The 100,131-nt window shown below is 62.0% G+C and carries 102 protein-coding genes and 1 pseudogene; 68 read left to right on the forward strand and 35 right to left on the reverse strand.

The features are described from left to right. Window positions 1–377: 377 nt before the first annotated feature. Both serA and EFD55_RS26140 read right to left on the reverse strand, forming a co-directional pair. Window positions 378–1,616 carry a phosphoglycerate dehydrogenase gene (serA, locus tag EFD55_RS26135; RefSeq protein ID WP_125848911.1) on the reverse strand — a complete coding sequence of 413 codons (1,239 nt, stop codon included), beginning with the start codon at window positions 1,614–1,616 and terminating at the stop codon, window positions 378–380. Window positions 1,617–1,923: 307 nt separating this feature from the next. After that, window positions 1,924–3,510, reverse strand: coding sequence for a Na+/H+ antiporter (locus EFD55_RS26140; protein WP_125848913.1), 1,587 nt, complete (start codon window positions 3,508–3,510; stop codon window positions 1,924–1,926). A 413-nt stretch (window positions 3,511–3,923) separates the two neighbouring features. Between EFD55_RS26140 and EFD55_RS33895 the strand changes: the two genes are divergently transcribed. The 5 genes from EFD55_RS33895 to EFD55_RS33900 all read left to right on the forward strand — a co-directional run bounded on the left by EFD55_RS33895 (window position 3,924) and on the right by EFD55_RS33900 (window position 7,137). Beyond that, window positions 3,924–4,112, forward strand: coding sequence for a hypothetical protein (locus EFD55_RS33895; protein WP_125848915.1), 189 nt, complete (start codon window positions 3,924–3,926; stop codon window positions 4,110–4,112). A 102-nt stretch (window positions 4,113–4,214) separates the two neighbouring features. Beyond that, window positions 4,215–4,727, forward strand: coding sequence for a DUF2867 domain-containing protein (locus tag EFD55_RS26150; protein WP_125848917.1), 513 nt, complete (start codon window positions 4,215–4,217; stop codon window positions 4,725–4,727). A gap of 247 nt (window positions 4,728–4,974) precedes the next feature. Further along, a complete protein-coding gene (locus EFD55_RS26155; protein WP_125848919.1) occupies window positions 4,975–6,114 on the forward strand; it encodes an ROK family transcriptional regulator in 1,140 nt (379 codons plus the stop codon). A gap of 334 nt (window positions 6,115–6,448) precedes the next feature. Continuing rightward, window positions 6,449–6,604 (forward strand): hypothetical protein, encoded by a 156-nt coding sequence (locus EFD55_RS33315; protein ID WP_165504902.1) that lies wholly within the window; start codon window positions 6,449–6,451, stop codon window positions 6,602–6,604. A gap of 197 nt (window positions 6,605–6,801) precedes the next feature. Then, window positions 6,802–7,137 (forward strand): ATPase, encoded by a 336-nt coding sequence (locus tag EFD55_RS33900; RefSeq protein WP_245438565.1) that lies wholly within the window; start codon window positions 6,802–6,804, stop codon window positions 7,135–7,137. 395 nt (window positions 7,138–7,532) lie between these two features. Here EFD55_RS33900 and EFD55_RS26165 read toward each other — a convergent pair whose 3' ends face one another. Then, on the reverse strand, window positions 7,533–8,582 hold the full coding sequence (locus EFD55_RS26165; RefSeq protein WP_125848921.1) for a Gfo/Idh/MocA family protein: 1,050 nt from the start codon (window positions 8,580–8,582) through the stop codon (window positions 7,533–7,535). Window positions 8,583–8,955: 373 nt separating this feature from the next. Between EFD55_RS26165 and EFD55_RS26170 the strand changes: the two genes are divergently transcribed. The 9 genes from EFD55_RS26170 (at window position 8,956) to repC (ending at window position 19,333) form a co-directional block, all read left to right on the forward strand. Beyond that, complete coding sequence (locus tag EFD55_RS26170) at window positions 8,956–10,254, forward strand: type 2 periplasmic-binding domain-containing protein (protein ID WP_125848924.1); 1,299 nt, start codon at window positions 8,956–8,958, stop codon at window positions 10,252–10,254. An 85-nt stretch (window positions 10,255–10,339) separates the two neighbouring features. Next, the gene (locus tag EFD55_RS26175; protein WP_125848926.1) at window positions 10,340–11,269 is read left to right on the forward strand and encodes a carbohydrate ABC transporter permease; all 930 of its coding nucleotides are present in this window, start codon (window positions 10,340–10,342) and stop codon (window positions 11,267–11,269) included. Next, window positions 11,266–12,108 carry a carbohydrate ABC transporter permease gene (locus tag EFD55_RS26180; protein WP_125848928.1) on the forward strand — a complete coding sequence of 281 codons (843 nt, stop codon included), beginning with the start codon at window positions 11,266–11,268 and terminating at the stop codon, window positions 12,106–12,108. The genes EFD55_RS26175 and EFD55_RS26180 overlap by 4 nt, the downstream gene beginning before the upstream one ends. Before the next feature lie 42 nt (window positions 12,109–12,150). Further along, window positions 12,151–13,386 (forward strand): ROK family transcriptional regulator, encoded by a 1,236-nt coding sequence (locus tag EFD55_RS26185; RefSeq protein ID WP_125848930.1) that lies wholly within the window; start codon window positions 12,151–12,153, stop codon window positions 13,384–13,386. A gap of 26 nt (window positions 13,387–13,412) precedes the next feature. After that, a complete protein-coding gene (locus EFD55_RS26190) occupies window positions 13,413–14,267 on the forward strand; it encodes a sugar phosphate isomerase/epimerase family protein (RefSeq protein WP_125849105.1) in 855 nt (284 codons plus the stop codon). Between the two features lie 22 nt (window positions 14,268–14,289). Continuing rightward, window positions 14,290–15,348, forward strand: coding sequence for an ABC transporter ATP-binding protein (locus tag EFD55_RS26195; RefSeq protein ID WP_125848932.1), 1,059 nt, complete (start codon window positions 14,290–14,292; stop codon window positions 15,346–15,348). 237 nt (window positions 15,349–15,585) lie between these two features. Continuing rightward, a complete protein-coding gene (gene repA / locus EFD55_RS26200; protein WP_125848934.1) occupies window positions 15,586–16,794 on the forward strand; it encodes a plasmid partitioning protein RepA in 1,209 nt (402 codons plus the stop codon). Between the two features lie 70 nt (window positions 16,795–16,864). Next, entirely contained in the window at window positions 16,865–17,836 is a 972-nt protein-coding gene (gene repB, locus EFD55_RS26205; RefSeq protein ID WP_125848941.1) for a plasmid partitioning protein RepB, read from the forward strand. A gap of 210 nt (window positions 17,837–18,046) precedes the next feature. Then, window positions 18,047–19,333: a plasmid replication protein RepC gene (repC, locus tag EFD55_RS26210; RefSeq protein WP_125848943.1), complete on the forward strand. Its 1,287-nt coding sequence runs from the start codon at window positions 18,047–18,049 to the stop codon at window positions 19,331–19,333. An 11-nt stretch (window positions 19,334–19,344) separates the two neighbouring features. Here the strand turns inward: repC and EFD55_RS26215 are convergent, their stop codons facing one another. The 4 genes from EFD55_RS26215 to EFD55_RS26230 form a co-directional block, all read right to left on the reverse strand. Then, window positions 19,345–21,150 carry a methyl-accepting chemotaxis protein gene (locus tag EFD55_RS26215; RefSeq protein WP_125848945.1) on the reverse strand — a complete coding sequence of 602 codons (1,806 nt, stop codon included), beginning with the start codon at window positions 21,148–21,150 and terminating at the stop codon, window positions 19,345–19,347. A 10-nt stretch (window positions 21,151–21,160) separates the two neighbouring features. Then, window positions 21,161–22,147: a cytochrome-c peroxidase gene (locus EFD55_RS26220; RefSeq protein ID WP_125848947.1), complete on the reverse strand. Its 987-nt coding sequence runs from the start codon at window positions 22,145–22,147 to the stop codon at window positions 21,161–21,163. Window positions 22,148–22,338: 191 nt separating this feature from the next. Next, window positions 22,339–23,550: an MFS transporter gene (locus EFD55_RS26225; protein ID WP_125848949.1), complete on the reverse strand. Its 1,212-nt coding sequence runs from the start codon at window positions 23,548–23,550 to the stop codon at window positions 22,339–22,341. Window positions 23,551–23,667: 117 nt separating this feature from the next. Continuing rightward, window positions 23,668–24,150 (reverse strand): ProQ/FINO family protein, encoded by a 483-nt coding sequence (locus tag EFD55_RS26230; protein ID WP_125848951.1) that lies wholly within the window; start codon window positions 24,148–24,150, stop codon window positions 23,668–23,670. 259 nt (window positions 24,151–24,409) lie between these two features. Between EFD55_RS26230 and panC the strand changes: the two genes are divergently transcribed. Together panC and panB are read left to right on the forward strand one after the other, a co-directional pair. Beyond that, entirely contained in the window at window positions 24,410–25,330 is a 921-nt protein-coding gene (panC, locus tag EFD55_RS26235; RefSeq protein ID WP_125848953.1) for a pantoate--beta-alanine ligase, read from the forward strand. Continuing rightward, window positions 25,327–26,148 carry a 3-methyl-2-oxobutanoate hydroxymethyltransferase gene (panB, locus tag EFD55_RS26240; RefSeq protein WP_125848955.1) on the forward strand — a complete coding sequence of 274 codons (822 nt, stop codon included), beginning with the start codon at window positions 25,327–25,329 and terminating at the stop codon, window positions 26,146–26,148. The genes panC and panB overlap by 4 nt, the downstream gene beginning before the upstream one ends. 171 nt (window positions 26,149–26,319) lie before the next feature. On the opposite strand, the gene EFD55_RS26245 is transcribed toward panB, so the two are convergent. Next, the gene (locus EFD55_RS26245) at window positions 26,320–27,249 is read right to left on the reverse strand and encodes a hydrogen peroxide-inducible genes activator (protein ID WP_125848958.1); all 930 of its coding nucleotides are present in this window, start codon (window positions 27,247–27,249) and stop codon (window positions 26,320–26,322) included. Between the two features lie 144 nt (window positions 27,250–27,393). On the opposite strand from EFD55_RS26245, the gene katG reads away from it, so the two are divergent. Further along, the gene (katG, locus tag EFD55_RS26250; protein WP_125848960.1) at window positions 27,394–29,583 is read left to right on the forward strand and encodes a catalase/peroxidase HPI; all 2,190 of its coding nucleotides are present in this window, start codon (window positions 27,394–27,396) and stop codon (window positions 29,581–29,583) included. 213 nt (window positions 29,584–29,796) lie between these two features. Here katG and EFD55_RS26255 read toward each other — a convergent pair whose 3' ends face one another. The 4 genes from EFD55_RS26255 to EFD55_RS26270 all read right to left on the reverse strand — a co-directional run bounded on the left by EFD55_RS26255 (window position 29,797) and on the right by EFD55_RS26270 (window position 31,870). Continuing rightward, window positions 29,797–30,207 (reverse strand): type II toxin-antitoxin system VapC family toxin, encoded by a 411-nt coding sequence (locus tag EFD55_RS26255; protein WP_125848962.1) that lies wholly within the window; start codon window positions 30,205–30,207, stop codon window positions 29,797–29,799. Between the two features lie 35 nt (window positions 30,208–30,242). Beyond that, on the reverse strand, window positions 30,243–30,464 hold the full coding sequence (locus tag EFD55_RS26260) for an antitoxin (protein ID WP_125848964.1): 222 nt from the start codon (window positions 30,462–30,464) through the stop codon (window positions 30,243–30,245). Between the two features lie 106 nt (window positions 30,465–30,570). Continuing rightward, entirely contained in the window at window positions 30,571–31,191 is a 621-nt protein-coding gene (locus EFD55_RS26265; protein ID WP_210276356.1) for a pyridoxamine 5'-phosphate oxidase family protein, read from the reverse strand. Further along, complete coding sequence (locus tag EFD55_RS26270) at window positions 31,166–31,870, reverse strand: SDR family oxidoreductase (RefSeq protein WP_125848968.1); 705 nt, start codon at window positions 31,868–31,870, stop codon at window positions 31,166–31,168. The genes EFD55_RS26265 and EFD55_RS26270 overlap by 26 nt, the downstream gene beginning before the upstream one ends. 106 nt (window positions 31,871–31,976) lie before the next feature. On the opposite strand from EFD55_RS26270, the gene EFD55_RS26275 reads away from it, so the two are divergent. Continuing rightward, window positions 31,977–32,852, forward strand: a complete 876-nt coding sequence (locus tag EFD55_RS26275) for a LysR substrate-binding domain-containing protein (protein ID WP_125848970.1) — start codon at window positions 31,977–31,979, stop codon at window positions 32,850–32,852. A 59-nt stretch (window positions 32,853–32,911) separates the two neighbouring features. Here EFD55_RS26275 and EFD55_RS26280 read toward each other — a convergent pair whose 3' ends face one another. Continuing rightward, on the reverse strand, window positions 32,912–33,418 hold the full coding sequence (locus EFD55_RS26280) for a MarR family winged helix-turn-helix transcriptional regulator (protein ID WP_125848972.1): 507 nt from the start codon (window positions 33,416–33,418) through the stop codon (window positions 32,912–32,914). A gap of 83 nt (window positions 33,419–33,501) precedes the next feature. Here EFD55_RS26280 and EFD55_RS26285 point away from each other — a divergent pair, with 83 nt between their 5' ends. Then, the gene (locus EFD55_RS26285; RefSeq protein WP_125848974.1) at window positions 33,502–33,876 is read left to right on the forward strand and encodes a nuclear transport factor 2 family protein; all 375 of its coding nucleotides are present in this window, start codon (window positions 33,502–33,504) and stop codon (window positions 33,874–33,876) included. Between the two features lie 77 nt (window positions 33,877–33,953). Here the strand turns inward: EFD55_RS26285 and EFD55_RS26290 are convergent, their stop codons facing one another. Next, complete coding sequence (locus EFD55_RS26290) at window positions 33,954–34,418, reverse strand: nuclear transport factor 2 family protein (protein ID WP_125848976.1); 465 nt, start codon at window positions 34,416–34,418, stop codon at window positions 33,954–33,956. A 136-nt stretch (window positions 34,419–34,554) separates the two neighbouring features. Between EFD55_RS26290 and EFD55_RS26295 the strand changes: the two genes are divergently transcribed. Continuing rightward, a complete protein-coding gene (locus EFD55_RS26295; RefSeq protein ID WP_125848978.1) occupies window positions 34,555–34,926 on the forward strand; it encodes a winged helix-turn-helix transcriptional regulator in 372 nt (123 codons plus the stop codon). A 46-nt stretch (window positions 34,927–34,972) separates the two neighbouring features. On the opposite strand, the gene EFD55_RS26300 is transcribed toward EFD55_RS26295, so the two are convergent. After that, a complete protein-coding gene (locus EFD55_RS26300; protein WP_125848980.1) occupies window positions 34,973–35,947 on the reverse strand; it encodes a zinc-dependent alcohol dehydrogenase family protein in 975 nt (324 codons plus the stop codon). Between the two features lie 54 nt (window positions 35,948–36,001). On the opposite strand from EFD55_RS26300, the gene EFD55_RS26305 reads away from it, so the two are divergent. The 3 genes from EFD55_RS26305 to EFD55_RS26315 are packed head-to-tail and all read left to right on the forward strand — an operon-like array spanning window position 36,002 to window position 39,121. Continuing rightward, the gene (locus EFD55_RS26305; protein ID WP_125848982.1) at window positions 36,002–36,418 is read left to right on the forward strand and encodes an acyl-CoA thioesterase; all 417 of its coding nucleotides are present in this window, start codon (window positions 36,002–36,004) and stop codon (window positions 36,416–36,418) included. A gap of 2 nt (window positions 36,419–36,420) precedes the next feature. Further along, complete coding sequence (locus EFD55_RS26310; RefSeq protein WP_125848984.1) at window positions 36,421–37,944, forward strand: class I adenylate-forming enzyme family protein; 1,524 nt, start codon at window positions 36,421–36,423, stop codon at window positions 37,942–37,944. Beyond that, window positions 37,922–39,121 (forward strand): thiolase family protein, encoded by a 1,200-nt coding sequence (locus EFD55_RS26315; RefSeq protein ID WP_125848986.1) that lies wholly within the window; start codon window positions 37,922–37,924, stop codon window positions 39,119–39,121. The genes EFD55_RS26310 and EFD55_RS26315 overlap by 23 nt, the downstream gene beginning before the upstream one ends. Before the next feature lie 133 nt (window positions 39,122–39,254). Here the strand turns inward: EFD55_RS26315 and EFD55_RS26320 are convergent, their stop codons facing one another. Next, window positions 39,255–39,980 (reverse strand): DUF2726 domain-containing protein, encoded by a 726-nt coding sequence (locus EFD55_RS26320; RefSeq protein WP_125848988.1) that lies wholly within the window; start codon window positions 39,978–39,980, stop codon window positions 39,255–39,257. A 350-nt stretch (window positions 39,981–40,330) separates the two neighbouring features. On the opposite strand from EFD55_RS26320, the gene EFD55_RS26325 reads away from it, so the two are divergent. Both EFD55_RS26325 and EFD55_RS26330 read left to right on the forward strand, forming a co-directional pair. Continuing rightward, window positions 40,331–41,095, forward strand: coding sequence for an SDR family oxidoreductase (locus tag EFD55_RS26325; protein WP_125848990.1), 765 nt, complete (start codon window positions 40,331–40,333; stop codon window positions 41,093–41,095). Between the two features lie 44 nt (window positions 41,096–41,139). After that, on the forward strand, window positions 41,140–41,553 hold the full coding sequence (locus tag EFD55_RS26330; RefSeq protein WP_125848992.1) for a cupin domain-containing protein: 414 nt from the start codon (window positions 41,140–41,142) through the stop codon (window positions 41,551–41,553). A gap of 49 nt (window positions 41,554–41,602) precedes the next feature. On the opposite strand, the gene EFD55_RS26335 is transcribed toward EFD55_RS26330, so the two are convergent. The 4 genes from EFD55_RS26335 to EFD55_RS33905 form a co-directional block, all read right to left on the reverse strand. Continuing rightward, window positions 41,603–42,886: a cystathionine gamma-synthase family protein gene (locus EFD55_RS26335; RefSeq protein ID WP_125848994.1), complete on the reverse strand. Its 1,284-nt coding sequence runs from the start codon at window positions 42,884–42,886 to the stop codon at window positions 41,603–41,605. Between the two features lie 85 nt (window positions 42,887–42,971). Further along, a complete protein-coding gene (locus EFD55_RS26340) occupies window positions 42,972–44,051 on the reverse strand; it encodes a YihY/virulence factor BrkB family protein (RefSeq protein WP_125848996.1) in 1,080 nt (359 codons plus the stop codon). Between the two features lie 405 nt (window positions 44,052–44,456). Beyond that, on the reverse strand, window positions 44,457–45,131 hold the full coding sequence (locus EFD55_RS26345; protein ID WP_125848998.1) for a tetratricopeptide repeat protein: 675 nt from the start codon (window positions 45,129–45,131) through the stop codon (window positions 44,457–44,459). A 165-nt stretch (window positions 45,132–45,296) separates the two neighbouring features. Further along, window positions 45,297–46,106: an adenylate/guanylate cyclase domain-containing protein gene (locus EFD55_RS33905; RefSeq protein WP_245438560.1), complete on the reverse strand. Its 810-nt coding sequence runs from the start codon at window positions 46,104–46,106 to the stop codon at window positions 45,297–45,299. 943 nt (window positions 46,107–47,049) lie between these two features. Between EFD55_RS33905 and EFD55_RS26355 the strand changes: the two genes are divergently transcribed. Next, on the forward strand, window positions 47,050–47,490 hold the full coding sequence (locus EFD55_RS26355; RefSeq protein ID WP_125849000.1) for a GFA family protein: 441 nt from the start codon (window positions 47,050–47,052) through the stop codon (window positions 47,488–47,490). Between the two features lie 43 nt (window positions 47,491–47,533). Here EFD55_RS26355 and EFD55_RS26360 read toward each other — a convergent pair whose 3' ends face one another. Beyond that, window positions 47,534–48,088, reverse strand: a complete 555-nt coding sequence (locus tag EFD55_RS26360) for an RES family NAD+ phosphorylase (protein ID WP_125849002.1) — start codon at window positions 48,086–48,088, stop codon at window positions 47,534–47,536. A gap of 351 nt (window positions 48,089–48,439) precedes the next feature. On the opposite strand from EFD55_RS26360, the gene EFD55_RS26365 reads away from it, so the two are divergent. From EFD55_RS26365 to EFD55_RS26380, 4 genes and pseudogenes are all read left to right on the forward strand, one after another. Beyond that, window positions 48,440–49,033 carry a shikimate kinase gene (locus EFD55_RS26365; protein ID WP_125849004.1) on the forward strand — a complete coding sequence of 198 codons (594 nt, stop codon included), beginning with the start codon at window positions 48,440–48,442 and terminating at the stop codon, window positions 49,031–49,033. Beyond that, window positions 49,030–49,602: pseudogene (locus EFD55_RS26370) on the forward strand (DEAD/DEAH box helicase family protein); the annotation flags it as partial. The gene EFD55_RS26365 and the pseudogene EFD55_RS26370, both read left to right, overlap by 4 nt. Window positions 49,603–49,719: 117 nt before the next feature. Continuing rightward, on the forward strand, window positions 49,720–50,085 hold the full coding sequence (locus tag EFD55_RS33910; protein ID WP_281040000.1) for a GNAT family N-acetyltransferase: 366 nt from the start codon (window positions 49,720–49,722) through the stop codon (window positions 50,083–50,085). Window positions 50,086–50,162: 77 nt separating this feature from the next. Further along, window positions 50,163–50,759: a hypothetical protein gene (locus EFD55_RS26380; RefSeq protein ID WP_125849006.1), complete on the forward strand. Its 597-nt coding sequence runs from the start codon at window positions 50,163–50,165 to the stop codon at window positions 50,757–50,759. A gap of 62 nt (window positions 50,760–50,821) precedes the next feature. Here EFD55_RS26380 and EFD55_RS26385 read toward each other — a convergent pair whose 3' ends face one another. After that, window positions 50,822–51,760, reverse strand: a complete 939-nt coding sequence (locus EFD55_RS26385; protein WP_125849008.1) for a diacylglycerol kinase catalytic domain-containing protein — start codon at window positions 51,758–51,760, stop codon at window positions 50,822–50,824. Continuing rightward, window positions 51,747–52,781, reverse strand: coding sequence for an SPFH domain-containing protein (locus EFD55_RS26390; protein ID WP_125849010.1), 1,035 nt, complete (start codon window positions 52,779–52,781; stop codon window positions 51,747–51,749). The genes EFD55_RS26385 and EFD55_RS26390 overlap by 14 nt, the downstream gene beginning before the upstream one ends. Window positions 52,782–52,907: 126 nt before the next feature. On the opposite strand from EFD55_RS26390, the gene EFD55_RS26395 reads away from it, so the two are divergent. The 8 genes from EFD55_RS26395 (at window position 52,908) to EFD55_RS26430 (ending at window position 62,377) form a co-directional block, all read left to right on the forward strand. Further along, window positions 52,908–53,603, forward strand: a complete 696-nt coding sequence (locus tag EFD55_RS26395; protein ID WP_125849012.1) for an NUDIX hydrolase — start codon at window positions 52,908–52,910, stop codon at window positions 53,601–53,603. Between the two features lie 140 nt (window positions 53,604–53,743). After that, window positions 53,744–54,064 carry a hypothetical protein gene (locus tag EFD55_RS26400; RefSeq protein WP_125849014.1) on the forward strand — a complete coding sequence of 107 codons (321 nt, stop codon included), beginning with the start codon at window positions 53,744–53,746 and terminating at the stop codon, window positions 54,062–54,064. 414 nt (window positions 54,065–54,478) lie between these two features. After that, window positions 54,479–56,332, forward strand: coding sequence for an ABC transporter ATP-binding protein (locus EFD55_RS26405; RefSeq protein WP_125849016.1), 1,854 nt, complete (start codon window positions 54,479–54,481; stop codon window positions 56,330–56,332). Window positions 56,333–56,411: 79 nt separating this feature from the next. Further along, entirely contained in the window at window positions 56,412–57,416 is a 1,005-nt protein-coding gene (locus EFD55_RS26410; RefSeq protein ID WP_125849018.1) for a LacI family DNA-binding transcriptional regulator, read from the forward strand. Between the two features lie 36 nt (window positions 57,417–57,452). Continuing rightward, window positions 57,453–58,742, forward strand: coding sequence for an ABC transporter substrate-binding protein (locus tag EFD55_RS26415; protein WP_125849020.1), 1,290 nt, complete (start codon window positions 57,453–57,455; stop codon window positions 58,740–58,742). A 96-nt stretch (window positions 58,743–58,838) separates the two neighbouring features. Next, the gene (locus EFD55_RS26420; protein ID WP_125849021.1) at window positions 58,839–59,777 is read left to right on the forward strand and encodes a carbohydrate ABC transporter permease; all 939 of its coding nucleotides are present in this window, start codon (window positions 58,839–58,841) and stop codon (window positions 59,775–59,777) included. Further along, window positions 59,770–60,663 carry a carbohydrate ABC transporter permease gene (locus EFD55_RS26425; protein ID WP_125849023.1) on the forward strand — a complete coding sequence of 298 codons (894 nt, stop codon included), beginning with the start codon at window positions 59,770–59,772 and terminating at the stop codon, window positions 60,661–60,663. The genes EFD55_RS26420 and EFD55_RS26425 overlap by 8 nt, the downstream gene beginning before the upstream one ends. Before the next feature lie 4 nt (window positions 60,664–60,667). Next, window positions 60,668–62,377, forward strand: coding sequence for a GH32 C-terminal domain-containing protein (locus tag EFD55_RS26430; RefSeq protein ID WP_125849025.1), 1,710 nt, complete (start codon window positions 60,668–60,670; stop codon window positions 62,375–62,377). A gap of 15 nt (window positions 62,378–62,392) precedes the next feature. On the opposite strand, the gene EFD55_RS26435 is transcribed toward EFD55_RS26430, so the two are convergent. Continuing rightward, entirely contained in the window at window positions 62,393–63,037 is a 645-nt protein-coding gene (locus EFD55_RS26435) for an NrsF family protein (RefSeq protein ID WP_125849109.1), read from the reverse strand. After that, window positions 63,037–63,582, reverse strand: a complete 546-nt coding sequence (locus EFD55_RS26440; protein ID WP_125849027.1) for a sigma-70 family RNA polymerase sigma factor — start codon at window positions 63,580–63,582, stop codon at window positions 63,037–63,039. Before EFD55_RS26440 ends, EFD55_RS26435 begins: the two co-directional genes overlap by 1 nt. A 185-nt stretch (window positions 63,583–63,767) precedes the next feature. On the opposite strand from EFD55_RS26440, the gene EFD55_RS26445 reads away from it, so the two are divergent. From EFD55_RS26445 to EFD55_RS26485, 9 genes are all read left to right on the forward strand, one after another. After that, complete coding sequence (locus EFD55_RS26445) at window positions 63,768–64,016, forward strand: pentapeptide MXKDX repeat protein (protein WP_125849029.1); 249 nt, start codon at window positions 63,768–63,770, stop codon at window positions 64,014–64,016. An 83-nt stretch (window positions 64,017–64,099) separates the two neighbouring features. Then, window positions 64,100–64,939 carry a cytochrome b/b6 domain-containing protein gene (locus EFD55_RS26450; protein WP_125849031.1) on the forward strand — a complete coding sequence of 280 codons (840 nt, stop codon included), beginning with the start codon at window positions 64,100–64,102 and terminating at the stop codon, window positions 64,937–64,939. Beyond that, window positions 64,936–65,712, forward strand: a complete 777-nt coding sequence (locus tag EFD55_RS26455) for a molybdopterin-binding protein (protein ID WP_125849033.1) — start codon at window positions 64,936–64,938, stop codon at window positions 65,710–65,712. The genes EFD55_RS26450 and EFD55_RS26455 overlap by 4 nt, the downstream gene beginning before the upstream one ends. Window positions 65,713–65,892: 180 nt before the next feature. Continuing rightward, the gene (locus tag EFD55_RS26460; protein WP_125849035.1) at window positions 65,893–66,651 is read left to right on the forward strand and encodes a FadR/GntR family transcriptional regulator; all 759 of its coding nucleotides are present in this window, start codon (window positions 65,893–65,895) and stop codon (window positions 66,649–66,651) included. A 25-nt stretch (window positions 66,652–66,676) separates the two neighbouring features. Then, window positions 66,677–67,651: a sialic acid TRAP transporter substrate-binding protein SiaP gene (locus EFD55_RS26465; RefSeq protein WP_125849037.1), complete on the forward strand. Its 975-nt coding sequence runs from the start codon at window positions 66,677–66,679 to the stop codon at window positions 67,649–67,651. Between the two features lie 246 nt (window positions 67,652–67,897). Beyond that, the gene (locus EFD55_RS26470) at window positions 67,898–68,470 is read left to right on the forward strand and encodes a TRAP transporter small permease (protein ID WP_125849039.1); all 573 of its coding nucleotides are present in this window, start codon (window positions 67,898–67,900) and stop codon (window positions 68,468–68,470) included. A gap of 4 nt (window positions 68,471–68,474) precedes the next feature. Then, the gene (locus EFD55_RS26475; protein WP_125849041.1) at window positions 68,475–69,881 is read left to right on the forward strand and encodes a TRAP transporter large permease; all 1,407 of its coding nucleotides are present in this window, start codon (window positions 68,475–68,477) and stop codon (window positions 69,879–69,881) included. Window positions 69,882–69,890: 9 nt separating this feature from the next. Then, on the forward strand, window positions 69,891–70,925 hold the full coding sequence (locus EFD55_RS26480; RefSeq protein ID WP_125849044.1) for an L-idonate 5-dehydrogenase: 1,035 nt from the start codon (window positions 69,891–69,893) through the stop codon (window positions 70,923–70,925). Window positions 70,926–71,368: 443 nt separating this feature from the next. After that, complete coding sequence (locus EFD55_RS26485; RefSeq protein WP_245438563.1) at window positions 71,369–72,319, forward strand: GGDEF domain-containing protein; 951 nt, start codon at window positions 71,369–71,371, stop codon at window positions 72,317–72,319. A 37-nt stretch (window positions 72,320–72,356) separates the two neighbouring features. Here the strand turns inward: EFD55_RS26485 and EFD55_RS26490 are convergent, their stop codons facing one another. Further along, window positions 72,357–73,652: a GGDEF domain-containing protein gene (locus tag EFD55_RS26490; protein WP_125849048.1), complete on the reverse strand. Its 1,296-nt coding sequence runs from the start codon at window positions 73,650–73,652 to the stop codon at window positions 72,357–72,359. 198 nt (window positions 73,653–73,850) lie between these two features. On the opposite strand from EFD55_RS26490, the gene EFD55_RS26495 reads away from it, so the two are divergent. Then, window positions 73,851–75,488 carry a sensor histidine kinase gene (locus EFD55_RS26495; RefSeq protein WP_125849050.1) on the forward strand — a complete coding sequence of 546 codons (1,638 nt, stop codon included), beginning with the start codon at window positions 73,851–73,853 and terminating at the stop codon, window positions 75,486–75,488. A 112-nt stretch (window positions 75,489–75,600) separates the two neighbouring features. Here the strand turns inward: EFD55_RS26495 and EFD55_RS26500 are convergent, their stop codons facing one another. From EFD55_RS26500 to EFD55_RS26510, 3 genes are read right to left on the reverse strand one after another with little or no spacing between them, the layout of a single operon-like run. Next, window positions 75,601–76,074: a nucleoside deaminase gene (locus tag EFD55_RS26500; RefSeq protein ID WP_125849052.1), complete on the reverse strand. Its 474-nt coding sequence runs from the start codon at window positions 76,072–76,074 to the stop codon at window positions 75,601–75,603. 14 nt (window positions 76,075–76,088) lie between these two features. Next, complete coding sequence (locus tag EFD55_RS26505; protein ID WP_125849054.1) at window positions 76,089–76,508, reverse strand: nuclear transport factor 2 family protein; 420 nt, start codon at window positions 76,506–76,508, stop codon at window positions 76,089–76,091. Next, a complete protein-coding gene (locus tag EFD55_RS26510) occupies window positions 76,505–76,954 on the reverse strand; it encodes a VOC family protein (protein ID WP_125849056.1) in 450 nt (149 codons plus the stop codon). The genes EFD55_RS26505 and EFD55_RS26510 overlap by 4 nt, the downstream gene beginning before the upstream one ends. 51 nt (window positions 76,955–77,005) lie before the next feature. Between EFD55_RS26510 and EFD55_RS26515 the strand changes: the two genes are divergently transcribed. Then, complete coding sequence (locus tag EFD55_RS26515; RefSeq protein ID WP_125849058.1) at window positions 77,006–77,608, forward strand: TetR/AcrR family transcriptional regulator; 603 nt, start codon at window positions 77,006–77,008, stop codon at window positions 77,606–77,608. Between the two features lie 56 nt (window positions 77,609–77,664). Here the strand turns inward: EFD55_RS26515 and EFD55_RS26520 are convergent, their stop codons facing one another. Next, complete coding sequence (locus tag EFD55_RS26520; RefSeq protein ID WP_210276357.1) at window positions 77,665–78,510, reverse strand: AraC family transcriptional regulator; 846 nt, start codon at window positions 78,508–78,510, stop codon at window positions 77,665–77,667. Between the two features lie 77 nt (window positions 78,511–78,587). Here EFD55_RS26520 and EFD55_RS26525 point away from each other — a divergent pair, with 77 nt between their 5' ends. Next, the gene (locus tag EFD55_RS26525) at window positions 78,588–79,475 is read left to right on the forward strand and encodes an NAD-dependent epimerase/dehydratase family protein (RefSeq protein WP_125849060.1); all 888 of its coding nucleotides are present in this window, start codon (window positions 78,588–78,590) and stop codon (window positions 79,473–79,475) included. 27 nt (window positions 79,476–79,502) lie between these two features. Here the strand turns inward: EFD55_RS26525 and EFD55_RS26530 are convergent, their stop codons facing one another. The 3 genes from EFD55_RS26530 to EFD55_RS26540 all read right to left on the reverse strand — a co-directional run bounded on the left by EFD55_RS26530 (window position 79,503) and on the right by EFD55_RS26540 (window position 81,160). Continuing rightward, on the reverse strand, window positions 79,503–80,021 hold the full coding sequence (locus tag EFD55_RS26530; protein ID WP_125849062.1) for a hypothetical protein: 519 nt from the start codon (window positions 80,019–80,021) through the stop codon (window positions 79,503–79,505). An 89-nt stretch (window positions 80,022–80,110) separates the two neighbouring features. Beyond that, window positions 80,111–80,650 (reverse strand): GXWXG domain-containing protein, encoded by a 540-nt coding sequence (locus EFD55_RS26535; protein WP_125849064.1) that lies wholly within the window; start codon window positions 80,648–80,650, stop codon window positions 80,111–80,113. Between the two features lie 21 nt (window positions 80,651–80,671). Next, window positions 80,672–81,160: a metallophosphoesterase family protein gene (locus EFD55_RS26540; RefSeq protein WP_125849066.1), complete on the reverse strand. Its 489-nt coding sequence runs from the start codon at window positions 81,158–81,160 to the stop codon at window positions 80,672–80,674. A 150-nt stretch (window positions 81,161–81,310) separates the two neighbouring features. On the opposite strand from EFD55_RS26540, the gene EFD55_RS26545 reads away from it, so the two are divergent. Next, a complete protein-coding gene (locus EFD55_RS26545) occupies window positions 81,311–81,784 on the forward strand; it encodes an NUDIX hydrolase (RefSeq protein WP_125849068.1) in 474 nt (157 codons plus the stop codon). A 37-nt stretch (window positions 81,785–81,821) separates the two neighbouring features. Here EFD55_RS26545 and EFD55_RS26550 read toward each other — a convergent pair whose 3' ends face one another. After that, on the reverse strand, window positions 81,822–82,814 hold the full coding sequence (locus EFD55_RS26550; RefSeq protein WP_125849070.1) for a LacI family DNA-binding transcriptional regulator: 993 nt from the start codon (window positions 82,812–82,814) through the stop codon (window positions 81,822–81,824). Between the two features lie 175 nt (window positions 82,815–82,989). Here EFD55_RS26550 and ltnD point away from each other — a divergent pair, with 175 nt between their 5' ends. From ltnD to EFD55_RS26615, 13 genes are all read left to right on the forward strand, one after another. Then, a complete protein-coding gene (gene ltnD, locus EFD55_RS26555; protein WP_125849072.1) occupies window positions 82,990–83,898 on the forward strand; it encodes an L-threonate dehydrogenase in 909 nt (302 codons plus the stop codon). 6 nt (window positions 83,899–83,904) lie between these two features. Next, window positions 83,905–85,179 (forward strand): 3-oxo-tetronate kinase, encoded by a 1,275-nt coding sequence (gene otnK / locus EFD55_RS26560; RefSeq protein WP_125849074.1) that lies wholly within the window; start codon window positions 83,905–83,907, stop codon window positions 85,177–85,179. Continuing rightward, window positions 85,176–85,826 (forward strand): 3-oxo-tetronate 4-phosphate decarboxylase, encoded by a 651-nt coding sequence (gene otnC, locus EFD55_RS26565; protein ID WP_125849076.1) that lies wholly within the window; start codon window positions 85,176–85,178, stop codon window positions 85,824–85,826. Before otnK ends, otnC begins: the two co-directional genes overlap by 4 nt. 2 nt (window positions 85,827–85,828) lie before the next feature. Continuing rightward, window positions 85,829–86,593, forward strand: coding sequence for a hydroxypyruvate isomerase family protein (locus EFD55_RS26570; RefSeq protein WP_125849078.1), 765 nt, complete (start codon window positions 85,829–85,831; stop codon window positions 86,591–86,593). A 113-nt stretch (window positions 86,594–86,706) separates the two neighbouring features. Next, window positions 86,707–87,693 carry a D-erythronate dehydrogenase gene (denD, locus tag EFD55_RS26575; protein ID WP_125849080.1) on the forward strand — a complete coding sequence of 329 codons (987 nt, stop codon included), beginning with the start codon at window positions 86,707–86,709 and terminating at the stop codon, window positions 87,691–87,693. Continuing rightward, window positions 87,690–88,463 carry an SDR family oxidoreductase gene (locus tag EFD55_RS26580; RefSeq protein WP_125849082.1) on the forward strand — a complete coding sequence of 258 codons (774 nt, stop codon included), beginning with the start codon at window positions 87,690–87,692 and terminating at the stop codon, window positions 88,461–88,463. Before denD ends, EFD55_RS26580 begins: the two co-directional genes overlap by 4 nt. A 76-nt stretch (window positions 88,464–88,539) precedes the next feature. Next, window positions 88,540–89,607 carry an ABC transporter ATP-binding protein gene (locus tag EFD55_RS26585; RefSeq protein WP_125849084.1) on the forward strand — a complete coding sequence of 356 codons (1,068 nt, stop codon included), beginning with the start codon at window positions 88,540–88,542 and terminating at the stop codon, window positions 89,605–89,607. Between the two features lie 191 nt (window positions 89,608–89,798). Then, window positions 89,799–91,103 (forward strand): ABC transporter substrate-binding protein, encoded by a 1,305-nt coding sequence (locus EFD55_RS26590; protein WP_125849086.1) that lies wholly within the window; start codon window positions 89,799–89,801, stop codon window positions 91,101–91,103. 185 nt (window positions 91,104–91,288) lie between these two features. Continuing rightward, on the forward strand, window positions 91,289–92,221 hold the full coding sequence (locus EFD55_RS26595) for a carbohydrate ABC transporter permease (protein ID WP_125849088.1): 933 nt from the start codon (window positions 91,289–91,291) through the stop codon (window positions 92,219–92,221). 11 nt (window positions 92,222–92,232) lie between these two features. After that, on the forward strand, window positions 92,233–93,132 hold the full coding sequence (locus EFD55_RS26600; RefSeq protein ID WP_125849090.1) for a carbohydrate ABC transporter permease: 900 nt from the start codon (window positions 92,233–92,235) through the stop codon (window positions 93,130–93,132). A gap of 389 nt (window positions 93,133–93,521) precedes the next feature. Next, window positions 93,522–94,208 carry a hypothetical protein gene (locus EFD55_RS26605; protein WP_125849092.1) on the forward strand — a complete coding sequence of 229 codons (687 nt, stop codon included), beginning with the start codon at window positions 93,522–93,524 and terminating at the stop codon, window positions 94,206–94,208. A gap of 125 nt (window positions 94,209–94,333) precedes the next feature. Beyond that, a complete protein-coding gene (gene ftsZ, locus EFD55_RS26610; protein WP_125849093.1) occupies window positions 94,334–95,356 on the forward strand; it encodes a cell division protein FtsZ in 1,023 nt (340 codons plus the stop codon). A gap of 120 nt (window positions 95,357–95,476) precedes the next feature. After that, entirely contained in the window at window positions 95,477–96,454 is a 978-nt protein-coding gene (locus tag EFD55_RS26615) for a L,D-transpeptidase family protein (RefSeq protein ID WP_125849096.1), read from the forward strand. An 83-nt stretch (window positions 96,455–96,537) separates the two neighbouring features. On the opposite strand, the gene EFD55_RS26620 is transcribed toward EFD55_RS26615, so the two are convergent. Next, window positions 96,538–97,128: a dihydrofolate reductase family protein gene (locus EFD55_RS26620; protein ID WP_125849097.1), complete on the reverse strand. Its 591-nt coding sequence runs from the start codon at window positions 97,126–97,128 to the stop codon at window positions 96,538–96,540. 131 nt (window positions 97,129–97,259) lie between these two features. Between EFD55_RS26620 and EFD55_RS26625 the strand changes: the two genes are divergently transcribed. From EFD55_RS26625 to EFD55_RS26640, 4 genes are all read left to right on the forward strand, one after another. Continuing rightward, window positions 97,260–97,721 (forward strand): hypothetical protein, encoded by a 462-nt coding sequence (locus EFD55_RS26625; RefSeq protein WP_125849099.1) that lies wholly within the window; start codon window positions 97,260–97,262, stop codon window positions 97,719–97,721. 484 nt (window positions 97,722–98,205) lie between these two features. Next, window positions 98,206–98,778: a toxin-activating lysine-acyltransferase gene (locus tag EFD55_RS26630; protein WP_125849101.1), complete on the forward strand. Its 573-nt coding sequence runs from the start codon at window positions 98,206–98,208 to the stop codon at window positions 98,776–98,778. 313 nt (window positions 98,779–99,091) lie between these two features. Further along, entirely contained in the window at window positions 99,092–99,664 is a 573-nt protein-coding gene (locus EFD55_RS33515) for a hypothetical protein (RefSeq protein WP_183736858.1), read from the forward strand. After that, on the forward strand, window positions 99,661–100,014 hold the full coding sequence (locus EFD55_RS26640) for a hypothetical protein (protein WP_125849103.1): 354 nt from the start codon (window positions 99,661–99,663) through the stop codon (window positions 100,012–100,014). Before EFD55_RS33515 ends, EFD55_RS26640 begins: the two co-directional genes overlap by 4 nt. Window positions 100,015–100,131 lie beyond the last annotated feature (117 nt).

Genomic DNA, 100,131 nt, shown 5'->3' on the forward strand with positions numbered 1-100,131 from the left:
AAAGCAGACCCGGTTAAGGCAGACAGCGCACCTATCGCGATCAATATCGTTCTCATGATTTTTCTCCCATTCGGCAGTGCCGGCGGAATGCCAGCAGTACCCGATCTAACTGACAAAAACGCCCAACTATGAAAGCGGTTCCGCCCATGGGGGACGAACACGACAGGCCAGCAATAATGACAAGATCCAAGAAGCGCCAACTCCGGACCCTTGCCAATGATGGCAGAAGGGTCTCGTCTCGACCCCAAAGCATGTGTAATCGGGCGGTCCCACAAGGGGCAGGCTCCCATTACATTGCCAATATCGTATCAACGCCACCTTTGCAGGCGGCGTGGAGCGCCTACGCGTCTCCATGCCGACGCAAATTGCTCGATGCGTCAGTAAAGCAATCTCGTTCTGATCGTTCCCGGTATCTCGCGTAGCGCCTGAAGAATATCGTCGGCTGTCTGGGACATGTCCTCGACTTCGATGACCACGTACCCCGTGTCGCCATGCGTCTGCAGGAATTCGGCGACGATATTCAGCCCGCGCGACGAGAAGATCTCGTTCAGCTGGATGAGCATGCCGGGACGGTTTTCGTGAACATGGATGAAGCGCGTACCATTCGGGCGCTCGGGCAACTGGACCTGCGGAAAGTTGACTGCGCCCATCGTCGAGCCGATATCGGAATATTCGACCAGCTTTCTGGAGACTTCCCCGCCGATTCGCTCCTGAGCTTCTTCTGTCGAACCGCCGATATGCGGTGTCAGAATGACATTGCTCAAGCCCTGCAGCGGCGTTTCGAAACGCTCCTTGTTCGATGCCGGCTCCTTGGGAAACACATCGACCGCAGCACCTGCCAGATGGCCCTCTTTCAAGACTTTCGCAAGCGCGTCGAGATCGACCACCGTGCCGCGGGAATTGTTGATGAAGATGGCGCCTTTCTTCATGCGACGCAGTTCGGCTTCGGTGATCATATTGTGCGTCGATGGCGTTTCCGGAACGTGCATCGTCACATAATCCGAGATTTCCAGAAGCTCGCCAAGCGAAGCCATCGATTCTGAATTGCCGCGGCGCAGCCTATCGGAGAGATCGAAATAGCGCACCAACATGCCCATGCTTTCCGCAAGAGCACTCAGCTGCGAGCCGATATTTCCGTAGCCGACGATGCCGAGGGTCTTTCCACGGACTTCTCGGCTGCCGACAGCGGATTTCTCCCATCCGCCCTGATGCGCCGACGCCGAGCGTGGGAAGATCTGCCGCGTCAGCATGATGATCTCGCCGATCACAAGTTCGGCCACCGAGCGCGTGTTCGAATAAGGCGCGTTGAACACCGGAATTCCGCGGCGGCGTGCCGCCTCCAGATCGACCTGGTTCGTGCCAACGGAAAAACAGCCGACGGCAATCAGCTTCTTGGCGGATTCGAAAATCTCTTCCGTCAGCTGCGTTCGGGAACGAATGCCTATGATGTGCGCATCGGCGATATGGCTCTTGAGATCCCTGTCATCAAGCGCTTTCGGCAGGTGCACGAGGTTGGTGTAGCCGCAAGACGAAAAATAGTCCACGGCGCTCTGGCTGATGCCTTCAAGCAGAAGCACAGAAATTCGATCACGAGGTAGGGAAAGCTGGAGAGGCATTGTGAGACTTTCGTTTTCCGAATTTAGACACGTCGATGTCGTTTGCGGCCCTACGGCACATTACAACATGGCTTTGCGACCATCCGACAACCAGCGCAAGCACAAATCCCAATATACTCTGCTTCCACTGAACGCGCCTCGCGTGTTTGATCTCCAATTGCGCTAGTCAACCCCGCGACCTCTGCAAGCGGCGTGCTCGCGCCCTTCAAAATGTTGCGGCTGAAGCTGGTGCTTGGTCTCTGGCCTTAAAGAGCCGCGTGGCCGTGCCGACCTCAAAGAACTGCGGGCCAAGACATCGCGGGATCGGTCAGGCGGCCTTGGCGGAGATGGCGCTCAATTCTTCCAGGTCGAGGTCACGTTCAAGCTCACGCAGGGTCTCATCGTCGATCTGCCCTGAGCGATGCAGCCGTATGAGTTCCGTCCGGCCAACCGCGACCGCCTCAAGAACGACATCGAAATGGGCGTGCAAGATCGGAATGTAATCCGCGGTGCGCTCGGCATAGTCGACGATTGCCGTAGCGCGATGTTCATATCTTTTCAGTAGCTGAGGATGGATCAGCTTGCCCCCGCCATCGTAGGCAAGCTCGCTCACTTTCGTGAACTGAACCTGGGCCATCGCGGCCTCGGCCTGACTCATCGTCATCGGCGAACGCTCGGCTTCTACCTCTCCCAGGCCAGCCCAGGAAATCACCCAACCAAGCGTCGTGCCCTGCACAAGCACCGTCCCCATGATCACGGCAAACGACATGACGAGGATGAAGTCGCGTCCTGGAAATCCTTCGGGAAGGCTCAAGGCAAGCGCAAGGGTGACCACACCGCGGACGCCCGCCCAGCTCAACACCGTCGCCGCTCCACCTCCCATTGGAACCGATCGAGCAAGCCCTATCCTGTTTGCAAACCTGATCGCCAGATCGGAGCCGAACACCCAGACGAAGCGTGCCGCAACAAGGGCGACAAGGATCACAAGCGCCGGAAACGCCATGGTTTGGACCAGCAACCCGAAGCCGCCGCCGCGGTCGACGACGTCGCGCAGCGAAAGGCCGATCAGGATGAACACCGTCGCCTCCATGAGGAAGACGAGCACGGCCCAGAATGAAGTGCCGCGCATGCGCGTCCCCGCCGACATAACGGTGTGCTGGTGCCACGAGGCGATCAAGCCCGCCGTGACAGTGGCGATCACACCGGACACGTGGAGTTGCTCTCCCAGCAGATATGCGATCCAGCAGAGCAACGTGGTTGCCGCGATCATGAGGTAATCGTCGCGCAGTTTCCGGATGAGCCTGACCCATGCGAAACCGAGCATGCCGCCCAGCGCGGCCCCGCCCGCGGCAAGCACAAGGAACGTCCCAACCGCACTGACCGTGCTGAACGCGCCAGTCGCTGCCGCTGCAACGGCAAAGCGGAAGAGAACCAATCCGCTCGCGTCATTCAGCAGGCTCTCGCCTTCGAGAAGGATCTGAAGCCGCCGTGGCAGGCGAACGTGCTCGAGTACCGCTCGGGCGGACACCGCATCCGGCGGCGACACGATGGCTCCAAGCGCCGCGCAAGCGGCCCACGGCAGCGAAGGCATCAGGAGATGAGCGACAACAGCAACGACAATGGTCGTGAAGAGCACCGCGCCAACTGCGAGTGAGGTAATGCCGAACATGTGGCGCTTCAGCCTGTCGACGGCGATAGACCACGCCCCATCGAACAGAAGTGGCGGCAGGAAGATGATAAGGACAAGTTCAGGATCGACCCTGATCGCTGGCAACCCGGGAACGAATGCGAGCGTAGCGCCGCCAGTCAGGAGCGCCACGGACGGCGGCAGTCCAAGCCGATGTGCGAGATAGTGGAGCGCGATGATCGCAAGAAACATCGCAATCACCAGTTCGAAGAGATGCGTGCCGTCCATGTGTTTCCCCGCGACCAACCCTGGGCCATCAAATGACGGCTTCGATTGAAACGCAACACCTGTGGTCGGCCACAATCCTTCTCAGGGTGGAGACCGAAATCTCTCGCCACTGCTTTATGATCGCAACATCTGACGCAAGCTTGGCTTCGATTGCAGCGACGGTGTCGCAGCCGAAGGGCATGCAAACTGGCGGTTCGGGGACATCTGCGAATGCCACAACCTGTCTGGCGAACCTTTCGCTGAAGCGTGTTCGCGTGTCCGTAAACTTTCCCGGTTCGACGCCTGGGACCGGGCTCTTCGGCGAATAACGAAATCTTGATCGACAACAACGGTTATCGGATCGCCGCGCGGCCCTATCTGCCCAGCAATCACACTGAAATCGCCGGTTTTTGCACAGCGATCGGGAGGGTGAGATGTTTCAGGTCCGCAAACTATCGGCAGCCGCGGCAGCCGTCATCATGATTGCCATGTCGTCGTCTGCCTGCACGACCAGTTCATACGACTCGGTACAAACCGGCTCGATCGGATATAGCAGCGTCGACTATGGACTCAGACCCGCCTGCCGCGACGGATTCGGCAATGATCGTCCTTGCAGTTATTAGCGACGGAAAACGCAAAGCTTCGATCGGTCCGGCAGTCCTCACGCCCTATCGAGCTATCCTCACTTTGAGGCTCGCAAAGACTGCCATGATCGAGCTTTCGGTATGTGTTTAGAACGCAAAGCGCGGGTGCGCCGGACCAAGCCGCCACGTGAAAGCGTCGTTGCAGGCTGGTACGAGAACGCCAGCCTACTCGAAAGCTACAGCATCGATTTGAGTTCATCGAAACAGTACAGCATGCGCGTGCTGGCGACCCGGACAGTCGGCGGTTCGCCAGCGTGGCTCAAGGCGTTGAACGCGGTGCGCGACGCCATGGTGACGCCCTTTGGCGTCAAAACCTCCGGTGAGGTCCGAGCGTCCAGGGCCGACAACGAACGCGTGGACTTTTTCCCGGTGCAATGGGAAAGCGACGACGAGATTGTACTGGGTGAGGATGATCGACACCTGGACTTCCGATTATCGCTGCTCCGTCGCAATTCTCCAACCGGCACGCAGCTCGTCGCGACAACTGTCGTGCACTCCCACAATGCCTTCGGTCTCACCTATCTCAACGTGATCAGGCCCTTTCATCACCTCGTAATCAGGACCTGGCTCCTCGCCTCGCGATCAGAGAGCTAGCAAGCCGACCCGCGCCCCCCATACCAGGATCGGCACTTATAACCTTTGCGCCGTCAGCACACCACGCGCCATTCTGATCGCAGCTAGTTTAAACGATTTCAATAAGTTAAAATTCAACTGCGGAAGTCAGTTTGAGACATCTTCGGTGTGATAAGCAAGCGTCGTGGTGTTCTATGATTCTGTTCTTGCGCAACTCCTGTGAAAACCGCTACGCATTTTTGCTGGAATTGCTCTAGGAAATTCAATCATGCGGTATCTTCGGTCAGGGCCGCGTCGGCTTCACATCCAGGAGATGGGCGTTCCGCGCGCCAAGACAGTCGGTCTGAGGTCGGGTGAAATCGCCGACAGGAATATCCGCGTCATCTTGGAAGCGATCCGCCGGCATGGGCCGTTGACCAGGACGGAGCTGGGGCGGCATAGCGGGCTGACCGGGCCCGGCATTACCAATATCCTGCGGCGGCTGGCCGAGGAGAAGCTCGTCACGTCGAACCGCCGTAACGGTGTTGGCGGCGGCGCTACAGCCACGGAATTTGCGTTGCGCCCGGAGGGGGCGTTTTCGATCGGTCTCAAGCTTCGCCGGACGCGCGGCGAGATCGTGCTCATCGACCTCAGCGGCCAGGTGCATGACCGGGTCTATTTTGATGTGGCGGCGGGAGACAAGGTCGGCGCAGTGCATGCGGCCGTCAGGGATATGGCCGATCGCCACGCGGCATTGCCGATCATCGGGCTCGGCATCGCCGCCAATGACTGGACGGATGAGCAGAGCGAGACGCTTGCCGCCATGTCGACGATCGCGCGTCCCTATGTCGAGAACGAGTGCACGGCGAGCCTGCTTGCCGAGCGCACCATCGGCAGTTCCACGCCGGAAGGCGGGCTGGCGATGATCGTCATCGACGACGACGTGCAGGCGGGCTTCCTCATCCGGGGCATTCCCTATTCCGGCGTGCATGGGCGGGCGGGCAGCATCGGCGAAATGCTGACCGGGCCTGATAATCTCCAGCTCAACACCGTCGTCGGTTTCGGCTCCCTGCGCTCACGCATCGGAAACGACGAATTCGCGCGGCTGCTGAAAGGCGAGGAATTCTCCTCGCCGTCGCTGTCGCAATGGATACGCGAGGCCGCGGGCCATCTGCTCGACCCGATCATCGCCATGGCCGGCTTCATCGCCCCGAGCGTCGTCATGATCGGCGGTGACCTGCCGCAGGGCGTGATCGAGGCGCTGATCCACCAGCTTTCCATCGAGCGGCGAGACACCTCCACCCGGCCGTTTCTGACGCCCTGGATTTCGCCGATGCGGCCGGCGAGCTTCAGCGGTGGCGGCGTGGCGCTGGGCGCTGCCCTCCTGCCCTTCCTCAACACCTTGCTGCTGCCGCCGGCTTCGGCTTGAGGGCCAGAAGTGCTGCGCGCATGAACGTCAACCATATCGGCGGCAAGATGCCTGCAGGCGCTTTCGAAGGTGAAGCCGACGATATCGATGCACCTGGATACGCTCCTGTCGATCTGGACATCGGCCTGCAGGCAAAAGAACCCCGACCGTTTGAAGGGCCGGGGTCAACTACTGAGATAGGAGCTGGAAGATGCCGAGTGGGCTTTATCCGTGGACACAGGCCGTCTCGCACGACCTGTTGCCATCCAGTGTTGCTGTCGGCGGCACCATGAACAAGCTAAATTGCCGTCGGCGTGCGAAATGGCTATATTGATACCAGCGATTGGAGATCGAGATGCTGCTGCAGAAAATCCGCGAGAACTATGATGCCCTGATGCAGATCGGGATCGAGGCTCGTGAAGCTGGCCGCAAGATCGGTCTGAAGCCGAGCTGCGCAGAATCCGATCAGGCTCCGGCCAAAGCCCAAGAGCCGGAAGTCGTCGTCCGCTAAGTGATGACACGATAATCCATGCCGACATGCACTATTCTGGCTGGGCCGAACGGATCCGGTAAGACACGTCGTTCGGCAAGCTGAAGCTCGAAGGCGAGTACATCAACGCAGACGAGCTTGCAAAGACGCTGGCGCCGGGTGCGAAGACCATCGAACGACAGGCAGGCGAACTCGCTCTGAAGCTGACCGCAGAGAAGATCGCCAAGCAAGAATCCTTCATCTTCGAAACCACGCTAAGCAGCAAGCAATCGATCCGGCTGATGAGCGAGGCCAAGGCCGCAGGATTCAATGTCGATCTGTATTACGTCGCCCTGGATACGGTCGAACGGAACATCGAGCGTGTGAAATTCCGGGTAGCTCTCGGCGGCCATGACATCCCCGAGGACGCTATCCGGCGTCGATACAAGGGATCGCTGGCACATCTGCCGCAGGCTCTGGCGCTGGCAGATGAAGCGGTTCTCGTCGATAACTCCGAGATCCAGCCAAGGATCGTTTTCCAGCTCCGGGCGGCTACGTCGTTGGCATCGGCATGATCGAGGGCAATCCCCTACACAGATTGCTGATCGAAAAGGTGCAGCAGTCCATGTCCTTGCGCGGCAGATAAGCAAAAGCGCGGCCTCCGGCGGACCGCCTTTTTGTGGCGGAACTGTCTCGGCGCAATCGAGGTTTTCACTGCCTCCGAAGAAGCTGGCCCTTGCAAATCAAACACGCTCGGGCTTGCTACTTATATGAGCCCGGAAGGCGCACCCGGCCACGACGCGATGGTCGTGGTTTAAGGTCGGCCGAGATCGGTCGAGGTGAAGACAAGACAATTTCTAAGGAGCGCGACGACAGAGATTACGCGTTGGCCAGCGGACATGGAGACGAAGGGCGATGCTGATTTCTTCATCTTCATCGAGCTCGATCTGAGATCGATGGCACCAACCTTCTACGTCCCCAGCGCCTCGTCGGCGTGGCTGAGGTCGGAGGCGATCGCCTTGTCGAGCACCTTCTGGATATTGGCGGCGCGGCGGAAGGACGGTTCCTGGGTCTTGCCCGCCCGGACCGCCTGGACGAAACGCTGGTAGTTCGTCTCGACGGGATCGAAGGGCAGGTCGCGCCAGGTCGCCGTGTGCACGTCTTCGCCGAGACAGGCGCGCAACGTCGATGTTCCGGTATCGTAGATCATCTCGACCGAGCCGGTTTCGCCATAGACCCGGAGACGCAGCTGATCCATCTGGCCGGCGGCCGTGCGCGTCGCCTGGATCGTGCCGATCGCTCCGTTGGTGAAATCGACATTCATCGTGAAGCTGTCATTGGCATCGAGATCATATTCGCCGATCCTGTCGCCCGGCGCCTTGTTGAAGGTCTTCAGCCGCGCGAAGACATGGGCGACGTCGAGGCCGGAGCCGTAGGAAGCGAAATCGACGATGTGGATGCCGATGTCGCCGAGCGCGCCGTTCGACCCGTGCTTTTTGCTCAGCCGCCACAGCCATTTGCTCTCGCTCTTCCAGTCGCCCCAGTGGCGGCCGACCAGCCAGCTCTGCAGATGGGAGGCCTCGACATGGCGCACCGCGCCGATTTCGCCGGCGAGCACCATCTGCCGGCCTTTCTGCAGCGCCGGCGAGTTGCGATAGGTGAAGTTGACCATGCCGACCTTACCCGCCCGCTCGATCGCTTCGGTCATCTCCATGGCTTTGACGGCATCGGTGGCGAGCGGCTTTTCGCAGAAGACATGCTTGCCGGCGGCGATCGCCTGAAGCGTCGTCGGGTGGTGGATGCTGTCAGGCGTGACATTCGCCACCGCATCGAACTCGCCCCAGGCGAGCGCCTCCTCGAGCGAGGCAAAATGATTGGCAATGCCGTGTTCGGTGCAGAAGGCGGCAAGCCTTTCGGGGACGACGTCAACGCCGCCGACGACGCTGACGCCCTCGATCGCCTTGAAGCGCGCTGCGTGCTGGTTGGCCATGCCGCCGGTGCCGAGAATGAGTAGACGCATCTTCTCCTCCATGGAATTCGAGTTTCCGGCTGCCGTGGCGGCCGGGCTGAAACCAGAGCGACACCATGCGGCCATCCGCGATCGGCTCACGCTCTTCTTCAGGAAAATCGCAGTTGGATGCGCCGGGCCTCCGTGAGGCGCGCTCCGTCACTTTCATTCGGCATTTAATTTGACGCGCATCCCTTTCGAAAAGGCGGATGCGCGCTAGCTGCTGTTGAATGTCGCCAGCATCTCAACCTCCCAGGCTCTCGCCTCCCAAAGCTGTGGCTTGACATCAAATCAAAGTAACTTAATCTAATTAATGCAGCACGGAAATGAGGAGAGGTCAACCGACCGCCAGGCTGTATTCGTTCAAAATGGGGAGGAGACCCAGATGAAGAGCGCGACCGTCAGCGCATTGACGCTGAGCACTATTTTATTTTCAGCATCCGCCGTTTTTGCCCAGGAACTCGCCACCAAAGACCGGATCGGCCTTGCCGATGCGCCAAAGACCCTCGTCGTCCGCCTGACGAACGACAGCCCGAACAATTCGGACCCCAATATCGCCGAGGGCTACCAGAAGCTTTTCGTCGACTTCATCAAGAAGCACCCGGACTGGAAATTGCAGATGCAATTCATGTCCTCCGACATCGGCACCGAACAGGCCAAGATGCTGGAGCAGGCGAAGGCCGGCAACGCCCCTGATTGCGCCGCCGTCGACTCCTTCGTGCTCTCGCAGTTCATGGTCAATCATGTGCTGGCTGATTTCACGCCGTATTTCTCCAAGGAAGAAGTGGACGATCTCTTCCCCTTCATCCGCAACGGCATCACCGACAAGGACAAGACGGTGCGCGCCTGGTGGTGGGATACGGACCTTCGCGTGCTCTACCGCAACAAATCGGTCGTCGCCGATGCGCCGCAGACCTGGGACGACCTGAAGAAGGCAGCGCTTGCCTCCACCAAGGAAGGCATGGAAGGCGTTCTCTTCAACGGCGGGCGCTGGGAAGGCACGACCTTCGACTGGCTGGCCAACTATTGGGCGCTCGGCGGCAAGCTCGTCGACGACTCGGGCAAGCCGGTGTTCGGCGAAGGCGAGAACAAGGAAAAATTCCTGAAGGCGCTGAACTATTTCAAGGATCTCGTCGATTCCGGTGCCGCGCCCAAGCGCGTCACCACGATCGCCAACTACGACGACATGAACGCCGCGGCCGCGGCGGCGACGACGGCGCTCTTCATCGGCGGCAACTGGCAATATGCGCAGCTGAAGGCGACGCTCGACGAAGGCGACTTCAAGAACTGGACCTTCTCGCCGATCCCCGGCCCCTCGGCCGACCAGAAGTCGACAGGCACCGGCGGCTGGACGATCGCGTCCTTCAGCAAGGACAAGGATAAGGTCGAGATGTGCGCCAACCTGGCGCGCGAAGTCTATATGGGACCGGCAAACGCACTTCAGCAGCAGCTGCCGACCCGCAAGTCGCTCTTCGACAAGTATGAGGTCTTCTCCACCGAAGCCAACAAGACCTTCGCCAAGGCTCTGGTCGACGGACAGGCGCGCCCCGGCGTGCCGATCTATCCCGAAATATCAAACCAGATCCAGATCATGATGGGCGACGTGCTCTCGGGAACGAAGAAACCGGAAGAAGCCCTGGATGCCGCATTCAGCGCGGCGATGGAGGCTTACAAGCGTCTCTGATCCCGGGCGTCCATGACCCTTGCAACCGCGGCGGCGCCTGCCCTTGAGGCGCCGTCGACAGTGCCAAACCCGGACAGAGAAGCTAATGAGCCCTATTGCCATCGAGGCTGACAGCCCGCCTCAAAGCAGAACGTTCATGCGCCGGTTCGCCGGCGCCCCCCTGCCCTGGATCATGCCCGTGATCGTGGTGATCGGGATATTCTATCTCTATCCCGTCATCGACGTTTTCCGGCTCTCCTTCACCAATGCGACGCTGATCGGCGACAATCAGGACTATACGCTGGGGTCGATCGCCAATGCGCTGAGCTCACCGCAGCTGCCCGATATTCTCTGGGCGACCCTGATCTTCGTCGGCGGCAGCGTCATCGGCCAACAGATCCTCGGCATTGCGGTCGCCGTCACCGTCATCCGCGGCGAAAAGCGCGGCCTGTTCGGCACCACGATCCTGCGGACGACGGCGCTCATCGCCTGGGTGGTGCCGGGCATTGCCGGCGGCATCATCTGGCAGATGCTGTTTTCCGAAGCGCCTTACGGTGCACTGAACAGCATTTTGAGGCTGATGCACATGCCGACCGTTGCCTGGCTTTCGGACCCCGCAATGGCGCCCTGGTCGACGCTGATCTCGAACATCTGGCGCGGCACCGCCTTTTCGATGGTCGTCATGTATGCGGCGCTGAAGGCGATCGATCCCTCGCTCTACGAAGCGGCCGAGGTCGATGGCGCCACGGCATCGCAGCAGTTCTTCTTCGTGACCCTTCCGCAGCTGCGCGCTGCCATCCTCGTCAACATGATCCTGATCACCATCCAGACGGTGAACACCTTCGATGCGATCATCACGCTGACGGGCGGCGGACCGGGACGCGCGACTGAGGTGATCTCGCTCTACGTCTTCAACATCGTTTTCCGAAACTACGACCTTTCAGGCGGCAGCGTGCTTTCCGTGCTGATGCTGCTCATCAGCCTCGGACTTGCCTTCGTCTACGCGTCGTTCCTGCCGAAGGAGGAAGAGCAATGAGCGGACGCACCGGAACACGGCTCGGCGATGCCTTCAGCTATCTCTTCATGCTGGCGATGTTCATCTTCTTCGCCGGCCCCCTCAGCTATCTCCTGTCGATGGCGCTGCGTGACAAACGCGAGGTCTATCGCGGCGCCGCCCGCTATATTCCCGACAATCCTACGATCCAGAATTTCATCACCGTCCTCAACAACAGCTATTTTCCGATCTATCTCTGGAACGGGCTCAAGCTTGCGGCGCTCAGCGGCTTCGGCGTGCTGATCGTTGCGTTGCCCGCCGCTTACGCTTTTTCCCGCTTTCAATTCCGCGGCAAGGGCCTGTCGATGATGGCGCTGCTTCTCTTCCAGATGATCTCGCCGCTCGTCATCATGGTGCCGCTCTACCGTTACATGAATCGCCTCGGCCTGCTGGACACGCATTTCGCCGTCGTCATGGTCTATATCGCGCTCGGCGTTCCCTTGGCGACCTGGCTGCTGAAGAGCACCGTCGACGGCATTCCGCGCAGCCTCGACGAAGCGGCGATGATCGACGGCTGCAACCGGTTCTCGGTCTTCTGGCGCATCATCCTTCCCCTGTCGGCGCCGGGCATCGCCTCCGTCTTCATCATCACCGTCATTGCCGGCTGGTCGCAATTCCTGGTGCCTTTCCTGCTGCTCACGAAAAATGACCTGATGCCGATCGGCGTCGGAATCTTTAACTTCCGCGGGATGCAGACCGACTCGTCCATCCAGTTGCTTGCCGCCGCCTGCCTGATCTCGGTCGTTCCGGCGATCGTGGCCTTCCTGTCGCTCCAGAGGCTGATCCTCGGCGCGATGACCAGCGGCGCGGTGAAGGGATGACGGTCGGTTTAAGTCTCCATGCGCGATGAAGGATTTCGACCGATGAACCAGACGCAAGGCGCCAGGCTCTCCCCCGATCTGACTGGCTCCAATGTCGAGGATGCAGGCGAGCACAACAGGGCCGTCGTCCTGCGCTGCATCCACCGCCAGGCGCCAATTTCGCGCGCAGAGATCGCAAGGCGGACGGGCTTTACCAAACCGGCGATCGCCCGCATCGTCGATCGCCTGCTGGACGAGGGCCTGATCATGGAGGCCCGCCGGCGCCATGGGCTCAGAGGCCAGCCGGCGATCGAACTCGAAATCAATCCGGACGCCTATTTCGCCATCGGCATCAACATCGACCGCGACCATCTGACGATTCTGGCCGTCGATGCCGTCGGCAATGTGCGCGCCCGGGTGCATCATGAGAAGCGCTTCATCCTGCCGGCGGAATTCCTGCAGCTGACGGCCGATGCGATCTCGCATTTCCAGCGCAGCCGGCTGATCGACGATGCGCATCTTGCCGGCATTGGCCTGGCGATGCCGGACTGGCTCGGCGAGATCTCGCTGCTCGGCAAGCCCGAGGCCTATCAGGAATGGACTGAATTCGACGTGCGCGCCGCGCTCGAGAACCTGACGCCGCATCCCGTCTTCATCGAAAACGAGGCCAATGCCGCAGCCCTTGCCGAGCTCGATTACGGCCTCGGTGCCGAAAGCAGCAGCTTCTTCTACATCGCCGTCAATGCCTGCCCGGGCGGCGGCCTCGTTCTCGGCGGCAACGGCCACCGCGGCGCCATGGGCCTCAGCGGCGAAATCGGCTGGCTTCCCATCGCCGATGGCGACGGGGAGGCGCACAAGGTCCAGCTTCTCGGCGAAATATTCTCGTTGTTCTTCCTCTATGATTTCCTGGCCCGGCACGGCATCGAGGTCAGTCTTCCGCAGGATCTTCTGACGCTCGATGCGCGCGGCAAGCGCCTGGTTTCGCAATGGCTGAAGGAGATGAGTGCGCATCTGGCGGTCGCCGTCAAACATATCGCCATGATCGTCGATCCCGACGCGGTGCTCGTCGGCGGCAGGCTGCCGATCCGCATCGTCGATGAATTGCTGCGTTATGTACACGAGCATCTCGACCCCGAGGATACGAACCTGCCCTCGCTCCATCGCGCCTCGATCGGCGAGGATGCCTCGGCCATGGGGGCTGCGGCCATGCCAATGGCGGCGGCCCTGATGCTCGCATCGGCCGATGTCGAGCAGCGCACGCGCTCGCCGCTGAAATTCATGGATCGGCTGAACAATTGAAACGGCCGCATGGCCCGGAGGATATGGTGAAGATCGGCTTCTATACCTCGACATTCAATGACCGCCCGCTGGAGGAAGTCGTGGATTTCGCAGCATCGGCGAGGTTCGACGCGATCGAGATCGATGTCGGCGGCCATATCAGGACGCCCGACCGGGTGGAGGACGCCGTCTCTCTTGCCAGGAGCCGCGGCCTCTTCGTCTCCTCCATCACCTATTTCGGCAATCAGCTTGACGCCGACCGCGACAGGCGCCTTGAGCTTCGGGCAAGGACGGCGGAATTTGCCAGGGCGATCGGCGGAGCCGGCGTTCCGATCTTCGTGATCTTCCCCGGCCGGGACGACACGGCAAGCGACGAGGCCAATTACGACGACTTTGCCGACTTCGCGAACGGGCTGATTGCGGAAACGCAACCAAGCGGCCTCACCTTTGCGATCGAGAACTGGCCGGGACCTAAGGATAATTTCATCGGCACGACGCCGAAGGGATGGCAGGAGCTTTTCCGCAGGATCGAAGATCGCCGCTTCGGCCTCGAATTCGATCCCTCGCATCTCATCCGCATCGGCGTCGATCCCTACCTTGCGATGGAGGCGGTGAAGGATCGCATCGCCATTCTTCACGCCAAGGACACTGTGATCGACGGGGAAGCCCTGCAGGCGCTCGGCTATCACGGCAAGGGCTGGTGGCAATACAAGCTGCCGGGGCTCGGCCTTCTCGACTGGCCGCGCTTCCTGCGGCAGGCGCGCGAGGCCGGCTTTGCCGGCACGCTGTCGATCGAGCATGAGGATGCCGCCTACGGCTGGCCGGGCAAGGATCTCTCTGCGCGCAGAGAGGGCGAACGCCTCGGCCTCGATTATTTGAAAAATGTCCTGAACGGACTTTGACGGCGATTTCGGGAGGACTGCCATGGCCCATGTTTCGGTCAACAATGCGCGCAAGGATTACGGCGCGTTCAAAGCGATCAAAGGCGTATCGGTCGATATCGGCGACGGCGAATTCGTCGTCCTGGTCGGCCCCTCCGGCTGCGGGAAATCGACGCTTCTCAGAATGATCGCCGGCCTCGAGGGCATCACCTCGGGGAAGATCCAGATCGGCAAGCACATCGTCAACGAGCTGGCGCCGAAGGATCGCGACATCGCCATGGTGTTCCAGAACTACGCGCTCTATCCGCACATGACGGTCGCCAAGAATATGGGCTTTTCGTTGCGGCTGAAACGCATGCCGAGATCGGAGATCGACCAGCGGGTCGGCAATGCGGCAAAGATCCTCGGCTTGGAAAGCCTGCTGGAGCGCTATCCGAAGCAGCTCTCGGGCGGCCAGCGGCAGCGCGTCGCCATGGGCCGGGCGATCGTGCGCGACCCGGCCGTCTTCCTCTTCGACGAGCCCCTGTCGAACCTGGACGCCAAGCTCAGGGTGCAGATGCGCTCGGAGATCAAGGAGCTGCACCAGCGGCTGCAGACGACGACGATCTACGTCACCCACGACCAGATCGAGGCCATGACCATGGCCGATAAGATCGTCGTGATGAAGGACGGGCTGATAGAGCAGTCCGGCACGCCGCTGGAACTTTACGATCGCCCGAACAACCTCTTCGTCGCCGGCTTCATCGGCTCGCCGGCGATGAATTTCATCCAGGGCACGATGACCGAAGACGGGTTCCGGACCGAGGACGGCCTGCTGCTGCCGAGCGAGCGCCGGCCAAGCGATGCCGTGACCTACGGCATTCGTCCAGAACATATCATGCTCGACCCGAACGGCATCGAGGTGACGACAATCGTCGTCGAGCCCACCGGCTCTGAAACCCTCGTCCTCGTCCGGCTGGGAGCCCAGACGCTGACCTGCGTCTTCCGCGAGCGGATCCGGGCCGCCCCCGGCGACGTCCTGCGGATCGCGCCCGGCCACGACACCGTTCACCTGTTCGGCGCGGACGAACAGCGCATCACATCGGGCGAAGCGCCGCTCTAAGCCCGCCGAATGCTCCCTCCCCTTCGGCCGGGCGCCGCCGGGGGCGCGTTCGCCGCGCCCCCGGCCCAAAACTCCCGGTCCTTCCAGACATTATGCAGCACAGCCAAGTGTTTGAACGGGCCGAAAAGGTTAATATCCGTTAACCTTAAAATTCTTGGCCGGCATCGGAGAATCGCGGATAATAACGGTTAGAGGGGTTTTTGAACCCGAAAATCGTTATCCGAGAGATTGCTGCCGATGAACGCTAATTTGAACGCCTTGAGAGAGGCGCCGTTGCATTTCGAGGATCAGATTCTCGAGCAGGGCGACGTGATTTCGAAGAAGCTGCATCTCTTGAGCGTGCAGCGCTTCCCGCCCAATGCGCAGAAGACGCTGCGCAACTTTTCTCTCGCCGAGGTCGCCAATTATGTCGGGGCCTCGCAGAGCACGCTGAAGAAACTGCATCTCGAAGGCAAAGGCCCCTGCCCGCAGACCTCGCCTTCCGGGCGGCGCTCTTACAGCGCGGCGCAGATGCTGGAGCTGAGGCGCTATCTCGACGCGCATGGCCGCTCCGAAAGCCGCATGTATGTTCCCCATCGCCGCGGCCATGAAAAGCTGCAGGTGATCGCCGTCGTCAACTTCAAGGGCGGCTCGGGCAAGACGACGACATCAGCCCATCTCGCCCAGCATCTGGCGCTGACCGGCCACCGCGTGCTTGCCGTCGATCTCGATCCACAGGCATCGCTCTCCTCCCTTCACGGCTTCCAGCCGGAGTTCGACCAGGCCTCGTCCCTTTATGAAGCGATCCGTTACGACGGCGAGAAGAAGAAGCTTTCGGAGATCATTCACAAGACGAATTTCCCCGGCCTCGATATCGTGCCGGCCAATCTCGACCTGCAGGAATATGAATACGACACGCCGCTCGCCATGGCAGACAAATCGACCAATGACGGCAAGACCTTCTTCACCCGCATCTCGCGCGCGCTGGCCGAGGTGGACGACCGCTACGATGTCGTCGTCATCGATTGCCCGCCGCAGCTCGGCTACCTCACGCTGACGGCGCTGACAGCGGCGACCAGCGTGCTGATCACCATCCATCCGCAGATGCTCGACGTCATGTCGATGGGACAGTTCCTTCTCATGCTCGGCGGCATCCTGAAGCCGATTCGCGCCGCCGGCGCCGAAGTGAACCTCTCCTGGTATCGCTATCTCATCACCCGCTACGAGCCGACCGACGTGCCGCAGGCGCAGATGGTCGGCTTCATGTCGACGATGTTCCACGAGTTCATGCTGAAGAACCAGATGGTCAAATCGACGGCGATCTCGGATGCCGGGATCACCAAACAGACGCTTTACGAGGTCGAGCGCGCTTCGATGAACCGGGGAACCTATGACCGGGCGCTGGAGGCGATGGACGCTGTCAATGCTGAGATCGCGGATCTCATTCATCAGGCTTGGGGGCGGTGAATTTGTCGGCTGACAAATTCACGATTTCCCCAAGCCGAATCAATTGGTTCACTGCCGATCGGAGGACGTGATGGCACGAAAGAATCTGCTGGAAGGGCTGGCCAGCATGCCCGACGAGAGCGCGGCCTCGAACTATCCCATGCGCGGCGCGGGCCGGTCGCTCGTCCGTTCGCTGGATGAGCTCGCCAAGCAGGCGGAAAAATTCCTGGAGGGCGAGGCGGTCGTCGATCTCGACCCCGATGTTGTGGAAGCTTCCTTCGTCAAAGACCGCCTGTCCGAAGACGACGAGGATTTTCAAGCGCTGGTCGAGGCGATCCGCGCCCGCGGCCAGGATACGCCCATCCTGGTGCGTCCCCACGGCAAGATCGACGGACGCTACCAGGTCGTCTTTGGCCATCGCAGGCTGCGCGCGGCCCGCGAGCTCGGCCGCAATGTCAGGGCCGTCGTCAAGACGATGGATGACCGCACCCATGTGATCGCCCAGGGGCAGGAAAATTCGGCCCGGGCCGATCTCACCTTCATCGAGCGGGCGCTGTTTGCCGGGCGGCTGGAGGAACTCGGCTACGACAGGGAGGTGATCTCGACAGCACTTGCCGCCAATGCGGCATCGGTCTCCAAGATGATGTCGGTCATGGAACGCATCTCGCCGGAGGTCGTCCGGGCGATCGGAGCAGCGCCCGGCGTCGGCCGCGAGCGCTGGGTGGCGCTGTCACTGCTCGCCGGCAAGGCATCGAATGCGGCAAGCGTCGCCCAGGTCCTGCAAGACGACAACTTTCATCAGCTACCTTCCGACAAACGTTTCGAAGCGCTTTACGCGGCGCTGAACAAAAGTGCGCGGCCGGTCAAGAAGACGGTCGCAGCAAGGAAGGACACATGGCAGCCGCGGGACAAGGCGGTCCAGGCGGAAATGAAGAATGACGGCAAGGCGTTTTCGCTCTCGATGAAGGCGAGGAATGCCGGCCGTTTCGGAGAATTTCTCTCCACCAGGCTGGATGCGCTCTACGAGCAATTCCTCGCCGAGGAGGGCAAACAAGGAGACTGAAACCGCAAAAGAAAAAGGCCCCCAAACGAACGAGTCGTGGAAGCCCTTCTCATATCCTTAGCAAGACAGAGAATCGCATTTTCACGAATCCCCGTCAAGAGTCCTGTAGCGCCGCGCGTCCTTTCAGGCGCACAAATAACGTTGCAGCACTCTCAACCCTCGCATCGTTTCGGTGAGCGGATTTCTTTTGCCTGATTAGAGGTGAAGGAAATGGAGAGTGAGTATGTGACGACGCCCTTTGGGCGGCGGCCGATGTCGCTTGCCATGCTGTTGAAACAGCGGCGAGGCGAAGCAATCGAGGCCGGGACGACACGCAACAAATGGAAACTGTTCCGATCGGTCTGCGAGGCCCGGGCAGGGCTCGACGTGACCGACCGGGCGCTCACCGTGCTCGATGCGCTGCTGACGTTTTTTCCCGACGACGAGCTGTCGAGTGAAAAGGCGCTCGTGGTCTTTCCCTCGAATGCGCAGCTTTCGCTCAGAGCCCGCGGCATGGCGGCCGCGACATTGCGCCGGCATCTCGCCGTGCTCGTCGAGGCCGGCCTCATCTCGCGCAAGGACAGCCCGAACGGCAAACGCTATGTTCGCCGCGGCAGGGAAGGCGGGATCGACGAGGCCTACGGCTTCAGCCTCGCCCCGCTTCTCGCCCGCGCGGTCGAGATCGAGACGATGGCGGCAAGGATCGCCGCCGACCGGCAGATGCTGCGCGGGATGAAGGAGCGGGTGACGATCTGCCGGCGCGACATTGCCAAGCTCATCTCCGCGGCCGTCTGGGAAGCCGTTCCCGGCGACTGGGAGCGTATGTCTTCGATCTACCAGGCGATCCTGCAGCGCATTCCGAGGGCCGCAACGATCGAAAACCTCGCGCCGATCATCGAAGATCTCGAGACGATCCGTCAGGATATCGTCAACCTGTTGGAACTGCATGAGAAAACGCAGATGACGAGCACCAATGAATCCCAGATTGGGCGCCACATACAGAATTCTCACCCTGAATCCATATCTGAATCTGAACCGGGCTTGGAAACGGGAGACGAGCTGAGCGGGAATTGCGAGCCGAGGACGGAGCCGGAACGCGAGCCGGTGGAGACGCCAGGAAATGGTCGGGATGGATCAAGCTTCTCCATCCGCACGAGCGTTGGGAAACTGAAATCCTTCCCGCTCTCCATGGTGCTTCAGGCCTGCCCCGACATCGCCGACTATGGGCCGGGCCGCTCAATCGGCAGCTGGCGGGATCTCATAACGGCCGCGGTCATTGTGCGCTCGATGCTCGGCGTCAGCCCATCGACTTATGAGGAGGCGGCAAGCGTGATGGGACCGGAAAACGCCGCCACCGTCATGGCTTGCATCCTGCAAAGGGGAGGCTGCATCCACTCCGCCGGAGCCTATCTCAGGGACCTCACGCGACGCGCCGGACGGGGCGAGTTTGCGCTCAGTCCGATGCTGATGGCGCTTTCGCGTGCGAAGAGCCTGCTTACCAGCGGGGCAGGTACATGATCATGCCCCGCTCAGGCGGCGTCGCGATAGCTTCGCGCGCCGGGCTCCGGCCTGCCCAGTTCGAACTGGGTGACCAGTTCGCGCAGGCGTTCGGCTTCGCCGGCGAGCGTGACGCTGGCGGCGGTGGTTTCCTCCACCATTGCGGCGTTCTGCTGGGTCACCTGATCGAGCTGGCCCATGGCCGAATTGACTTCCGACAGGCTGGTGGCCTGTTCGCGCGCCGAGCCGGCCAGCGCTTCCATGCGCTGGTTGATATCGACGATGAAGCGGCCGATGTCGCCGAGAGCGGCACCGGTGTGATTGACCAGTTCGACGCCGCTCGCGACCTTGGCGGATGCCCGTCCGATCAATTCCTTGATCTCCCCGGCGGCCTGGGCCGAGCGCTGGGCAAGCTCGCGCACTTCCTGGGCGACGACGGCAAAACCCTTACCGGCCTCGCCGGCACGCGCAGCTTCGACGCCGGCATTCAGCGCCAGCAGGTTGGTCTGGAAGGCGATCTGGTCGATGACGCCGATGATATTGTTGATCTGCTTGGAGGATTCCTCGATCTGACTCATGGCGTCGACCGTCTGGGCCACCACCTTGCCCGAGGCCATGGCGCTGCGATTGGCGTTGTCGGCAACATTGCGCGCCTCTTCGGCGATCTTGAAGGCTTCGGTCACCTTGGCGGTCACGGCATCCAGCGCGGCGGCGGTCTCTTCGAGCGTCGCCGCCTGCCGCTCGGTGCGGCCGGAAAGCTCGTTGGAGCCGTTGTTGATCTCACGGGTGCGGGAATTGATGATCGACACGCTTTCGGACACGGACAGCAGCGTGCCGCCGAGCTGCTCCACCGAGGCGTTGAAATCCTGCCGGAGCGGTTCGAATTCCGGCGCGAACCGATCCGTAAGCTTGAAGGCGAGATCGCCCTCGGCAAGCCGTTTCAGGCCGGTGGCAAGGCCAGATGTGGCGACCTTCAGCCGCGCCGCCGCACTTCGCTCCGCCTGCTCCTGGTCGGCGAGCCGGTTTGCTTCGGCCAGACGCCGGTTTTCCTCGGCCTGGCTTTCAAGCCGGATGCGGGCGATGGCGTTCTGGCGGAAGACCTCAACCGAGCCCGCCATCAGGCCGATCTCGTCGCCGCGTCCTGCATAGGGGATCGCCTTATCCGTCTCGCCGGCGGCCAGTTCCTGCATGGAGTGGGTGATGCGCTGGATCGGGCGCGACACATGCCGGGCGATGGCGATGAGAATGCCGAGGCCGATGATGGCGGCAAGGCCCGCGAGCGCTAGTTCGGTTTCGATCTTCGTTTCCAGCGCGCTGCCGGCCTCCGTGACGCTCTCGGTCGCGATCTTGTCGACGATGGTGTTGACGGCTGTGATGCCGGTCAGGATCGCCTGCTGCGAGCGCGCGAGCTTCTCGGCGGTCGGCACTTCGTCGGCCTGTTGCAGGCCGAGGCTGACCTTGACGTCCTTTTCCCAGGCGCCATGCGCCTCGCGCAGCGAGCGCACGCCCTCGGTCAGCGAAGTCGCGAGATCGATGCGGCCAAGCTCGTCCAGCGATTGCGACAGCGCGCCATTGCTTTCGTCGAACGCGGCCTTGACCTCGGACGCCGGTACGAAATTCGTCATCGACAGTACCCGGTCGACCACCGACGTCGCCTGCCGGAACTGCTGTTCGATATGGGCCGAGGCCAGCTTGGCGTTCACCGCCTCCTGTACCACCGCGGCAACCCGGGCCTGGCCTGTCACCGCCTGGTAGCCGATCAGGAAGGCGCTGCCGAAGCCGACGACGATCGTCGCCACCATCGGCACGAGGATCTGCATGCGTATGGAGAGTTTCATGGCACGCACCTCAGTTCGGCAGCGTCGGCAGGGGAATGTCCTGCTTTTCGGCGGTCAGGGTTCCCAGGAAGGCGATCAGGTCGTTGCGGTCCTCGTCCGTCAGCAGGAAGGCCGTCATCGCGGGATCGAGCGAAGGACGGCTGACGCCGCCGCTTTCGTAGTGGGCGATCACCTCGTCCATGCTCTTCAGGCTGCCGTCGTGCATATAGGGGCCGCGATAAAGCGTGTTGCGCAGGCCCGGCGTCTTGAAGGCATGCTGGTTGTTCGGGCTGCTCGCATCGATCTTGAAGCGACCGAGATCCTCGTCCGGCATACCGATGTCGTGAAACTTGTTGTCGGTAAAGTTCCAGCCCGAATGGCAGGCGGAACAGCCGGCGCTGCCGGTGAAGAGATCGAAGCCGCGCTTGGCGCTGTCGGAGACGGCCTTCTCGTCGCCGTCGACCCAGCGGTCGAAGGGCGACCAGTTGGAAACCACCGTCCGCTCATAGGTGGCGATCGCCGTCAGGATCGTCTCCCTTGAAATGCCCTTGTCGGGGAAGACTTCGCCGAACCACTTCTTGTAGTCGGGTATGCCCTGCATTTCGGTCACGGCGGTTTCGAGCTTGCCGTTCATTTCGGCCGATGCGGTGATTGGGCCCGCCGCCTGCTCCTCCAGGTTCGGCGCGCGGCCATCCCAGAAGAAAGGCGATACCCAGGCGACGTTCAGTACCGTCGGCGCCTGGCGCCCGAGCGCGGTATTGGCCGCGCCGATCGGCGTTTTGACCGGCGTCTCGAAGCCGAAGGAAGGATTATGACAGCTGGCGCAGGTCATGTTCTTGTTGCCGGAAAGCCTCGGGTCGAAGAACAGCATCTTGCCGAGCGTCGCCAATTGAGGCGAATAGGCCGTCACCTTCTCAAAAGGGACCGTCAAAGGTCGCTTGTAGGCGGAAAGATCGCCGGCAGCACCTGGCTGGACTGCGGCTATTGCAAATAGGGAAACTGCAACCAGAAAACGCATCGGTTTAGCACGTCCAGCAAGATTTAAAAGCTGAAGCTAAAATTAGCGTAATTGCGTTAAAGCTCTGTAAAGCAAGAAATACTTGAGTAATGCTGGAAAGTATTAACTACCTGACGTTGCAGAGAAAATAGTTGCGCCCCGGAAATACAATCAGATTGAAGCGTTCATTGGTCGTTCAAGCACAATACTCTTCAAGACTTCTGCGAGATGGGCGCTTTCACGATGAGGAGGGCGACGCCCGCGAGCGCAGCGAAGGCAGCGCCGGCGACGAACGTCACGGCGGGGCCCGCCCCCTCCCACAGGGCGCCGGCGATGACGCTGGTAAGCAGCAGTGCAACTCCCGAGACGAGATTGAAGGCGCCGAACGCCGTGCCGCGCAGATCAGCGGGTGCCGCGTCCGCGACGAGCGCCGCGAAGACGCCCTGCGTCGATCCCATGTGCAGACCCCATAAGAGCACGCCGAGAGCAAGGCCGGGAAAGCCCGGCAGGAAGGCGAGCGCGAGATCGGCGGCGATCAGCAGGCCGATACCGATCAAGAGCAGCGTCACCCTGTCGAACCGGTCGGCAAGGATGCCGATCGGATAGGCGGACACGGCATAGACGAGGTTCATGCCGATGAGGACGAGCGGCACCCACATGACCGGCAGGCCGAGCCGCCCGGCATCGAGCAGCAGAAACGCCTCGCTGAACCGCGCCAGCGTGAAAATTGCCGCCACCGCGGTGACCAGCCAGTAGGCAGGGGGAAGGCGGAGCAGATCCTGCCTGCGCAAGGGAATGCGCGCGGTATTGCTTGCCGCAACCTTGGGCGGCTCCCGGACGAGAAACAGGACGATGCCCACCGACACTAAGGCCGGAATGACCGCGATCCAGAAAACAATGTCGAAGCGGTCGGCGGTCCACCACATCAGCACCAAAGCAAAAGCCGGCCCGAGAAAGGCGCCGACCGTATCGAGCGACTGGCGCAGCCCGAAGCTAGCGCCGCGGATGTCAGGCGCGGTTATATCGGCGATCAGCGCATCGCGAGGCGCACCCCGGATGCCTTTGCCCACCCGGTCGACAAAGCGCGCGGCCACCAGCCAGTCGATCGACGGCGCCAGCGGGAAGACCGGTTTGGTCAGCGCCGCCATGCCGTAGCCCGCAAGCACCAGCAGCTTGCGCCTGCCGAACCAGTCGCTGATCGCGCCCGAGAATACCTTGGTGATGGCGGCCGTCGCCTCGGCGATGCCTTCGATGATGCCGACAGAAAGGGCCGAGGCGCCGAGCACGGTCACCATATAAACCGGCAGCAGGGCGTGGATCATCTCCGAGGAGACGTCCATGAACAACGAGACGAAGCCCAGCGCCCACACCCCGGCAGGAATCGCGTGGCGCGGTTTGCGGCCCTTCATCGTGATATCAGCCATCCCTCCTCCTCGCCGGGCCATGCCCAATGTGCTGCTGCGATCCTGCGCTGTAAACATCCACGCAGCCTCTATCCCTGGGAATTGCCGAGGGACGTCGTCAGCTCATCAGGACCGGAGTCATTCCACCCTGTTGGCGGTATTTCTCTTGCCGAGGAGGGCCGCGCGGATCTGCTCGCTCTTGCTCAACAGGGGAGGGGGAACCGGCGCCTCCTTCTCGGGCGTCTCGGTCTTGGCGGCGCTCTGCTTGAGGCTGAGGAACCGTTTCTGCGCGACCAGCCGGTCTTCCTCAGACAGCGGCTCGACCGGTTCGCCGTCAAGGTTGTGACGCATGGAATCGGGCTGGGCGCTGGCGAAATAATAACGCCGGCAATGGACATAGGCGGCGGTGGCGCGCCGGAGCGTCGTGACACCGGCGTCGGGTTTCAGGAGCGCGCGCAGCTCATTGAAAAGGCCGACGGCGAAGGGGAGGACCGGATCGCCTGGCTTGGCCGGAAGCACGCCGATGGGCCGGATCAACAGCGTGTTGATCGCGCTTGCCTTCTCCACGTCGAGCTCGCTCGCGGCAATCTGCCCGCGGCTGATCTTCCAGGGTTTGTCCATGCGTCCTCCATAGCGACCGACTGTGATGGTATCTTGACGGAGAGGGTAGATTACAGGCGCAGGTCGCACAATGGAGGCTCCCGCGCAAGCCCGGCGACGAAACGCCGCTTCTGGCCGGCAAAGCCCGGCTTAAAGCATGGCGTTATCGGGCGGGCGCTCCATCTAATCGTTATTATGGAGGAATATGCATTGACCTCTCGCACGGATTACACTTCTTATCCGCGCCCAAGATGAGGTGACCGGCCGCAGGGGAGGATACATGCGGGTTTTCGCGAGCATTGACGAGCTGCGCCACACGCTCGACGCGTTGAAGCGGCAGGGCCGCACTATCGGCCTCGTGCCGACGATGGGCTATCTCCATGCCGGGCATATCAAGCTCGTTGCGCGCGCCCGGGCCGAGAACGACATCGTCGTCGTCTCGATCTTCGTCAATCCGCTGCAGTTCGGCCCGGCCGAAGACCTCAGCAAATATCCGCGCGACCTCGAACGCGATGCGGCCATGCTCAGGCAGGCCGGCGTCAATTTCCTCTTCGCCCCGGGCGTCGAGGACATGTATCCCCACCCGATGAAGACGGTGGTTGACGTTCCCGATCTCGGCCGCGAGCTCGAAGGCGAAGTCAGGCCCGGGCATTTCGCCGGTGTGGCCACCGTCGTCTCCAAGCTTTTCAACATCGTCCAGCCGCAGACCGCCTATTTCGGCGAGAAGGATTACCAGCAGGTCGTCATCATCAGGCGCATGGTGGAGGATCTCGCCATGCCGGTGCGGGTGATCGCGGTGCCGACCGTGCGCGACAGCGACGGCCTCGCATTGTCCTCGCGCAATGTCTATCTCAGTCCCGAAGAACGGCGCGCCGCGGTGATCGTCCCGCAGACCCTCGACGAGGCCGAGCGCCTGGTCGCCGAGGGGCTGAGCGATGCTCGGGAACTCGAAGCGAAACTCACGGCTTTTCTCAGCTGCGAGCCGCTGGCAAAGCCCGAGGTCGTCGCCGTCAGGGATGCGGAAACGCTTGCCCCGGTCGCCTCGATCGAAGAGCCCGTCGTCGTGGCGCTCTTCGTGCGCGTCGGCTCGACGCGGCTCCTCGACAACAGGGTGGTCGCAGGCAATAGAACCGGCCGCGACAATAAAATCGTCCGGGACAGCAGGATTGCCGGCCAGCCGGGCAAGGGAGTGAAGAAATGAGCGCCACCATATTTCAGAAGCGCCTGACGCCGACGCGCATCGCGGCCATGAAGGGCGGCAAGCCGATCGTCTGCCTCACCGCCTACACGACGCCGATGGCGCGGCTGCTCGACGAGCATTGCGACCTGCTGCTCGTCGGGGATTCCCTCGGCATGGTGCTCTACGGCATGGAAACCACGATCGGCGTCACGCTCGACATGATGATCGCGCACGGCAAGGCGGTGATGCGCGGCGTCGCGAATGCCTGCGTCATCGTCGACATGCCCTTCGGCAGCTATCAGGAATCAAAGGAGCTCGCCTTCCGCAACGCCGTGCGCATCATGCAGGAAACCGGCTGCGACGGCGTCAAGCTGGAAGGCGGCGAGGAGATGGCCGAGACCATCGCTTTCCTCAGCAAGCGCGGGATTCCCGTGCTCGGCCATATCGGCCTGATGCCGCAGCTCGTCCACACCGCGGGTGGCTATCGCTCGGTCGGCCATTCCGAACACGAGACGTCGAAGATCCGCCGTGACGCGCATGCGATCGGCGGCTCCGGCGCCTTCGCCGTCGTCGTCGAGGGCACGGTGGAGCCGCTCGCCCGCGAGGTGACGACGGCTATGCACATACCGACCATCGGCATCGGCGCGTCTTCGGCCTGCGACGGCCAGATCCTGGTCACCGACGATATCCTCGGCCTCTTCAACGATTTCCAGCCGCGCTTCGTCAAGCGCTACGACGAACTCGGCAAGCGGGTCGCCGACGCCGCCGCCGCCTATGCCGAGGAGGTGCGGTCGCGGAAATTTCCGGCGGCGGAGCATACGTTCAAGCGGCGGTCGTAGGAGAGGGCCGTTCACCCCTCCCCAACCCCTCCCCACAAGGGGGAGGGGCTTAACGTGCGGCCCTCGCCGCATTCACTCTTGAGCGCAGCATATGCAGCCGGCTTGTTGTTTTGTGAGGCGGTGCCACAGCTTAACCCCTCCCCCTATGTGGGGAGGGGTTGGGGAGGGGTCTTAGGCACCAACCGGGCGGCCATCGTCCATCACCCCGCGCATCGTCTCCGCAGAGCGGCGTACCGCCTCGGCGACCTCCCGCAGCTGCCTCGCCATCGGCGTCGAATTGCGCCAGACCATGCCGATCGTCCGCGACGGCTGCGGCGAGGGGAAGCGGGAGATCGAGACATGCGCCGAGCGCGTTTCGACGGGAACCGCCATCTCCGGGATCAGGGTGATGCCGATGCCGGCGCCGACCATCTGGACGAGGGTGGAGAGCGAGCTGCCTTCCATGATCTCCCGCGGGCGGGCAGAGCCGATATTGCAGAAGGAGAGCGCCTGGTCGCGGAAGCAGTGGCCCTCTTCGAGCAGCAGCAGCCGCATTTCGCGCAGCGCCTCGCGCTCTGGCACCGGCTTCTCCCCATCCTCGTGGCGCCTGACCAGCACGAATTCCTCCCTGAAGAGTTCGAGTTCGGTGAGCGAGGGCTCCGACACCGGCAGCGCGACAATCGCCATATCGAGCTGGCCCCGCGCCAGTTCCTGGACCAGCTTGCCCGTCTGCGTCTCGCGCACCTCGATCTGAATTCCGGCGAAGGATTTGTTCAGATCGTTTATAATCGCCGGCAGCAGATAGGGCGCGATCGTCGGGATGATGCCGATCCGCAGCCGCGCAAGGGAGGAATCGCGCGAGGCGCGCGCCAGTTCGCCTAGCTCGTCGACGGCCCGCAGGATATCGCGGACCCTCAGCGCGAAGGTCTGGCCGAACGGGGTGAGTTTCACCTCGCGGGCACTGCGTTCGAAGAGCTCGTTGCCCAACTCTTGCTCAAGTTCTTTGATCTGCATGGAGAGCGCCGGCTGGGAGATGGCGCAGGCGTCTGCAGCGCGCCGAAAGCGCCCATCCCTTGCCAGGGCTTCAAAATAACGTAGCTGTTTCAGGGTAAGATTTTTCATAAGTTCAACTTATCGCAGCCATCAGTAAATCCAACTTAAAATTATTAAACGCTTCCGATATGAAGGCTGCAAGGGAGAGAGCGGGGCACGAGCCCAGTTCATCTTTTTCGACGGCAGACGAATCAAGCAATGAAGGAGACGATCATGGACAACCCCACTGACAGCGCAGGCAAATGTCCTGTTGCCCACACGCATAAGGCTCCGACCGCCCGGACGAACCGCGACTGGTGGCCGAACCAGCTGAACGTGCAGATTCTTCACCACAATGCCGGCCGCGCCGATCCGCTCGGCAAGGCCTTCGATTATGCCGAAGAGTTCAAGAAGCTCGATCTCGACGCGCTGAAGAAGGATCTTCACGCGCTGATGACGGATTCGCAGGATTGGTGGCCGGCCGATTTCGGCCATTACGGCGGTCTCTTCATCCGCATGGCCTGGCACAGCGCCGGCACCTACCGCATCACCGACGGCCGCGGCGGCGCCGGCCAGGGCCAGCAGCGTTTTGCGCCGCTGAACAGCTGGCCTGACAATGCCAACCTCGACAAGGCCCGCCGCCTGCTCTGGCCAATCAAGCAGAAATACGGCAACCGCATCTCCTGGGCCGACCTGCTGATCCTGACCGGCAACGTCGCGCTCGAATCCATGGGCTTCAAGACCTTCGGCTTCGCCGGCGGCCGCGCCGACGTCTGGGAACCAGAAGAACTCTTCTGGGGTCCTGAAGGCACCTGGCTCGGCGATGAGCGTTACAGCGGCGAACGCGAGCTGGCCGAACCGCTCGGCGCCGTGCAGATGGGCCTCATCTACGTCAACCCGGAAGGCCCGAACGGCAATTCCGATCCGCTGTCTTCCGCCCGCGACATCCGCGAAACCTTCGCCCGCATGGCGATGAACGACGAAGAGACCGTGGCGCTGATTGCCGGCGGCCACACCTTCGGCAAGACGCATGGTGCCGGCGATCCGTCCCTGATCGGCGCCGAGCCGGAAGGCGGCGCGATCGAGGACCAGGGCCTCGGCTGGAAGAGCTCGTTCGGCACCGGCGTCGGCAAGGACGCCATCACCGCCGGCCTCGAAGTCACCTGGTCGCAGACGCCGACCAAGTGGAGCAACCATTTCTTCGAAAACCTCTTCGCCTTCGAATGGGAGCTGACGACGAGCCCGGCCGGCGCGAAGCAGTGGCAGGCCAAGAACGCCGAAGCCTCCATTCCGGATGCTTACGACGCTTCGAAGAAGCACCTGCCGACCATGCTGACCAGCGATCTGGCGCTGCGTTTCGATCCGATCTACGAAAAGATCTCGCGCCGGTTCCTCGAAAATCCGGCTGAGTTCGCCGACGCTTTCGCCCGCGCCTGGTTCAAGCTGACCCACCGCGACATGGGACCGAAGGTCCGTTACCTCGGCCCGGAAGTTCCGGCCGAAGACCTGATCTGGCAGGATGTGATCCCCGCAGTCGACCATCCCCTCGTCGACGACAAGGACATTGCCGACCTCAAGGCAAGGGTGCTGGCGACCGGTCTTTCCGTGCAGGAACTGGTCTCGACCGCCTGGGCGTCGGCGTCGACCTTCCGCGGCTCCGACAAGCGCGGCGGCGCCAACGGCGCGCGCATCCGTCTTGCTCCGCAGAAGAACTGGGAAGCCAACCAGCCGGCCCAGCTCGCCAAGGTGCTCGGCGTTCTCGAAAGCATCCAGAAGGACTTCAACGCCGCCCAGACCGGGGGCAAGAAGATCTCGCTCGCCGACCTGATCGTTCTCGCCGGTGCTGCCGGCGTCGAGAAGGCGGCGGCAGCCGGCGGCAATGCCGTCAGCGTGCCGTTCACGCCGGGCCGCATGGACGCTTCCGAAGCACAGACCGACGCACATTCGTTCGCGGCCCTTGAGCCGCGTGTCGACGGCTTCCGCAACTATGTGAACGGCAAGCGCCATCAGTTCATGAAGCCGGAAGAAGCACTCGTCGACCGCGCCCAGCTGCTGACGCTGACCGGACCCGAGATGACCGTCCTCGTCGGCGGCCTGCGCGTGCTGAAGGCTGGCAGCCCTGAGCATGGCGTCTTCACCTCCCGTCCCGAGACGCTGACGAACGATTTCTTCGTCAACCTGCTCGACATGGGCACGCAGTGGGCTCCCGCGCCCGGCAAGGAAGGCGTCTACGAAGGCCGCGACCGCAAGACGGGCGCCGCCAAGTGGACCGGCACCCGCGTCGACCTGATCTTCGGCTCGCACTCGCAGCTTCGCGCCTTCGCCGAAGTCTACGGCCAGTCCGACGCCAAGGAGAAGTTCGTCAGGGACTTCGTCGCCGCCTGGAACAAGGTCATGAACGCCGACCGCTTCGACCTCGTCTGATCCGCATTTCGCCCGGGCGCGGTTTCGGCCGCGTCCGGGCGTTTTCTTTTTGAGTGCTTTCGAATGGGACTGCTGCTCAGTTCCCTTTGTGGCTAGTGCCGTGTCCGCCCTTATCCTTGAGATGCGAAGGCCGAAAGCCTGAGCCTCGAAGGAGACGCCGCAGCGCCCCGTCTTGCATCAAGCGTCGGGGCACCTCAGGGTGAGGCTCTTGGCCTATCCCCGAGCCGTCCAGTCCTCGACGCGCAGGCCCTCGACACGCCTGAACTCGCCGACATTGTTGGTGACGAGAACCAGATCCCGGGCCCGGGCCTGGGCGGCGATCAGAACATCATGGGGACCGATCGGCGTTCCCTTTGCCGCCAATGCGGCGCGGATCTCGCCCGCGGCCAGCGCATCCTCCTGTTCGAAACCGACCGAGGGGAAATCTGCCATGAACAGGCGCAGGGTTTCGAGATTGTAGGAAGCTTTCGCGCTTTTATAAGCGCCGTAATAGAGCTCGTGCATGACGATGCTCGACAGCCCGATCGATCCCTCGTCGCTATCCATCACACGGGCGAGCAGCGTGTCGGTTTTACGGCCGATCAGGGCGATCACGGCATTGGTGTCGATGAGATGCGTGATCACTTGAACAGGTCCTGAAGACCAGGCCTCTCCTGATCCTAGGGCTGCTCTCGTCCCTCCGCCAGGAAATCGTCGCTGAGGCCGCGTTCGAGAGCGCTGCGCAACGATGCCCACCGCACGCCGCGATCGGCCCGCGGCCGCAGAATGACGGCATCGCCTTCCCGTGTGACTTCCACCTGGTCGACGTCGAAACGGAATTCCTTCGGCAGCCGGACGGCCTGCGAATTGCCGGATTGAAACACGCGCGCATATTGCGGCATGGGAGCGCCTCCCGCGATCTGTATATATTTTATTGTATATACGCGGCGAGCGGTGTTTTTACAAGGTTTGCGTGGAACGGGATTGATCAGGCGCGGATTCGCACTGCTACGGATTGACCCATCGGCAAGAGGCGAGGGCGCCGGTTTCGTCATAGGCAAAGATTGCCCTTCGATTGTCCGGCTGCCGCAGCTCGAACCAGTCGAGCGTCCGGGGCCGGAAGCGCAGGACGCCGAAGCGCGCCTTTCCCTCCGCTTCGTCGACAGGATCCGGCGGAACCGGCACGTCGATGGTTTCCAAGGCGCGCTCGTCCCCAGGCGGGCCGCCCGCATAGGTCATTCGCGTCCGGCCAGGCAGCCCGTTCCAGGCGGCGTCGGCGATTTCGCTTCCCGGACCATGACGTTCGACCCGTCCCTGAAGCCGCAACTGCAGGCGGGCCTGCGGGCAGAAACCCAGCACCGTGACCTCGGGATTTGCCGAGAGCTCCAGCCATTTCGCGCTGCGCGTATCGGTGTGAAATTCAAGGCTCCGCGTCGATCCGTCGGCGCTGCGCAGCACCACCATGCGCGCCTGCGCTCTCCCCTCGACGTCCACCGAGCACAGGTTCACATATCGGAAGCCCGAATGCGGGTTTGCCGCAGCCGTTTCAAGTTCCGCCCATGCCGAAGCGTCGATGTCAGTCAGGCTCACCGGCGGGCCTTTCTCAGATGGAACGGGCGATGCCGCCATCGACGCGGATGTTCTGCCCGGTGATGTAGCCCGCGCCGTCGGACAACAGGAAGGCGATCGTGGCTGCGATTTCCTCGCTCGTGCCGTAGCGGCCCATCGGAACGCTGTCGCGCCGCTCGTCGGTCGCGGGCAGGCTGTCGATCCAGCCGGGCAGGACGTTGTTCAGGCGAATGTTCTTCGCCGCATAGCTGTCGGCGAAGATCTTGGTGAAGCTCGCCAGTCCCGCCCGGAAGACGGCGGAGGTCGGGAACATCGGTGAGGGTTCGAAGGCCCATGCCGTCGAGATGTTGACGATGGCACCGCCACCCTGCGCTTCCATGATCGGCGTCACCAACCGGATAGGGCGCACTGCGCTCAGGAAATAGACCTCCATGCCCCTGTACCAGTCCTCGTCGGAAATTTCGAGGATCGGCGCGCGCGGGCCGTGGCCGGCGGAATTGACCAGGGCGTCGATCCGACCCCATCGCTCCATCGCCAGATCCACGAGCCGCTTCAGGTCGTCGTTCGACTGGTTCGAGCCGGTAACGCCGACGCCGCCCAATTCCTTGGCAAGGGCCTCGCCCTTGCCTGACGAGGAGAGAACGGCGATGCGATAGCCGTCCGCGGCCAGTTTCCTGGCGGCCGCGGCCCCCATGCCGGACCCGCCGGCGGTGATGAGAGCGACTTTTTCTTCAGACATTGAGGCCTCCGATGGCTGGTTTTCGCAAGCATTATGGCAGATGCCATCGGGACTTTCGCGCGAGAAAGAAAGCTGCCAGACTGTAGAAAATCTACTGGATACGCCGATGACTCAATCCCGCCGCACCCTGCCGCCATTGAATGCCCTGCGCGCTTTCGAGGCCTCGGGCCGCAGGCTGAATTTCCGCGCCGCGGCCGAAGAGCTTGGCGTCACGCAAGGGGCGGTCGCCCAGCAGGTTCGCGCGCTGGAAGACCAGCTCGGGCTCAGGCTGTTCTTGCGCCTTTCCCGCGGCCTTGCGCTCACCGCCTATGGCACGAGCTATCTGGCGGATGTGAGCCGCGCCTTCGACACGCTCGCAGAAGCGACCGGGCGGCTTTTGGACCGGCCGGAAACGGTGACGATCAGCGTCACCCCCACCGTCGCCACCAAGGTGCTGATCCCGCGGCTCGCCGAGCTCTACGCCGCCCTTCCCGATATCGACCTGAGAACGGTCGCCACCGAGGCGCTGTCCGATTTCGACCGTGACCAGGTTGATATCGCGGTGCGCCTCACGCGCCCGCCTTTTCCGGCGAACCTGCAGGCGCAGCTGCTGTTCCGCCAGGAACTGGTGGCGGTCGCAAGCCCGCATCTGGTCAAGGGCCTCACCCTGCCATTAACAGGCGAAGAGCTCCGCAAGCTGCCGCTTCTGCATGACTCGCACGATCACTGGCGGGTGCTTCTGCAATCCCGCGAGAAGCTGCCGGGTGCGACGTTCAACCATACGACATTGGCTCTGGACGCCGCCCTCGCCGGCCAGGGCGTCGTGCTCGCCTGCCGGGCTTTCGTCACGGCCGATCTCGAAGCCGGCCGGCTGGTGCGGGTGACCGAGGAGACGGCGACCATCGGACCCGACTATTTCCTCGTCCGCAAACGCTCGTCATCGCCGCGCAAGGCCGTCGACGCGGTCTGGGACTGGTGCGCGACGCGGCTATCGCTGCCTTAAAGCGCATCGCCTGAGCTCGGCAGAAGAACGGCGCGCCGCGCCGTTCGGAAGGGCCCGGATCACGTCCCAGCGCTTGACGATCTTGCCGTCCGCGCGCGCGGCGATGCCTCGGCGCTCGCGATCTTGTCGAGATTGGCGATCACGCGTGCGAGCAGGGCGACGAGCTGTTTCGCCTCCTCGTCCGTGAATCCTTCCAGGGCCTCGTGGTTACCCTGGAACAGGACTTCGATCGCGCTTGGCAGGCGTGCTTCTGCGGCTCGCGTCATCGAAACATGGCTGCTGCGGCCATCGGCCGGGTCGGGCATGCGCCGGATCAATCCGTCCCGCTCCATGCGGGCAAGCATTTGCGCCATCGGCGGCTGTTCGACTTTGGCGAAGCGGGCGAGATCGCGCTGGGTGCTCACCCCGCCGTTCCGCATCGCGACCAGCACCGGCAGTTGACCGACACCGAAGCCCAGTGGCTTCAGGCGCGCTTCGCTTAAGCGGGCGAAGCCTCGTGCCGCGAGGCTGATCAGGTGCCCAGGTGTCGAGAGCACATCCAGTTCCGTCGAATCTTTCGCTTGCACCGGTCCATCCTCTAATGCATACGTACGTATGTATATTGCGGCTTTCTTCCTGGCGCAACAGACACAAACGCGGAGAGAAGACAATGGACGGTGATATCGAAACCCTCAAACGCATCTACATCAGCTTCAACGCCCGCGATATTGACGGCGTATTGGCGTCGCTTGCCGAGGACGTCGCCTGGGCCAACGGCATGGACGGCGGCCACGTTCACGGCCACGAGGCCGTGCGCGCCTACTGGACCCGCCAGTGGAGCATGATAAGCCCGCACGTCGAACCTCTGGCCTTCCACAGGACTGCCGACGGTGCAATCGTCGCAGAGGTCAGGCAATCCATCCGCGATCTCCAGGGCAACCCTCTTCAGGACCAGACGCACGGGCTGAAAGACAAGATGATTGGACATGTCTTCCGCTTTCGAGACGGCAAGGTGGCTCGCTTTGACATCCAGGATGTCGCCTAAAGTGGAGCGCGGGCGGCAATCCCGAATTGGGCTGTTGGGCGCAAATCTGGGGCCGGCGGGAAGCCGGCCCCTCGACTTCAGAACATCGTGTTCTTGTTGGCTGCTTCGTTCGGAACAGCCTGGATCACGTCCCAGTGCTCGACGATCTTGCCGTCCTTGACGCGGAAAATATCGACGATGGCCTGGCCGCGATCATCAGCACCGTTCGTCGCATGCACATGCAGCCAGACGAGATCGCCATCGGCGGCGCTGCGAACGATCTCCGCCTTCGATTGGGCATTGTCCTTGAAGAAGCCGGAGAAGAAGGAAATCAGAGGCTTCTTGCCGTCGGGAACCTGGGGATTGTGCTGCCGGTAATCGTCCGCGAGGACCGAGGCGGCCGCTATATCATGCTTGTTGAAGAACCTGTCGTAGAACTCAACCACCAGCTTCCGGTTGGCTTCCTCGACCTTTAAATGCCGCGAGGCCGATTCAGCGAAAGCGCCGGAAGGCCCGGCAACGCCGGCCAGAACGACGAGTGCGAGTAGCGATTGAAATCTCATGCATCAAACTCCTTGGTATGGATCAGCGATCTAGTCTAAAAAAGAGACTATGGAGCAGGTCTATGAAACCTCGACATGCCGGGCAAGAAGGCATGTTTTGGTGGCAAGGTCAGCCCGCGATGACCAGGGAGAAGGCATGCCTGCAAAAAGGGACGAGCCGAAACAGCAGCCCGGGGCGGGGTGCCCGGTCAGAGGCGTGCTCGATCGTATCGGCGATCAATGGAGCCTGCTCACTCTCGCGGCGCTGGAAGAGGGGAAGAAGCGCTTCAACGAGCTGCTGCGCGAAATCGGAGACATCTCGAAACAGATGCTCTCCAAGACGCTGAAGCATCTCGAGCAGGACGGCTTCATCAGGCGCACCGTCTACCCCGAGGTTCCCCCTCGCGTGGAGTATGAACTGACGGAGATGGGACGCTCCTTTCTGGTTCCGATGAAGGCTTTGATCGGCTGGGCCGACCGGAACCATGCGGCCATCAAGAGCGCACGTCAGAGATACGAAACCGTGTAGCGCGGAGTTTTAAGAGAGCAAGGAACAGCGCCGGGCGCCTGTCCCGTCAGGCGATCAGCACCTTGCCCCCCGTCCGGAAGGGCAGGGCGGAGCGGAGCGCCCGGCCGATCTTTTCCAACGGAAACACCTCCCGAACCTCGGTGGCGATAACCTTGGCGGCGATCTGCGCGGCGACTTCGGAATAGGCGCGCTGGACATTGTTCATCGCTTCGGAATGGACCCATTCCCGGAGGTGACAATAGGAAAAGGCGATATCGGGATGGGAGGCCCAGAAGGCGGGCGGGATGCTCTGGCCCGAAAGCAGGCCGTAATGCACGAAGTGGCCGCCAGGCTTCAGCGCATCGGCAAGCACCAAGGCGCGTGCGCCGCCGACGCAGTCTAGCACCGCGTCGAGCCCGTGCCGGCCGGCGAGGCCTGCGGCGAGATCGCTTTCGCCTTCCGCCCTGTCGATGATAACAGCCTCGAGCCGGCCGCCGAGGCGCGCGAGGGATTCTTCGCTGCGGACGATTGCGATCGGCTCCACGCCAACCGCGTTCGCCATGCCAATCAGGATCGATCCGATCGAGGAGGCGGCGGCATTGACGGCAATGCGCATGCCTGACCTCAGCCCGAACTTGTTGTGCAGCATCAGCCAAGCGGTCATCGGGTTGACGTAGCTCGTCGCTGCCTCGAAATCGGAAAGCTCGTCGGGAACGCGAAGGCACCAGGCGGGATCGGTATCCTTGAACTCCTGCCACCCGCCGGCGCTCCGCACCGGCAGCACGCGCGCTCCCGGGGAAAGCCCGCGAACCTCTTCGCCGCACGCCTCGACCACGCCGAAGGCTTCGAAGCCGGGAATGAAGGGCAGGGTGGTGCGCCCCGCATAGGCGCCCGATATCGTGATGATATCGGAGGGATTGATCGAGCGCGCAAGCAGCCGCACCCGGACCTGGTGGCGGGAGAGCGGCGCCAGTTCGGCCCGCTCGATGCCGACGACCTCCTCGGCCGGTCCGAATTTTCGCACGACCGCCTGATATTGCATTGCATCCCCCTGACAACAGCGGTTAGAACACGCCTTCGAATTTTCGGTGATCGAATGAGCGTTGACGACAGGCCTTTAGCATCGTTCCGGGTCTCGATGCGAGACATCGACATCTATGGCCATGTCCACAATTCGGTCTATCTCGATTATTGTGAGGATGCGGCCGTCGAGTTCCTGCGGCACCGGGAGATCCTCAGCCACTTCCGCCACACCACCTCGGGTGTCGCCTATCACGTGAAGAAGGCGGAGATCACCTTTCACAATCCGATCGACGTCGACGACATCGTCGAAGCAAAAGTCGGCATCGAGAAGATCGGCCGTTCGAGCCTTTCCTTCGTGATCGAGCTCTTTCGCAGGCGCGACGGCGCCCACTGCGCCTCGGCCGGGCTCGTCTGGGTCTGCGTCAGCCTCTCCGACAGCCGCCCGACGCCGATCCCCGAGGCGACCAGAGCCGCCTTGTCACAGGGCTGACCATGCCGATCCATAAAGAGCTTGTTCGACATGCCAAGGAAAGACCGGACAAGCCGGCCGTTGACATCGACGGCCGGTCCTTGAGCTATGGCGAACTCCATTCCCGCGCCAGGGCGATCTGCCGGTTTCTCCAAGAGCTTCCCCGCTCGAACCGCCGCACGCTCGATCTGCCCGGCGTCCAGAAGCTCGTCGCACTGAGCCTCGGCAACCACATCGGCTTTGCCGAATATTTCGTCGCCGCCACCGCCTTGCCGAATGCCTCGGCGGTCATCGATCCGATGATGCCGCCGGAAAGGATCGAGCGCATCGTCGAGAGCCTGGTGCCTGACGTGCTTGTCGTCGATGACGATGCGAGCCCGAGCGCCGAAATCGGCCGCAGGCATGGCATTCCTGTCATCGTGGCCGGAGCGGAGCGCTTCGATCTCACCTGTGGAGCGGACGAACTGCCTGGCGATGCCGAGGGGATCTTCCTGATCGGCTTTACCTCGGGTACGACAGCCGAGCCGAAGGCCTATTGCCGCTCGCGCGAGCAGTGGCGCAGGAGCCTCGACCGGGGGCGGATCGTTTTCGAGCTGGGGGATGCGCCGTCGACCCTGTGTCCGGGGGCGCTCGCGCATGGGCTGGCGCTTTACGCCCTGGTCGAGGCGCTCGATGCCGGGGCAAGCTTTCATTCGGTCCGGAAATGGGATCCGGATGCGGTCGCGCGCATTCTCTCCTCCGAGCAGATCGAACGGCTGGTCGCCGTGCCGACCCACATCGCCGGCATCGCGAGGGCGTGGGCTGATAAGCCTGCGCTGACTTCGCTGCGCGACGTGATGACCGCCGGCGCGAAATTGAACCTCAACGAAGTAGGCTCCATGCGCCGCCTCTTTCCAGCGGCGCGGATCCGCGAATATTACGGCGCCTCCGAAATCGGCTTCATGACGGTCTCGACGCTTGTCGGCGGCAAGACCGATTTTCCGATCGACAGGGTCGGGCAGGCCTATCCCGGCGTCGAAATTTCCATTCGCGACCCTGAGGAAAACGATGTCGGCACCGACGTACCGGGCACGATCTTTGTCAGGAGCGACCTGATCGCCGACTGTTATCTCTGGGGCGACGACGGCCAGGCGTTCCGCGTCACCGAGGCGGGCGCCACTGTCGGCGATCTCGGCGAGATCGATGCGGACGGCATGCTGCGGGTGATCGGCAGGGCGGGCGGCATGATGATCACGGGCGGCAACAACGTCTATCCTGCCGAAGTCGAGAGCGCGCTCAAAACCTGCCCCGGCGTCGAGGATGCCGTCGTCTTCGGGCTGCCGGACGCCTATTACGGCCAAAGGATCGTCGCCGTCGTCTCGGGGGAGGCGACAGATGCGCAAATTCTGGCCGAGCATTGCACGGCCAGGCTTGCGAGGTTCAAGATACCGAAGCAATTCTACCATATCGCCTCCTGGCCGATGACGAGCAGCGGCAAGATTGCACGGGGACAGGTAGAAGCATCGGTGATCTCGGGAGGCGATCTTGTCCTACGCCTATCAGCCTGACGAGGATTGGCAGCCGGTCGTGGTCGCCGCCTACCGCACGCCGGTTGGCCGGGCCTTCGGATCGCTGGCGACGGTTACGGCCGAAGACCTGCTTGCGCCGATCATCCGCCGGATCGTCGCCGAAACGGCAATTGCGCCCGATGCCATCGACGACGTGCTCGTCGGCAATGCCGCCGGCGGCGGCGGCAACATTGCGCGGCTTGCGGCACTCGCCGCCGGCCTGCCCATGGCCGTTCCCGGCGTTGCCATCGACCGGCAATGCGGCTCGGGGCTGGAAGCGATCATCATGGCCGCCCGCCTGATCCAGGCGAAGGCGGGCTCGTGTTATCTCGCCGGCGGCGTCGAAAGCGTCAGTACCGCGCCGTGGCGCGTGGAAAAGCCGAAAGCCAATGGCGCCCTGCCGCGCTTTTACGGGCGCGCGCGATTTTCTCCCGACACGATCGGCGACCCCGACATGGGCGTTGCCGCTGAAAACGTCGCACGCGCCTTCGCCATCTCGCGCCAGAGGCAGGATGAATTTGCGCTGCGCAGCCATCGGCTCGCCGTCGCGGCGGCCGAGGCGGGCGTCTTTCGCCCCGAGATCGTCGACATCTCCACGGGTCATGGGCTGATCGAACGCGACGAGTGCCCGCGTCCCTCGACATCGCTCGAAGCGCTCGCAAACCTCCGGCCCGTTTTCCTCGCCGACGGTTCGGTGACGGCGGGCAATGCCTGCCCGCTGAATGACGGCGCCTGCCTGGTGCTCGTCATGAGCCGCGGCATGGCAAAAAGCCTCGGCATCGACAAGGGCCTCGCCTTAATCGACAGTGCGGCCGCCGGCGTCGATCCCAATCTGCTCGGCATCGGGCCGGTCGCGTCGACCAAAAAGCTCATGCAGCGCCAGCCGGGCCTCTCGCTTTCCACGATCGATGCGATCGAATTCAACGAGGCTTTCGCTGCCCAGGTTCTGGCGTCGCTCGATCAGCTCGGCATCGCCGCCGACGCGGTCAACAGGGAAGGCGGCGCCCTGGCGCTCGGCCATCCGTTCGGCGCATCAGGCGCGATTCTCGTTACCCGGCTATATAGCCAACTGGTCCGTGGTGAGCGCTGGCTGCCCGCCGCCACCGGCCTCGCCATGATCGGCATCGGCGGCGGCATTGGCCTGACGGCGCTGTTTGAGGCCGTCAGGCTCTCCTGATAGGACGAAGATCCTCCGCATGAGGCGGCCTTGTCCGGCTCTGTCGGCGACTGCCGCTCACCCTAACCCTTGCCCGGGTCGAGCCACGGGTCTCGACCCGTCCTTTGGACCAACGTAAACGGGCGAGGGGACGTTAGATGACACTGGGCCTGTCCACCAGTTTCTCGACCAATCGCCTGAGTTCTGACGGAGTCGTTTGGCCAGCCACCACCTCGTGGTAGCCAATCCCGGCGCGTCGCAGCGCCTCTTTCTTTACCGCGTCGCGTGCGGCTGCGGCGCTTTGATGATGCGCTCCGCCCTGGTATTCGATGACGTGCCGCGGTCGGCAATTGCTGTCCACGAGCAGTAAGTCGACACGCTTGGAGTTGATGCAACTGTAGGCGTCCGCATCGGTGCTTCGGAGGATTTCGCCCAACGAAACCTGCGCCATCACCTGCCAAGAAGAATTGCAGCCGACCACGATGCTGTCGAGTTCGCGAAACACTCGGGCTTCGCTCCTATTCAGCAACGGCTGCATGGTGAAATGCGAGTTCATGACGATACGCAATTGATCTGTGGCGCCGATTGGTCTCATTGGCTTCGCAGCCAGTATCGGAAGCCGAGGCCCCAGCATAATGCTCTCGTTGCCGCGCTTTTTCTCCGAGCGTGACCTGTTTCTCCTCCGCCACGTCCGTTTTCTCGTCATGGCTAGCAGCTGCTCAACGGCCATGCCGATGATGAGACCGACAAACAGGGCGGCAATCAGCAGTTCTGGTTTATCGAAATCTGCAACAGTTATACCACCCGAAGCGCCTAGTGCGGCGCCCCCGATTATCAGTCCAGGTGCTGCGAACAGCACGGACCTTTGGCGATAATGCATGCCTCTCTCCAGATTTCCCGCTAAGATAGTAGAACGCGTGGAGCATGGGCGAAAGTCATTCAAAAGAATTAGGTCCTGCAGCTCCTCCCGTTTCCGCACCATGGCTCGATCGCAGGGCGAGCCGGCCTACAGCCTTCGCATAGGGCGACAGCGACTGAGGGAGAATGGTTCAGGGCCGCGATCCGGCGCATTCTTCTGCCTGTCGGTCACGACCGATGAAGGTCGCTTGCCTCTCCCGGCATGCGATCCCGGCATTCCGAGCAGTTCCTGCTCTGCTTCAAATCAGCAACGGCAAGCCGGCAAAGGCACGTCAACAGAGGACATTCCTCGCTAGGACAAGGAGACTACCCATGAAGATCGTCATTATCGGTGGCACCGGCCTCATCGGCTCGAAGACCGTGGAAAGATTGCGCAGCAAGGGGCACGACGTCCTTCCGGCCTCGCCGAATTCGGGCGTCGACACGATCACCGGCAAGGGGCTCGCCGAAGCGCTCGCCGGCGCGCAGGTGGTGCTCGACCTCGCCAACTCCCCCTCCTTCGAGGACAAGGCGGTTCTCGAATTCTTCCAGACCTCGGGTCGCAACCTGCTGAAGGCTGCGGCCGACGCCGGCGTGAAGCATCACATCGCGCTCTCGATCGTCGGCATGGAGCGCCTTCAGGGCAGCGGCTACATGCGCGCCAAGATGGCTCAGGAGCAGCTGATCAAGAGTTCCGGCATTCCCTACACCATCGTGCACTCCACCCAGTTTCATGAGTTCATGGCAGGCATCGCCCAGTCGGGCACAGTAGGCCAGATGGTGCATCTGTCGCCGGCCTATGTGCAGCCGATCGCCTCCGACGATGTCGCCGACGTCATGGCCGAGGTGGCGCTTGCGGCACCCGTCAACGGCACGATCGAAATCGGCGGACCGGAGAAAGTCCGCCTCACCGAAATCATCACGCGCCTTTTCAAGGCGACGAACGATCCGCGCCAAGTGGTGGCCGATCCGCATGCCCGCTATTTCGGCGTCGAGCTCGAAGACAATTCGCTTGTGACCGGACCCAATGCGCGGCTCGGCCGGATCCGCTTCGACGACTGGCTGAGCCGGCAGCCGCCCCAGAAAAAGACCGCCTGATACCGGGCACCTGACGACCATTCCCATCAACTGAGGAGACAGACATGCTCAGAAAAATGATCTCGGCGGCAGCACTCGCCATTGTCCTTGCCGCCGGCACGCAGGCTCACGCCGCAGGCGGCGACGCGAAGGTTCGCGTCGTTTTCGACCAGAAGCTTCCCAATGTTCCCGGCAAGAGCATGAAGGCCGTGCTCGTCGAATATGGGCCGGGCGGCTCATCGCCCGGCCACACGCACCCGGCCTCGGCCTTCATCTACGCCACCGTTCTTGAAGGGGCGATCACTAGCAAGGTGAATGACGGGCCGGAGAAGGTCTATAAGGCAGGCGAAAGCTTTCCCGAATTTCCGGGCGATCATCACGCCGTCAGCAAGAACGCCAGCAAGACAAAGCAGGCGCGCCTGCTTGCGGTCTTCGTGCTGAACACCGACGAGACGGAACTGACGACAGACGACAAGTGACGTCGCGCCCGATGCCCGGCGCCGCCGGGCATCGATTTCTCCCGCCGCATCAGGCGCCCTGCAGCGCCAGCTCCAGATCCGCCACCAGATCATCCGGATGCTCGATGCCGATCGACAGCCGGATGGTCGATTCCAGAACGCCGATCCGCTGGCGCACATCGGCGGGCACGCCGGAATGCGTCATCGTGGCCGGGTGGCTTGCAAGCGACTCCGTGCCGCCGAGGCTGACGGCGAGCTTGAAGACCTGCAGCGCGTTCAGGAATTTGAAGGAGGCCGGCTGGCCGCCGCGGATATCGAAGGAGAAGGTCGAGCCGGCGCCAGTGCATTGCGCGGTGAAGGTGCGCCCCAGCGGCGAATCCGGATCGTGGTAAGAGAGATAGTGAACCTTCTCGACCTTCGGGTGCTCGCGCAGGAAATCGGCGACGGCGCGCGCATTGTTGTTGGCCCGCTCCATGCGCAGCTGCAGCGTTTCCAGCGACCGGCCGAGCATCCAGCAGGAATGCGGATCGAGCTGCGTGCCGATCGCGCCGCGCAGCGCCTTGACCTGCTTGACGATCTCCTTGCGGCCGAGAACCGCCCCGGCGATGAGATCGGAATGGCCGCCGACATATTTGGTCAGCGAATAGAGGGAGATATCGGCGCCGTGCTCGATCGGCCGCTGGAAGACCGGCCCGAGCAGCGTGTTGTCGCAGACGACGATCGGCGTATGCCCCTGCCTTGCGCCGATCGCATCGGCCACGCGCCGGATCATCGCGACATCGACCAGGCTGTTGGTCGGGTTGGCGGGCGTCTCGATCAGGATGACGGAGACCCGGCCCTTGGCAACGGCCTCATCCGCCGCCTTCTGCACCGACCCCTCGCTGACGCCATCGGCAAAGCCGACGGCAGCGACGCCGAGGTTGAGGAAGGTTTTTGCCAGCAGGGTTTCGGTGCCGCCGTAGAGCGGCTGCGAATGCAGGATCGCATCGCCGGGACGCACGAAGGCGAGAAGCGTGGTGGCGATCGCCGCCATCCCTGAGGAAAACAGCACGCCGCTTTCCGTCCGCTCATAGACGGCGAGCCGGTCCTCGACGATCTCGCTATTGGGATGATTGAAGCGCGAATAGACGAGGCCCGCGCCCTTGCCCGCCGGCGGCTCGCGCCGGCCCGAGACGTAGTCGAAGAAATCGCGGCCATCCTCGGCCGAATTGAAGACGAAGGTGGAGGTGAGGAACACCGGCGGCTTGACCGCGCCTTCCGAGAGTTCGGGATCGTAGCCGTAATTCAGCATCTGCGTTTCGGGATGCAGTGCATGATTGCCGATATGGGTTTTGGACGGATGCGGGGCGGTCATGATCGTCTCCTCTGTCGACGTGCCGAAGCACAAAATACATCAAAACTGAATCGCGGGAGCAGCCTTCGATAAGGCTCCTTAACGATCAACTCACCGTCTCGCCCAGAGTGTCCGCGACATAGGCTCCCCGCGCGCCCATCGGCAGCGGAGGCCCGGTCGTCGTGTCCTTTGCCGTTTGATGCTCCAGCTCGGCATTGAGTTCGGCTCCAACGATGAGAATGACGACGGAAAGCCAGATCCAGATGAGAAAACCGATCAGCGCGCCGAGCGTGCCGTAGGTGGCGTTGTAATTGGCAAAATGATCGAGATAGAAGGAGAAGCCGATCGACATGATGGCCCAGGCGAAGGTGGTCAGCCCCGCGCCCCACGTCATCCACCGAACCCTGGCGGGCTCGCGGCTCGGGCCGAAGCGATAGATCAGGGTCACCGCTGCCGCGACGATGAAGAGAAGCAGCGGCCACCGCAAGAGAAGCGCTATGTCCTCTTTGAACTGGTCGAGCCAGAGATAGGAAAGCACGACGGGCATCACGCCGACGAGCGCCACCATGAGGACTGCGAAAACCATGGCGCACAAGGTGAAGCAGAGGCCGATCAGGTTGAGCCGCACGAGGCTGCGTTTCTCTCGCTCCTCATAGGCGATGTTCATCGCGTCGAAAATCGACAACGTGCCGCTATGGGTGCTCCAGAGCGCAATCGCGAGACCGACGAAGAAGGTAATGCCGAGCGTGCTGTCGCGCTTTTCGACAAGCGCCTTGATCTGGTCGGCAAGAAGGTCGAAGGCGCCGGGCGGCAGGAGGATGGCGAGCTCGCGCAGATGTTCTGAAATCGTCACCGGATCGGCAACCAGCCCGTAGAGCGACACTAAAGCCGCCAAAGCGGGAAACAACGCGAGCAGCAGATAAAAGGTCACGCCCGCCGCAATCAACGTCACCCGGTCGTCGAGGATTTCATGAAAGGCGCGCCAGAACACGTCGCGCAGTCCGCGCGCCGGAATGGCCTCCGGTGTGGCGGCGCTGCGCCCATGGTCGTCTCCCGCCTTGCCCGCCCCGACTGCGGCGGCAAAGGAATCCCGCCGTCTTGTCTGCACCACGACAAACGCACCGATCGCCGCAGCCATCATCGCGGCCGCGATGGAAAACCTGTTGAGGCGCAGCACGTCCGCCATGGCCTATCCTCCGATCTGCTGCGGGGATAACGCCGGGGGCCGCCAAAAGGATGCAAGCCGTTGCTTGGCCGTGGAGGTTCGGGGCAGGGGAGGGGCTCTGCGGCGGTGATCAGGGCCCAAGCGAATTGGGAATTCCGATTGGCATCCCAGTTGTAAGCCGCTGATTTTGTTTGATCTCTTTTATGCAACGGAACCGAAAATGGCGTTTGGTTTCGTTACTCCGGGATGGCTATCGCTTCGACGTCGTCGCCAGTGTCGCGCCTTTCGGTCTTGGAGGCCGTAAATTTGGGCGCGAAACCTCTTCAAAACTGCGCTTTCGGACCCGAATTCCGCTTGCCGAAATCAGGTCGCAGCGCTCGCTCGGCGCCAGCGGCAACCGGCCGAACCGGAAGACAGCAGGCAATCTTATTCCGGCAATCCGGCCTTGCGCAACGCCGACGCCAGGCCACCCATGAGCTGCGACCGCTCCACATCCATTCGCACGAACTCGCTGATCATCCAGCCCGGCGCGATCTCCAGCAGTCGCCCGGCCGCTGTTCGCGCAGTCTCCAGCCGATCGCGATTGGCGTAGCTAGCCACAAGGCTGGCATGGAGGATGCTGAAGCCGGGATTGACCTGGGTTCCCAGCACGGAATATCTCACCGCATCCTCAAACGGCGCGGTAAACAGGCTGACCCAGGCCAATGCGAGATAGGAGTGATAGTTCATCGGATCGAGCGGACTGAGCCGAGGCGCCTTGAATGCGTGATCGCGCGACTGGTCATGGGTTTCGTTGAACATGTGCACCATCGCGCTCAGCCCGTAGGCGAGCGACGAATTGCCGTCCAGCATCAACGCCCTGTCGAGTGCATTGATGGAGCGCTCATAATCATGGGTGATCGTGGCATGGACGAATCCTCCGAGGCAAAGCGCCTGCGGATCATCCCCGCCGGTGGCGAGTGCCGCATCGGCGTGCCGGATCGCCGCGGCTCTGTCCTCGGGATGGAAGCCGCCACGCAGGAAGCGCCGTTCATATCCCCAGGCGGCATAGCCATGGGCACAGGCGTAGTTGGGATCAAGACGCAACGCCTCGCTGAGCAACCGCAGGGCTCGCCTCAGTGGTCTCCGTTGGCCTATTGGCATAGCTGTGCGGCAAAGCGCGGAGGAAGAAGTCATAACCGTCCAGGCTATCCGGGCGTTTGCGGCGCGCCCGCTCGATCTCAGCGCGCCGGAGCGTCGGCTCAAGCGTGCCGACGATGCGTTCAGTCAGCTGATCCTGCAGGTCGAAAATGTCTTAGGCCGCACCCTCGAATCTGTCGACCCAGATATGGGTTGCGTCCCTCCCCCTCGATCAGCTGTGCGGTAATGCGCAGCCGGTTTGCCGCTTGCCGGATACTGCCTTCCAGCACGTAGCGGACGCCCAGCTCTCGGGCGATCTGCCTGACGTCGACGGTCCTGCCTTTGTAGGCGAAGCTGGAGTTTCGCGCGGATAGCGAACAGGCTCGGAATTTTCGAAAGATTGGCAATGGCATCCTGGACCAATCCATCGGCGAAATACTCCCGCTCCGGATCGCCGCCCATATTTTCGAAAGCCAGTACGGCTATCGATGGCTTGTTTGGCAAGGCAGGAGGCGTCGCCAGCCGCATTTCGGGGAAGTGCCTTCCTGCACGAGGCGGTACACCGCGATCGGCTCGGCAATGTTCTTGACCTGTTGCTTCGTCCATGGATTCGAAACCGAGGGCAAGCGTCTCTTCAACCTCGCTCACGACGTTGCCGGAGATGCAGATGCCGCCGGGATCGGCGAGCGGCTGCAGTCGCACCGACGCGTTGACGCCTTCGCCATAGCGATCGTCACCGTCGACGACAACTTCACCGAGATTGAGCCCTATTCTCAGTTCCAGCCGTTCGTTTTGCGGCACATCGGCGTTGCGCTCGTCCAGCGCCCGCTGCAGCGACACGGCGCACTCCACCGCATCCACGACACTGCCGAATTCGGCAAGCAGCCCGTCACCTATGAGCTTGAAGATGCAGCCGCGCCGCTTCGCGGTTTCCGGCTCGATCACTGCCTTGCGCATCGCGGTGCCGCTCGAACCTCCCCGTCTCGTCACGCTCCATCAGCGTTGAATACCCAACGACGTCGGGCGCAAGAATAGCTGCAAGCTTCCTGCCCATCGGATTTCCCCACACGACGACATATCGACCGTTAACATACAAGCAGGAAGCCACCTAGGGTGCCTCCTTCCGATAGCGGCCAGTGAGGAGGCAGAAGCGGCACCGTACCTATCAGCAGCGATCGATCCGGACCATGGGCGCTTGAGAATCTACAGGTGAGGGGCCCCAATCATCCGGTTGTCCGCGGACAACGGATGATCGAGATATCCCCGGAACAATAGTCTGACGCGGGAGAAGCGCCTAGCCTTCGACGCTTCTTCCGACGTCAGCGGGCAACAGCTTCGCACGCCCTGGCAGGCGCTGATCAAGAAGCGCATCTGGCCAAGTTGTCCGCGGACAACGCCATTTGCCAACTGATCACACGGGCAACCAGAAGCCGCGTATACCGCCGCCTGTTCCGCAGCACCGCCTGCGCGAAATCGACGCAACCGCCTGGCTTGAATTTGCCGCATTGCGGTACTACCTCCTGGACGAACCGAAGCGCTGCACCCCTCCTTAGCCGCTTCGGCCCGATGGACAGCATTCCTCCTCCCATGCTGTCGGTCACTATCGAAGCCCGGCGCATCTCTCCCGCGCCGGGCTTCTGCTCCTTCGACGCCGGAGGCGGGTGGCAATTGCCCCCCGCATCATGCAACGCCTCTCGGGCGCAGCATTTTCCAGCGCCCCTCGTCCTGAAGTGCGCAGGCCAAAGGCCGAAGCCTCGAAGGACACGCCTCAGCATTGCTCCTCCCATCGGAACAAGGCGCACCTACTGAGGCACTCCCGGACGTCTGCGAAAATCCCCCGACATTTCTGATTGACCGTAGCGCCCGAGCAGGATCAACAGGCAAGCAAGCGAGGTGACAGATGGATAGAATTGCGCAATGCCATTGCGGATCACTCCGCGCGAAGACGTCAGGCGACCCTCTCACGGTAACCCTGTGCCATTGCCGGGACTGCCAGCGCCGAACCGGTGCGGTAGCGAGCAGCGGCGCGATCTTTGCGAAGGCCGAGGTGACGGTCGAGGGAGAGTGGAAGGTGTTCGAGCGCGACGCCGCGGAAGGTCGGAGGGTTCGATTTCACTTCTGCCCGAATTGCGGGACGTCATTATACTGGGAAGGTGATTTCAATGCGGACCTCTGCGGCATCGCCGTCGGCGCCTTCGCAGACCCGACCTTTCCACCGCCCCTGCTTTCCGTCTACGAACAATCCAGACATGAGTGGGTCCAGCTTCCCGACGGCGTGAAGCGCGCCCCGCGCGGATTGGTTTCGTCAGCGACCGCGGACAACGAGCCGGGCGACAGGTGAACGGCACGGACCCATGCGCGCTTTGCCGCGAGTCCGGCCTCGGCTACAAGCCCCACTTCGGGCCATCTTCCGACAGCGCAATCTCGACCGGATCGCCGCTCACTTCGACAGACGGACCGCCGAGCGCATTCCAGCGAAACAGATTGAGATGCCAGCCTCCAGGGATCAATCTCGATCGATCGATGATGCCATCGGCGCCCACTGCTCTGGCAGCATCGGCCGTGCGCCACGACGGCGGCTCCTCGCCGGCGGCCAATGCGGCGCGCCAGGACAGATTGGATGCGTTGCGGTCGATGCCGAGGCGCTCACAGGCCTGCTGATCATGCTGATCGAGCACGAAGGCATCGCCGACCGACAGCGGCGCAACAAGGCGCCGCCGCCCGTCTTCGCGCATATAACCCGAAATCGCCATGATCGCCCATTCGGCCGAGGCGCTCATATAGAGGGCAGGCTGACCGAGCCGGTGATAGCGGCCCGCACTCGTCGCAACGGGAGGGTCGAGCACATGATCGAGGCGTTCGACAAGGACCGAACGAAAGAAGCCCCGCCCACCTTGCGAAAGACGCTCGACGGTTCGCTCGTTGATGGCTGATTCCATTTGGGTCCGTGAATTGTCGATACGAGAGAATGCAGGCGATGGATAAAGGAAGCGCCTCAGTTATGGTTGCCATGCCGCGCGGTGTTATACCAGCCGTGACACGGCTTTGAGAGCCGGAGCGGGACGGCGGATAGGCGTAAGCGGTTTCGCCACGACCGGACCACCTCGTGATCGCCCGCCTCTGTAACGGAAGCTAAGGTCGATATCGCTTCTGCAAACAGTAGCAGCAAAACAAAATCAATATGTTATTGAATTGCCGGCATTCCCTGACCGAGACGTATTCTCGATCGGCGCCTTGACGCTATCGGCGCCTTTGCTGATACATTTTCCAAGGAAATTGTGAGTGGGCCGATGCGTGAACAAGTCCCGACCCCTGCCGAAAGCCTTAAAGACAGGGCGCGCGCTGCGCTGGGTCAGCGCAATCTCGTCCTTGTCGGACTGATGGGGGTAGGGAAGTCCTCGATCGGCCGGCCGGTTGCACAGCAGCTCGGCATTCCCTTCGTCGATTCCGATGCCGAGATCGAGCGCGTCTCGCGCATGACGATTACCGAACTCTTTGCCGCCTATGGTGAGCTGGAGTTCCGGGCGCTGGAAACGCGTGTCATCAAGCGCCTCCTCCAGGATGGCCCACGTGTCGTCTCGACGGGGGGCGGCGCCTTCATCGACGAGAGTACGCGCCAGCAGGTCAAGCGCGGCAGCCTTTCCGTCTGGCTGAAGGCCGATCTCGACCTGCTGTGGAACCGCGTCAACAGACATGACGAACGACCGCTACTCAAGACCGAGAATCCGAAACAGACCCTCGAGAACCTGATGAATGAGCGCTATCCAATCTATCAGGAAGCCGATCTCGCGGTTCTCTCCCGCGACGTGGGCAAGGACATCATGGTCAGGGAAGTCCTGGCCGCCATCGTCGAGGGAAAGACAGCAGAAAACAAAATGCCATGAAACTATTCGTTCTGCTGATGGGCTTTCCCGGTGTCGGAAAGCTGACGATCGCAATGGAATTAAGCCCGCTCCTGGCTGCAAAGGTCATTGACAATCATTGGTTCAATAACCCGATACTGCGTCTGCTCGACGACGACGGGACGACGCCCCTTCCGAATGGGATATGGGAATACACCGGACGAGTTCGGCAAGCCGTTCTGGACGCAATCGTCGCCTACGGCCCTCCCTCGGCAAATTTCATCTTCACACATGCCGGCACAGACGGCGACGAGCGGAGTCTTCGCACGTTTGAGCAGATCGCCGGCGCGGCCCGACAATGCGAGGCGTTGCTGGTGCCGGTGAGATTGCTTTGCGATGAGGAGGAGCTTGCGCGTCGTGTTGCCACGCCGGCGCGTCGCGAGCGGTTAAAGTCGATTGACGTGCAGGCTTCCGGGGAGAAAAGCAGGCGATCTCAAGTCCTCGATCCCAGACATCAATTTACTCTGAATCTGGATGTCACCTTAAAAACAGCTGAAGCCAGCGCTGCGGCAATTCACCATCATATCTTGAGCATCGCGGCCGGCGATTTTGGTTCGCTTCAAAGCAATCGCGGCATGACGGGGCAAATCGAAATCCAATACGCGCTACGCAATGAGGCCGCTGCAATCAGCGAACTGGTGCAAAACACAATTCGCGTCAGCAATGCGATGGACTATCCCGCCGAGGTCATAGAGAGGGTCGTGGGAAAATTCTCCCATGAAGCAGTCCTTGGATTAATGGAAAACCGTGTGGTCTGGATCGCGCGCCAGGGTGATGAGATCGTTGGCACAGCAAGTCTTGATGGGGACACGATAAGGACCGTCTTTGTGTCGCCAATGGCTCAAGGACAGGGTGTTGGACGGCGTCTCATGGAGACGGTGGAAGCCGCTGCTCGTGAGGCCGGTATTGAGGTATTGCGTGTTCCGGCGTCTCTGACCGCCAGAAACTTCTATGCCCGTCTCGGCTACGACGAAGTGCGCGAAGTTCTCTATGGTCAGGAGCGCACTTTCCTCATGGAAAAACAAATCGCTTAGGTAGCCTGCCCAGTGACGCATTTGACCCACCAATGCGGATATCAACTGGGTTGGCCGGACGCGAAAGGAGACGCAGAATGTCTGATCTGCTCGAAGCCCAACGGAGGCTGCAGGCCGAAGCCGATGAGGTCGTCCGAGCGTTGCGGCTTGACCAGCTTCTTGCCGATCTCGGGCAACCTGTCAGAGTCGGAAGCGCGGCAATGGGACTCATGGTGCGTCGAGACATAGATATCACGGTCGTCTGCCCCAAGATCAACGCTCAGGCGCTGGAAGCATTTACTGCTATCGGCGCTCGCCTCATGCGGATGACAGAACGAGTGGTCGCGGTGCGGTTCCGCAATGACAGCGGAAAATGGAACAGAGAGCCGGAAAAGTATCCGGACGGCTTTTATCTCTGGCTATCTGTTCACATGCAGGATCAAACACTGTGGACCATCGACATCTGGCTGGTCGATCAACCAGACCGGCAGCCTGACATCGCCCACTTGAAGACCCTGCTGCCTCGCCTGACGGATGCGGATCGGGAGGTGATCCTGCGCATTAAGACCGCATTGGTCGAGCGGCCGCAAAATGCAGGAACAGTTTCCAGCGCGCTTGTCTACGAAGCCGTCATGGACCACGGTGTTCGCACTTTGGCCGAGTTCGAAAACTGGCATCAGGAACGCCGCCCCTGATATTACAAAGCGCCTGGACCGACGGCCGCTTCTTAACAGCGTTCCGTCGACCCGACCCGACCTCACACGACCAGCGCCCCTTGTCGCTCGGCGAGCGTCACCACCGCGCGGGTTCCGGAGTTGAACTCAAGAAAATCCGCCTCGATGCCGTCGCTGAAGATTACGCCGTGTTCGGGCATTTCGGAGACGATGGTCAGGGGCTGGGATTCCGAGACGAGACCGGCGACGATGCTGGTGCCGGTCGTGCGGCTTGGAAAGGGTTCGCGCACGAAATAGCGCAGGTAATCCGCGTCCCAGGCGAAGGACATATCAAGCGTGGCGCGGTCGTGTTCGATCCCGAGCGTGCTCGCAGCTCCGATCCAGCCGGAATAGAGGCTCTTCAGCCAGCCGGTCGAGCCCATGCCGGTGGAGACGATGATGCCGCTGGAGGACTGGCGCTCCTCGCGATCCTCGGCATGCAGGACATAACGCGCCGAGACGTGGCTCTGCGGCCCGATGAAGAGATCGTTGACCGCATGGATGACGGCTCCGGTGTTGAGCGTCGCCTTGGCCATGCTGACGCGCTTGATCGGCCGCCGGTTTTTCAGCGCCTCGCCGATAACCCGGGGAAGGCTCTTGGTGTTGAAGGGAAGCAGGAGACCGTCCCAGCGCATCGGATCGGGATTGACGCCGAGAACCGGCTGGCCGTCGAGATATTTGAGCGTGTTGGCGACCAGACCGTCCTGGCCGAGCACCACGACGACATCGTCGGCGCCGAAGACGAAGTTTGCGAGGTAGCGGCGCTCGAGGCGCTGCACGCGGGCGACCGCGCGCAGGCTCGCTTCCACCTCGGTGATGGCAGCTTCGCATCGCTTCTTTTCGGCGAGATAGTCGCTGAAATCGGCGCCGAGATGTTCGACATAGAACTGCGCCTGCTGCACCGTGTTGAACCGGGCGATGAGCTCGTCGAGCCGCGTCGGCCTGATGACCAGAATGATCTTGCGTTCGTCAGAGACCGGCACGGTCCTTGCCCTCCTGCGGCTGCAAAATCTCCCTGAGAAGATCGGGCGAGACGTTCAGCTGGCCGATCTTCGTCGCATTGTCGGCGAGATCGCGGAAGGCGAGCGCCATCAGCTGGCCCGGCTTCATGCCGACCGAGGCGAGCGCCTGCAGCACTTTCGGATCGGCCTGCTGGAAGGATTTCATCATCACCGTCATCGCATAGGCCTGGGCATCGGCCTCGGCCTGGGCGTTGGTCGCCGCAAGCGCCACCAGTTCGCGGTTCTGCTCCTCGAGCGCGATCTTGCCGGCCATTTCTTCCCGCCGGATCTGCAGCTGCCGCTCCTGCACGGCGCGCTCGGCTTCCAACTGGGCTTCGCGCACCTGCCGCCTCTTATTCTCCAGCGTGATCTCGGTGGCGATCTCGTTCTCCTTGATCGTCCGCTCCTGTTCGATCGCAGCATTGCGGCGGGTGTATATGGCTTCGTCGGCCTGCCCGAGCAGGGCCTCGCGCGCATGCGCTTCCAGCGCCCTGGCCGTCTCGACCTTCGGCGTGACGGCGAGCAGCGACAGGCCGAGGATCTCAAGGCCAAGCGCTTCGATCGTCGGGTGTTTCTTTAGCGCTTCGGCCACACCGGCGACGAGCGCCTCGCCCGAGGCAAGCACCTCCTTCAGCGACAGCGTCTGAACCTCGGCCCGCATCGCCACCTGGACGCGGTCGATCACCCGGGTCGAAAGCTTCTGCGGATCTTCCGAGACGTAAGCACCCCGGCGATCGAGCGTGAAATTCAGAAGTGCCGCCGTGCGGCGCGGCTCAGCGATGCGGTAGGTGATCTGTCCCTGCACGGTCACTTCCTGGAAATCCGATGTCACCAGAGGAAAGATGAAAGGATCGTTGACACTGGCCGTCGGCACCAGCACCAGCGAGCTCGATGGCGAAAAATGCCAGAACGCCAGGCCCGCACCTTCGCGGACGGCGTTGCCGTTTTGATACTGGATGACGTATTGCGTGGGTTCCGTCTTGATGAAGCGCAGTCCGAACATGTCCGTTTCCTTGTTTGCGCGGGCGCCTCGCCCGTGTCGACAAGGAGAAAAACACGACTTAGTGACGAATGTCAACTAACTTAGTTGTTTATTTACACTAAGGCTGGCACATGTTATGCTCCCATCATGACGACACACGACAATGACGCCTTCAAACCGATCGCGACCGTCGATCTCGCGATCTTCTCGCTGTCGCCGGCGGGCCTTTCCGTCCTCCTCATCAGGCGGGCGGGCGCACCCTTTGCCGGTGACTGGGCCTTGCCCGGCGGATGGATCCATATCGACGAGGATGCGGATCTCGAGGCTGCGGCGCGCCGGGTGCTGAAGGAAAAGACCGGTGTGGAAACACCCTACCTCGAACAACTGCAAACGACGGGCAGCGCTGGCCGGGATCCGAGGGGCTGGAGCATCAGCATCGTCTATATCGCGCTGCTCTCGGCCGACGACGTCGAAGAACGGCGGGATGTGATGGCCGGGGATGCCGAATGGCGGCCGGTCGAGGGCGACGGCGTCGGCTTTCCCATCGCCTTCGATCATGCCTCGCTTATCAAGGAGGCGCTTTCCCGCATCCGGAACAAGGTCGAATATTCGAACCTGCCCGGCCATCTGCTGCCGGCCCGCTTCACGCTGAGCGAGCTGCAATCGGTCTATGAGAACCTTCTCGGCCGCAAGCTCGACAAATCGGCCTTTCGCAAACGCATGGCCGAAGCCGATTTCCTGGAGCCTGTCGAGGGCGAAATGCGCCGCGCCAGCAATCGGCCCGCCCAGGTCTTTCGCCTGAAGGACGCCCAGTCGCTGGTGCTCTTCGACCGGAGGATCTGAGTAATTGCCCAAGGCACTGACTTCGGTGCCGAAGATTTGAATGCAAGCAGCCAAATTTCCGGACTGCATCAAGGGAACAATGATCGCCCGGCGAGGTTGGAAGGGGATCAACCACATAAGATCCCAAGGAGGACACCAGGATGCGTATGAAACTCATAGCGGCTTCGCTATTGGCTCTCGGCATGGCCACGTCAGCCTTCGCCCAGTCCAATCCGGCTCCCACAGGCGCAACGATGGACAAGAACCAGTCCGACCAGGGCGGCGGCGCCACCACCAAAATGAAGACCAAGAAGCCGATAGCAACGGATTCGACCAAGACGGGTTCCACGACCCACAGCACGATGAAGATGCACAAGACCAAGTGCCGCAATCCGGTCAATAACTCTGCCAAGCTCCAGACGCAGGGCGGCACGAGCAATGCGACACCGATGGATGAAGCCTGCGCAGCGCATAACAACTGACCCGGCTTACCTGCCTAAAGAACCCCGTTTCGGCGGGGTTCGGCCTGATAAATCTCGTTCTTCATCGTGATCCCGGCCCAAGTGAATTGTCGATGCTGCCCCTCATCCGGCTGCCACCACCTTCTCCCCGCAAGCGGGGCGAAGGGACATGCCGCGCCGGCTCCCTTTCACCTCAACGTCTGGCGCGTCCCCTAGCCCCGTTTACGGGGATAGAGTTAGGGTGAGGGGCCGCTACCGGCACGAATCGGTCAGTCATCGCCTTCTGAGCATCCCGCAATTCAGATCCGCCTTTGACACCCTCACGTTTTCGACGTTTACAAAAATTCTAGTTGAGATTGCACCAGGAAGGTGATTCCATCGCGGCTCGCGTAGCCCGAGTCCCGCCCTCCCTGCGATCTAAAACCCGAGCGGCCCATGTCGATTTCAGATGCGATCTACCGTCCCTTCGAAACCCTGATCCGGCCGCTCGATATTCCCTACCGGCCGCTGCCGTCGAAGGGGCCGGTGATGGTGCTTCTGCATTTCATCTCTATGTTTCGCGGCGTGCTGATTGCGCTGGCGCTGTGCTCCATGGTGTTCGAGGCGATCAACCTGACGATCGTCTGGGGGCTTTCGGTCATCGTCGATGGCGTGACGCAACAGGGTGCTTCCGTCTTCCTGCACAATGACTGGCTGCTGCTGACCGTTCTCGGATTACTGATCTTTCCGGTCATGCCGGTCGTTTCGTTCATGCTGAACACGCTGAACTCGCATACATTGGGCATCGGCATGCCGGCTGCCATTCAGTGGCAGGGCCACAAGGCTGTCGAGCGGCAGGATCTTGCCTTCTTCCATGATCTCTTTGCCGGTCAGGTTTCCTCGCGGCTGCAGCAGGTCTCTTCCGCCGTCCAGCAGCAGATCCTTGCCGCCTTCCAATCCATCCCGCGTTTCCTCATGCAACTGGTCGGCTCCGTGATCCTGCTCAGTGCGCTCGCCTGGCAGCTTGCCGTGCCTGTCATCGTCTGGATCGCGCTCAACCTCGCATTCACCGCCAGGGTCGTCCCCATTTTCGTCGAACGCTCGCGCCGCACCGCCAAGCAGCGCAGCCTCGTCGCCGGTGCCATCACCGATCTCTACACCAACATGCAGATGATCAAGCAGTTTGCGGCTGAGGACAGCGAGGCAGGCGCAATCCGGCGCGTCATAGAAAAGGCCGTGCGCACGCAACACAGCGAACAGCGGATCTATCGCTCGTCTGAGGTCGCCGTCGTCGTTTTCAACACGCTGCTGTGGCTCTCCATGCTGTCGATCGGATTTTCCGGCCTCGTCAAAGGCTTCCTCACGGTCGGCGAGTTCGTCGGCGCGGTCTATATCCTCCACCGGCTGTCGTCACAGATCTTCGTCTTCCTGCAGATGGGCCAGCAGATCTTCCAGGCGATCGGCACGATCAAGGATGCCATGCCAGTCATGACGACACCGCCGACGATCACCGACCGGCCGGAAGCCGGGGATCTCGTGGTTGAACGTGGCGAGATCCGTTTCGAGAAGGTCCATTTCGCCTACAACTCCGGCAAGCCCGTCATCTCAAGCCTGTCCCTGACGGTTCGATCAGGCGAGAAGGTCGGCCTCGTCGGCCTCTCAGGCGCCGGCAAGACGACGCTCGCAAACCTGCTGCTGCGCTTCTACGACATCAAGGAGGGCGCGATCCTGATCGACGGGCAGGATATCCGCGCGGTCACCCAGGCAAGCCTCCGCCGCGCCATCGGCGTCATTGCCCAGGATGTCGCGCTGCTGCACCGATCGGTCGGCGACAATATCCGCTATGGGCGGCCGGAGGCCACGCGGGAAGAGATCGAACGGGTGACGAAGATGGCGAGCGCCGATGTCTTCATCGCCGATCTTGCCGACGGTGAGGGCCGCAAGGGCTACGACGCCTTCGTCGGCGACCGCGGGATCAAACTGTCGGGTGGCCAGCGCCAGCGTGTCGCGATCGCCCGCGTGCTGCTAAAGGACGCGCCGATCCTGGTGCTCGATGAGGCGACCTCAGCCCTCGACAGCGAATCCGAAGCCGCCATCCAGGAAAGGCTGAACCTGGTCATGGAGGGAAAGACGGTGATCGCCATTGCCCACCGCCTTTCGACGATCGCCAGGATGGACCGCATCGTCGTGCTCGATCGCGGCCGCATCGTGGAAGAAGGCAGGCCGGAGGAACTGGTCGAGCAGGACGGCCTGTTTGCCCGCCTGTGGAAACGCCAGACCGGCGGCTTCATTCCCGAAGAGATCGATTGAGCGGAGCCGGAGCAGCCCGGCTTGACTCATCCAAGGGCAATCGGTATTGATTGGGTAATCGATAACCCAAAGATATAACGTGACCGCTTCGCTCAACGACATAGCCGCCCGCGCAGGCGTTTCCGTCAAAACCGTGTCAGGCGCCTTGCATGGCGGCTCGGCGCGCATGTCGGAGGAAACGCGCCAGCGGATAAAAGAGATCGCCGAGGAGCTCGGTTATGTCACCAACTTCGCCGCGCGCAGCATGCGGCAGGGCTGGATGCCGCTCGTCGGCCTTGTCGCCGACGATCTGATCACGTCACCTTTCGCGACGGAGATCATCAGGGGCCTCGACGGCGCCGTGCGCGCTGCCGATATGGCCGTCTTCGCCATGACGCTCAGCGGCCACCGCAGCGTGGGATCGATCCTCGACGAGATGCGGCGCTTTCGTCCGCGCGCGATTGCCTATGCCGCCATGTATCACAAGAGCGTCGATCTGCCGCCCGAATTTGCCGACACGGTCGGGGTCATGATCAACTGCCGGGATGCCAACGATCGCGTGACGTCTCTGGTGCCGGACGAGACAGGCGCGGCGATCGAGATCACGACCTACCTCATCGAGGCGGGCCGTCGCAATATCGCCTTCATCAACCTGCCGGGAATTCTCGCCGGTGAACTGCGCGAACTCGGTTTTCGCCAGGCGCTCGATCATGCCGGCATCGACGGAGCCGGCGCCGTCGTATTGCCGGCCGTTGACAAGACGATCTACAGCGACCGGGCACCGAGCCTCGTGCCCGCCCATGTGCACCATCTCATGAAGGGCCCCCGGCCTCCCGATGCCATCCTGTGCGGCAATGATCGCGTGGCCATGGAGGTCTATGCCGCGTTGCGCCGCTCGGGCGCGACCATTCCCGACGACGTCGCCGTTGCGAGCTTCGACAACCAGGTCGAGATCGCCTCGCGTCTCGATCCGCCGCTGACCACCATGGCGCTTCCCCACCGGGCCATGGGCCGCCAGGCCGCGCGAATCCTGCTTGCCGAAGACCGGGCTCCGGTCGGAGTGCAGAAACTGCCGTTCCAGCTGGTGGAGCGGGCATCCGTATGAATTGAAATAGGCCCATTCAATTGAGGAGGAATTCTAATGGGTAAACGTTTACTTTGGTCTCTGGTCCTGCCTTTGGCGATGACCGCCACATGGGCGCATGCCGCCGACAAGGCCGTCATCCAGGTCATGCATCAGGGCGATCCCGGTTTTGTCGCCGCCTATGGCAAGGCCGCCGAACGGTTCGAGGCCGCCAATCCCGATGTCGACGTGCAGTTCATCTATGCGCCGCACGACGCCTATAACGAGAAGTTCAGCGCCGCCGTCATGGCCAAGCAGCTGCCCGACGTCATGGAGCTCGATGCGCCGTTCCTCGCCAATTACGTCTGGTCGGGATATCTGCAGCCCATCAAGCCGCTGATCGACAAGGACCTCCTTGACGACATGACGGAGTCCAACATCGCCCAGGGCACATACCCGATCGACAAGGACCTCTATGCGATCGGCCTGACCGACTCGTCGGTCGTTCTCTACGGCAACAAGAAATATCTCGAAGCCATCGGCGCCCGCATCCCGAAATCCGTCGACGATGCCTGGACGCGCGAGGAGTTCGAAACCTACCTCGAAAAGCTTTCCAAGCTCGACGGCGTGAAGTGGCCGATCGACACCTTCCGGGGCTACGGCATCAAGACCGAATGGATCACCTATGCCTATGGACCGATCCTGCAATCGGCCGGCTGCGATCTGATCGACCGTAAGGCCTGGAAATCCGAGGGCACGCTCGACAGCGACGCCTGCGTCGATGCACTCGCCATGATGCAGAAATGGGTCAAGAACGGCTGGGTCGTGCCGCAGTCGGCAGGGACCAATCAGTTCTTCGCCGAAGGCAATCCGGCGGCGCTGGCGCTTGGCGGACACTGGGTCTATGCCGAAGCTGTTGCGGCCATGAAGGACAATATCGTCGTGCTGCCGCTGCCCAAATTCGGCGCGAAGGCCGCGAGCCCGAACGGCACCTGGATCTGGGCGATCACCAAGACGTCGAAACATCCCGATATCGCGGCCAAGTTCATCAGCTTCCTGCTAAAGGACAAGGAGTATCGGGCCTATGTCGCAAGCCAGTCCGGCTATCCCGGATTGAAGAGCTTCGCCGCCGAATCTCCGCTCTATGCTGACGGCGGCCCGATGGCCATTGCCTTTGAACAGGCGTCGAAGACGGCTGTCGCGCGCCCTCCGCATCCAGCCTATCCCACCATCACCTCCGCCTTCATGCAGGCGGTCGACGAGGTGTTCAATGGCGGCGATCCCAAGGAGGCGCTCACAACAGCCGCCAAGAAGATCGACGAGGACATCGCGGACAACGACGGATATCCGCCGTTCGGCGAAGAGTAATAAGCGTGATCGCTGCCGACAGGTCGACGCCCTGCGATGTCTCCGACGGACATCGCAGGGCAGGGCCGGCATCCCAGCTAGGAAAGGAGGAGCTGCATGGTCATGCAACAATCAACATTATCGACACCAGTCCGAAAGGCTCCCGCCCGCCGGCATGACAAGGGACGGCTGATGCAGGAAGCGGCCATGCTCGCGCCGGCCGTGATCCTGTTGACCATCTTTCTGATCGTGCCGTTCCTCCTGTCCTTCTGGACGTCCATGACCAACCAGCCTCTGGTGCCCCGGCCGACGCCCGTCCGGTTCATCTGGTTCAACAACTTCATCCGTATCTTCCAGGACGACCTTTTCTGGACTGCCCTCTGGAACGTCTCGCGCTTCACCTTCTGGATCATTCCAGCGCAGTGCGGCCTTGCTTTCGCGACGGCGCTCCTGCTGCATCAGAAGCTGCCCTTCCGCAATCTGCTGCGCGGCATGTTCTTCCTGCCGGCGATCACCTCGATGGTCGTGGTCTGCGTCATCTGGGGCACCCTGTTCCAGTATCCCACGGGGCCGTTCAACCAGATCCTCGGCTTTCTCTCCGGCGGAGCGATCCAGCCGATCGATTGGCTCGGCGATCCGCAATGGGCGATGTTCTCGATCGTTCTGCTTTCGGCCTGGCAGGCCTACGGCTTCCAGATGATCGTCTACCTCGCGGGCCTTCAGGGCATCCCAGACGAACTCTATGACGCTGCGAAGATTGACGGCGCCAATGCGTTCCGGCGTTTCTGGCATGTCACGATGCCCGGCCTGCGGCCGACCCATGTCTTCGTCCTCGTGATCACGACCATCCAGGCGTTCAAGCTCTACACACAGGTCGCCATCCTCACGCAGGGCGGACCGAAAAGCAGCACCGAGACAGTGGTGCATTACATGGTCCGCGCCGGCTTCGAAGAGCAAAAGATGGGCTATGCCTCGGCCGTCTCGGTCATATTGTTCGTGATCGTTCTCATTATCGCGCTGATCCAGCGCCAGCTCCTGAGGCGCTTCGATGTCTGATATCGCTCTCTCGATCCAGCAGGCCCGCCTGGCGCGGCCTCTCTCGGCTGCACGGGTCCTTCGCCTCATCCAGGTGACCTGCATCTTCATCATCGCATTGGTGATCGTGTCTCCATTGCTGCTGCTGGTCGTGGCGAGCCTCAAGGACGACCGGTTCCAGATTCTGGCCGATATGGGCAGCTTCCGGGCCTTCTGGGTTTCGAACCCCACGCTGTCCAACTATGCCGAGGTCGGCCACCTCTCAGGCGAACTCGCATTCGGACGCTATCTCGTCAACTCGCTGATCATTCTGATCACGACGGTCTGTTCCGGCCTGATCGTGAATTCGATGGCCGGCTTCGTTCTGGCCTGGGGAACGTTCAGGGGCCGCGCCGTCATCCTGTCGATCGTGATTGCGCTTTATGTGATCCCGCAGGAAAGCATTATCATGCCTCTCGTGATCATGGTCTCGCGGGCGGGAATGACCGACACCTTCGCGGTGCAGATCGTGCCCTGGGTCGCGAGCCCTCTCTATATCTTTCTGTTCTACCAGTTCTTTTCGCAGTTGCCGAAGGAGCTGCTGGAGGCCGCAGAGATCGACGGCGCATCCTTCTTCCGGGCCTATCGCTCGATTTTTCTGCCGCTCAGCCTGCCCGCACTGGCAACCGTATCGATCCTCATGGGCATCGAAACCTGGAACCAGTATCTCTGGCCGATCCTCGTCACCCAGACCGACTACGCCCGCCCGATTGCCGTCGCTATCGCGACCTTCTTCGGCCAGGACAGTATCTACTGGGATCGCGCGATGGCGGCTTCCGTTTTGATGATGATCCCGATCCTGGGGCTCTACCTCGCATTCCAGCGCTGGTTCGTGAGTTCCTTCATCGGCTCTGCCGTGAAAGGTTGAATTGATGACAAGCCAAGCAGTGACTCCGTCCCATGAACGCGGGCCGGAGACGATCAGCGCCGTCCTGCCCGCGGGGGCCACGATCCACGTCTGGATCAAGGCCCGGCATGGCGCCGCGCCGGGAAGGCTGACCGCACATGTCGATGGCGATCCGGCCGGTGCTGTCGAAACGTCAAATCCCGATGAATTCGAGTTTCGGAAACTGAGGCTGGAAGGCGGCGGAGAAAGCGCATTTTCCTACGATCCCGTGACGACGGACGTCTCGGTTCTCTATGCCTTCCGTCAGTCCGGCGTTCTCGAAGAGGGCATTCGGCTGCTGCACATCAGGCCCTCCAACGCCGCACCCGAAATCTCGGGCGGCTATCACTTCCGTCCGCCTTTCGGCTGGATGAACGATCCCAACGGCTTTGGAAGATTCGGCGGCAGGCTGCACCTGTTCTATCAGCACTATCCCCATAGCCTTCGGTGGAACAACATGCATTGGGGCCATGCCGTCTCGGACGATTATGTCAACTGGACGCATCTTCCGATCTTTCTTCCCCCCTCGGATGAACTCGCCGCGCGGGCCGATGGACGCGGCGGCGCATTTTCCGGCTCGGCGATCGCGCTCGATGGCGCCGGAATCCGCATCTTTTTCACCGAGCATGTGAAGGGCCGGGAACCGGAGGAGCAGGTTCAGTTCACGGCCACCAGCCGCGATCTTGTCGACGTCGAACCGGCGAGCCTCATCCTGCCGGCGCGCCCCGCCGGGCTCGGCCTGACGACCGACTTCCGCGATCCCTATGTCTTCTTGGGGCCGGACGACAAATGGAAGATGCTGCTCGGCACGCGGGACCGCGAGGGCGGCGTCATCCTGCTCTATGAAACGGACGACCCGGCCGCGGCGGCGGGATGGACCTTCCTCGGAATCCTTCACCGGGAGAACCGCTTCGGGATGACCGCCGCGGAGTGCCCCTGCATGGTTCCCCTCGACGGGCCTGCGAGCGACCCATCGACACGCTGGGCGCTAATCTTCGGCCTTCTCACAAGCCGCGATCCGGCAACGGGCCGGCGCAACATGACGCTTGCGAACGTCGGTCGTTTCGATGGCCGCAAATTCGTCGTGGAGTTCGAACAGGAGCTGGATTTCGGCACGGATGCCTACGCTTTTCAAGCCTTCGTCGACAGTGGCGGCCCTGTCGGCATCGCATGGCTCGCCAACTGGACAGACATTTCGAAGGACATCGACATGCCGACCGCGATGACCTTGCCGCGCCGGCTGGCGTTGCGCGATGGGGCGCTGATCACGCCGCCGGTCGCTGCTGCAGAAAGCCTGCGGCGGCGCCGATTGAATGGCGAAGGTCTTCTGGACGGACGCACCGTCGATCTCGCCAACGGCTCCGTCGAGATCGTACTTGGTCTCAAGGAGGCGGGCAGTGCGTTCCGCCTCGTCTTCGAGCATCCCGAGGCAACCCTCGAGGTGCAGTTGAACGAGCACGGGCTGAGCATTCCCTTTTCCGCGGGCGCCAAGGCATCGCCCCGCTACATCGCCGCCGGCGCACGCCCATCCGCCATCCGAATTTTCCTCGATGCAGGCTCGATCGAGGTCTTCGCCGATGATGGCCGCTGGACGGGGACCAAGCGGCTCCCCGGCTTCAAGGGGGTAAGCTCGCTGCGTCTCGTCGCGCCCGCCGGCAATGTGCTCACCGCCGACATCTGGCAGCTCGCTCTTTGACCGCCGGGCGGGGCTCTACCAGCGGAGCAGGCGAGGGCCGGTGACGGCGCCGAGCGCGCCGGTGAGCAGGATGCCGAGCGAATACCAGATCAGCACGAAGGGCATGCCGTTCTCGGTGCAGAACCAGGAATAGACCCAGGCGCCGGCCGCTCCCGCGGCAATTCCGGCGACGAATCCCGTCAGCCTGAGGTCCGCGGGCGCTGCGCGGCGCAGTGACCAGACCGTGCCGGCATAGACGGGCAGCGCGAAGCCAAAAATGAGGAACGGGCAATGGAGTGCCGAGGAGCCGAGGATCAGCACCCGGTAAGTCCCGGCCGGAGCCATGATCAGCTGGATGGCTGCGACCGCAGCCATGGCGGCAAAGATCAAGGCGAGCCGGTCGAAAAAGCGTCCCTCGGAACCGTCAGGGCGGGATAGCCTGAAGACGGAGAGAAAGGCCGCGATGGCGATCAGCGCGTTATAGGCGGATTTGATCCAGAACACCGGCAGCGTCAGCGCATCAGGCATATCGACCCTGAGGCCTGGAATGGCCAGCATCATGAGCAGGGAGAGCCCGAGCGCCGGCAATATGCCGAGCGCGAGACTGCGGCGCAGCGCATGGCGCGGCACCGGCTTCAGGTCCCTGACCAGGCTTTCGATGATATCGTCCGTCTTTGTCATCATGCGCCTCGCAATCTCTCGCCGAGCGCCTTGAGTGCCCGGTGGATGCCGACCTTTACCGCCGATTCGGACTGGCCGGTGCGGTTTGCGGTGTCGGTGACCGACTGGCCCTCCAGCTTCACCTGCCGGATCAGTTCCCGCTGTTTCGGCGACAAGCCGTCGAGCAACCGCTCGACATCCATGCGTGCCGTCAGCCTCTCCTCGCTGAAGTCGCTTTCGATCTCCTCGCCAAGCTCGGTCTCACCAAGCCTGCGCCCGCCGCGGCCGCGATGGTGGTCGATCAGCTTGTAGCGGGCGATCGAGAAGAACCAGGCCGTGAAAGGCCTTTCCCGGTCATAGGTGGACCGGCGGGAATGCAGTGCCAGCAATGTCTCCTGGACCAGGTCTTCCATATCCGCTTTCGCCGCCGCAGCCATCCTGCGGCCGTAATAGCCGACAAGCAGCGTCCGCAAGGCCGAAAGCAGACGGCGATAGGCTGCCTCATCCCCGTCAAGGGACAGAAGCATCAAAGCTTTCAGGGCTTCTTCCGAATGGGCTGATGTCATGTTGTCGGAGAGTTCATTCGAAAAAGCGGCCGTTTGGTTACAGGGCGGATCAAAAACAATTCCGGTATCACAGCTCTATCACATAGGCGTGAGGCTGTAACGCATCCCGACGCTGCCTCGAATGGGTGGATGTGAGCCATCGGCAGGGAGCCGGCGGACGCAGCAAACCATTCGAGGAGAATTCCATGACCAAGCTTCTTTCCAGCCTTGCAGTCTGCACCTTCATCGCAAGCCTTTCGCTCGCCGGCGCCGCCTCGGCCGAAGACGCCATGAAGACCGATACGATGAAAAAGGACACGATGCATACGGGCACCATGTCGAAGGACGCGATGAAGATGTCCGGCACCAAGAAGGACTGCATGCACAAGGCCGGCATGGAAAAGGACGCGATGAAGAAGACCGACATGATGAAGACCTGCGACGCGATGAAATAATTCGCATCCGCGCGGCCGCTGAAACTTTTTCCGCGGCGGCCGCGTCTTTTGCTCCTGAAACTTCATCGATCCGGAGAACGATCATGGCGACGACCGATGCCGGCAAAGAGACCGGCCGCACGCTCATCTACCGCCACAGCCTCGCCGTTCGCCTGCCGCATTGGGTGAACGTGCTCTGCCTCACCGTGCTGCTCATGAGCGGCCTGCAGATCTTCAATGCCCATCCGGCACTCTATTGGGGCCAGTACGGCGCCGACTACGACCCGTCCTTCATCTCGATGGAAGCCGTCCAGGACGGCGACGAGGCAAAGGGGCGCACGCATGTCGGTTCGCTCGCCTTCGACACGACGGGTGTGCTCGGTCTCTCGAATGAAGACGGCGAGGCGACGGCAAGGGGTTTTCCGAGCTGGATCACCCTTCCAAGCTATCAGGATCTGGCGACTGGCCGGCGCTGGCATTTCTTCTTTGCCTGGCTCTTCGTCCTCAACGGCCTGGTCTATCTCGTCTGCGGACTGGTCAGCCGGCATTTCCGCCGCGATCTTGCGCCTGGTGCCCATGAGCTGACGCCCGCGCATCTCGCCCATGAAGTGGTCAATCATGCCCGACTTCGCTTTCCCAAGGGAGCCGAAGCGCGGCACTACAACACGCTGCAGAAGCTGACCTACCTCCTGGTAATCTTCCTGCTGCTGCCGTTGATGGTTGCGACGGGGCTCACCATGTCGCCGGGCTTCGACGCCGTGGCGCCCTGGCTGCTCGATGTCTTCGGCGGACGGCAATCGGCCCGCACCATTCATTTCCTCACGGCCTTCTCGCTCGTCGCCTTCGTCGTGGTGCATGTCGCCATGGTGATCCTGTCGGGCGTCTTCAACAATCTGCGTTCAATGATCACCGGCTACTACGCCATCGAGGGAGACGAACAATGAGCCGCCTCTTGACCCGCCGCCGCTTCCTGATCGGCTCGACCCTGACCGCCTCGGCACTGGGGCTCAGCGGCTGCGACGCATTGGTCGAAAGCGAACGGACGAAATCAGTCCTGAAGATCGCCGAGGGCTTCAGCATGAAGACGCAGCGCTTCCTGCTCGGCGACAACGCGCTCGCCCGTGAGTTCAGCGAAGCGGATCTCTCGCCGGTCTTTCGCTCGAACGGCACCAGCATGCCCGACAATCCGCAATATCTCGATTGGATGAGCCGGGCGTTCTCGACCTGGAAGCTGGAGGTCGGCGGACTTGTGGAGAGGCCGGCGCAGCTCTCGCTCGCAGAGCTGAAGGCGATGACGTCGCGCACGCAGATCACCCGGCACGACTGCGTCGAAGGCTGGAGCGCGATCGGCAAATGGACGGGCCTGCCGCTCGCCGCCCTGCTGCAATCGGTCGGGCTGAAACCCCAAGCGCGCTATATCGTGTTCCATTGCGCCGACGAATATGAAAAGTCGCTAGATGGCAGCGGCTGGTATTATGAGAGCATCGATCTCGTCGACGCCTTCCATCCGCAGACGATCCTCGCCTATTCGATGAACGGCCGCGACCTTGAGGTGGCCCATGGAGCGCCGCTGAGACTGCGGGTCGAACGGCAGCTCGGTTACAAGCAGGCGAAATATCTCACCCGCATCGAGGCGGTCGCGGATCTCGGCCAGATCTACGGCGGCAATGGCGGCTTCTGGGAAGATCGCGGCTACGAATGGTATGCCGGGATATAGGCTGGGGCTGAGGCCGAACAACTCCAATTTGCCCGCTCTGCGAAACCTGACGGCATAATTTCTCCTGTTTAAGTTTCATGCGACGGATTGACGCACAACCCAAGCGATGATACTTAGCCGTAATTGGTCAGGCCAGTTGACCAGATGCGTGCTTGAGGAGAAGCCGCCGGGGAGGCCATGATGTTTTCGCCTGTTGAATCGCGCCGCCTCTACAGGCAGGTGGCGGATCAGATTCGTTTGATGATCGCGAGCGGCGAGCTTGCCGTCGGCCAGCGGCTGCCGGCCGAGCGCGAGCTCGCGGAGCAACTGTCGGTGTCACGCCCGACGGTGCGCGAGGCTCTGATCGTGCTGGAGGTCGAGGGCCTCGTCAACATCCGCATGGGATCCGGCATCTATGTGGTGCGCCAGCATGCAGCAGGGGCTGCGGCAAGCGAGCGCGAGCCGGTCGAGGGGCCTTTCGAACTGCTGCAGGCGCGCGCCATCATCGAATGCGCGATCGCCGAGGAAGCCGCCGGCTGCGCCAGGCCGGAAGGCATCGCTGCGCTCGACGAAGCGCTGACGCGCATGAGCGGCGGCGTTAACGATGCGGGTGCGGTCATTGCCGCCGACCGCGCCTTCCACATAGCCATTGCCACTATCGTCGGCAATGCGACGCTGATCCGCGTGACGGGCGAGATGTTCGACATGCGCATGACCCCTTATTTTGAGAAGCTCGCAAGCCATTTCGAGGGTCCGACGACATGGCGCAGCGCCGTGGAGGAGCATCGGGCCATTCGCGACGCGATCGCCGCCGGCGATGCGGCAGGCGCCAAGGCTGCCATGCGCGCCCATCTCACCATGTCGCAGAAGAGGTTTTCCGAGAGCTTCGGGGAGGAGCTCCCGGGAGAGGAGAAGCGCGGCCGCAGGAAAGCGCCCGCGAAAGGAAAGACCAAGACTTAAAACCCGAGTTCGGGAGGAGAGAGCGATGAAGAGCAGACTGGCAACGATAATTTGCACCGCAGCCGCGATCATGGCGACGACGGCGATTGCGCAGGCCGAGACAGTGCTGAAATGGGCGCATGTCTATGAAACCTCCGAGCCCTTCCATACGGATTCCGTCTGGGCTGCGGGAGAGATCGCCAAGCGCACCGATGGGCGCTACAAGATCGAGGTCTATCCGGCCTCGCAGCTCGGCAAGGAAGCCGACATCAACCAGGGCCTCAAGCTCGGCACGGTCGATATCATCATCTCGGGATCGAGCTTTGCGGCGCGCGATTACAAGCCGATCGGCGTCACCTACTTCCCCTATATCTTCCGCGGCCCCGACCACCTGATCGCCTATACCAAGAGCGACGTCTTCAAGCGTCTCGCCAAAGGCTATGAGGACAAGACCGGCAACCACATCGCCGCCGTCAGCTATTACGGCACGCGTCAGACGACATCGAACAAGCCGATCGCCAAATGCGCCGACATGCAGGGTCTGAAAATCCGCGTGCCCGACGTTCCGGCCTATCTCGCCATGCCGCGCGCCTGCGGCGCCAACACGACGCCGATCGCCTTCGCCGAGGTCTATCTCGCCTTGCAGAACGGCACGGTCGAGGCGCAGGAAAACCCGCTGACGACGATCGAGGCGAAGAAGTTCTACGAAGTCCAGAAGAACATCATCCTCACCGGCCACATCGTCGATCACCTGAACACTGTCATCTCCAAGCAGCTCTGGGCGAGCCTTTCCGACGAGGACAAGAAGATCTTCGGAGAGGTCATGCAGGAGGCCGCCGAGCGCACCAGCAAGACGATCGCCGGCAAGGAAAACGGCCTCATCGCGACCTTCAGGGAGAAAGGCCTCAACGTCGCCGAGGTCGACAAGACAGACTTCGAGAAGACCGTGATGGAAAAGGTCAAGTTCGAGGACTTCGGCTACGACAAGGCCGACTGGGAAGCGATCCGCGCGATCCAGTAAAGCTCGCTACCGAGGATTGCCCCTCGCCCTAACCCTCTCCCCGTTCTGACGGGGCGAGGGGACGTGCCCTGAAAAACGTGCGGGGACGGAGAAGTCGCGGCACATCCCCTTCTCCCCGCAGGCGGGGAGACGGTGGCGGCAGCCGGATAAGGGGCAAGCACCGCCGAGCGCAAGACGAAATCGACACGAAGGGTACGCGCCGGCCAAACGCCGCGCCCTTCTTCCCAACCCAAAACAGGGCCGATCATGTCGCAAGAAATTCACACCTCAATCACGGCCGAGGAAATCGGCCACGAGTTCGAAGGGCACGCGCCGACCGCCAACGTCTCGGACTATGCCATCGAGGACTGGATCACGCTGATCGTCTTCTGGCTGATGGCGGGTTGCGTCTTCCTGCAGTTCTTCACGCGCTATGTTCTGAACGACAGCTATGCGTGGACCGAGGAGATCGCGATCAACTGCCTGATCGGCGTCGTCTTTCTCGGCTCCGTCATGTGCGTGCGCACGTCGCGGCACATCCAGGTGGACGTGTTCTATCACTACATGCCGGCAGGGTTGGCGCGGGTGCTGGCGACCTTCGTCGATATCGTGCGTATCGGCTTCTTCGCCTATGGCTGCACGCTGATGTGGCGCTATGTCGAGATCGTCGCCGACGAGCAGATGGTCACCGTCGAGCTGCCGCGCAACATCGTCTTCTACTCCGTTCTCGTCGCCTTCGTGCTGATGCTGATCCGCGCGGTCATCGTCTTCATCGCCAACATCCGCCGCGGCTACTCCGTTCTGGAGCGCCCCGAAGAATTCCAGACCGTCGAGGGTTGATCCGATGCTGCTGCTTCTTGGCTCGTTTCTGGTGCTGATGCTGGTCGGCGTGCCCGTCGCCATTTCGATGGCCGTCGCATCCGTGCTTTACATCGTCCTCTACGGCGTCGCGCCCGACATCATCGTCGCCCAGCGCATGATCGCCGGCGTCGAAAGCTTCCCGCTGCTCGCCGTCCCCTTCTTCATCCTGGCGGGCAATCTGATGAATTCGGCTGGCGTCACCGGCCGTATCTATTCCTTCGCCGTGGCACTGGTCGGCTGGATGAAGGGCGGGCTTGCGCAGGTCAACATCATCGGCTCCGTCATCTTCTCCGGCATGTCCGGCACCGCGCTTGCCGACGCGGCCGGCATCGGCACGATCGAGATCAAGGCGATGAAGGATCACGGCTATCCGGTCGAGGCCGCCGTCGGCGTGACGGCGGCGTCCGCGACACTCGGACCGATCTTCCCGCCGTCGCTGCCTTTCGTGATCTACGGCATGATGGCGAACGTCTCGATCGGCGCTCTCTTCACGGCGGGCATCCTGCCCGGCGTCGTCATGACGCTGTTGATGATGATCACCGTCGCGGCCTTTGCCTACGTGAAGCGCTGGGGTTCCGATGCGCCGTTCGACGTGAGACAGCTCCTGTCTGCGGGAATGGAAATCGTCGTCGTTCTCATGGTGCCGGCGGCAATCTATCTGCTGATGCAGGCGGGCGTATCGATGAACGCCGCGGCAGGCATCGCCCTTCTGGCACTTCTCGCCCTTGACTGGTATTTCCGCTTTTCCGCCGTCATGGCGCTGATGACGCCTGTCATTCTGATCGGCGGCATGACCATGGGCTGGTTCACGCCGACGGAGGCCGCCGTCGCCGCCGTCCTCTGGTCGCTGTTTCTCGGTCTCGTGCGCTATCGCACGATGACCTTCTCCACACTTGCCAAGGCAAGCTTCGATACGATCGAGACGACGGCATCCGTTCTCTTCATTGTCACCGCTGCATCGGTCTTCGCCTGGCTGCTGACGGTCAGCCAGGCGGCGCAACTGCTCTCCGATGCGATCCTGTCGATCACGGACAATAAATGGGTTTTCCTGATCCTGGTGAACCTGCTGATGCTGTTCGTCGGCTGCTTCCTGGATACGATCGCGGCGATTACCATCCTGGTGCCGATCCTTCTGCCGATCGTCGCGAGATTCGGGATCGACCCGGTCCAGTTCGGCCTCATCATGACGCTGAACCTGATGATCGGCCTGTTGCATCCGCCGCTCGGCATGGTGCTGTTCGTGCTGTCACGGGTGGCGAAACTCTCGGTCGAACGCACGACCATGGCGATCCTGCCCTGGCTGGTGCCGCTGTTCCTGGCGCTGATCCTGATCACCTTCGTGCCGTCCATATCGCTCTGGCTGCCGCAGCAGCTCGGGCTGTTGAGATAGGAGATCATGATGCAGACACGTCTGGCACGGCTTTACCAGAAGGGCGATCTCAGGGTCGAAGCCGACACCGTTCCGGCTCCCGGTCCAGGCGAGGTGCTTCTGAAAATGGCAGCCGCGGGCATCTGCGGCTCCGACCTGCATTATTATCAGGACGGCGGTTTCGGGCCGATCCGGGTTCGCGAGCCGATCATACCCGGCCACGAGGCCTCGGGGATCGTGAGCCAGGCGGGCGAAGGGGTCGATCTGAAACCGGGCACGCTGGTGGCGGTCAATCCCAGCCAGCCCTGCGGTGCCTGCGAATATTGCCGGAAGGGGCTGCCGATCCATTGCCTCGACATGCGCTTCATGGGCAGCGCGATGCGCCTGCCGCATGAGCAGGGCATGTTCCGGGAGTGGCTGGTCGTGCCCGCGAAGCAATGCTTCGAAGCCGGGGCAGCGACAACGGCTGCGGAAGCCGCCTGCAGCGAGCCGCTGGCCGTCTGCCTGCATGCGGCATCGCGCGCGGGCGATATCGAAGGCAACCGCGTCCTCGTTACCGGCGCCGGCCCTATCGGCTGCCTGATGGTTGCCGTCGCCCGTCATCGCGGCGCGGCCGAAATCGTCGTGACGGATCTCGCCGATGCGACGCTGGAGAGGGCCAAAGCGATGGGCGCCGGCCGCACGGTCAATGTCTCCCGGGATGCCGCGGCCCTTAGCGAATTCGAGGCAGGCAAGGGTTATTTCGATCTGGTCTTCGAATGCTCGGCCGCAGACCCAGCCATCCGCAGCGCGATCGCGGCCATTAGGCCACGCGGAACCATCGTGCAGGTCGGCGTCACGGGCGAGATCCCGGTCCCCCTCAACGCTATCGTCGGCAAGGAGCTTCATATCCACGGAACGCAGCGCTTCCACGAGGAATTTGCCACCGCCGTCGCGCTAATCGCGAGCCGGGAGATCGATGTGCGGCCGATCATCAGCCACAGCCTGCCGCTGGAAGACGCCGATGCAGCCTTCAAACTCGCTGGCGACCGCACGACCGCCTGTAAGGTCCAGCTTACCTTTTAGTCCCGCGGCGGGCTCGACCGCGAAGGGCGAAGGCTGCTCTTCCGAAAGCCCGGGGTCCGCTTCGCAGCCGAAGGGGCCGGAACCATCCTTGGTCGAGAAAATGCCCGCGCGCATCCGGCTGGCGGCGATCCCGTTCGCTCCATTCATCAAGCGTCAAGCAAGAAGATTCACATAAACGTAGCTGTTGTTGATTATCTCCATCGGCGTCTTGGTTGGCTCAGAGTTCTGCGATGGATCTTGCTACGGTTCTTCTTCTCCATAAGTCGTCGTTCATCGTTGGCGCATTGTGTTTCTTTTATATGAGATGGCGCTCTCGGGAGCCTGGCCTTGATCTTCTCGCGGTCGGTGATTGCCTTCTCGCCTTCGCCTCCACACTCGCTGGATTGGGCGAGCAGGGCTCTCTTCCCCGTGAAATCTGGACCTTCGGGAGCTTTTCCGTCGGCGTGACCGGCTACGCGCTGATGGCTGTCGGGATCATCCGGTTAAGCGGACGCCGACGCAAGTTTTCGGACTGGCTGCTGGTAACGGCCGCGCTGGCCTTGTCCGTTCTCGTCGGCGTTACACATTGGTATCTCGACAATCAAATGCGGGCCGCGATATTCAACGCAAACTCTTCGGTCTTCCTCGCCCTCTCTTCCGCCGCCATCCTGGTGGGTTTTCTCCGTGACCGGCTGCCCGGAAGAATCGGTCTTGCCGCATCTCTTATGGCCGCGATGACGTTCTCGGCATTGGTCGTCCTTGGGGTGGTTTTTCCAGAATATGGTCCGATCGCCCCGCGAAACGCCTTCTTCATGCTCATCATCTGCCACTTCTCGGTCGCGCTGTTCGTGGTGGTTCTCGTGCAGGAAAGGGCTGAGGCCAAGCTAAGCCGTCTTGCAAATACCGACGCCCTGACGGGCATTCCCAACCGCCAGAATTTCCTTGCCTCCCTCCCGCACCAACTGAAGCACGGCGACGGCTTCATCATGATCGACATCGATCACTTCAAGTCGGTCAACGACCGGCATGGCCACGAGGTCGGTGATGCCGTCCTTGTCGGCGTCGCGCAAACCATCGCCGCCGCCGCTGGAGGAAAGCTGTTGCTCGGCCGCCTCGGCGGGGAAGAGTTCGCCTTGTTCCTACGCGACCAAACGGAAGAAACTCTGTTTGCGGCGGCCGACGACGTCAGGCGAAAGATCAAGGCCCTGGCCTTTGTCGTTGACGCCGGGACCGTGAGGCCGACCGCAAGCGCAGGCGTTGCCCTCTGGAGCGACGAATGCGACGCGACGAGGCTGCGTGATCGCGCAGACCAAGCCCTCTACCGGGCAAAGCGCGGCGGGCGTGACAGGGTCGAGATGTACGCTGCCCCGGCGGCGGCGCCTCTTCCAAGCGTCGCTGCCGTCGTGGCATTTTGAACGATCCGGTCAGAGATGCATTTTTGCGCGACACGCTTCAGCGTCGCGCGGCGATCTGTTCGGCGGTCCTCTGCGGCCGGCGAAAGATGGAGACCTGATTGCGTCCCGCCTGCTTGGCGCGATAAAGCGCCATGTCGGCCTCGTGCTGGAGATTATCAAGCGAAACCCCGGGATCGCGAGCCGATTTCACCGCCACTCCGACGCTGAGCGTCACCGAAGGACCCACGGCGGAAGAGGGGTTTGGAAGGGCGGCGGCTTCCACGCTCTCGCGGATGCGCTTTGCGATCGCCACGGCCTCTTCTTCTTCGACGCCTGGAAGCACGATCAGGAATTCCTCGCCGCCGTGGCGTGAGACGAGGTCGCAATCGGCGCGCACGCTGCTCTGGATGATGCCGGCCACCTTGACGAGGCAGCGGTCGCCTTCGCTGTGGCCGAGACTGTCGTTCAGTGCCTTGAAGTGGTCGACGTCGCACATGAGCATGGCAGCGACGACGCCGGCGTCACCTTTGCTCCGCCAGAGTTCCTCCAGCGTCTCCATCATCCAGCGTCGGTTGGCAATGCCCGTCAGGGGATCGGTTCTCGCCAGCCGCTCCAGCCGGGCGTTGGCATCGGCAAGTTCCGCGACGCGGCGCTGGTCCCTGCAGTCGAGGAGAAATGTCTTCTGCGCCAGGATGTTCATCGTCCGCCGGGCAACCACGGTCGCGATGATGCCGCAGGAAAAGAACAGGGTTCCGGCAATGACACTGCCCGCTTCCACGAGCGGGTTGAACCACTGAAGGATAAAATAGAGGCAGAGGGCATAACAGGCGATCGCGATCGTCCAGGCCAGCGGCACGCTGAAGATGGTGATCGCGCTCGTTGCGACGAACAGCATGATGGTCAGATGCCGCTCGTAGAATTCGCCGCCGGCAAAGACGCCAACGAGCGCGACCGACAGAAGAATGAGGCACATGCCCCCGAGAAGCGATGCACGCTGAACCGCGGCCGGACACGGCTTGCGCCAGAGGAGCGCCGTTAAAATTGCCGCCGGCGGCAAAAGGCAGGCGGGGGCGACCATGGCGAGCGCCACGTCATGGGGAAGCAGGATCGCGTTCAGCGCCAGCGTCAGAACATCAACGAATGCCACCCAGGTCAGCCAGGAGCGAATGATTTTCGAAGTCTGCCGCCATACCCGTTCGTCGAACCGGCGGCGCAGTTCGCCCGTGAGGTGGATATCGCGGGTTCGGCCCGATAGAAGACGTTCGACCTCCGCCGCCATCGCGCTCGTCAGCGGCCGCGGCGAAGACGGCCCGGCCGCGGAATTCTCGGGGGAAACACTTCTGGCATCGTTCATCCCTGAATTATCTAGCCGCAATCCGGAGGTCGGCAAGGCTCAAGCGCAAACGCCCTGCCGAAGTGGTTAGCTTCCCGTTCCCTCCGGCCAGGCGCATGTCCGAATTCGCACATTCCGACATTTGCTGGGCAAGATTGCGGAGCTGGTCTGGGCGAGGTCGTCTCGATCATGCTACCAACCCTTGTGAGGGGTGATGGGATGAGACTCAAGCTTGTTGCAGTTGCGGTCGCGGCGCTGGCGCCTGTTGTGGCGATGCTCGCATATAACGAGGTCGCGCTCCGCCACCAGCGCAACGAGGAAGTGCGCGCATCCGCCGCCCAGGCGGCGCGCCAGGCATCGTCGGAAGTCGAAAGGATCGTGGAGGGCCTGCATGGCCTTCTCGTTTCCGTCGCCGCCATGCCTTCCGTCCGGCACCTCGACGTCGGCACCTGCAACGAGGCCCTCAAATCGGTTGCCGAAAGCATTCCGAACATCAGCACCATCTTCGTCGTCGGGCTCGACGGGCGGCCGGTCTGCGGCAGCACGGCGTTTCCCGAGGGCGTGCGGTTCTCCGATCGCGACTATTTCCAGCAGATCCTGAACAGCAAGGATTTCACCGTCGGTACCTATACGCAAAGCCGTCTTTCCGACAGGCACGTGCTGCCGCTCGCAATGCCCTTGATGGAAGGCGACATCCTCAAGGCTGTCATAGTCAGCGGCATCCGGATGGACTGGCTGCAGAACCGCATCACCGAGCGCGGCGTCGCTCCCGGCAATGCGGTGACGATCGCCGACGGCAAGGGAACCATCGTCGCGCGCGCGCCCCTTCCGGAGCAGTTCGTCGGTACCGTGATACCCGACGAATACCAGCATCTGATCCATGCCGAGCAACCCGACGTCATCGAGCTCACCAGCCAGGACGGAACCACGCGCATCGTCGCCTATCGCCCGATCGCGCTGCCATCCAGCCCTCTCTTCGTCAGCGCCGGCTTCTCCAAACCGGAGGCCTTCGCGCCGATCGAGCGGGCGACGCTGATGAACACGCTCGCCATCATCGGCGGCGCGCTATTTTCGCTCACCGCCGCGATCTTCATCGGCAACCGCTTCATCCTCGTGCCGATCTGGCGGATCGCCGACGTGATGGAGAAGTGGCGTGGCGGCCAGACGGCGGCCAGAACCGGCATGACGGGATCGGACGAGCTGGAAGTCGTCGGCGCCACCTTCGACCGGCTGCTCGACGAACTCGAGGAGCGCAGACGCCGGAATGAGGAGGTCGAGGAAGAGCGGATCCTTCTCGTCCGCGAACTGGCGCACCGGGTCAAGAACGGCTTTACCTTAGTCCAGGCAATCGCCCGGCAGACCTTCTCGCGCTCCGATCCCGAGCGGTACAATTCCTTCGCCGAAAGGCTCGCGGCGCTCGCGGGCACTTATGATCTCATTCTTTCCCGGGAAGGATCGGCCTCACCGGTCCGGGATGTCGTCTCCGCCGCCTTACGGGCGCATGTCGCCTCCGAAGCCGAACACATTCGTCTCGATGGACCGGACGTGGTTCTGCCCGCCGACACCGCCCTGCCGCTTTCGCTGGTGATCCACGAACTGGCGACCAACGCGACGAAGTATGGAAGCCTCGGAAGCGAGAACGGAACTGTTGCCATCGAGTGGAGGCACGATGACGGCCGCGTCTTCCTCCTATGGACCGAATCCGGCGGGCCGCCGGTGTCGAAACCGACGAAGCGGGGCTTCGGCTCCGTGCTCATAGAGCGCGCCTTCCCGGCAAAGGCGCAGGCACGATCCCACTCGGACTACAGGCCCGAAGGTCTCGTCTTCGAACTCGTCTTTTCGATCGGGGTGTCCTGAGCCGAGGCTCTAAAGCGCGTCGCGTCAAACCGGATTCATGCGACGCGCTTTAAGTCTTTGATTTATGGATGTCGTTATCCCAAAACCGCTGCGCACTTTTGGGCGACATGCATTAAGCCTTGCCCAGATGCTTCGGCCAGAATTCCTGATGTATTTCGGCCGCTTCGTCTTCGAGGTTCGTCGGACCAACCACGGTGACGACACGCGCGCCGGTCTGCAATACCGCCCGGCTCGGCACGTTCAATCCGATCCCGGCAATCTCGCCAAGCCGCGTTTCGGAGCAGGCAAACACCATACGTCCGATGCCCGACCAGTAAATCGCCCCGGAGCACATCGCGCACGGCTCCGTGCTGGTGTAGAGCGTGCAGTCGGCAAGATATGCAGTGTCGTAATGCTGCGCCGCCAGTTTAACCAGGTTCATCTCGGCGTGGTTCGTCATATCGTGGCCGGTGAAGACGCTGTTTTCGGCGCGCAGGATGACTTCGCCGTCCTTCACCAGCACAGAGCCAAACGGCTCGTCGCCGCGTTCCATCGCGGATTTCGAGAGCGCTATCGCCTCGCGTAAAAACGGCTCGTGATTTTCCATCAGAGTCTCCCCAGCTAGAGCGGCATGATCTTGTCTTGAATCGGAGAGATTTCCAAGGGACTGCAAACAGGCGTGAGGTGGGTCAGTACGCACCGCCACCTGTTACCCTCCCGGTGATAGACGTCTGTGATCCATTCGTCGGCTGATATCGGTTCGCCACGGAACATGCCGGTGTTCTGCCCGCGACCGATAACCGTGGCGACATTGCCGAGCAGACGGATGTGATGCGTCGTCTTGGTCATCGTGTCATGGCTGAGGACGCCTGATCCGATCGCCGAAAGAATAGCCTGTGCAGGGATTGGGCCACGCTCAGGCGTCACCAGCACCCAATCCTCAGTGATGCAGGCGGCGATCCGGGTGGGATCGTTGGAAACCATCGCCGCGTTGAAGGCGCGCTCAGCCTCTTCGAGCGCTTCAAGGGCTGCGGCACTCATGCCGACATGTCCTCGTTCCAGCGGCGTTGCATCTCCTCAGGTGTGACCTGCTCGATGGTTTGCGACAACATCCAGCGATGACCGAAGGGATCAAGCACCTGCGCCACCCGCTCGCCAAAACTCTGGTCGGTCGCCGGGCGCAACATCGTCGCCCCGGCCGACAGTGCCTGCGCCAGTGCTGCGTCGGTCGACACGGTATCCATGTGGAAGGTCACCGGCGAGCCTCCGATCGCATCGGGAGACAGGGCGCCGAAGTCTGGATATTCGTCTGCCAGCATCATCAGCGTCTCTCCGAAACGCAGCTCGGCATGGCCGATCCGCCCGTCCGAGGGATCGGTCATGCGGAAGACTTCCGTGGCGCCGAAAGCCTCCTTGTAGAAGTCGATGGCCCGGGCCGCATCCTTGACGATGAAGTAGGCGCTCACTTTTCGGGCAAAACTCGGCATGGATGATCCTCCTTGACTGGGTCTTTTATTAACGTTACGTATCGTAAAGATATGAGTCAAGAGACTAACGCAACACCTGGGAAAAGAGGGCGGCCGCCAAGCGCTGCAGCGCAGAAGCGTGCCTTGGAGGCCGCCCATGAAATCCTGATGGCTGAAGGTTTTGGTCGCATGACGATCGAAGCCGTGGCGGCGCGGTCCGGTGTCGGCAAGCCGACGATCTACCGCTCCTGGGCCAACGCGCAGGAACTGGCGATGGCCGCTCTTCTGGTCAACCGGCTACCGGAAGCAGACGTGGGAGGGTGCACGGCGCAGGCGGCTCTCGGCGCGCAGATGAGAGGACTGGTAACTGCCTTTGCGAGCACACGTGGGCGGCAGATCACCATGGCACTCGCGGCGGCCGACCCGGAAAGCGAATTCACCAAGGCCTTCCGCAATCGGGTGATCCTGTCGAGCCGCAACGCGGGTCGTATCATCTTGGAGGAGGCTCTCGCTCGTGGAGAGATCGTTGCGCCGCCTGATATGGACGCGCTGCTCGACATGATCTACGGACCGGTCTTCTTCCGGCTGCTGGTCGGCCATTGCCCGGTCTCGCCTGAATTCGGCGATGCGATCGTCAGGACCGCGTTGCGGGCCGTTGCACTGTCGGGTGCGTGAGACCCTCACGTTGCTACGGGCGAAGCTTCTGCGTTGCCATGAAAGGCTGAAGACCTCTATATCGCGCTGTTGCGCCTCAACTCGAACGGGGTCTGGCCAATCTCGCGTCGCATCCAACGGGCGAGATGGGATTGATGTGCAAATCCTGTTCGATGGGCAATTTCGCTGATGGCGAGGTCCGTCGAGACCAATAATTCACGCGCTCTTTCTATGCGACGACGCAGGACATACCGATGCACGGTCAAACCGGTCGCGGCCTTGAACCAGGTGCGAAGGTGCGAATTGCTGACGGCCGCGACCCTGCTCAATGTCTCGAGCGCAAGGCTCGTTTCGATATGTGCCTCGATGAAATCAAGCACCCGCTTCAGCTGCGCATCGGACAGCCGGATTTCCCTGACGGGCGCTGCGTCATCGAGGCCCAGCAGGCGCGCCGTTATCGCGATGCCGATGCTGTCGGCGTAAAGCGACCCGCTTGGGGAGCCGACTTCGTAGTCGGCCTGGATCGCACGCGTCAGATGCTCGATCCGTTCGTCTCGAAAGAGGTGACGCGTCTGGATTCGCCGCGATCCCCTTGCACCAAGGCCGCCGGTGACATCCTGAACGAAGGTCTCGGGAAAGCTCACCACGATCGTGTCGAAGGCGGACTCGGCCTCGAACCCGCCTGCTTCACCCGCGGCCAGCAGATCTATGTCCCCGGCGCGACGGACGAAGTACTTGCCAACCTGACCGCAATAGGAGCGCGTGGCCGCGCTCGCATGGACGAGTATCCGGTGCCGATCCATTTCCGGCAGGAGAAAGCTGCCGGCCCCAAGCCGGAGCGACGCGATCGAAACGGCGCCGGGCTGATACGCGGTGTGTCGCAGATTCACGGGAAGCCTCGACGATTGGCGGAACGTGCTCAAAATTTGGCGATTGCGGCGCGATTTTCAATCCGCGGTCTTGCAGACTCTGCGCATCGCAATGGTGAACAGAGGTTCAAATGAGTGTTTATGTTGTCGTCGGAGCCGGTCCGGTCGGAGTTGAAACGGCAAGGCTGCTTGGTGAGGCCGGTCATGATGTCACGATCACCAGCCGAAGCGTCAATTCGCAGGATCGGACTAATGTCAGGGCTGTCCGAGCGGACGCGACCGACGCGGAAGCTCTCACGCAGCTCTGCAAGGGCGCGGATGCGGTCTTCATGTGCGCGATGGCGCCATACGATCGCTGGCCGACGGATTTTTTCCCGATCATGGATGGCGTCACGCGCGCCGCCGAGAATGTCGGCACGAAGTTGATTGTCCTCGGAAATCTTTATGGCTACGGGTCGAACCCCGAGGGACTGCTCAGGCCCGACCAACCGCTCGACCCCAGCTCTCGCAAGGGCACCGTGCGCACCATCATGTGGCAGCGCGCATTGCGGGCCAGTGTTCCCGCCATCGAGGTGCGGGCGAGCGATTACCTCGGGCAGGGAGCCGTGACATATTTCTCGCTGTTGGCGCTGCCCTCACTTCTGGCGTCGAAACCCGTCACCTTCCTGGGCGACCTGGACGCCAAGCATGCCTGGTCATTCACCAAGGACGTCGCACGCACCTTGGTGGCCACTGCTGGATATACAGGTGCATGGGATCGCGCTTTTCATGTTCCGTCCCAACATGTCTCGCCCCGTGAACTGATCCTGAGAACAGCCGAACTGCTCGGGAAGGAGCCGCCCGCCCTCGGCACGTTTTCGCAGGCGCAGATGGAGGAATTCGGCATGCACGAGCTGGTGGAGATGAGCTATCTCCTCGAAACGCCACTGCTGCTCGATGCCTCGGAGACGGAATCTCACCTCGGCGTCCACGCCCAGGAGATTGACGTGATGATCGCCGATATGATTGAGCCGCACTGAAGATAGTTTCCTCGAACCGGCGGCGCCCTATCTGCTTGCCGCGGAGGGGCGCTGCAGATCGATGCGGCTCGTCACGACGGACCGGCCCGAGGCCAGGTCGCGGTCGACCGTCTGCATCAGCAGCCGGTCCTGCCCGACCTTCTCGATTACCAAGGTTGCGTTTCGATCGCCATTGACCACCCGGGCCCAGGTGACGTTGAGGTTGAGCCTGTTGCCTTGCCGGCTTCCCACGAGCTTCGATGGCTGTCCTGACGGTCCGATGTAATTGCCAGTGTAGCGCTGTCCCGCAGCCTTGACGATTGCCGAGAACGCCCTGGTGAAGACCGCAAGGCCGCGACACGTCCCGTTCATCGAGACGGTGGACGCGCTCGCGTCCGATCTCAGGGTGCAGGAGACATTCAAGCTCGTGCCGCCGATCCTGGTGAGGACCATGCCGGCCCCGCTCCAGTCGCCTCCCAAAGACTGCAGGAACCCCGCCTCCGACGTATCGGCGCGAGCCGGCAGGCAGGTGAGCGAAAGCAAAGCGGCGATCAGGACAGCGCGCATGACGGCACCCCCGGAGTTGCGTGCGGTAATAACAGAATAGCACACCGCATTGTTCCCGCCTTCAGCGGCATTTGCCGCCGGCTTTTCCGTCACGCGTAGCTGTTCTGCCGCGCGGCCGCCTCGACCTTCCGGAGCTTGAAGAAGTACCGGCGGGCGTCGCCCTCGACGCACATCATGCCGGCGAGCTCATCGTCGTTGATCCTGCCGAAATAGTCGACAACAGGTTGCCGGTCGTAGATCATCGCGGCGGTGGCCCTATCCTCCAGGGTCCGGAGCTTCAACGACGCGATCGTGCCCCTCGCACGGCATGCCTTCTGCAGAAAGGAAAATCCGCTGCGGGCAAGGGCCGTGCGGCCGAACGGCCCCGCCTTGATCGCCAGCCCGATCGGGATAAAACCGAGATCGATCGCCACCAGCCGATCCGGCCGCCACTGAAAGAGAAGGGCATCGGCGCGCATGTCCGCATGGAAACGCTTGCCGAACCAGCCGAGATTTTCGAGCACGCCGTCGAGCGGATGACCGGACGGGATCCCAGCGCCTCTCCACAGGCCGAGCATTTCGACCGGCTGGACGGGCTCGAGCGAGCGAAACCAGGATATCGTCTCGGATTGCGGTTCCATGCTTTTCATCTCCCTTTCTCAGCCCTGCACTCACCTCGTCGACAATAGCGTTTCGAGCGACACCGGGCGAAGGCCCTGAACATCGACGCCGACATCGTATTGGCGGGGCAGGGGCTTCAGGCGGCCATGGGAATGTCCATGCAGGTTGAGCGACTTCTTGCCCATCTTGTGCCAGGTGCGGAAAGGATAGTGGCAGAGGATCAGCAGGTGATCATCCAGCGTCATCTCGTGATAGGGCTGAACACTCGCCCATCCCTTCGCCCCCGTCGTCGTCTGCGGATCGTTATTTCCGGTGATGAGATGCTTTCGCCCGTTCAGCATGGAGAGAAGCTGGTCGCAGTCCCCGCCGCGAAAATGCATGAAGTCGCCGAGATGCCAGATGTCGTCCTCGGGGCCGACGATCTCGTTCCAGTTCCGTATCAGGGCGACGTCGTGAGCGGCCATGTCTGGAAAGGGACGCCGGTCGATCTGAAGGACGCGTCTGTCTGCAAAGTGGGTATCGCTGGTGAAGTAGATCATCCAACAGAGATGGGGCGCTCGGCGCGGTTGAACAGTCGTCCCTTGATGCTCTTCGCAGGCAGGTCGAAACGAAATCCCCTGGACATGGTATTCTCCTGCATCGGCCAGCAGCCGCCAAGGAGGAGACCATGACCGTTAAAGGAGCAGCCGATGCCGGTCCGTAGCGCCGGGCTTCTCATCCATCGCCGTTTCGAGACCGAGCTGGAAGTCCTGCTGGTGCATCCCGGCGGACCGTTCTGGGCGAAGAAGGATGACGGCGCGTGGTCGATCCCGAAGGGGCTGATTGACCCGGGCGAAGACGAGCTGTCGGCGGCGATCCGCGAGACGCGGGAAGAACTCGGCATCGAGATATCGGGAGACTTCGCCCAGCTCGGCGAATATCGCCAACCCGGCGGAAAAGTGGTGGTCGTCTGGTCCGTGGAGGCGGACCCGGTCCTTGACGTCGAGAATGTCACGAGCTCGGAGTTCCAGATGGAATGGCCTCCGAGATCGGGCCGCATCCAAAGCTTCCCCGAGGTCGATCGGGCGGGATGGTTTCCGATCGCCGAGGCCGGAACCAAGATCCTCAGAGGCCAGTTCGCAATGCTTGCCGACCTCGTAAAACAGCTTGGTCAAACGAAGTGACAGGGCAAAGCCCGCGAAGCCGCCTTTTCCGGCAGACCTAATCGATCCCGGTGATCTCTGGATAGAAGGCAATCACCTTTTCAGAAGGCGGGTTTCCCCGGCTTGCAGAAAGCAGCAGGGTCGCGGCGGCTTCGCCCATCTGGCGTCGCGGCGAGATCGAGGTGGCGATCCTGATCGGCAGCGCGCGGGCGACGTCGAGCCCGTTGAACCCCGCGATCAGGACTTCCCCGGGAGAGGAAATCCCGAGTTCCAGGCAGGCAAACGCGCCGCCGGTCGCCATGTCGTCGCTGGAATAATAGATGCAGTCGAGATCGCGGGTCGCCGCCAGCATTGACATGGTCAGCTGCTTGCCATGGGCGATGGAGGAATAGGCGCCATCGACCCGCTCGTGCTGGAAAGAGAGACCGTTCTCGCGCAGCACCTTCTCGAAGCCGGCCTTGCGCTTGCCGGCGCGCAAGTCCCTCTCCAACCCGCAGCCGATATAGCCGAACCGCCGCCGGCCGGCCGCAAGCAGCGCCGCCGCCATCTCCTCTCCGGCCTTGCCATGCGAAAGCCCGACGTTGAAATCGACGGGCGTGCCGTCGAGGTCTATCAGCTGGATGACGGGGATATCGGCATGCTGGAGCATCCTGACCGTTTCGGGGGGCTGGTCGAGCCCCGTCACGATGATGGCGGAGGGCCGCCAGGAGAGCATGTCGCGGATGATCTCACGCTCCTTGGCCATGTCGTAATCGGAGATGCCGAAAACCGCCTGCATGCCGGAGCCCTGCAGCCCGGCGGAAATGCCTGCCAGCATCTCGGGAAAGACGATGTTCAACATGCTGGGAACGACGACGGCGACAAGGTTGGTGCGCTGCGACGACAGCGAGAGCGCTAGCTGGTTGCCGACATAGCTCAGCCGTTCGGCCTCCAGCAGCACTTTTTCACGGGTTTTCTTGGAGACGTCGGCGGCACCCCGAAGAGCGCGCGATGCCGTCATCTTGCTGACGCCGGCAGCGGCGGCAACCTCTTCCAAAGTGGATTTGCGCATCGCGGTGGTTCCTATCGTCGAACTGCCGCGTAAGCGGGCAACGACCAATTCATAGGCTCTTTTGAAAAAAAGGAAAGCAACCAACGCTTGACATACACGCTTGAAATAGGCTTTGTTACCGATACCGGTATCGATAACACCCCCGAGAACTTGTGTGGCACAGGAGAAATGAGCCGTGCGGGACATCAGCAAAGCAGCAGTCATCGGGCTCGGCTCCATGGGCTGGGGCGCGGCTCTTTCGCTTCTGAGGGCAGGCTTTGCCGTCAACGGCTGCGACGTCCGCCATGAGGTGCTGCAGCGCTTTTCGGAGGCGGGCGGCAGGGCCTGCGACACGCCGGCGGCGGCAGCCGACGGCGTGGAGACTGTTTTCGTCTATGTCGTCAACAACACCCAGGTCGAGCATGTGCTGTTCGGCCCGCAGGGCGCGCTGGAAACGGCCGCGGCCGGCACCGTCTTCCTCCTCTGCACCACCATGGCGCCGAGCGCCACGGTCGCCATTTCCGAGCGCCTCGAGGCAGCCGGCATGATGGTCGTCGATGCCCCGGTCTCCGGCGGGCACGTCAAGGCGCTTTCCGGCGAGATCACCGTCATGGCCTCCGGTTCGAACGAGGCCTTCGAGCGCGCGGACGCTGCCCTCGACGCCATATCGGCGAAGATCTTCCGGCTCGGCGACCGGCCCGGCCCCGGCTCGCAGGTCAAGATGATCAACCAGCTTCTGGCCGGCGTCCATATCGCCGCCACCGCCGAAGCCATGACGCTCGCCGCCAAGGCGGGCATCGACCTCAAGACGCTCTACGATGTCTTGCGCGTTTCGGCGGGCTCCTCCTGGATGTTCGAAAACCGCGGCGAACACATCGTCGCTGGCGACTACACGCCCCGTTCGGCGGTCGATATTTTCGTCAAGGATCTCGGCATCGTCCGCTCCGAGGCCGAACGCACCGGCGGCGTCACGCCGCTTGCCGAAACGGCCCTCAATCTCTTCGTCGAAGCCTCCGAGGCCGGTCTCGGGCGCGAGGACGATGCGGCGGTGGCAAAGATCCTGGCGCGCAAATGCGGCGCCACGCTGCCCGGCATGGAAGGCTAACCTCTCATGGGAACCGTGCTCGGCTGCATCGCGGACGATTTTACCGGCGCAACGGACCTTGCGGCCCTGCTTGCGCGCAGCGGCCTGCCCGTCTCCCTGCGCATCGGCGTGCCGTCGGAAGAGGATAGCGCGGCGGATGCCGCCGCCTTCGAGGTCATCGCGCTCAAATGCCGGACTGCGCCGGTTGCAGACGCCATCGAAGAGGCGCGCCGCGCCTTCGCCTGGCTGAAACGGACGGGTGCCGCCCGCTTCTTCTGGAAATATTGCTCGACCTTTGACAGCACCGATGAAGGCAATATCGGCCCCATCGCCGAAATGCTGATGGCCGAGCTCGGGGCGAAACAGACGATCTATTGCCCGGCATTCCCGGAAAACGGCCGCAGCATCTTCATGGGGCATCTCTTCGTCGGCGAAGACCTGTTGTCGGAAAGCCCGATGAAGGACCACCCGCTGACGCCGATGCGCGATTCCAGCCTTGTCAGGCTTCTGGCGCCGCAGGTTCGCGGCAAGGTCGGCCTTGCCAATCGCCACGTCGTCGCCCGCGGAGCCCAGGCGCTGAAGGGACGGCTGCAGGCGCTTGCCGAGGACGGCGTCAGCCATGTCATCGTCGATGCCGTCTGCGACGCGGATCTGAGCGAAATCGCCGCCGCCACCGCGGATTTTCCTCTCATCACCGGCGGCAGCGCGGTCGCCGGCCAGCTGCCGCGTCTCTATATCGAGCAGGCCATGGTTTCGCCGCCTGCCGCCCGGCGCCCGACCCTGCCGCCGCAGGGCGGGCAGATCGTACTGTCGGGCAGCTGCTCGGCGATGACGCGCAGACAAGTCGCCCATTACGGCAGCCGGAGCGCCAGCCTGCGGCTCGACCCTCTGGCGCTTGCCGCCGAAGGAGCGGGAGCGGCCGAGGCGTGGCTGGGTCAGCAGTCTCCCGATGCGGCTAAACTCATCTTCGCAACCGCCGAGCCCGACGACGTCAGGCGGGCACAGGAGAAGCTCGGCCTGGAAAAGGCAAGTGAGCTCGTGGAGCAGGCGCTGGCCGATCTGGCGCGTTCGGCCTTCCGGCGCGGCATCCGCCGCTTCGTCGTCGCCGGCGGCGAAACGTCAGGCGCCGTCACCAAGGCGCTTGGCGTGACACGGCTGGAAATCGGGCCGGAAATTGCCCCCGGCGTTCCCTGGACCTTTGCGGAGGTGGAGGGCGAGCGGGTCGCCCTTGCGCTGAAGTCGGGCAATTTTGGCCGCGAAACCTTCTTCACTGATGCGCTTGATCTGCTGGAGGCGGCATGAGCGAGGAAACCAGGCTGCGGGAAGACATATGCGCCATGGCGAAATCGCTCTACGATCGCGGACTGACATCAGGCTCGTCGGGCAATATCTCCGCGCGCCTCAGTGACGGGCGCCTGCTGGTGACGCCGACGGGAAGCTCGTTCGGCAGGCTCGATCCGGCGCGCCTTTCCCTCTTCGATGCCGGCGGCAAATTGACCGGCGGCGACAAGCCGACCAAGGAAATGCCGCTGCATCAGGCTTTCTACGAGACGCGTCCGGCAAAGACCGGCGCGGTCGTGCATCTTCACTCCTGCCATTCCGTGGCGCTGTCGCTGCTGCCCGACGTCGATGCCGAAAACATGCTGCCGCCCTTGACGGCCTATTCGATCATGAGACTCGGCAAGGTGAAGCTGCTTCCCTATTTCATGCCGGGCGACCCGGCGATGGGCGATGCGATCCGCGGCCTTGCCGGTAAACGCAGCGCCGTGATGCTGGCGGCCCACGGCCCGGTCGTCGCGGGCAAGGACCTGGAGGCGGCCGTCTACGCGATCGAGGAGCTGGAGGAGACGGCAAAGCTCGCCATGCTGACGCGCGGCGCCAATCCCACGCTGCTCACGCGTGCGCAGATCGACCAGATCGTGCGGACCTTCGACGTGGAGTGGGATTAGCGATGCCCCGGTTTTCCGCCAATCTCGGCTTCCTCTGGCAGGAGCTTGCGCTGCCTGACGCCATCCGCGCGGCGAAGGCGGCGGGCTTCGATGCGGTCGAATGCCATTATCCCTATGGGTTCTCGACGGAGGCTGTCCGCGCCGCACTTGCCGAAACCGGGCTCACCATGCTCGGCATCAATACGATCCGCGGCAATGTCGAAGCCGGCGACAATGGGCTTGCGGCGGTGCCGGGGCGCGAGCAGGAAGCGCTTGAGGCAATCGCTGAGGCCGTCGATTACGCTCAAGCGATCGGCGCACTCAATGTCCATGTGATGGCCGGCAAGGCGTCGGGCGAAGAGGCCCGGGCGACATTCGTCGCAAACCTGCGCCATGCCTGCAATCTGGCCGGCAGGGCAGGGATCACAATCCTGATCGAACCGCTAAACCGGCGCGATGCGCCCGGTTATTTCCTGCAGACCTCGGAACAGGCGCTCGACATCATGGCCACCGTCGGGGCGCCGAATATCCGGCTCATGTTCGATTGCTACCATCTGCAGATCATGCAGGGCGACCTGACCCACAGGTTGCAGGCCTATCTGAATTCGATCGGTCACATCCAGATCGCCTCGGTCCCCGATCGGCGCGAACCGGATCACGGAGAGATCGACTACCGCCATATCCTGCAGGTCCTTGATACGCTTGGCTATGACAGGCCCATCGGCGCCGAATACCGGCCGGCGACGTCGACGGAAGCAGGCTTGGGCTGGCTTGGAGCCTATCGATGAAGGAGACAATGCGCATCCTGCCGATGTGATCGGCTGCCCTATATGCGAGGAGGCACCGCGACGCGCGGCGCTAATGTGACTGACGACACGGGCCAACGGGAGGAAGAGCCGACATGCATGTGATGATTTTGGGCGCGGCCGGCATGGTCGGCCGCAAGCTGGTCGAGAAGATTGCGCGCGAGCCGCTGGCGTTCGGCCGGCCCGTCACCCGCCTGACGCTGGCGGACGCCTTTCAGCCGCCGGTGCCGGAAGCGCTGCAACCCGTCTCCACGGCGCTGACGATCGATCTTGCCGGCGCTGGCGCGGCCGACAGGCTGATCGAAAGCCGTCCGGATCTGGTCTTCCATCTTGCGGCAATCGTCTCCGGCGAAGCGGAGGCGGATTTCGACAAGGGTTACGCCGTCAATCTCGACGGCACGCGCGCGCTTTTCGATGCAATCCGCAAGCTCGGCCTCGCAAGCGCCTATGTGCCGCGCCTCGTCTTCGCCTCGTCGATCGCCGTCTTCGGCACGCCCTTCCCGGAGATTATTCCGGACGAGTTCTTCACCACGCCGCTGACGAGCTACGGCACTCAGAAGGCGATCGCCGAACTGCTGCTTGCCGATTATTCCCGCCGCGGCATTTTCGACGGCATCGGCATCAGGCTGCCGACCATCACGGTGCGTCCCGGCGCGCCGAACAAGGCGGCATCCGGTTTCTTCTCCAATATCCTGCGCGAGCCGCTGGTGGGCAAGGAAGCCATATTGCCGGTCAGCGACGGCGTGCGGCACTGGTTTGCCAGCCCGCGCGCGGCCGTCGGCTTCTTCGTTCATGCCGCGACGATCGATACGGCAAGGATCGGCGCACGCCGCAATCTGACCATGCCCGGCCTTTCCGCGCTTGTTTCCGAAGAGATCGAAGCGTTGCGCCGGGTCGCCGGCGACAAGGCCGTCGCCCTGATCAAACGTGTGCCCGATCCGGTGATCGAACGCATCGTCGCCGGTTGGCCGACCCAGTTCGACGCCACAAGAGCCTCTTCGCTCGGCTTCAAGGCGGAAACCAGCTTCGACGAGATCCTGCAGGTGCATATCGAGGATGAACTTGGCGGGAGGTTCGCATGAGCATAGCGGCCAGCGGAGAGGCAAAGATTGCACTGGTGACCGGCGGCGGCACGGGCATCGGACGCGCCATGTCGAGGGCGCTCGGTGCGGCGGGCTATAAGGTCGTCATTTCAGGACGGCGGGCCGATGTGCTTGAAAAGGCGGCGGCGGAGCTTGCCGGCGAGACGGGTGCGGAGTTTCTGGCCGTCCCGGCCGATGTCGGCAATCCCGCTTCAGTGCGGGCTTTGTTCGATACGATTTCGGAACGATACGGACGGCTCGACCTGTTGGTCAACAATGCCGGCGTCGGCGTGCCGGCCGTGCCACTCGAGGAGGTTTCGTTCGAGCAGTGGAACGCCATCGTCGCGGCCAACCTCACCGGCGCCTTCCTGTGCACCCAGCAGGCCTTCCGGCTGATGAAGAACCAGAGCCCGCGCGGCGGCCGCATCATCAATAATGGCTCCATCTCCGCCACCACGCCGCGGCCGAATTCGGCGCCGTACACGGCGACAAAACACGCGATCACCGGGCTCACCAAATCCACCGCGCTCGACGGGCGCGAATTCGACATCGCCTGCGGCCAGATCGATATCGGCAATGCCGCAAGCGACATGACGAAGAAGATGGCATCAGGCGTGCTGCAGGCAAACGGCAGCATCGCCACGGAGCCGACGATCGACGCCGCGCATATTGCCGATGCGGTCGTCTACATGGCGAGCCTGCCGCTCAGTGCCAACGTGCTGACCATGACCGTGATGGCGACGCAGATGCCTTTCGTCGGGCGGGGGTGAAACCAGCGGGCCGCCATCGGCCGAAAACGACATAGATACGTGCCTGCGCAATGCGCATGAACTGGGAGGAGGGATTATGGCAAACGTTCAATTCGCGAATATCCGGAAATCATTCGGTGCGCATCCCGTCATCAAGGGGGTGGACATCGATATTGCCGATGGGGAGTTCGTCATCCTCGTCGGCCCCTCGGGTTGCGGCAAATCCACGCTTCTGAGGATGCTCGCAGGGCTCGAGAACATTTCCGGCGGCGAGATCAAGATTGGCGGGCGCATCGTCAATACGCTGCCGCCCAAGGATCGCGACATCGCCATGGTGTTCCAGAACTATGCCCTCTACCCGCATATGACGGTGGAGCAGAACATGGGCTTTTCGCTCATGCTCAACAAGGCGCCGAAGGCGGAAGCCGAAAAGCGGGTGAAATATGCCGCCGGCATCCTCGGCCTCGACAAGCTGCTCGATCGTTATCCGCGCCAGCTTTCCGGCGGCCAGCGCCAGCGCGTCGCCATGGGCCGCGCCATCGTGCGCGACCCCGAGGTCTTCCTGTTCGACGAGCCGCTCTCCAACCTCGATGCGAAACTGCGCGTCGCCATGCGCGCCGAGATCAAGGAACTGCACCTGCGCCTGAAGACGACGACCGTCTACGTCACCCATGACCAGATCGAGGCCATGACGATGGCCGACAAGATCGTCGTCATGCATGACGGCATCGTCGAACAGATCGGCACGCCGCTCGAGCTTTACGACCGCCCCGCCAATCTCTTCGTCGGCGGCTTCATCGGATCGCCGGCGATGAACATGATCCATGGCAGGCTCGATCCTGATGATGCCAGCCAGTTCGTCGCGGCCAACGGCACGCGGCTGCCCGTCGCCAATCCGCCGGCGAGTGCCATGGGCCGCGACCTGGTCTATGGGCTGCGCCCCGAATATATCTCGCTCGATCCTAACGGGGTGCCGGCCGAAATCGTGGTGATCGAGCCGACCGGCTATGAGACGCACCTCACGGTCCGCCTCGGCGGCAGCGAGGTCAGTTGCGTCTTCCGCGAGCGTGTCAACGCGCGCCCGGGCGAAGCCATTCGCGTGGCGATCGACGCCACGCATGTCCATCTCTTCGATGCCGAAGGCGGCAGGAGATTGACCCACTGATGCCATCCGGCGGTGCGGGAGAGGAGGAGCCTCTCGGTCCGCCGGAGCAGAAGCATCCCGGGGCACAAGCCTCTCAAGCGGGAATCGAGCTTCCAGGGGAGCTCGATTCCCGCGGGATGCCAGGCCGGCCTTCACTAAGCGGGAGGTGGACGCCGGAGAATTTGCCCGCTGTTTCAATGAGGAGGAATCTCATGACGATCAAGAGACGTGAATTTCTTGCTGCATCGGCAGCCGTAGCCGGTGTTGCCGGCCTCGGCATCAGGCCATCTCTGGCACAGGCCGAACCGACCTACACGCCGGAAAGCGGTGCCAGCCTGCGGCTTCTGCGCTGGACGCCTTTCGTGAAAGGCGATGAAGAAGCTTGGATCGCCAACACCAAGAAATTCACGGAAGCCACGGGCGTCGAAGTGCGCATCGACAAGGAGAGCTGGGAGGATATCCGTCCGAAGGCAGCGGTTGCCGCCAACGTCGGCTCCGGCCCCGATCTCATCATGTGCTGGTTCGACGACGCCCACCAATATCCCGACAAGCTGGTCGATCTCACCGAACTCGGCAACTATCTCGGCAACAAATACGAGGGCTGGTACGACGGCGTGAAGGGTTACGCCACACGCGACGACAAGTTCATCGCCATGCCGCTGACGGCGATCGGCAATGCCGTCGTCTATCGCGACACCCACGTGAAGGCCGCCGGCTTCAGCGAATTCCCGCAGGATACGGCAGGCTTCCTCGAACTTTGCAAGGCGATGAAGGCAAAGGGCACGCCCGCCGGCTTCCCGCACGGCAAGGCGGTCGGCGACGGCAACAATTACGCCCATTGGCTACTGTGGAGCCATGGCGGCATGATGGTCGACGAGGGCGGCAAGGTCGAGATCAACAGCCCCGAGACGCTTGCCTCGATCAACTATGCCAAGGAGCTCTACGCGACCTTCATTCCGGGCACGGAAAGCTGGCAGGACGTCAACAACAACCGCGCCTTCCTGGCCGGCCAGGTATCGCTGATCGCCAACGGCGTCTCGGTCTACTACACCGCCAAGAACGACCCGAAGCTCGCCGACATCGCCAAGGACATCCGCACGACGAACTTCCCGATCGGGCCCGTTGGCAAGAGCGTGGAGCTTTTCCAGACGAGTTCGCTGCTGCTCTTCAAGCACACCAAATATCCCGAGGCGGCCAAGGCCTACATCAAGTTCATGATGGAAGCCGACCAGATGAACGCCTGGATCCAGGGCTCCAGCGCCTACTGCTGCCAACCCCTCAAGGCTTTCGCCAAGAACCCGGTCTGGACCGCCGATCCGATCCACGCGCCCTATGCGCGCGCTTCGGAAAAGCTGCGTCCGAACGGCTATGCCGGTCCGCTCGGTTACGCCTCGGCGGCGACGATGGCCGACTATGTGCTTGTGGACATGTACGCCGCCGCCGTCACCGGCCAGAAGTCGCCGGAAGACGCGATGAAGGAAGCCGAACGCCGGGCGAACCGCTACTACCGCATCTGATACGGAGCCGAGACAGGCGGCATGCCGGGTTCCGGCATGCCGCAAGCTTCTCTAAAGCGCGTCGCATGAACTTTGATCTATGCGCCGCGCTTTAGTTCCTTGTTTTTATGCATGTCGTTGTCCCGGAACCGCTGAACACTTCCGGGCGACATGCATCAGGACTGAATGCAATCTGGAGGCATGCAATGTCGACCTTGAAATCCGGGGATACGCGCGGCCCGATCTCCGCGCTCATGCAGAACAACAATGTGCTCGGCTTCCTGTTCATGCTGCCGGCGGCCGTGTTCCTCGTCTGCTTTCTCACCTATCCCCTGGGGCTCGGCGTTTGGCTTGGCTTTACGGATACGCGGATCGGCCGGGACGGCATCTTCATCGGTCTGGAGAACTATCAGTTCCTTGCCGACGACGCCGTTTTCTGGATGTCGGTCTTCAACACCATTCTCTACACCTTCGTCGCCTCGCTGCTGAAATTCGTGCTCGGCCTCTGGCTGGCGATGCTTCTGAACCAGCACCTGCCGTTCAAATCCTTCTTCCGGGCGATCGTGCTGCTGCCCTGGGTGGTGCCAACCGTGCTTTCGGCGCTGGCCTTCTGGTGGATCTACGATTCCCAGTTTTCGATCATCTCCTGGTCGCTGATGAAGCTCGGGCTGATCAGCGCGCCGATCAACTTCCTCGGCGATGCCACAAATGCACGCATTTCGGTGATTGTCGCCAATGTCTGGCGCGGCATTCCGTTCGTGGCGATCTCGCTGCTCGCCGGCCTGCAGACCATCCCGGCCTCGCTGCAGGAAGCCGCCTCGCTCGACGGCGCGACGAGCTGGCAGCGCTTCCGCTATGTGACGCTGCCAATGCTGACGCCGATCATCGCCGTCGTCATGACCTTCTCGGTGCTCTTCACCTTCACGGATTTCCAGCTGATCTACGTGCTGACCAAGGGCGGGCCCGTTAACGCCACGCATCTGATGGCGACGCTCTCCTTCCAGCGCGGCATTCCAGGCGGCCAGCTCGGCGAAGGGGCTGCCATCGCCGTTGCCATGGTGCCCTTCCTGCTCGGCGCCATCATGTTCAGCTTCTTCGGCCTTCAACGCCGCAAATGGCAGCAGGGTGGCCAGGATTAGGGGGAATAACCATGTCGACAAATCTCAATGCGGCCGATGAGGTCCTGACCGACAATGCCGAAGGCATGAGCTATCTGAACCGCCTACCGCGGCGCGTGGTGATGCTCTACCTGCCGATGGCGCTCTTCGTCTTTGTGCTGCTCTTTCCCTTCTACTGGATGGCGATTACCGCCGTGAAGCCGAACGAGCAGCTGACGGACTATAACAACTACAGCCCCTTCTGGGTCGTGGGGCCGACGCTGGACCACATCAAATACCTCTTCCTGGAAACCTCCTATCCCGGCTGGCTGTGGAACACGATGCTGGTGGCTGTGGGGTCGACGGCGCTGTCGCTGGTGGCCTCGGTCTTCGGCGCCTATGCGATCGAGCGCGTGCGCTTCACCGGCTCGCGGCAGATCGGCCTCGTTATTTTCCTGGCCTATCTCATCCCGCCGTCGATCCTGTTCATCCCGCTTGCCTTCATCGTCTTCAAGCTCGGGATCTACGACTCGCGCCTGGCGCTGATCTTCACCTATCCCACCTTCCTGATCCCGTTCTGCACTTGGCTGCTGATGGGTTATTTCCGCTCCATCCCATTCGAACTCGAGGAAAGCGCACTGGTGGACGGCGCCAATCGCTGGCAGATCCTCACCAAGATCATCCTGCCGCTCGCCGTGCCCGGCCTGATCTCGGCCGGCATTTTCGCCTTCACGCTCTCCTGGAACGAATTCATCTACGCGCTGACATTCATCCAGTCCTCGGAGAACAAGACCATCCCGGTCGGCGTCCTGACGGAACTCGTGCGCGGCGACGTCTTCGAGTGGGGATCGCTGATGGCCGGCGCGCTCTTCGGCTCGCTGCCTGTCGTCATCCTCTATTCCTTCTTCGTCGATTATTACGTGTCGTCGATGACGGGTGCGGTGAAGGAATAGCGGGTTGGCACATTGCAGAAGGGGCAAGGCAGGATCCTGCAATGCCCCGACCTGGCTGACCTGCGCCGCAATTTCCGGCGCAGGGAATATGCGCGGGACATTTTATCAATATAAGCGTAATTGTTGCAAAAAGTGCACGCACCTCCAAAAACGCGCATGAACCGAGCGGATATCAAAACTACCTCTCGATGCACCGTTTCGGGATCTGCTATGGATGAACCGGGCCGATGATCGGCCTCGCTCTTTGGGCGTTTCTTCATGAAATCGATGTCCCACAGCTCAACGAAGTCCCGCTTCGTTGGCCCGTCACCGTTGCGCCGATTTTGCCGTCCGCGTCGGCCGTCGCACAGCCACACGTTCTTACTTTCCCTTGAAACCAAGAAAATCACATGAACAAAAGAGCCTTTACTGCAGCCGGATTGAGCATCGTAACGGCGCTGTTGGCCTCGTGTGGAGGGACACCTGATCCCGCGATGATCGCGAGCGAAAGACAGGCAAAATCCACCGAGATTCTCAACGAAAGAAAACAAAGAGGCGCGTTGATCATGGCGCGCTTCATCTATCCTGGCTGGCTCGGTCCTATCCGGTGCTCCGGTCGGATTCGTCTTCGCAAGCTTGTTGACGGCGCACCTGACAAAGTGGCCGCGCCCCAAGACCTCGGGACCGCTTTCCACTGGCTTCTGCCTGAACAAGCCAAGCCTGCAGTGGTGAAGAGCAATTTCCTGAACGGTATTCCCGACGCAAAGGACTACGAACGCTCCTTTTCTCCGATCGCGCCCGGCACTTATGTCGTCACCTATGCCTCTTGCCAGATATCCGACCCGAACGGGACCTCGACGCTCGAGGCAGGCGGCGACCATGACGGCCTGTTCAGCTATATCAGCGCGCTGGAAGGCGCGAGCAGGATTACGATTGGCGAGGGCGAGATCGTCGATGCCGGCTACTTCCGTGTTCAGGGGACGAAAACCCACCCTGTCGTGGTGGGCGCGGAAACAAGCGCAGCCGAGCGCGAGGTCATGAAAGAGGTTATCCCGGTGGCCTATCCCTCCATCACCTTCAAGAAGTTTGGGGAATAGGCAATCCGAACGGCCGCAGGGCATGTTTTTGCCCTTCCGCCGCCTTTTTACGTCCTTAATCTGCGGAACGATTCGTCGCCGCGGGCGAGAATAGGGCATTCACGGGATATGAGAAGGATTATGCGATGACGGACGCCAAGAGCGGCATTCTGGGGCTGCGGCCGAACATCACCGTCATTGGCGTCGGCGGTGGCGGCGGAAATGCGATCAACAACATGATCGCTGAGAAGCTCGCCGGCGTCGAGTTCATTGCGGCGAACACGGATGCCCAGGTACTTGCGACCTCGAAGGCCTCGCGGCGCATCCAGCTCGGGGCGCAGGTGACCGAGGGGCTCGGCGCGGGTTCGTTGCCGGAGGTCGGCCGGGCGGCGGCCGAGGAGTCGCTTGACGAGATCATGGATCACCTCAGCGGCTCGCACATGTGCTTCGTCACTGCCGGCATGGGTGGTGGAACGGGAACGGGTGCGGCGGCGGTGATCGCGCGGGCAGCCCGCGACGCCGGCATCCTCACGGTCGGCGTCGTCACCAAGCCGTTTTCCTTCGAGGGCAATCGCCGCATGCGGACGGCAGAAGTCGGCATCGAGGCACTGCGCCAGGCCGCCGACACTGTCATCGTCATTCCCAATCAGAACCTCTTCCGCATCGCCGACGCGAAAACCACTTTCGCCGACGCCTTCATGACCGCCGATCGCGTGCTCTATTCGGGCGTCGGCTGCATTACCGATCTCATCGTCAAGGAAGGGCTGATCAACCTCGATTTCGCCGATGTGAAATCGGTGATGCGCGGCATGGGACGGGCGATGATGGGCACCGGCGAAGCCTCGGGCGAAGGCCGCGCGATGAGGGCGGCGGAGGGGGCGATCGCAAACCCACTGCTCGACGACCTCTCGATGAAGGGCGCCAAGGGCGTGCTGATTTCGATTTCCGGCGGTTCCGACATGACGCTGTTTGAAGTCGACGAGGCGGCGAGCCGCATTCGAGACGAAGTGCAGGCGGACGCCGAAATCGTCGTCGGCGCCATCTTCGACCGCGGCCTTGACGGAAAGTTCCGGGTCTCGGTCGTAGCGACCGGCCTGGAAGGCAGCGCCGCCCCCGCCATGTCCGGCGTCGCCGCGGAAAATCTGCAGATCCCGCGCATCCTGCAGTAGGCCGTCAGGCCCAGCTCGAAGCCTTACGAGAACGGAAACGGAAGCCGCGGCAGCGTAAGCGTTGACCGACGGTCTTCCCTTCCGGTGGAACAAGTACGGCCGGCGATCATTTGTTGGATCATGAAGGCTGTCACACCCATCGCAACGCTGGCTCTGCTTTTCTCACTCGGTACGGCGCATGCGCTGGAACTGACGCCGGAGGCCATCAACACCGCATCCCTCGCGCCGATTGCGCGGGAGCGCCCCAGCAAACCGTCGCCGGAACCTGATCCGGCGATCGTGCGTCTCCAGGCGCTTCTCGACCGCGCCGGTTCCTCACCAGGCGTGATCGACGGACTGTATGGGGACAATGTCGGCAAGGCGGTCGCCGCGTTCGAGACGATGAACAAGCTTCCATCCGACGGAAAACTCGATCCCGACGTGCTCTCCCGGCTGGAAAAAGGCCCACCCATCGTCGAAAGCTATGTCATCACCGACGAGGATGCCGCCGGTCTCGTCGACCACATTCCTAAGGACTACGGCGAAAAGGCCAAGATGGCGAGCCTGGGATATACCAGCGTGGCGGAGAAGCTGTCGGAGCGGTTCCACATGCACATCGATCTGATGAAGACGCTCAATCCCGGCACGGAATTCGCGCCTGGCAAAACGATCGAGGTCGTGACACCAGGACCTCCCAAGGAGGGAAAGGTCAAGCGCATCGAGGTGAACGGCAAGACCGGACAGGTCCTGGCCTATGACGGGGATGGATCGGTGATTGCGGCCTATCCGGCAACGGTCGGCAGCAGCGACAATCCGTCCCCGAGCGGCACGCACAAGGTCAAGGGTGTCGCGCGGATGCCGGTCTACCGCTACGATCCGAAGATCAATTTCAAGCAGGGGAAGAACGACAAGATCCTCACCATCCCCAAAGGACCGAACGGGCCGGTCGGCAGCGTCTGGATCGATCTGACCGAGCCGACCTACGGCATTCACGGCACGCCCGACCCGGAGCTGATCGACAAAGTTGGATCGCACGGCTGCGTGCGCCTGACCAACTGGGATGCCGAAGAGCTTGCCGGAATGGTGAAGCCAGGTGTAATCGTCAAGTTCGTCGACTAAAAGCATGTCGCATAAAACTGTGCAGCGGTTTTAGGCGTTATGCGGAAAACCAAATCTGAAAGATCGCGACACGCTTCACATGATCACGCCGGCCGGTAAATCTGGGCCATCGAGCCCTTCGGAAAAACTTTCGAGCTGATCAGCTTGAGCTGCCTTGGCACAGCGAGGTCGGAGAAGATCGGCAGGCCCTTACCGAGAGCCAGCGGATACACCATCAGCATGTACTGATCGACCAACCCGTGAGCGATGAGACTGCGCGCAAAGGCGGCGCCGCCGTGGGCGATGATCGGCTTGCCGTCCTCGGCCTTCAGCCTGGCGATTTCTTCGGCCAGATCGCCGCTCGCCACATAGGCCTCGCGCCAACTTTCCGCGCCGGGCTGCAGCCCTTCCTTGGCCGTTTCGGCCGCCTTCAGGATCGCCGGCCCTTGTTTCGAGAAGACGGCCTTCGGAATCTGGTTCATCGGCGGGGCGAATACTCCCGTCGCGGTCGGCCAATAGCTGGCCATGCCCTGGAAGGTGCGGCTGCCCATGATGTGCAGGCCGGCGTTCCACGCATTCTCCACCTTCCAGGCAATGGCCTCCTGGTCGCCAGAAAATATCCATTCGGTTTCGCCCTCGGGGCCGCTGACAAAACCGTCGAGCGACATGGCCATGGTCAGGATCAATTCTCTCATCGCTTTCTCCTCGCGCTGGTTCGACCCAAGGACGGGAAAGATCAATCTGTTCCGACAATGCGCATTTGCCAGACCCGAATAAACATGACGAGGTATCGCGCAAAGCTGTTTGACTACCGCAGCAAGTGCTAGTGGCAAATTCGATTTATTTTACTGGTAAAATCATCCGTCGTGCGTTAGGGGATTCTTCAACTACAGCGGGCATCGTCCCTCCACCTCAAGATGAACCGGAGCTGGACTTCATGAGCATTTTTGGCCAATCTCGGCTTGCACGCATCTCTTATGCCGTGCTGCTTCTGCTCATGTTCTGCTTCGATTTTGCGAAGGACCCGATCCAGCGCCTTATCATGGCCGAACACGACCAGGCAGCGCGCGAGCTAATGGCACCACGCCCGGCAAACAGCAAAGGGACTGCCGTCGGAGGAGTGGTCAGCGGCAAAGACATGCCGCTGATGTTCAAAGGGCAGGAGGAGTTGGTGAAGCGGATCGCCGCCTCCGGCCGCAAGCCGACGGAAGAGGATATGCAAAATCTGCGCGCTCTGGCCGTCAATCCTTGGCAAAAGCCCGTTCCCATGGCGCGGCCTCCGGTTTGAGGCGAGCGCGGCCATGAGCAAACGGCCTATCACGCGAACATCGTCCAGCGTGGCTCGCAACTCGTCTTCCCGGCGTCATCGGCAACGCGCCGATATGGCCGAGGCGGGCAAGCTGGTTCAGGCTGCTTGAAATCCGCGCGGACCCCGGCCAAACGGCGGCCGGGCCAGTTCGGCAATCTTGCAGGCATCTCGGCGTGGTCCGGCACTCACGAGGCAGTATTTGGGAAAATCGACCTGATCAAACTGGATCGGAGGGCCCATTTGTCGGAAAGCGTTGGTTCTTCGCGTCGGTTGCCAATGTCGCATGGCTACGTTAGGTCAGCAGAATAAGCATGGCTGAATTATTCATCTCATAAGAGCATTTCACGGCAATTTCACTTGCAATTGCAAATTCAATTTGTAATCTGCATTCGGCAATCGCGAGTGGGGGCGATTGCAACTCTATCGGGCCATTTGCGCTCGTAACCCATGGGGCTGGGGATACATGAATAACGTTGCGACGCAAGTGTCGGCTAATATAAACCAAAATCAGTTGTCCGAAGAGACGAAGAAGAAGCTTGCCGGTGCCAAGACAGCACTGCAATCGACTTTTGGGCAAGTTGTTCTCGCAATGAGTTCAGTACCGCGCTACCGCAGTCAGATGTTATCCGATCTGCACCATCTGGTTGTCGATCCTTTGATCAATGACCGCATCGCAATTGCGATGCCCAAAACCGCCACTGGCATTGAGCCGCCGGCAATTGCCATCTGGGCAAACGTCAGTACTGAGGTTGATGCTCGGATCTCAGAGCAAGCTAAGGCGGGCGTGTTCCCAGTTCGACTCAAGCCGGAAGACTGGAAGAGCGGCGACACCGTTTGGTTGCTCGACGTGATTGCGCCTACGCGCGAATTGGCGACCATGGTGCTGACAAATTTCCATCAGGTCGCCAAGCGGGCCGATATCAAGATTCACCCAATGGTCGCCCACTTAGTTGATCGGGAAGTCTTAGGAAAGCTGACCGGTAGTGCCGCGTCAGCAGGTGTGAACAGCGCTGAGTTTGGTAACGTCATTAACTGATCGATCCGCCGGCCAAAATTCCAAATACTGTTACAACTTTGCGCGAGCCCTCACGAGGCCATTGCGATGGGTTTGGCGTCAAAACAAGGTCAAACGGTGGGTGTGGTAGTTGCGTTTGTGGATGACGGCGGCGCTCTCCAGAGTGCTGAAAAACTTCTCGATTTGAAATAGGTAGCAAATGAAACGTCGGTCGCTTTTGGCATCACTTTGTGCACTGCCTCTCGCATCCTGTCAGGGCGAGAGTGCGACTGTCCGTTTTAAGGTTATTGCGTCGGCTACGGTGGACGGGCGACCGATTGAGAGTTCCTCGGTGATGGAAATCTCCTATTCCAAGGTTACGCATAGCCTTATTGGAAATGGTGGCGCCACACGGCTCTATGGCGAAGCCCTGATCCTTGATCTTGGCGGCAAAGGTACAGTCTATATATTGCCAATCCAGCACGATCCAAACAACAGCCTGACCCAAGTCTACGAGGATGGCGTACTAACAAGTTTTGGTATCAAGAATAGCATTGGTTCTCTGTCGGAAGCGGATTTTGCAACGCTACGCGATGCAACCGGCCGTCGTCCGTTCAAACTAAAGACGAGCAGACTGCCTGTGATCGTTTCCTTCAAGAGCGAAACCGATCCAAAAACGATATTTGAGATTCAGCCGGGAGAATTCGGCCGATACTTCCCAGGGGTCCGTTTCACGGGCCTCGATATAGAAATAACAACTGACCGGATCACCTATAAACTGAGGGAACGGCTTCCGTGGCTCGACACCACTGTTGCGCCCAGAAAGATTTTTCCACGCAATCCTCCAGGGGTTCTGCGGCCCCTTAGGGAATTGCCTTTCAGCTACATGGTTACACCAGCGGACTTCTTTGGAGACGGCAACCGATGACAGAGACACCCACAGACAAGAACGTTATGCTGGCACTGCTTTCTTTGGATGCGTATTCAAGAGGTGATATCCCCCAGGTTACGCGCAAAGATGGTAGTGCGCTTCCAAACAGGATTGGAAACGCCGAGGTTGCAGAGCTGTCTCGTAACGTACTCCCTGCCACCGCAGCTATCTCAGGATTTAGCGCAACAGCTTATCATTGGACGGTTGGTGGGTCTACAGAAACGGTGATTGCCTATCGCGGCACAGATTTTATTACAAATGACGGATGGCCTTCAATTGAGACCCTAAAGGACATCATTGCAGGCTGGTCCAGCTCTTTTGGGATAGCTGGCGGGGGGGCACTGTAAACTTAACGCTCTGAAAGCAAGATCTCGGAGTGAGGTTTTGATTCATGCGGTGTGAAGACGTGCGATTTGGCGCCAAGTATCCAAGGCTGCCGCTCGCAGTTCGCGATGGTGGGCGGA

It is taken from the genome of Rhizobium pisi (assembly GCF_003938655.1).
Lineage (GTDB): Bacteria > Pseudomonadota > Alphaproteobacteria > Rhizobiales > Rhizobiaceae > Rhizobium > Rhizobium pisi.

Bases quoted from the DNA above. Each gene is read 5' to 3' on its own strand.
- serA (WP_125848911.1), bottom strand. From the start codon at position 1,616: ATGCCTCTCCAGCTTTCCCTACCTCGTGATCGAATTTCTGTGCTTCTG.
- EFD55_RS26140 (WP_125848913.1), bottom strand. From the start codon at position 3,510: ATGGACGGCACGCATCTCTTCGAACTGGTGATTGCGATGTTTCTTGCG.
- EFD55_RS33895 (WP_125848915.1), top strand. From the start codon at position 3,924: ATGTTTCAGGTCCGCAAACTATCGGCAGCCGCGGCAGCCGTCATCATG.
- EFD55_RS26150 (WP_125848917.1), top strand. From the start codon at position 4,215: ATGTGTTTAGAACGCAAAGCGCGGGTGCGCCGGACCAAGCCGCCACGT.
- EFD55_RS26155 (WP_125848919.1), top strand. From the start codon at position 4,975: ATGCGGTATCTTCGGTCAGGGCCGCGTCGGCTTCACATCCAGGAGATG.
- EFD55_RS33315 (WP_165504902.1), top strand. From the start codon at position 6,449: ATGCTGCTGCAGAAAATCCGCGAGAACTATGATGCCCTGATGCAGATC.
- EFD55_RS26165 (WP_125848921.1), bottom strand. From the start codon at position 8,582: ATGCGTCTACTCATTCTCGGCACCGGCGGCATGGCCAACCAGCACGCA.
- EFD55_RS26170 (WP_125848924.1), top strand. From the start codon at position 8,956: ATGAAGAGCGCGACCGTCAGCGCATTGACGCTGAGCACTATTTTATTT.
- EFD55_RS26175 (WP_125848926.1), top strand. From the start codon at position 10,340: ATGAGCCCTATTGCCATCGAGGCTGACAGCCCGCCTCAAAGCAGAACG.
- EFD55_RS26180 (WP_125848928.1), top strand. From the start codon at position 11,266: ATGAGCGGACGCACCGGAACACGGCTCGGCGATGCCTTCAGCTATCTC.
- EFD55_RS26185 (WP_125848930.1), top strand. From the start codon at position 12,151: ATGAACCAGACGCAAGGCGCCAGGCTCTCCCCCGATCTGACTGGCTCC.
- EFD55_RS26195 (WP_125848932.1), top strand. From the start codon at position 14,290: ATGGCCCATGTTTCGGTCAACAATGCGCGCAAGGATTACGGCGCGTTC.
- repA (WP_125848934.1), top strand. From the start codon at position 15,586: ATGAACGCTAATTTGAACGCCTTGAGAGAGGCGCCGTTGCATTTCGAG.
- repB (WP_125848941.1), top strand. From the start codon at position 16,865: ATGGCACGAAAGAATCTGCTGGAAGGGCTGGCCAGCATGCCCGACGAG.
- repC (WP_125848943.1), top strand. From the start codon at position 18,047: ATGGAGAGTGAGTATGTGACGACGCCCTTTGGGCGGCGGCCGATGTCG.
- EFD55_RS26215 (WP_125848945.1), bottom strand. From the start codon at position 21,150: ATGAAACTCTCCATACGCATGCAGATCCTCGTGCCGATGGTGGCGACG.
- EFD55_RS26220 (WP_125848947.1), bottom strand. From the start codon at position 22,147: ATGCGTTTTCTGGTTGCAGTTTCCCTATTTGCAATAGCCGCAGTCCAG.
- EFD55_RS26225 (WP_125848949.1), bottom strand. From the start codon at position 23,550: ATGGCTGATATCACGATGAAGGGCCGCAAACCGCGCCACGCGATTCCT.
- EFD55_RS26230 (WP_125848951.1), bottom strand. From the start codon at position 24,150: ATGGACAAACCCTGGAAGATCAGCCGCGGGCAGATTGCCGCGAGCGAG.
- panC (WP_125848953.1), top strand. From the start codon at position 24,410: ATGCGGGTTTTCGCGAGCATTGACGAGCTGCGCCACACGCTCGACGCG.
- panB (WP_125848955.1), top strand. From the start codon at position 25,327: ATGAGCGCCACCATATTTCAGAAGCGCCTGACGCCGACGCGCATCGCG.
- EFD55_RS26245 (WP_125848958.1), bottom strand. From the start codon at position 27,249: ATGAAAAATCTTACCCTGAAACAGCTACGTTATTTTGAAGCCCTGGCA.
- katG (WP_125848960.1), top strand. From the start codon at position 27,394: ATGGACAACCCCACTGACAGCGCAGGCAAATGTCCTGTTGCCCACACG.
- EFD55_RS26260 (WP_125848964.1), bottom strand. From the start codon at position 30,464: ATGCCGCAATATGCGCGCGTGTTTCAATCCGGCAATTCGCAGGCCGTC.
- EFD55_RS26265 (WP_210276356.1), bottom strand. From the start codon at position 31,191: ATGGCGGCATCGCCCGTTCCATCTGAGAAAGGCCCGCCGGTGAGCCTG.
- EFD55_RS26270 (WP_125848968.1), bottom strand. From the start codon at position 31,870: ATGTCTGAAGAAAAAGTCGCTCTCATCACCGCCGGCGGGTCCGGCATG.
- EFD55_RS26275 (WP_125848970.1), top strand. From the start codon at position 31,977: ATGACTCAATCCCGCCGCACCCTGCCGCCATTGAATGCCCTGCGCGCT.
- EFD55_RS26285 (WP_125848974.1), top strand. From the start codon at position 33,502: ATGGACGGTGATATCGAAACCCTCAAACGCATCTACATCAGCTTCAAC.
- EFD55_RS26290 (WP_125848976.1), bottom strand. From the start codon at position 34,418: ATGAGATTTCAATCGCTACTCGCACTCGTCGTTCTGGCCGGCGTTGCC.
- EFD55_RS26295 (WP_125848978.1), top strand. From the start codon at position 34,555: ATGCCTGCAAAAAGGGACGAGCCGAAACAGCAGCCCGGGGCGGGGTGC.
- EFD55_RS26300 (WP_125848980.1), bottom strand. From the start codon at position 35,947: ATGCAATATCAGGCGGTCGTGCGAAAATTCGGACCGGCCGAGGAGGTC.
- EFD55_RS26305 (WP_125848982.1), top strand. From the start codon at position 36,002: ATGAGCGTTGACGACAGGCCTTTAGCATCGTTCCGGGTCTCGATGCGA.
- EFD55_RS26310 (WP_125848984.1), top strand. From the start codon at position 36,421: ATGCCGATCCATAAAGAGCTTGTTCGACATGCCAAGGAAAGACCGGAC.
- EFD55_RS26320 (WP_125848988.1), bottom strand. From the start codon at position 39,980: ATGCATTATCGCCAAAGGTCCGTGCTGTTCGCAGCACCTGGACTGATA.
- EFD55_RS26325 (WP_125848990.1), top strand. From the start codon at position 40,331: ATGAAGATCGTCATTATCGGTGGCACCGGCCTCATCGGCTCGAAGACC.
- EFD55_RS26330 (WP_125848992.1), top strand. From the start codon at position 41,140: ATGCTCAGAAAAATGATCTCGGCGGCAGCACTCGCCATTGTCCTTGCC.
- EFD55_RS26335 (WP_125848994.1), bottom strand. From the start codon at position 42,886: ATGACCGCCCCGCATCCGTCCAAAACCCATATCGGCAATCATGCACTG.
- EFD55_RS26340 (WP_125848996.1), bottom strand. From the start codon at position 44,051: ATGGCGGACGTGCTGCGCCTCAACAGGTTTTCCATCGCGGCCGCGATG.
- EFD55_RS33905 (WP_245438560.1), bottom strand. From the start codon at position 46,106: ATGCGCAAGGCAGTGATCGAGCCGGAAACCGCGAAGCGGCGCGGCTGC.
- EFD55_RS26355 (WP_125849000.1), top strand. From the start codon at position 47,050: ATGGATAGAATTGCGCAATGCCATTGCGGATCACTCCGCGCGAAGACG.
- EFD55_RS26360 (WP_125849002.1), bottom strand. From the start codon at position 48,088: ATGGAATCAGCCATCAACGAGCGAACCGTCGAGCGTCTTTCGCAAGGT.
- EFD55_RS26365 (WP_125849004.1), top strand. From the start codon at position 48,440: ATGCGTGAACAAGTCCCGACCCCTGCCGAAAGCCTTAAAGACAGGGCG.
- EFD55_RS33910 (WP_281040000.1), top strand. From the start codon at position 49,720: ATGGACTATCCCGCCGAGGTCATAGAGAGGGTCGTGGGAAAATTCTCC.
- EFD55_RS26380 (WP_125849006.1), top strand. From the start codon at position 50,163: ATGTCTGATCTGCTCGAAGCCCAACGGAGGCTGCAGGCCGAAGCCGAT.
- EFD55_RS26390 (WP_125849010.1), bottom strand. From the start codon at position 52,781: ATGTTCGGACTGCGCTTCATCAAGACGGAACCCACGCAATACGTCATC.
- EFD55_RS26395 (WP_125849012.1), top strand. From the start codon at position 52,908: ATGACGACACACGACAATGACGCCTTCAAACCGATCGCGACCGTCGAT.
- EFD55_RS26400 (WP_125849014.1), top strand. From the start codon at position 53,744: ATGCGTATGAAACTCATAGCGGCTTCGCTATTGGCTCTCGGCATGGCC.
- EFD55_RS26405 (WP_125849016.1), top strand. From the start codon at position 54,479: ATGTCGATTTCAGATGCGATCTACCGTCCCTTCGAAACCCTGATCCGG.
- EFD55_RS26415 (WP_125849020.1), top strand. From the start codon at position 57,453: ATGGGTAAACGTTTACTTTGGTCTCTGGTCCTGCCTTTGGCGATGACC.
- EFD55_RS26420 (WP_125849021.1), top strand. From the start codon at position 58,839: ATGGTCATGCAACAATCAACATTATCGACACCAGTCCGAAAGGCTCCC.
- EFD55_RS26425 (WP_125849023.1), top strand. From the start codon at position 59,770: ATGTCTGATATCGCTCTCTCGATCCAGCAGGCCCGCCTGGCGCGGCCT.
- EFD55_RS26430 (WP_125849025.1), top strand. From the start codon at position 60,668: ATGACAAGCCAAGCAGTGACTCCGTCCCATGAACGCGGGCCGGAGACG.
- EFD55_RS26435 (WP_125849109.1), bottom strand. From the start codon at position 63,037: ATGACAAAGACGGACGATATCATCGAAAGCCTGGTCAGGGACCTGAAG.
- EFD55_RS26440 (WP_125849027.1), bottom strand. From the start codon at position 63,582: ATGACATCAGCCCATTCGGAAGAAGCCCTGAAAGCTTTGATGCTTCTG.
- EFD55_RS26445 (WP_125849029.1), top strand. From the start codon at position 63,768: ATGACCAAGCTTCTTTCCAGCCTTGCAGTCTGCACCTTCATCGCAAGC.
- EFD55_RS26450 (WP_125849031.1), top strand. From the start codon at position 64,100: ATGGCGACGACCGATGCCGGCAAAGAGACCGGCCGCACGCTCATCTAC.
- EFD55_RS26455 (WP_125849033.1), top strand. From the start codon at position 64,936: ATGAGCCGCCTCTTGACCCGCCGCCGCTTCCTGATCGGCTCGACCCTG.
- EFD55_RS26460 (WP_125849035.1), top strand. From the start codon at position 65,893: ATGTTTTCGCCTGTTGAATCGCGCCGCCTCTACAGGCAGGTGGCGGAT.
- EFD55_RS26465 (WP_125849037.1), top strand. From the start codon at position 66,677: ATGAAGAGCAGACTGGCAACGATAATTTGCACCGCAGCCGCGATCATG.
- EFD55_RS26470 (WP_125849039.1), top strand. From the start codon at position 67,898: ATGTCGCAAGAAATTCACACCTCAATCACGGCCGAGGAAATCGGCCAC.
- EFD55_RS26475 (WP_125849041.1), top strand. From the start codon at position 68,475: ATGCTGCTGCTTCTTGGCTCGTTTCTGGTGCTGATGCTGGTCGGCGTG.
- EFD55_RS26480 (WP_125849044.1), top strand. From the start codon at position 69,891: ATGCAGACACGTCTGGCACGGCTTTACCAGAAGGGCGATCTCAGGGTC.
- EFD55_RS26490 (WP_125849048.1), bottom strand. From the start codon at position 73,652: ATGAACGATGCCAGAAGTGTTTCCCCCGAGAATTCCGCGGCCGGGCCG.
- EFD55_RS26495 (WP_125849050.1), top strand. From the start codon at position 73,851: ATGAGACTCAAGCTTGTTGCAGTTGCGGTCGCGGCGCTGGCGCCTGTT.
- EFD55_RS26500 (WP_125849052.1), bottom strand. From the start codon at position 76,074: ATGGAAAATCACGAGCCGTTTTTACGCGAGGCGATAGCGCTCTCGAAA.
- EFD55_RS26505 (WP_125849054.1), bottom strand. From the start codon at position 76,508: ATGAGTGCCGCAGCCCTTGAAGCGCTCGAAGAGGCTGAGCGCGCCTTC.
- EFD55_RS26510 (WP_125849056.1), bottom strand. From the start codon at position 76,954: ATGCCGAGTTTTGCCCGAAAAGTGAGCGCCTACTTCATCGTCAAGGAT.
- EFD55_RS26515 (WP_125849058.1), top strand. From the start codon at position 77,006: ATGAGTCAAGAGACTAACGCAACACCTGGGAAAAGAGGGCGGCCGCCA.
- EFD55_RS26525 (WP_125849060.1), top strand. From the start codon at position 78,588: ATGAGTGTTTATGTTGTCGTCGGAGCCGGTCCGGTCGGAGTTGAAACG.
- EFD55_RS26530 (WP_125849062.1), bottom strand. From the start codon at position 80,021: ATGCGCGCTGTCCTGATCGCCGCTTTGCTTTCGCTCACCTGCCTGCCG.
- EFD55_RS26535 (WP_125849064.1), bottom strand. From the start codon at position 80,650: ATGAAAAGCATGGAACCGCAATCCGAGACGATATCCTGGTTTCGCTCG.
- EFD55_RS26540 (WP_125849066.1), bottom strand. From the start codon at position 81,160: ATGATCTACTTCACCAGCGATACCCACTTTGCAGACAGACGCGTCCTT.
- EFD55_RS26545 (WP_125849068.1), top strand. From the start codon at position 81,311: ATGCCGGTCCGTAGCGCCGGGCTTCTCATCCATCGCCGTTTCGAGACC.
- EFD55_RS26550 (WP_125849070.1), bottom strand. From the start codon at position 82,814: ATGCGCAAATCCACTTTGGAAGAGGTTGCCGCCGCTGCCGGCGTCAGC.
- otnK (WP_125849074.1), top strand. From the start codon at position 83,905: ATGGGAACCGTGCTCGGCTGCATCGCGGACGATTTTACCGGCGCAACG.
- otnC (WP_125849076.1), top strand. From the start codon at position 85,176: ATGAGCGAGGAAACCAGGCTGCGGGAAGACATATGCGCCATGGCGAAA.
- EFD55_RS26570 (WP_125849078.1), top strand. From the start codon at position 85,829: ATGCCCCGGTTTTCCGCCAATCTCGGCTTCCTCTGGCAGGAGCTTGCG.
- denD (WP_125849080.1), top strand. From the start codon at position 86,707: ATGCATGTGATGATTTTGGGCGCGGCCGGCATGGTCGGCCGCAAGCTG.
- EFD55_RS26580 (WP_125849082.1), top strand. From the start codon at position 87,690: ATGAGCATAGCGGCCAGCGGAGAGGCAAAGATTGCACTGGTGACCGGC.
- EFD55_RS26585 (WP_125849084.1), top strand. From the start codon at position 88,540: ATGGCAAACGTTCAATTCGCGAATATCCGGAAATCATTCGGTGCGCAT.
- EFD55_RS26590 (WP_125849086.1), top strand. From the start codon at position 89,799: ATGACGATCAAGAGACGTGAATTTCTTGCTGCATCGGCAGCCGTAGCC.
- EFD55_RS26595 (WP_125849088.1), top strand. From the start codon at position 91,289: ATGTCGACCTTGAAATCCGGGGATACGCGCGGCCCGATCTCCGCGCTC.
- EFD55_RS26600 (WP_125849090.1), top strand. From the start codon at position 92,233: ATGTCGACAAATCTCAATGCGGCCGATGAGGTCCTGACCGACAATGCC.
- EFD55_RS26605 (WP_125849092.1), top strand. From the start codon at position 93,522: ATGAACAAAAGAGCCTTTACTGCAGCCGGATTGAGCATCGTAACGGCG.
- ftsZ (WP_125849093.1), top strand. From the start codon at position 94,334: ATGACGGACGCCAAGAGCGGCATTCTGGGGCTGCGGCCGAACATCACC.
- EFD55_RS26615 (WP_125849096.1), top strand. From the start codon at position 95,477: ATGAAGGCTGTCACACCCATCGCAACGCTGGCTCTGCTTTTCTCACTC.
- EFD55_RS26620 (WP_125849097.1), bottom strand. From the start codon at position 97,128: ATGAGAGAATTGATCCTGACCATGGCCATGTCGCTCGACGGTTTTGTC.
- EFD55_RS26630 (WP_125849101.1), top strand. From the start codon at position 98,206: ATGAATAACGTTGCGACGCAAGTGTCGGCTAATATAAACCAAAATCAG.
- EFD55_RS33515 (WP_183736858.1), top strand. From the start codon at position 99,092: ATGGAAATCTCCTATTCCAAGGTTACGCATAGCCTTATTGGAAATGGT.
- EFD55_RS26640 (WP_125849103.1), top strand. From the start codon at position 99,661: ATGACAGAGACACCCACAGACAAGAACGTTATGCTGGCACTGCTTTCT.